The organism is Burkholderia sp. MSMB1072 (genome assembly GCF_001524725.1).
Taxonomy (GTDB): Bacteria; Pseudomonadota; Gammaproteobacteria; order Burkholderiales; family Burkholderiaceae; genus Burkholderia.
Window position 1 is genome coordinate 452,320 of the sequence record NZ_LOYC01000030.1, and the last position, 113,221, is coordinate 565,540.

Annotated in this window: 99 protein-coding genes and 1 other RNA gene (2 of these 100 running past the window's edge); 53 read left to right on the forward strand and 47 right to left on the reverse strand. The window is 68.0% G+C overall.

Annotation, left to right across the window (positions count from 1 at the left end):
* The 4 genes in view from pcnB to panB are tightly spaced (at most 43 nt apart) and all read left to right on the forward strand, a layout consistent with a single transcriptional unit that may run on beyond the window.
* A protein-coding gene (gene pcnB, locus WS89_RS15400; RefSeq protein WP_059791783.1) for a polynucleotide adenylyltransferase PcnB crosses the window boundary here: on the forward strand, positions 1-259 show its end. It extends 1,277 nt beyond the left edge of the window; the window shows 259 of its 1,536 coding nt (coding positions 1,278-1,536); its start codon lies off the left edge, out of view; the stop codon is at positions 257-259.
* A gap of 35 nt (positions 260-294) precedes the next feature.
* Positions 295-837, forward strand: coding sequence for a 2-amino-4-hydroxy-6-hydroxymethyldihydropteridine diphosphokinase (gene folK, locus WS89_RS15405; protein WP_006476832.1), 543 nt, complete (start codon positions 295-297; stop codon positions 835-837).
* Positions 834-1,520, forward strand: coding sequence for a deoxynucleoside kinase (locus tag WS89_RS15410; protein ID WP_059791785.1), 687 nt, complete (start codon positions 834-836; stop codon positions 1,518-1,520). Before folK ends, WS89_RS15410 begins: the two co-directional genes overlap by 4 nt.
* 43 nt (positions 1,521-1,563) lie before the next feature.
* Positions 1,564-2,379 (forward strand): 3-methyl-2-oxobutanoate hydroxymethyltransferase, encoded by an 816-nt coding sequence (gene panB, locus WS89_RS15415; protein ID WP_059501042.1) that lies wholly within the window; start codon positions 1,564-1,566, stop codon positions 2,377-2,379.
* A 150-nt stretch (positions 2,380-2,529) separates the two neighbouring features.
* Here the strand turns inward: panB and WS89_RS15420 are convergent, their stop codons facing one another.
* The 5 genes from WS89_RS15420 to grpE form a co-directional block, all read right to left on the reverse strand.
* Positions 2,530-4,437: a chorismate-binding protein gene (locus tag WS89_RS15420; protein WP_059791787.1), complete on the reverse strand. Its 1,908-nt coding sequence runs from the start codon at positions 4,435-4,437 to the stop codon at positions 2,530-2,532.
* 4 nt (positions 4,438-4,441) lie between these two features.
* On the reverse strand, positions 4,442-5,578 hold the full coding sequence (gene dnaJ / locus WS89_RS15425) for a molecular chaperone DnaJ (RefSeq protein WP_034206478.1): 1,137 nt from the start codon (positions 5,576-5,578) through the stop codon (positions 4,442-4,444).
* A gap of 253 nt (positions 5,579-5,831) precedes the next feature.
* Complete coding sequence (gene dnaK, locus WS89_RS15430; protein ID WP_059501040.1) at positions 5,832-7,784, reverse strand: molecular chaperone DnaK; 1,953 nt, start codon at positions 7,782-7,784, stop codon at positions 5,832-5,834.
* Between the two features lie 148 nt (positions 7,785-7,932).
* Positions 7,933-8,373 carry a thioredoxin family protein gene (locus tag WS89_RS15435; RefSeq protein ID WP_059791788.1) on the reverse strand — a complete coding sequence of 147 codons (441 nt, stop codon included), beginning with the start codon at positions 8,371-8,373 and terminating at the stop codon, positions 7,933-7,935.
* 10 nt (positions 8,374-8,383) lie between these two features.
* Positions 8,384-8,929, reverse strand: coding sequence for a nucleotide exchange factor GrpE (gene grpE / locus WS89_RS15440; protein ID WP_034206475.1), 546 nt, complete (start codon positions 8,927-8,929; stop codon positions 8,384-8,386).
* A gap of 352 nt (positions 8,930-9,281) precedes the next feature.
* On the opposite strand from grpE, the gene WS89_RS34215 reads away from it, so the two are divergent.
* Positions 9,282-9,443, forward strand: a complete 162-nt coding sequence (locus WS89_RS34215; RefSeq protein WP_006476841.1) for a hypothetical protein — start codon at positions 9,282-9,284, stop codon at positions 9,441-9,443.
* Here WS89_RS34215 and WS89_RS15445 read toward each other — a convergent pair.
* The 3 genes from WS89_RS15445 to hrcA form a co-directional block, all read right to left on the reverse strand.
* Positions 9,415-9,822 (reverse strand): RNA-binding S4 domain-containing protein, encoded by a 408-nt coding sequence (locus tag WS89_RS15445; RefSeq protein WP_034206474.1) that lies wholly within the window; start codon positions 9,820-9,822, stop codon positions 9,415-9,417. The two genes, WS89_RS34215 and WS89_RS15445, sit on opposite strands and share 29 nt — an antisense overlap.
* Positions 9,823-9,913: 91 nt before the next feature.
* Positions 9,914-10,978, reverse strand: a complete 1,065-nt coding sequence (gene hemH / locus WS89_RS15450) for a ferrochelatase (protein ID WP_059791790.1) — start codon at positions 10,976-10,978, stop codon at positions 9,914-9,916.
* Positions 10,979-11,110: 132 nt separating this feature from the next.
* Positions 11,111-12,133: a heat-inducible transcriptional repressor HrcA gene (gene hrcA / locus WS89_RS15455; RefSeq protein ID WP_011544637.1), complete on the reverse strand. Its 1,023-nt coding sequence runs from the start codon at positions 12,131-12,133 to the stop codon at positions 11,111-11,113.
* Positions 12,134-12,264: 131 nt separating this feature from the next.
* Between hrcA and WS89_RS15460 the strand changes: the two genes are divergently transcribed.
* On the forward strand, positions 12,265-13,167 hold the full coding sequence (locus tag WS89_RS15460) for an NAD kinase (RefSeq protein ID WP_034206472.1): 903 nt from the start codon (positions 12,265-12,267) through the stop codon (positions 13,165-13,167).
* Positions 13,168-13,186: 19 nt separating this feature from the next.
* Positions 13,187-14,836 (forward strand): DNA repair protein RecN, encoded by a 1,650-nt coding sequence (gene recN / locus WS89_RS15465; protein WP_059501037.1) that lies wholly within the window; start codon positions 13,187-13,189, stop codon positions 14,834-14,836.
* A 92-nt stretch (positions 14,837-14,928) separates the two neighbouring features.
* Here the strand turns inward: recN and glnE are convergent, their stop codons facing one another.
* Positions 14,929-17,730, reverse strand: coding sequence for a bifunctional [glutamate--ammonia ligase]-adenylyl-L-tyrosine phosphorylase/[glutamate--ammonia-ligase] adenylyltransferase (gene glnE, locus WS89_RS15470; RefSeq protein WP_059791792.1), 2,802 nt, complete (start codon positions 17,728-17,730; stop codon positions 14,929-14,931).
* A gap of 229 nt (positions 17,731-17,959) precedes the next feature.
* Here glnE and WS89_RS15475 point away from each other — a divergent pair, with 229 nt between their 5' ends.
* The 4 genes from WS89_RS15475 (at position 17,960) to aroG (ending at position 26,074) form a co-directional block, all read left to right on the forward strand.
* Entirely contained in the window at positions 17,960-22,159 is a 4,200-nt protein-coding gene (locus WS89_RS15475) for a YhdP family protein (protein WP_059791794.1), read from the forward strand.
* A 62-nt stretch (positions 22,160-22,221) separates the two neighbouring features.
* A complete protein-coding gene (locus tag WS89_RS15480) occupies positions 22,222-23,049 on the forward strand; it encodes a carbon-nitrogen hydrolase family protein (protein WP_059501034.1) in 828 nt (275 codons plus the stop codon).
* 85 nt (positions 23,050-23,134) lie between these two features.
* Entirely contained in the window at positions 23,135-24,601 is a 1,467-nt protein-coding gene (gene tldD, locus WS89_RS15485; RefSeq protein WP_059791796.1) for a metalloprotease TldD, read from the forward strand.
* A gap of 399 nt (positions 24,602-25,000) precedes the next feature.
* A complete protein-coding gene (gene aroG / locus WS89_RS15490; RefSeq protein WP_034206466.1) occupies positions 25,001-26,074 on the forward strand; it encodes a 3-deoxy-7-phosphoheptulonate synthase AroG in 1,074 nt (357 codons plus the stop codon).
* Positions 26,075-26,200: 126 nt separating this feature from the next.
* Here the strand turns inward: aroG and hmpA are convergent, their stop codons facing one another.
* Together hmpA and WS89_RS15500 are read right to left on the reverse strand one after the other, a co-directional pair.
* Positions 26,201-27,409: an NO-inducible flavohemoprotein gene (gene hmpA, locus WS89_RS15495; protein ID WP_059791798.1), complete on the reverse strand. Its 1,209-nt coding sequence runs from the start codon at positions 27,407-27,409 to the stop codon at positions 26,201-26,203.
* A gap of 94 nt (positions 27,410-27,503) precedes the next feature.
* Positions 27,504-28,055: a cob(I)yrinic acid a,c-diamide adenosyltransferase gene (locus WS89_RS15500; RefSeq protein WP_059501031.1), complete on the reverse strand. Its 552-nt coding sequence runs from the start codon at positions 28,053-28,055 to the stop codon at positions 27,504-27,506.
* Positions 28,056-28,191: 136 nt separating this feature from the next.
* Between WS89_RS15500 and WS89_RS15505 the strand changes: the two genes are divergently transcribed.
* The 6 genes from WS89_RS15505 (at position 28,192) to proC (ending at position 35,334) form a co-directional block, all read left to right on the forward strand.
* Positions 28,192-29,601 (forward strand): FAD-binding oxidoreductase, encoded by a 1,410-nt coding sequence (locus WS89_RS15505; protein WP_059791800.1) that lies wholly within the window; start codon positions 28,192-28,194, stop codon positions 29,599-29,601.
* Positions 29,602-29,639: 38 nt separating this feature from the next.
* Positions 29,640-31,133 (forward strand): FAD-linked oxidase C-terminal domain-containing protein, encoded by a 1,494-nt coding sequence (locus WS89_RS15510; protein ID WP_034206461.1) that lies wholly within the window; start codon positions 29,640-29,642, stop codon positions 31,131-31,133.
* 185 nt (positions 31,134-31,318) lie between these two features.
* On the forward strand, positions 31,319-32,407 hold the full coding sequence (gene glcE, locus WS89_RS15515) for a glycolate oxidase subunit GlcE (RefSeq protein ID WP_059501028.1): 1,089 nt from the start codon (positions 31,319-31,321) through the stop codon (positions 32,405-32,407).
* A gap of 7 nt (positions 32,408-32,414) precedes the next feature.
* Positions 32,415-33,641, forward strand: a complete 1,227-nt coding sequence (gene glcF, locus WS89_RS15520; RefSeq protein WP_034206459.1) for a glycolate oxidase subunit GlcF — start codon at positions 32,415-32,417, stop codon at positions 33,639-33,641.
* A 128-nt stretch (positions 33,642-33,769) separates the two neighbouring features.
* Positions 33,770-34,468, forward strand: a complete 699-nt coding sequence (locus WS89_RS15525) for a YggS family pyridoxal phosphate-dependent enzyme (protein WP_059501027.1) — start codon at positions 33,770-33,772, stop codon at positions 34,466-34,468.
* Between the two features lie 53 nt (positions 34,469-34,521).
* A complete protein-coding gene (proC, locus tag WS89_RS15530) occupies positions 34,522-35,334 on the forward strand; it encodes a pyrroline-5-carboxylate reductase (RefSeq protein WP_059791802.1) in 813 nt (270 codons plus the stop codon).
* Positions 35,335-35,443: 109 nt separating this feature from the next.
* On the opposite strand, the gene ubiA is transcribed toward proC, so the two are convergent.
* The 6 genes from ubiA to recG all read right to left on the reverse strand — a co-directional run bounded on the left by ubiA (position 35,444) and on the right by recG (position 43,615).
* The gene (ubiA, locus tag WS89_RS15535) at positions 35,444-36,307 is read right to left on the reverse strand and encodes a 4-hydroxybenzoate octaprenyltransferase (RefSeq protein ID WP_059791804.1); all 864 of its coding nucleotides are present in this window, start codon (positions 36,305-36,307) and stop codon (positions 35,444-35,446) included.
* Between the two features lie 206 nt (positions 36,308-36,513).
* Entirely contained in the window at positions 36,514-37,002 is a 489-nt protein-coding gene (gene dpsA, locus WS89_RS15540) for a non-specific DNA-binding protein DpsA (protein ID WP_034206455.1), read from the reverse strand.
* Positions 37,003-37,122: 120 nt separating this feature from the next.
* Positions 37,123-37,293 carry a hypothetical protein gene (locus WS89_RS34220; protein WP_179949373.1) on the reverse strand — a complete coding sequence of 57 codons (171 nt, stop codon included), beginning with the start codon at positions 37,291-37,293 and terminating at the stop codon, positions 37,123-37,125.
* Between the two features lie 115 nt (positions 37,294-37,408).
* On the reverse strand, positions 37,409-39,595 hold the full coding sequence (katG, locus tag WS89_RS15550) for a catalase/peroxidase HPI (protein WP_059791805.1): 2,187 nt from the start codon (positions 39,593-39,595) through the stop codon (positions 37,409-37,411).
* Positions 39,596-40,219: 624 nt separating this feature from the next.
* The gene (locus WS89_RS15555; RefSeq protein WP_006754461.1) at positions 40,220-41,179 is read right to left on the reverse strand and encodes a LysR substrate-binding domain-containing protein; all 960 of its coding nucleotides are present in this window, start codon (positions 41,177-41,179) and stop codon (positions 40,220-40,222) included.
* Positions 41,180-41,305: 126 nt separating this feature from the next.
* Positions 41,306-43,615 carry an ATP-dependent DNA helicase RecG gene (gene recG, locus WS89_RS15560; protein ID WP_059791808.1) on the reverse strand — a complete coding sequence of 770 codons (2,310 nt, stop codon included), beginning with the start codon at positions 43,613-43,615 and terminating at the stop codon, positions 41,306-41,308.
* 167 nt (positions 43,616-43,782) lie between these two features.
* On the opposite strand from recG, the gene queA reads away from it, so the two are divergent.
* From queA to WS89_RS15590, 6 genes are all read left to right on the forward strand, one after another.
* On the forward strand, positions 43,783-44,850 hold the full coding sequence (gene queA / locus WS89_RS15565; protein WP_059791810.1) for a tRNA preQ1(34) S-adenosylmethionine ribosyltransferase-isomerase QueA: 1,068 nt from the start codon (positions 43,783-43,785) through the stop codon (positions 44,848-44,850).
* A gap of 188 nt (positions 44,851-45,038) precedes the next feature.
* Positions 45,039-46,244, forward strand: a complete 1,206-nt coding sequence (tgt, locus tag WS89_RS15570; RefSeq protein ID WP_059791811.1) for a tRNA guanosine(34) transglycosylase Tgt — start codon at positions 45,039-45,041, stop codon at positions 46,242-46,244.
* A gap of 257 nt (positions 46,245-46,501) precedes the next feature.
* Positions 46,502-46,825 carry a preprotein translocase subunit YajC gene (gene yajC, locus WS89_RS15575; RefSeq protein ID WP_006476868.1) on the forward strand — a complete coding sequence of 108 codons (324 nt, stop codon included), beginning with the start codon at positions 46,502-46,504 and terminating at the stop codon, positions 46,823-46,825.
* A gap of 106 nt (positions 46,826-46,931) precedes the next feature.
* Positions 46,932-48,953 (forward strand): protein translocase subunit SecD, encoded by a 2,022-nt coding sequence (secD, locus tag WS89_RS15580; protein ID WP_059501019.1) that lies wholly within the window; start codon positions 46,932-46,934, stop codon positions 48,951-48,953.
* Positions 48,954-48,971: 18 nt separating this feature from the next.
* On the forward strand, positions 48,972-49,922 hold the full coding sequence (gene secF / locus WS89_RS15585) for a protein translocase subunit SecF (RefSeq protein ID WP_059501018.1): 951 nt from the start codon (positions 48,972-48,974) through the stop codon (positions 49,920-49,922).
* Positions 49,923-50,138: 216 nt separating this feature from the next.
* Complete coding sequence (locus WS89_RS15590) at positions 50,139-51,698, forward strand: S41 family peptidase (protein WP_179949865.1); 1,560 nt, start codon at positions 50,139-50,141, stop codon at positions 51,696-51,698.
* Between the two features lie 18 nt (positions 51,699-51,716).
* Here the strand turns inward: WS89_RS15590 and WS89_RS15595 are convergent, their stop codons facing one another.
* The 4 genes from WS89_RS15595 to WS89_RS15610 form a co-directional block, all read right to left on the reverse strand.
* Entirely contained in the window at positions 51,717-52,994 is a 1,278-nt protein-coding gene (locus WS89_RS15595; RefSeq protein ID WP_059501017.1) for an MFS transporter, read from the reverse strand.
* 192 nt (positions 52,995-53,186) lie between these two features.
* A complete protein-coding gene (locus WS89_RS15600) occupies positions 53,187-53,768 on the reverse strand; it encodes a YceI family protein (RefSeq protein WP_006476873.1) in 582 nt (193 codons plus the stop codon).
* A 65-nt stretch (positions 53,769-53,833) separates the two neighbouring features.
* On the reverse strand, positions 53,834-54,394 hold the full coding sequence (locus tag WS89_RS15605; protein WP_059501115.1) for a YceI family protein: 561 nt from the start codon (positions 54,392-54,394) through the stop codon (positions 53,834-53,836).
* An 8-nt stretch (positions 54,395-54,402) separates the two neighbouring features.
* Positions 54,403-54,963, reverse strand: coding sequence for a cytochrome b (locus tag WS89_RS15610; protein ID WP_034206446.1), 561 nt, complete (start codon positions 54,961-54,963; stop codon positions 54,403-54,405).
* A 258-nt stretch (positions 54,964-55,221) separates the two neighbouring features.
* Between WS89_RS15610 and WS89_RS15615 the strand changes: the two genes are divergently transcribed.
* The 6 genes from WS89_RS15615 (at position 55,222) to WS89_RS15640 (ending at position 62,899) form a co-directional block, all read left to right on the forward strand.
* Complete coding sequence (locus tag WS89_RS15615; protein ID WP_059501016.1) at positions 55,222-55,887, forward strand: paraquat-inducible protein A; 666 nt, start codon at positions 55,222-55,224, stop codon at positions 55,885-55,887.
* Complete coding sequence (locus tag WS89_RS15620) at positions 55,884-56,519, forward strand: paraquat-inducible protein A (protein WP_059501015.1); 636 nt, start codon at positions 55,884-55,886, stop codon at positions 56,517-56,519. The genes WS89_RS15615 and WS89_RS15620 overlap by 4 nt, the downstream gene beginning before the upstream one ends.
* Entirely contained in the window at positions 56,512-58,131 is a 1,620-nt protein-coding gene (locus WS89_RS15625; RefSeq protein ID WP_059501014.1) for a PqiB family protein, read from the forward strand. The genes WS89_RS15620 and WS89_RS15625 overlap by 8 nt, the downstream gene beginning before the upstream one ends.
* Positions 58,128-58,847 (forward strand): PqiC family protein, encoded by a 720-nt coding sequence (locus WS89_RS15630; protein WP_059501013.1) that lies wholly within the window; start codon positions 58,128-58,130, stop codon positions 58,845-58,847. Before WS89_RS15625 ends, WS89_RS15630 begins: the two co-directional genes overlap by 4 nt.
* Positions 58,848-59,330: 483 nt before the next feature.
* On the forward strand, positions 59,331-61,445 hold the full coding sequence (locus tag WS89_RS15635) for a site-specific recombinase (RefSeq protein WP_059791813.1): 2,115 nt from the start codon (positions 59,331-59,333) through the stop codon (positions 61,443-61,445).
* Between the two features lie 152 nt (positions 61,446-61,597).
* The gene (locus WS89_RS15640) at positions 61,598-62,899 is read left to right on the forward strand and encodes a THUMP domain-containing class I SAM-dependent RNA methyltransferase (RefSeq protein WP_059791817.1); all 1,302 of its coding nucleotides are present in this window, start codon (positions 61,598-61,600) and stop codon (positions 62,897-62,899) included.
* Between the two features lie 73 nt (positions 62,900-62,972).
* Here WS89_RS15640 and WS89_RS15645 read toward each other — a convergent pair whose 3' ends face one another.
* Positions 62,973-63,437 carry an SRPBCC family protein gene (locus tag WS89_RS15645; RefSeq protein ID WP_059791818.1) on the reverse strand — a complete coding sequence of 155 codons (465 nt, stop codon included), beginning with the start codon at positions 63,435-63,437 and terminating at the stop codon, positions 62,973-62,975.
* Positions 63,430-63,762, reverse strand: coding sequence for an ArsR/SmtB family transcription factor (locus WS89_RS15650; protein ID WP_034206438.1), 333 nt, complete (start codon positions 63,760-63,762; stop codon positions 63,430-63,432). The genes WS89_RS15645 and WS89_RS15650 overlap by 8 nt, the downstream gene beginning before the upstream one ends.
* A 170-nt stretch (positions 63,763-63,932) precedes the next feature.
* On the opposite strand from WS89_RS15650, the gene WS89_RS15655 reads away from it, so the two are divergent.
* Both WS89_RS15655 and WS89_RS15660 read left to right on the forward strand, forming a co-directional pair.
* Complete coding sequence (locus WS89_RS15655) at positions 63,933-64,337, forward strand: VOC family protein (RefSeq protein WP_034206437.1); 405 nt, start codon at positions 63,933-63,935, stop codon at positions 64,335-64,337.
* A gap of 73 nt (positions 64,338-64,410) precedes the next feature.
* A complete protein-coding gene (locus WS89_RS15660; protein WP_059501008.1) occupies positions 64,411-65,097 on the forward strand; it encodes a helix-turn-helix transcriptional regulator in 687 nt (228 codons plus the stop codon).
* A gap of 67 nt (positions 65,098-65,164) precedes the next feature.
* On the opposite strand, the gene WS89_RS15665 is transcribed toward WS89_RS15660, so the two are convergent.
* The gene (locus WS89_RS15665) at positions 65,165-66,088 is read right to left on the reverse strand and encodes a carbon-nitrogen hydrolase family protein (RefSeq protein ID WP_059791820.1); all 924 of its coding nucleotides are present in this window, start codon (positions 66,086-66,088) and stop codon (positions 65,165-65,167) included.
* Positions 66,089-66,168: 80 nt separating this feature from the next.
* Here WS89_RS15665 and WS89_RS15670 point away from each other — a divergent pair, with 80 nt between their 5' ends.
* A complete protein-coding gene (locus tag WS89_RS15670) occupies positions 66,169-67,089 on the forward strand; it encodes a LysR family transcriptional regulator (protein WP_059791822.1) in 921 nt (306 codons plus the stop codon).
* Between the two features lie 87 nt (positions 67,090-67,176).
* On the opposite strand, the gene WS89_RS15675 is transcribed toward WS89_RS15670, so the two are convergent.
* From WS89_RS15675 to WS89_RS15685, 3 genes are read right to left on the reverse strand one after another with little or no spacing between them, the layout of a single operon-like run.
* On the reverse strand, positions 67,177-68,631 hold the full coding sequence (locus WS89_RS15675) for an NAD(P)(+) transhydrogenase (Re/Si-specific) subunit beta (RefSeq protein WP_006483443.1): 1,455 nt from the start codon (positions 68,629-68,631) through the stop codon (positions 67,177-67,179).
* Entirely contained in the window at positions 68,628-68,954 is a 327-nt protein-coding gene (locus tag WS89_RS15680; RefSeq protein ID WP_012327914.1) for an NAD(P) transhydrogenase subunit alpha, read from the reverse strand. Before WS89_RS15680 ends, WS89_RS15675 begins: the two co-directional genes overlap by 4 nt.
* An 11-nt stretch (positions 68,955-68,965) precedes the next feature.
* A complete protein-coding gene (locus tag WS89_RS15685; protein ID WP_059501005.1) occupies positions 68,966-70,105 on the reverse strand; it encodes a Re/Si-specific NAD(P)(+) transhydrogenase subunit alpha in 1,140 nt (379 codons plus the stop codon).
* Positions 70,106-70,394: 289 nt separating this feature from the next.
* On the opposite strand from WS89_RS15685, the gene WS89_RS15690 reads away from it, so the two are divergent.
* The 3 genes from WS89_RS15690 (at position 70,395) to WS89_RS15700 (ending at position 73,819) form a co-directional block, all read left to right on the forward strand.
* Positions 70,395-70,904 (forward strand): NUDIX hydrolase, encoded by a 510-nt coding sequence (locus WS89_RS15690; protein WP_059779224.1) that lies wholly within the window; start codon positions 70,395-70,397, stop codon positions 70,902-70,904.
* Entirely contained in the window at positions 70,901-72,079 is a 1,179-nt protein-coding gene (gene mnmA / locus WS89_RS15695; RefSeq protein ID WP_059791824.1) for a tRNA 2-thiouridine(34) synthase MnmA, read from the forward strand. The genes WS89_RS15690 and mnmA overlap by 4 nt, the downstream gene beginning before the upstream one ends.
* 120 nt (positions 72,080-72,199) lie before the next feature.
* Positions 72,200-73,819: an FMN-binding glutamate synthase family protein gene (locus WS89_RS15700; RefSeq protein ID WP_059501002.1), complete on the forward strand. Its 1,620-nt coding sequence runs from the start codon at positions 72,200-72,202 to the stop codon at positions 73,817-73,819.
* A 107-nt stretch (positions 73,820-73,926) separates the two neighbouring features.
* Here the strand turns inward: WS89_RS15700 and WS89_RS15705 are convergent, their stop codons facing one another.
* Positions 73,927-74,541 (reverse strand): glutathione S-transferase family protein, encoded by a 615-nt coding sequence (locus tag WS89_RS15705; RefSeq protein ID WP_027783574.1) that lies wholly within the window; start codon positions 74,539-74,541, stop codon positions 73,927-73,929.
* A 184-nt stretch (positions 74,542-74,725) separates the two neighbouring features.
* On the opposite strand from WS89_RS15705, the gene WS89_RS15710 reads away from it, so the two are divergent.
* The 10 genes from WS89_RS15710 (at position 74,726) to WS89_RS15755 (ending at position 85,311) form a co-directional block, all read left to right on the forward strand.
* Entirely contained in the window at positions 74,726-76,123 is a 1,398-nt protein-coding gene (locus WS89_RS15710) for an aminopeptidase P N-terminal domain-containing protein (protein ID WP_059791826.1), read from the forward strand.
* A 74-nt stretch (positions 76,124-76,197) separates the two neighbouring features.
* Positions 76,198-77,385 (forward strand): UbiH/UbiF/VisC/COQ6 family ubiquinone biosynthesis hydroxylase, encoded by a 1,188-nt coding sequence (locus WS89_RS15715; RefSeq protein ID WP_059791828.1) that lies wholly within the window; start codon positions 76,198-76,200, stop codon positions 77,383-77,385.
* Between the two features lie 128 nt (positions 77,386-77,513).
* A complete protein-coding gene (dusB, locus tag WS89_RS15720; RefSeq protein ID WP_034206429.1) occupies positions 77,514-78,581 on the forward strand; it encodes a tRNA dihydrouridine synthase DusB in 1,068 nt (355 codons plus the stop codon).
* The gene (locus WS89_RS15725) at positions 78,578-78,811 is read left to right on the forward strand and encodes a Fis family transcriptional regulator (RefSeq protein WP_006476892.1); all 234 of its coding nucleotides are present in this window, start codon (positions 78,578-78,580) and stop codon (positions 78,809-78,811) included. The genes dusB and WS89_RS15725 overlap by 4 nt, the downstream gene beginning before the upstream one ends.
* Before the next feature lie 44 nt (positions 78,812-78,855).
* Complete coding sequence (purH, locus tag WS89_RS15730) at positions 78,856-80,421, forward strand: bifunctional phosphoribosylaminoimidazolecarboxamide formyltransferase/IMP cyclohydrolase (protein ID WP_059500999.1); 1,566 nt, start codon at positions 78,856-78,858, stop codon at positions 80,419-80,421.
* A 154-nt stretch (positions 80,422-80,575) separates the two neighbouring features.
* Positions 80,576-81,118, forward strand: a complete 543-nt coding sequence (gene ruvC / locus WS89_RS15735; protein ID WP_006476894.1) for a crossover junction endodeoxyribonuclease RuvC — start codon at positions 80,576-80,578, stop codon at positions 81,116-81,118.
* A gap of 175 nt (positions 81,119-81,293) precedes the next feature.
* Complete coding sequence (ruvA, locus tag WS89_RS15740) at positions 81,294-81,875, forward strand: Holliday junction branch migration protein RuvA (protein WP_021162490.1); 582 nt, start codon at positions 81,294-81,296, stop codon at positions 81,873-81,875.
* Positions 81,876-81,983: 108 nt separating this feature from the next.
* Entirely contained in the window at positions 81,984-83,057 is a 1,074-nt protein-coding gene (gene ruvB, locus WS89_RS15745; protein ID WP_059500998.1) for a Holliday junction branch migration DNA helicase RuvB, read from the forward strand.
* A 23-nt stretch (positions 83,058-83,080) separates the two neighbouring features.
* Entirely contained in the window at positions 83,081-84,034 is a 954-nt protein-coding gene (locus WS89_RS15750) for an oxygenase MpaB family protein (protein ID WP_059791830.1), read from the forward strand.
* A 152-nt stretch (positions 84,035-84,186) separates the two neighbouring features.
* Positions 84,187-85,311: a ParB/Srx family N-terminal domain-containing protein gene (locus WS89_RS15755; RefSeq protein WP_059791974.1), complete on the forward strand. Its 1,125-nt coding sequence runs from the start codon at positions 84,187-84,189 to the stop codon at positions 85,309-85,311.
* A gap of 62 nt (positions 85,312-85,373) precedes the next feature.
* Here WS89_RS15755 and WS89_RS15760 read toward each other — a convergent pair whose 3' ends face one another.
* Genes WS89_RS15760 through tyrS form a run of 3 tightly spaced genes read right to left on the reverse strand, consistent with a single transcriptional unit; the run spans position 85,374 to position 87,756 of the window.
* Positions 85,374-86,036 (reverse strand): histidine phosphatase family protein, encoded by a 663-nt coding sequence (locus tag WS89_RS15760; protein ID WP_059500996.1) that lies wholly within the window; start codon positions 86,034-86,036, stop codon positions 85,374-85,376.
* Between the two features lie 23 nt (positions 86,037-86,059).
* Positions 86,060-86,518, reverse strand: a complete 459-nt coding sequence (gene dtd / locus WS89_RS15765) for a D-aminoacyl-tRNA deacylase (RefSeq protein WP_059791832.1) — start codon at positions 86,516-86,518, stop codon at positions 86,060-86,062.
* A complete protein-coding gene (gene tyrS / locus WS89_RS15770) occupies positions 86,515-87,756 on the reverse strand; it encodes a tyrosine--tRNA ligase (RefSeq protein WP_059500994.1) in 1,242 nt (413 codons plus the stop codon). Before tyrS ends, dtd begins: the two co-directional genes overlap by 4 nt.
* Positions 87,757-87,898: 142 nt before the next feature.
* Between tyrS and WS89_RS15775 the strand changes: the two genes are divergently transcribed.
* The gene (locus WS89_RS15775) at positions 87,899-89,047 is read left to right on the forward strand and encodes an anhydro-N-acetylmuramic acid kinase (RefSeq protein ID WP_059791834.1); all 1,149 of its coding nucleotides are present in this window, start codon (positions 87,899-87,901) and stop codon (positions 89,045-89,047) included.
* 106 nt (positions 89,048-89,153) lie between these two features.
* On the opposite strand, the gene erpA is transcribed toward WS89_RS15775, so the two are convergent.
* Genes erpA through rplM form a run of 4 tightly spaced genes read right to left on the reverse strand, consistent with a single transcriptional unit; the run spans position 89,154 to position 90,575 of the window.
* Positions 89,154-89,525, reverse strand: a complete 372-nt coding sequence (erpA, locus tag WS89_RS15780) for an iron-sulfur cluster insertion protein ErpA (protein WP_006759918.1) — start codon at positions 89,523-89,525, stop codon at positions 89,154-89,156.
* A 19-nt stretch (positions 89,526-89,544) separates the two neighbouring features.
* Positions 89,545-89,733: a hypothetical protein gene (locus WS89_RS34225; RefSeq protein WP_179949372.1), complete on the reverse strand. Its 189-nt coding sequence runs from the start codon at positions 89,731-89,733 to the stop codon at positions 89,545-89,547.
* Positions 89,734-89,742: 9 nt separating this feature from the next.
* Positions 89,743-90,135 (reverse strand): 30S ribosomal protein S9, encoded by a 393-nt coding sequence (rpsI, locus tag WS89_RS15785; protein WP_006476904.1) that lies wholly within the window; start codon positions 90,133-90,135, stop codon positions 89,743-89,745.
* Between the two features lie 11 nt (positions 90,136-90,146).
* Entirely contained in the window at positions 90,147-90,575 is a 429-nt protein-coding gene (rplM, locus tag WS89_RS15790; RefSeq protein ID WP_009687896.1) for a 50S ribosomal protein L13, read from the reverse strand.
* Between the two features lie 311 nt (positions 90,576-90,886).
* Between rplM and WS89_RS15795 the strand changes: the two genes are divergently transcribed.
* On the forward strand, positions 90,887-91,192 hold the full coding sequence (locus WS89_RS15795; protein WP_059791837.1) for a DUF1090 family protein: 306 nt from the start codon (positions 90,887-90,889) through the stop codon (positions 91,190-91,192).
* A gap of 409 nt (positions 91,193-91,601) precedes the next feature.
* The gene (locus WS89_RS15800; RefSeq protein WP_074801272.1) at positions 91,602-92,066 is read left to right on the forward strand and encodes an OsmC family protein; all 465 of its coding nucleotides are present in this window, start codon (positions 91,602-91,604) and stop codon (positions 92,064-92,066) included.
* A gap of 68 nt (positions 92,067-92,134) precedes the next feature.
* Here WS89_RS15800 and rnpB read toward each other — a convergent pair.
* The 3 genes from rnpB to pyrC form a co-directional block, all read right to left on the reverse strand.
* Positions 92,135-92,546: RNase P RNA component class A (gene rnpB, locus WS89_RS15805), an RNA gene on the reverse strand.
* A 12-nt stretch (positions 92,547-92,558) separates the two neighbouring features.
* Positions 92,559-93,437 carry a DUF3025 domain-containing protein gene (locus WS89_RS15810; protein ID WP_059791838.1) on the reverse strand — a complete coding sequence of 293 codons (879 nt, stop codon included), beginning with the start codon at positions 93,435-93,437 and terminating at the stop codon, positions 92,559-92,561.
* The gene (gene pyrC, locus WS89_RS15815; RefSeq protein ID WP_059500990.1) at positions 93,434-94,498 is read right to left on the reverse strand and encodes a dihydroorotase; all 1,065 of its coding nucleotides are present in this window, start codon (positions 94,496-94,498) and stop codon (positions 93,434-93,436) included. Before pyrC ends, WS89_RS15810 begins: the two co-directional genes overlap by 4 nt.
* Before the next feature lie 203 nt (positions 94,499-94,701).
* On the opposite strand from pyrC, the gene WS89_RS15820 reads away from it, so the two are divergent.
* Positions 94,702-95,616 carry a class II glutamine amidotransferase gene (locus WS89_RS15820; RefSeq protein WP_059791840.1) on the forward strand — a complete coding sequence of 305 codons (915 nt, stop codon included), beginning with the start codon at positions 94,702-94,704 and terminating at the stop codon, positions 95,614-95,616.
* Positions 95,617-96,216: 600 nt separating this feature from the next.
* Positions 96,217-101,490, forward strand: a complete 5,274-nt coding sequence (locus WS89_RS15825) for an autotransporter outer membrane beta-barrel domain-containing protein (protein ID WP_059791844.1) — start codon at positions 96,217-96,219, stop codon at positions 101,488-101,490.
* A gap of 78 nt (positions 101,491-101,568) precedes the next feature.
* Here the strand turns inward: WS89_RS15825 and WS89_RS15830 are convergent, their stop codons facing one another.
* From WS89_RS15830 to WS89_RS15850, 5 genes are all read right to left on the reverse strand, one after another.
* A complete protein-coding gene (locus tag WS89_RS15830) occupies positions 101,569-102,294 on the reverse strand; it encodes an amino acid ABC transporter ATP-binding protein (protein ID WP_034206415.1) in 726 nt (241 codons plus the stop codon).
* Positions 102,291-102,968: a glutamate/aspartate ABC transporter permease GltK gene (gene gltK / locus WS89_RS15835; protein ID WP_059500987.1), complete on the reverse strand. Its 678-nt coding sequence runs from the start codon at positions 102,966-102,968 to the stop codon at positions 102,291-102,293. Before gltK ends, WS89_RS15830 begins: the two co-directional genes overlap by 4 nt.
* Positions 102,968-103,708 (reverse strand): amino acid ABC transporter permease, encoded by a 741-nt coding sequence (locus WS89_RS15840; RefSeq protein ID WP_059500986.1) that lies wholly within the window; start codon positions 103,706-103,708, stop codon positions 102,968-102,970. The genes gltK and WS89_RS15840 overlap by 1 nt, the downstream gene beginning before the upstream one ends.
* Positions 103,709-103,792: 84 nt before the next feature.
* On the reverse strand, positions 103,793-104,686 hold the full coding sequence (locus WS89_RS15845) for a glutamate/aspartate ABC transporter substrate-binding protein (protein WP_059791846.1): 894 nt from the start codon (positions 104,684-104,686) through the stop codon (positions 103,793-103,795).
* A 220-nt stretch (positions 104,687-104,906) separates the two neighbouring features.
* Positions 104,907-106,193, reverse strand: a complete 1,287-nt coding sequence (locus WS89_RS15850; RefSeq protein ID WP_059500985.1) for a Glu/Leu/Phe/Val family dehydrogenase — start codon at positions 106,191-106,193, stop codon at positions 104,907-104,909.
* Positions 106,194-106,286: 93 nt separating this feature from the next.
* On the opposite strand from WS89_RS15850, the gene WS89_RS33790 reads away from it, so the two are divergent.
* Positions 106,287-106,460, forward strand: coding sequence for a hypothetical protein (locus tag WS89_RS33790; RefSeq protein WP_156440341.1), 174 nt, complete (start codon positions 106,287-106,289; stop codon positions 106,458-106,460).
* Here the strand turns inward: WS89_RS33790 and WS89_RS15855 are convergent.
* Positions 106,457-107,425: a LysR substrate-binding domain-containing protein gene (locus WS89_RS15855; protein WP_059500984.1), complete on the reverse strand. Its 969-nt coding sequence runs from the start codon at positions 107,423-107,425 to the stop codon at positions 106,457-106,459. The two genes, WS89_RS33790 and WS89_RS15855, sit on opposite strands and share 4 nt — an antisense overlap.
* 252 nt (positions 107,426-107,677) lie before the next feature.
* Here WS89_RS15855 and purB point away from each other — a divergent pair, with 252 nt between their 5' ends.
* Positions 107,678-109,066, forward strand: a complete 1,389-nt coding sequence (purB, locus tag WS89_RS15860) for an adenylosuccinate lyase (protein ID WP_059791848.1) — start codon at positions 107,678-107,680, stop codon at positions 109,064-109,066.
* Between the two features lie 76 nt (positions 109,067-109,142).
* On the opposite strand, the gene WS89_RS15865 is transcribed toward purB, so the two are convergent.
* Complete coding sequence (locus tag WS89_RS15865) at positions 109,143-110,564, reverse strand: NAD(P)/FAD-dependent oxidoreductase (protein ID WP_059791851.1); 1,422 nt, start codon at positions 110,562-110,564, stop codon at positions 109,143-109,145.
* Between the two features lie 276 nt (positions 110,565-110,840).
* On the opposite strand from WS89_RS15865, the gene WS89_RS15870 reads away from it, so the two are divergent.
* Positions 110,841-111,488 carry a TetR/AcrR family transcriptional regulator gene (locus WS89_RS15870; RefSeq protein WP_059791976.1) on the forward strand — a complete coding sequence of 216 codons (648 nt, stop codon included), beginning with the start codon at positions 110,841-110,843 and terminating at the stop codon, positions 111,486-111,488.
* Between the two features lie 71 nt (positions 111,489-111,559).
* On the opposite strand, the gene WS89_RS15875 is transcribed toward WS89_RS15870, so the two are convergent.
* Both WS89_RS15875 and WS89_RS15880 read right to left on the reverse strand, forming a co-directional pair.
* The gene (locus tag WS89_RS15875; protein ID WP_059791853.1) at positions 111,560-112,063 is read right to left on the reverse strand and encodes a gluconokinase; all 504 of its coding nucleotides are present in this window, start codon (positions 112,061-112,063) and stop codon (positions 111,560-111,562) included.
* A 13-nt stretch (positions 112,064-112,076) separates the two neighbouring features.
* Positions 112,077-113,221, reverse strand: the 3' portion of a protein-coding gene (locus WS89_RS15880) for a GntP family permease (protein WP_059500979.1). The gene runs 217 nt beyond the window's last position; 1,145 of the gene's 1,362 nt are visible here — the last part of the coding sequence; the start codon falls outside the window, past its right edge — the gene reads right to left on this strand; it ends in the stop codon at positions 112,077-112,079.

The window sequence follows — 113,221 nt, forward strand, 5'->3', positions numbered from 1 at the left end:
GGAACACCAAAGGTTTAGAGCGGGGTATGATTTCCTCCTGTTACGCTGCGAATCCGGCGAGCTCGATGCGGAAGTCGGACAGTGGTGGACGGATTTCATCGAAGGCGACGCGGCCGCTCGCGAGGCATTGCTCACGCAGGGCGGCTCGAAGGAAAAATCGCCCCGCAAGCGGCGCCGCCGCGGCGGTGCGCGAAACCGCAATCCGGGTGAAGGCGCCGCCGCGCAGGCGCCGGATACCGCGAGCGGTTCCGACGACTGACGCATGCGCCGGCGAACGACGTAGGAAGTGATGCCATGACGGTTGCATATATCGGATTGGGGGCGAATCTCGGCGATGCACGCCAGACCCTGAAGGACGCGGTGGTGTGCCTCGCGCAGCAGCGCACCATCTCGATCCTCGGCAAGTCGAGCCTGTATCGCACGGCGCCGTTCGAAGCCGGCGGCGACGACTACTACAACTGCGTCGTCAAGCTCGACACGACGCTGTCGGCCCGCGAGCTGCTCGCGCTTTGCCAGAAGATCGAACATCACTTCGGCCGCGAGCGCCCGTATCGCAATGCGCCGCGCACGCTCGACCTCGACATCCTGCTGTTCGGCGCCGATTCGATCGACGAACCCGACCTGATCGTCCCGCACCCGCGCCTCACCGACCGCGCATTCGCGCTCGTGCCGCTCGTCGAAATCGAGCCGGCGCTCGACATCCCCGCGCGCGGCCGTGCCGACGCCTTTCTCGCCGCGGTCGCGGATCAGCGCGTCGAAAAGGTGCAAACCTGCCAGTGCCTGATGCAGAAGGCGCTCGCTGCCGGCGAAGACGCCGACAAGACCCGCTGCCGATGAACTCGACTCCGCTGACCGTCACCGCGCCCGACCTGCGCGCCCCGCACCGCTATCTCGTGATCGAAGGCCCGATCGGCGTCGGCAAGACGACGCTCGCGCGCCTGCTCGCCGAGCGCTGGTCGATGCAGACGCTGCTCGAACGCCCGCAGGACAACCCGTTCCTCGAACGCTTCTATCGCGACACCGCACGCTACGCGCTGCCCGTCCAGCTGTCGTTCGCGCTGCAGCGCGCGCAGCAGGCGCGCGAGCTGATCGGCGCGCTCGACACGGGCCGGCCCGTGATCGCCGATTTCATGCCGCAGAAGAACGACATCTTCGCGCGGCTGAACCTGCCGGAAGACGAGTGGCAGCTGTATCGCTCGGTCGCCACGCACGTCGACGTGCCGCAGGCGCCGTCGCCCGATCTCGTCGTCTATCTGCAGGCCAGCCCCGAAGTGCTGTTCTCGCGCATCCAGAAGCGCGGGACGCCGATGGAGCTGCAGATCAGCGACGCGTACCTGCGCTCGCTCGTCGATGCGTACAACGAATTCTTCTACCACTACGACCGCACGCCGGTGCTGACGGTCGCAGCCGAACACCTGAACCCGCTGGATTCCCCCGAGGATCTCGCCCTGCTGGTCGAGCGCATCGAGACGATGCGCGGCCGCAAGGAATTCTTCGTCAAGGGCGAGACGGCGCGTTGACGCGTCCCGCCCGTCGTTCCTCCCCCATCGACCCGGATTTCCCATGACCTATCTCCAGGAATCGAGCCGGCCTGCCGTGACGGTACCCAAGCTGCAGGCAATGCGCGACGCCGGCGAGAAGATCGCGATGCTCACGTGCTACGACGCGAGCTTTTCGGCGCTGCTCGATCGCGCCGGCACCGACGTGCTGCTGATCGGCGATTCGCTCGGCAACGTACTGCAGGGCCATACGACCACGCTGCCCGTGTCGCTCGACGACATCGCTTATCACACTGCCTGTGTCGCACGTGCGCAGCCGCGTGCGCTCGTCGTCGCCGATCTGCCGTTCGGCACGTACGGGACGCCGGCCGACGCGTTCGCGAATTCCGTCAAGCTGATGCGCGCGGGCGCGCAGATGGTCAAGCTCGAAGGCGGCGAATGGCTCGCCGATACGATCCGCTTCCTCGTCGAACGGTCGGTACCCGTGTGCGCGCACCTCGGCCTCACGCCGCAGTCGGTGCATGCGTTCGGCGGCTTCAAGGTCCAGGGCAAGACCGAAGCGGGCGCCGCGCAACTGCTGCGCGATGCGCGCGCGGTCGAGGAAGCCGGTGCGCAACTCGTCGTGCTCGAAGCCGTGCCGACGCTCGTCGCATCCGAAGTCACGCACATGCTGAAGATTCCGACGATCGGCATCGGCGCGGGCGTCGACTGCTCGGGGCAGGTACTCGTGCTGCACGACATGCTCGGCGTGTTCCCCGGCAAGCGGCCGCGTTTCGTGAAGGACTTCATGCAGGGACAGCCGAGCATTCAGGCGGCCGTCGAAGCCTACGTGAGCGCGGTGAAGGACCAGTCGTTCCCGGGCCCGGAACACTCGTTCTGACGCGTACCCGGCGGCTCGTTCGCCGGTGCCCTGCCGATAAAAAAGCGCGGCGCCCGTAAAGGGCGCCGCGCTTTTTTTCCGGAAGCCGCGTGGCCGATGCTCGGCGGCCGCAGCCCGGGCAGGCTCCCGAGCCGTCACCCCGTCACCCCGTCACTTCAGCACCGCGTCGAGCGCCCCGCGCAGTGCGTTGGTCAACAGCAACGCCTGCGCGCGCGCCAGATCGTCGCGCATGACGACCCGCTCCACGGCGCCGAACGCGCGATCGTCGAGCAGCACGCCGCGCATCACGCCCGGCAGCACGCCGCTCGTCAACGGCGGCGTCACCCACTGGCCGTCGAGCTTCACGAACAGGTTCGAGCGCCCGCCTTCCGTCACCTCGCCGCGCTCGTTGACGAACAGCATGTCGAACCCGCCGAGCGCCTCCGCCGCCTGCCACGCGCGGTCGTATTCGGCACGGCGCGTGGTCTTGTGCAGCAGCAGCGCATCGCTCGCGAGGGTCGGCGCGAAGCCGTGCGCGCAGGCCAGCAGCACGCCGACCGGCCCCGCCGGCAGCGGCTTGAGCGGCGCCGCGACGATCTCGATCGTGCCGTCCTTCGCCAGCGCGAGCTTCATCCGGTACGCGCCGTCGCCGTCGAGCGCCGCGCAGCGCGCATCGATCTCGCGACGCAACGCGTCGGCATCGAAGCGGAAGCCGAACGCATCCGCGCTGCGTTGCAGCCGCGCGAGATGGCGATCGAGATGGCGGATTCCGTCCGCCCGCGTCGCGGCCGTCGTTTCGAACAGCTGGAAGCCGGGGTCGGCGTCCGTCAGGAATCGCGCTTTCAATTCGCACTCCGCGTATTCATCGGCCGCGACGCTGTCGAGCACGATGCCCGCGCCGACGCCCATCGTGCCGCGCCGCCGGCCGGCGGCGGCCGTTGCCGCGTTGCGCGTGGCGCTCGTCACGGCGGGATCGGCTGCGACCGCATCGAGCGTCAGCGTCCGGATCGCGACCGATAGGCAGAAATCGCCGCACCCGGCCGCAGCGCCTGCCGACGCGGCCTCGTCCTTCGGCGCGTCGAGCCAGCCGATCGCACCGGTATACAGCCCGCGCGGCGTCGACTCGATCGCATCGATCAATTGCATCGTCTTGTACTTCGGCGCGCCCGTGATCGACCCGCAAGGAAACAGCGCGCGCAGCATCTGCGCGAACGTCGTGCCGTCGCGCCAGCCGGCCTCGACCGTCGACGTCATCTGCCACACCGATGCATACGGCTCGACGGAGAACAACGCCGGCACCTTGACGCTGCCCGTGCGCGCAATCCGCGACACGTCGTTGCGCAGCAGGTCGACGATCATCACGTTTTCCGCGCGGTTCTTCGGGTCACTCGCGAGGAACGCGGCCGCCGCCGCGTCTTCACGTGGGTCGGCCGAGCGCGGCGCGGTGCCCTTCATCGGCCGCGCGCGCAGCACGTCGCCATGCTTCTCGACGAACAGCTCCGGCGAGCACGACACGACCCACGCACCGTCGGGCAGCGCGATCAGCGCGCCGTAACGCACCGGCTGCCGCGCGCGCAGCCGCCGGTACAGCGCGAGCGGCGTGCCGAACACGTCGAAATTCAGCCGGTACGTGTAGTTGACCTGATACGAATCGCCCGCGCGCAGTGCGTCGTGCACCGTGGCGATCGCCGCGTCGAACGCATCGCGCGACACGCTCTTCGCGACATGCGCGACGCCCGCGATCGACGGCGCGGCGCCGCCGTCCTGCTGCGCGAGCCACGCGTCGACGTCGTCGCGCGACAGCCGCTCGCAGCGCGCATACAGCAAAAAGCGCAGCGGGGCATGGCCCGGCTGCGCCCGTTGCAGGTTGCGTCCGAATTCGTAATCGCCGACGACGACCGCATGCAGCCCGTCGCGCAGATCCTGCGCGAGCGCCGCGTCGATGGCGTCGAGCTGCGCCGGGTCCGTGCACACGCGTTCGCGCACGAAGCCCGAATACAAACGACTCGACCGCGCGGACGCGGTCGAGTCGCAATCGTCCAAGAGCGCGAACGACGCGCTCTCGTTGCCTTCAGTCATGCCGTTACTCGAAGAAGCTCTTCACCCGGTCGAACCAGCTCTTGCTCTGCGGGCTGTGACGCGCGCCGCCCTCGGCCAGCGATTTCTCGAACTGCTTGAGCAGGTCGCGCTGGTGATCGGTCAGCTTCACCGGTGTCTCGACCTGCACGTGCACGTACAGATCGCCCGCAATGCTCGAACGCAGCCCCTTGATGCCCTTGCCGCGCAGGCGGAACGTCTTGCCCGACTGCGTGCCTTCCGGCACCGGGAACGACGCGCGGCCGGCCAGCGTCGGCACCTCGATCTCGCCGCCGAGTGCGGCGGTCGTGAACGGAATCGGCATCTGGCAGTGGAGATCGTCGCCGTCGCGCTCGAACACCGCGTGCGGCTTGATGTGGATCTCGACGTACAGGTCGCCCGGCGGCCCGCCGTTGATGCCCGGCTCGCCGTTGCCGGCCGAGCGAATCCGCATCCCGTCGTCGATCCCGGCCGGGATCTTCACTTCGAGCGTCTTGGTTTCCTTCACCTTGCCCGACCCGTGGCAATGCGCGCACGGTTCCGGGATATAGGTGCCCGTGCCATGGCACTTCGGGCAGGTCTGCTGGATGCTGAAGAAGCCCTGCGACATGCGCACCGTGCCCTGGCCGTGACAGGTCGGGCAGGTTTCCGGCTTCGTGCCGGGCTTCGCACCCGACCCGTGGCAGACTTCGCACGACACCCAGCTCGGCACGCGGATCTGCGTGTCGTAGCCGTGCGCGGCCTGCTCGAGCGTGATTTCCATGCTGTAGCGCAGGTCGGCGCCGCGATACACCTGCGGGCCGCCGCGGCCGCCCCGCGCGGCGCCGCCCGCGGCCTGGCCGAAGATGTCGCCGAAGATGTCGCCGAATGCATCGGCGAAGCCGCCGAAGCCCTGCGCGCCCGCACCGCCCATGTTCGGATCGACGCCCGCGTGGCCGTACTGGTCGTACGCGGCCCGCTTCTGGCCATCCGACAGCATTTCATAGGCTTCCTTCGCCTCCTTGAAATGCTCTTCCGCATCCTTGCTGTCCGGATTGCGGTCAGGGTGATACTTCATCGCAAGCTTGCGATATGCCTTCTTGATTTCGTCGTCGCTCGCGTTCTTCGCGACGCCCAGAACCTCGTAGTAATCCCGTTTCGCCATATCGATTCACTGTGCCGCCACGCTTCGCGCACGCGGCGGCTCCTTTCGCCCGCAGTAAAGTCTCTCGACTCGTCTGGCGCTGCACCGTCCGCGGACGGCTCACGCAGCACCCGCCAAAAAACAAATGTGCCCGGAGGGCCGCAAGGCCCGCCAGGCGTGGAGTCGATCCGGCCATCCGGAAGGAAAGACAGACCGCTTGTCAGCCGCGCCGCGCGCGTTTCGCGCGCGGCGTACGGTGCCATGGCAACCCGGCTCAGTCCTTCTTCACTTCCTTGAACTCGGCGTCGACGACGTCGTCGGCAGCCTGTTGCGCACCACCCGCATGGGCCGCGCCTTCCGCCGCACCGGCCGCGCCGGCCGCACCCGCCTGCTGGGCCTGCATGTCGGCGTACATCTTCTCGCCGAGCTTCTGCGACACCTTGCCGAGCTCCTCGACCTTCGCGTCGATCGCAGCCTTGTCGGCCGACGTGTCCTTCAGCACGTCCTCGAGCGACTTCAGCGCCGCTTCGATCGCTTCCTTCTCGCCCGCGTCCAGCTTGTCGCCGTACTCGGTCAGCGCCTTCTTCGTGCTGTGGACCAGCGCGTCGCCCTGGTTGCGCGAATCGGCCAGCTCGCGCAGCTTGTGGTCTTCCGCTGCGTTCGCTTCCGCGTCCTTGATCATCTGGTCGATTTCAGCCTCGGACAGACCCGAGTTCGCCTTGATCGTGATCTTGTTTTCCTTGCCGGTCGCCTTGTCCTTCGCGCCGACGTGCAGGATGCCGTTCGCGTCGATGTCGAAGGTCACTTCGATCTGCGGCACGCCGCGCGGTGCCGGCGGGATGCCTTCGAGGTTGAACTCGCCGAGCAGCTTGTTGCCCGCCGCCATTTCGCGTTCGCCCTGGAACACCTTGATCGTCACGGCGCTCTGGTTGTCGTCGGCCGTCGAGTACACCTGGGCGTGCTTCGTCGGGATCGTCGTGTTCTTGCTGATCATCTTCGTCATCACGCCGCCGAGCGTCTCGATACCGAGCGACAGCGGGGTCACGTCGAGCAGCAGCACGTCCTTGCGGTCGCCCGACAGGACCTGGCCCTGGATCGCCGCGCCAACCGCGACGGCTTCGTCCGGGTTCACGTCGCGGCGCGGATCCTTGCCGAAGAACTCCTTCACCTTCTCCATGACCTTCGGCATGCGCGTCTGCCCGCCGACCAGGATCACGTCGTCGATGTCCGACACCTTGACGCCTGCGTCCTTGATCGCGATGCGGCACGGTTCGATCGTGCGCTCGACGAGGTCTTCCACCAGCGCTTCCAGCTTCGCGCGGGTGATCTTCAGGTTCAAGTGCTTCGGGCCCGACGCGTCCGCCGTGATGTACGGCAGGTTGATTTCGGTCTGCTGGCTCGACGACAGCTCGATCTTCGCCTTTTCGGCGGCTTCCTTCAGGCGCTGCAGCGCGAGCACGTCCTTCGACAGGTCGACGCCCTGCTCCTTCTTGAACTCGCCGATGATGTAATCGATGATGCGCTGGTCGAAGTCTTCGCCGCCGAGGAACGTGTCGCCGTTGGTCGACAGCACTTCGAACTGCATTTCACCGTCCACGTCCGCGATCTCGATGATCGACACGTCGAACGTGCCGCCGCCGAGGTCGTACACGGCGATCTTGCGGTCGCCCTTCTCGGCCTTGTCGAGGCCGAACGCGAGCGCGGCTGCCGTCGGCTCGTTGATGATCCGCTTGACTTCGAGGCCCGCGATGCGGCCGGCGTCCTTGGTCGCCTGGCGCTGGCTGTCGTTGAAGTACGCCGGCACCGTGATCACGGCTTCCGTGACCGGCTCGCCGAGGTAGTCTTCCGCCGTCTTCTTCATCTTGCGCAGCACTTCGGCCGACACCTGCGGCGGCGCGAGCTTTTCGCCGTGCGCTTCGACCCATGCATCGCCGTTGTCGGCCTTGATGATCGAGTACGGCATCAGGCCGATGTCCTTCTGGACTTCCTTCTCTTCGAAGCGGCGGCCGATCAGGCGCTTCACGGCGAACAGCGTGTTCTTCGGGTTGGTCACCGACTGGCGCTTGGCCGGCGCGCCGACGAGGACTTCGTTGTCGTCCATGTAGGCGATGATCGACGGCGTGGTGCGCGCGCCTTCCGAGTTCTCGATGACCTTGACCTGGTTGCCTTCCATGATGGCGACGCACGAGTTCGTGGTGCCGAGGTCAATACCGATGATCTTTCCCATTTTTTCCTAATCTCCAGAAATGCTTGTTTGCTGCACGAAACACCGCGTTTTTGGGCGGTTTCGCACGCCAGAATTCAACTCTGTTCCCGAAATGCGTCCGTCCGATCCGTTTTCAAGACCCGACGAGCGATGCGGATATTAAATTTTTTCAATCGCCGCCGGCTAGCGGATCGTGCCGGCCACCGGTGCTTTCGCCGGACGGCGCACCCGCCGCGGCCATCTTCGCGCGTGCCGCCGCGACGGCTGCCTGGAACTGCGCGAGGCCATGCCAGCCGGTCGCGCGGCCCAGCCGCTTGCCGCGGTGGAAGAAGAACCACGTCGGCACGCCGTGCAGCCCGAAGCGGCGCCCCAGCTGATGGTGCTCGTACACGTTGCAATGGAACCACTTCAGGTCCAGCGCGCGGATGGCGCCGGGCTGCGCGAGCATCGCCTTCTTCGCGATCTCGCAGTTGAAGCAGTCGACGCCCCAGAAGAACACCACGGCCAGCGCATCGCCCGCGCCGTCGATGGCCGCGTCGAACGTGCCGGCGTCGAGCGCCTGCATGTCGAACGCGTCGAACGCGGCCGGATCGACGCCGGCGGGCACCATGTCGGCCGCCTTACTTGGGCTGGGCGACGGTGACGAGCGCCGGACGCAGCACGCGATCGGCGATCATGTAGCCCTTTTGCAGCACCGTGACGACGGTGTTCGGCTCCTGCTCGGCCGGCACCATCGAAATGGCCTGGTGCTGGTGCGGATCGAACTTCTCGCCGACCGGGTTGATCGCGACGACACGGCCCTTCTCGAGTGCGCTCGTCAACTGGCGCAGCGTCAGCTCGACGCCTTCGCGCACCTTCGCGATGTCGCCGGAGGTATCGCTGACGGCCGCTTCCAGGCTGTCCAGCACGGGCAGCAGGTGTTCCGCGAAGCTCTCGATCGCGAACTTGTGCGCCTTCGACACGTCGTCCTGCGCGCGGCGGCGCACGTTCTCGGTCTCGGCCTTCGCCCGCAGGAAGCTTTCCTGGAGCTCGGCGACCTTGGCTTGAGCCTCCGCGAGCGCCGCGTCGGCGGCTTCGGCGGCGGGCGCGGCGCCTTGCGCCGCCTGCTTTTCGCTACCGATGTCTTCGGCCGATTGGGTAGCCGGGTTCTCTTGCGTGTTTTCCATGTCGCTGAAAGTCGATTAGAGGTTGAAGCCAAATCGGCAACCGTCGGACGTATACCCGGCGGCACCGCACATTGATGGTGCAAATAAGGGCGAAAACTGCGATTTCAAGAGGGTCATTCGCCGGCATTCGCCAATGCCGTGAAACAACCGCGCGTTTCCTGGTGCAGGCGTCGCATAGTTCGCCGGATCGGGCGAAACGGCCTGTAACAACGCTTACCCGGCAAGTACTAGCTCCGCACAGGCCCGCTGCACTACACTCCACTCAAGCGTCGGAAAAGCGTGTTTACCCTAGCTGACCGCCGCCCGACATCCACCTGGCGCCGTTTTCACCCTTGTTCTCGAGGGGAGTACCGTGAAACTGACCTTTGCGATATCGGTGGTCGCGCTGGTACTCATTGCCGGCACCACCACCATCTGTCTGTCGGGAGCCGTCACCGACCGCACGACCGAATACGGAAGCGCGCGGGCGACGTTCGACCAGATGTTCAGCTCCCACCAGAAAATCTGTCGATGATGCGCCGGTCGCGCTTCGTCGGCCGGCCGTGCAGCCCGGCCGCCGGCTCGCGATACGTGCGGCGCCGCTCCAGTTCGGCGAGCCGCGCGGCCCGCCCCGCTTCCGTTTCCTCATAGAGCGTCTGCGCGACGCTCGCGGGGCCGCGCACGTCGCACACGCCCAGCACGGCAATGTGCCAGACGATGCCGTCGATCGCAATCTCGACCTCGTCGCCCACCCGCACGTCCTTCGCCGGCTTGACCGCTGCACCGCCGATCTTCACGTGTCCCTTGTCGACCGCATCGGTCGCGAGCGAGCGCGTCTTGAAGAACCGGGCCGCCCACAGCCATTTGTCGATGCGCAGCTTCGCGCCCGGTTCCGTGGAAATCTTGTAGTTCATGTCAGCCTCCGCCGGGCAGTCCCAAGGAGGCTGACCGCCCCTCGGACAACAACGGCGAACGAAAAGCGTGTGGAAATCGTTTCATCTCGTCTCAACCGACCGTTTCGGGCTGCGCGGCCTTGACGGGCCAGCCCTGCAGATTCTCCGCGACGATCTCGCCGAGCGCGCCGATCCACGCGGACGCGCCGTTCAGACACGGAATGCGGTGGAAGGTCTTGCCGCCGCCGGCGAGGAACTCGTCGCGCACTTCCATGCCGATTTCCTCGATCGTCTCCAGGCAATCGGCCGTGAAGCCGGGACAGAACACGTCCGCCCGCCGCACGCCGGCCTCGCCGAATTCGCGCAGCGTCGGCGCGGTGTACGGCTGCAGCCATTCGGCCTTGCCGAAGCGCGACTGGAACGTGACGCGGCATTCGGTACCCGACAGCCCGAGCGCGGCCATCAGCAATGCGCCGGTCTGCTGACACTGGTCGTGATACGGGTCGCCGAGGTCGAGCGTGCGCTTCGGCACGCCGTGGAAACTCAGCACCAGCTTGTCGCCGGCCGCGAAATCGGGCCGGCCGTGCTGCGCCCAGTACTGGCGCACCTGTTCGGCCAGCGCATGGATATAGGCCGGATGGTCGGCGTAGTGCCGCACCGTGCGCACTTCCGGCTGATTGCGCATGCGCGCGAGTGCGTCGAACGCGGCATCGAACGCGGTGGCCGTGGTCGACGCCGAGTATTGCGGATACATCGGCATCAACAGCACGCGCTCGACGCCCGCGCGCTTGAACTGCGCGAGCGCGTGCGCAATGTTCGGGCTGCCGTAGCGCATCGCGTAGTCGACCGTCACGTGATAGCCGTTCGACACGAGCAGGTGCCGCACGCTGTCGGTCTGACGCTCGGTGTACACGCGCAGCGGCGAGCCCTCGGGCATCCAGACGGCCGCGTATTTCTTCGCGGATGCACGGCCGCGCAGCGGCAGGATCAGCGTGCGCAGCAGCACCTGCCAGACGGCCTGCGGGATTTCGACGACCCGTGGATCCGACAGGAATTCGGCCAGGTAGCGCCGCACTGCGCGCGGCGTGGGCGCGTCGGGCGTGCCGAGATTGATCAGCAGCACACCGATGCGATGGGCGGCCGCGATATTCGAAGGCGGCTCAAGATCGAAACGCATGGGCAAGGACGTGCTCGAGGCACGGGACCGGATGGCCTTCAATTATAACGGGCCGCCCCGTGCCGTTCGGCCGACTGTCGCCGCAAGCGGCGCCGCGGCACGATAGCGGGGCAGGATCGGGCTGGTCGCCGGTTATTGCTGGCTCAGCGTGAGAGACAGCAGGCGCGCGGTGATGTCGACGATCGGTATCACGCGGTTGTACGCCATCCGGGTCGGGCCGATCACGCCGAGCGTGCCGACGATCTGCCCGTTCACCTCGTACGGCGCGGTGACGACGCTCATTTCCTCGATCGGCACGAGCGTCGATTCGCCGCCGATGAAGATCTGCACGCCCTGGGCGTGGCTCGACACGTCGAGCAGTTGCAGGAGGCCCGTTTTTTGGTCGAATACGTCGAACAGCTTGCGCAGCCGCGCCATGTCGGACGACAGGTCCGCCACTTCGAGCAGGTTGCGCTCGCCGGAAATCAGCACGGTGTCCTCGGTGTCGGGCACCTCGGTGCTGGCCGTCACGGCCGCGTGCATCAGCGTCGTCATGTCGCCGCGCAACTGGTCGATCTCGTCGCGCAGGCGGCGGCGCACCTCGTCGAACGACAGGCCGGCGAAATGCGCATTGATGTAGTTGGACGCCTCGGTCAGCTGCGACGGCGAATAGTCGCGCGGCGTCGCGAGCATGCGGTTCTGCACGTCGCCCTCGGGCGTGACGATGATCAGCAGGATGCGCTTGTCGGACAGGCGCATGAACTCGATCTGCTTGAACACGTGGCTGCGGCGCGGCGTCAGCACGACGCCCGCGAACTGCGACAGGTTCGACAGCACGCTCGCGGCGGCGGCGACCACCCGCTGCTGCGGCTCGCCGGCCTGCAGCGTGTTCTGCACCTGGCGCGCGACGGCCTCGGCGTCGATCGGCGCCTCGACCGTCAGCATCGTATCGACGAACAGCCGGTAGCCGCGCGGCGTCGGCACCCGGCCGGCCGACGTGTGCGGGCTCGACACGAGGCCGAGCTCCTCCAGGTCGGACATCACGTTGCGGATCGTCGCCGGGCTCAGTTCGAGCCCGGAGTAACGGGACAACGTGCGCGATCCGACTGGCTGACCGTCGGCGATATACCGTTCGATCAGGGTTTTCAGGAGGGTTCGTGCGCGAGGATCTAGCATGGTGGAAAATTTTAGCGCAACCGCGCGAGCGCGGCGAGTGGCGTCGTCCACCGTTGCGCGGGCCGGCCCGATCCGGCCCCGTCGGCGCACAGCCGGTTCTTTTCGTCAACGAGCTATGGTGTAATGCCGGCATGAAAACCGGTAATCAGTTCAATACTGTCGCGCTCGTCGGCCGGAGCAACACGCCCGGCATCGCCGAGCCGCTCGCCACGCTGGCCGACAGCATCGCCACGCTCGGCTTCGAGGTCGTGTTCGAAGGCGAGACCGCGCGCGAAATCGGCATCGCCGGCTACCCGGCGCTCACCCCGGCCGAAATCGGGGCGCGAGCGGACGTGGCGATCGTGCTCGGCGGCGACGGCACGATGCTCGGCATCGGCCGCCAGCTTGCGCCCTACCGGACACCGCTGATCGGGATCAACCACGGGCGGCTCGGCTTCATCACCGACATCGCGGCATCCGACATGCAGGCACTCGTGCCCGTGATGCTGGCCGGCAAGTTCGAGCGCGAGGAGCGCTCGCTGCTCGAGGCGCGGATCGTGCGCGACGGCGAACCGATCTACCACGCGCTCGCGTTCAACGACGTCGTCGTGAACCGCAGCGGCTTCTCCGGGATGGTCGAGCTGCGCGCGTCGGTCGACGGCCGCTACATGTACAACCAGCGCTCGGACGGCCTGATCGTCGCGACGCCCACCGGCTCGACCGCTTATGCGCTGTCGTCGGCCGGCCCGATCCTCCATCCGCAGCTGGCGGGCATCGTGCTCGTGCCGATCGCGCCGCACGCGCTGTCGAACCGGCCGATCGTGCTGCCCGACGATTCGAAGATCGCGATCCAGATCGTCGGCGGCCGCGACGTCAACGTGAACTTCGACATGCAGTCGTTCACGTCGCTCGAACTGAACGATACGATCGAGGTGCGCCGCTCGAAGCACACGGTGCCGTTCCTGCACCCGATCGGCTACAGCTACTACACGACGCTGCGCAAGAAGCTGCACTGGAACGAACACGCATCGAACGAAGACGACAAGGCGTCCTGACGCCGCTCCGCCCGACACCATGCTCCGCCACCTCTCGATCCGCGACTTCGTCATCGTCGCCGCGCTCGATCTCGAATTCGACAGCGGCTTTTCCGTCTTTTCCGGCGAAACCGGCGCCGGCAAATCGATCCTGATCGACGCCCTCGCCCTCGCGCTCGGCGAACGCGCCGACGCGAGCGTCGTGCGCACCGGCTGCGGCCGCGCCGACATCACCGCCGAATTCACGCCGCACGACCGCGTCGCGCGCTGGCTCGACGAGCACGCGTTCGACGCCGAGGACACCGTGATGCTGCGCCGCGTGATCGACGCGAACGGCCGCTCGCGCGCATTCATCAACGGCACCAGCGCGACGCTCGCGCAACTGCGCGAACTCGGCGAGATGCTCGTCGACATCCACGGCCAGCACGCGCACCAGCTGCTGATGCGGCCCGACGCGCAGCGCGAGCTGTTCGACACGCACGCAGGGCTCGTCGCCGATGCCGCGAACGTCGCGCGCGCGTGGCGCGTGTGGCGCGACGCAACGCAGGCGATCGATGCCGCGAAGGCGCACGAGCGCGAATTGCAGCTCGAACGCGAAAAGCTCGCATGGCAGCTCGCCGAACTCGACAAGCTCGCGCCGCAAGCCGGCGAGTGGGACGAAGTCAGCAACGAACACAAGCGCCTGTCGCATTCGGCGAACCTGATCGAAGGCGTACGCGGCGCGCTCAACGCGCTGTCCGAGTCCGACGACGCGATGCTCGCGCAGCTCGGCGCGATCGTGTCGAAGCTGCGCGGCCTGGCCGACTACGACACCGCGCTCGGCGATGCGCTCGCGTCGCTGGAGCCGGCCGAGATCCAGTTGCAGGAAGCCGTCTATTCGCTGTCGCACTATGCACAGCGCGTCGATCTCGACCCCGAGCGGCTCGCGCAGGTCGAAACGCGTCTCGACGCGCTGCACTCGACCGCCCGCAAGTTCCGGCTGCCGCCCGACACGCTGCACGAAGAGCATGCGGCGCGCCGCGCGCAACTCGCCGCGCTCGACGCGGCCGCCGATCTCGGCGCGCTCGAGGCGGCGCAGGCCAAGGCGCGGGAAGCCTATCTCGCCGACGCCAAACGCCTGTCGAAGGCGCGCGCGCAGGCTGCCAAGGCGCTCGGCACGGCCGTCACGGCCGGCATGCAGGAATTGTCGATGGCGGGCGGAAGCTTCGAAGTCGCGCTCGTGCCGCTCGCGGACGGCGGCCCGCACGGGCTCGAGCAGGTCGAATTCCGCGTGGCCGGTCACCCGGGCGTGCCGCTGCGGCCGCTCGCGAAGGTCGCGTCGGGCGGCGAACTCGCGCGGATCAGCCTCGCGCTCGCGGTGATCGCCAGCGCGGCGAGCCCGACGCCGACGCTGATCTTCGACGAAGTCGATACGGGAATCGGCGGTGGCGTCGCCGAAGTGGTCGGCCGCCTGCTGCACCAGCTCGGGCGCGACCGCCAGGTGTTGTGCGTGACGCACCTGCCGCAGGTCGCCGCGCGCGGCGACCATCATTTCCAGGTGGCGAAGGGCGCCGACGAACGCGGCGGCACGGTATCGACCGTGGTTGCGCTCGACCGCGCGAGCCGGATCGAGGAAGTCGCGCGGATGCTCGGCGGGCTCGAAATCACGGCCACCACGCGCAAGCACGCGAAGGAAATGCTGGCGGCCTGACGCCGCGGCCGCCTGTCCCGCTCGAGTCGAACGGGCTCGCTCATCCGATTCAGGGCGGTATGCGGATCGATGCCGCGCCCGCCTGCCTTCGTTCAAACGCCCGTTTCAACCGCGCCGAACACACGCGTCCACAGCGCCGTCACGGCCGCGCGCTCGTCCGCCACCACCGCCGGATCGACGCGCGCCTTCTCCATCCCGTCGAGCCGCAGCTTGTGCTGCAGCTTCCGGTATTTGCGGTACGCCGCGCCGACGCGCTCGGCCTCGTCCTCGCTCATCAACCCGAAGCGCGCGACTTCGCGCAGCAGCGCGATGTTGCCGGTATTGCGGATCAGCTCGGCGTCGCTCGACGCATGCAGCAGCACCCAGTACTGGACGATGAATTCGATGTCGACCATCCCGCCGCGATCGTGCTTCAGGTCGAACAGCTCGGTCTGGTTCGGGTGGCCGGCGAACACCTTGCCGCGCATGTCGACGATCTCCTTCGCGAGCACGCCGCCGTCGCGCGGCGTCGTCAGCACCTGCCGGCGGATCGCCTCGAAATCCGCGCCGATTTGCGCGTCGCCCGCGCTGTAGCGGGCACGCGTCAGCGCCTGGTGCTCCCACACCCACGCGGTGTTCGCCGCATCGCCCTCGCGCAACTGATAGCGGCGGAACGCATCGAGATCGGTGACGAGCAGGCCTGCCTCGCCGTTCGGCCGCAGCCGCAGGTCGATGTCGAACAGCGCGCCCGCGCCGGTCGCGGTCGTGAGCCACGTGATCAGGCGCCGCGTGAAGGTCGTGTAGACGTCCGCCGAGCGCTCGTCCGGATCGTCGTACAGGAAGATCAGGTCGAGATCCGACGCATAGCCGAGCTCCTTGCCGCCCAGCTTGCCGTACGCGATCACCGCGAACTTCGGCACGTCGCGGTGGCGCTTCGCGAGCTGCGACCAGACGACTTCGATCGTCACGTCGAGCACCGCGTCGGCCAGCTCGGACAGCCGGTCGCTCACGTGCTCGACCGACAGTTGCCCGGCCAGATCGATCAGCAGGATCCGGAACACTTCCGCGTGCTGCGCGTGGCGCAGCAGGTCCATCTGCTGCTCGGGGCCGTCGGCCGCCGCGAGCCGCGCACGCAGCGCATCCTTGAACGCGGGCCAGTCGAACGGGCTCGCGATCGCCTCGTCGTCGAGCAGCTCGTCGAGCAGCTGCGGGTGGCGGATCAGGTAGCCGCCGCCCCAGCGCGTCGCGCCGAGCACCGACAGCACGCGATCGAGCGCGGCCGGATATTCGGTCAGCAGCGCGAGATAGACGCCGCGCCGGCTGACCGTCTCCAGCAGGTCGAACAGGCGCACGATCGTGTCGTCGCGGCGCGCGGCGTCGATCTTCGGCGCGGCGTCGAGCGCGCGCTGCGCGACGCTGTCGAAGCGCTGCCGGCTCTTTTCCGGCAGCCCGGTGTAGCGCGACGATTGCCAGATCGCGCGCAGCCGCGCGAGCACGGCGGCCGGATCGGCGAAGCCCAGGCCGTCGAGGCGCGCGACCAGCGCGTCGTCCTCGCCGTCGTCGGCCAGCGCGCCGCTCCAAATCCACGCGGCGGCCGTGTCGTCGCCGGCCGCGCACGGCGCGCCGCTCGCCTTGTCGGCGAAGATCTGGTCGAACTGCGCTTCGACGAACGTGCGGTGGCCGTCCAGCACCGTCATCAGCGCCGCGTAGTCGGCAAAACCGAGCGACGCGGCCAGCGCCGCGCGCTCGTCGGGCTCGACCGGCATCGCGTGCGTCTGCGCGTCGTTGCGGTACTGCAGCCGGTGCTCGAGCGTGCGCAGGAAGTTGTAGGCGTCGGTCAGGCGGGCACACACGTCGTCGCCGATCAGCCCGCGCGCCTGCGCATGCCGCAGCACCGCGAGCGTCGGCCGCACGCGGAATCCCGCATCCTGGCCGCCGCGGATCAACTGGAACACCTGCGCGCTGAACTCGATCTCGCGGATCCCGCCGCGCCCGAGCTTGATGTCGTCGGCCTTGTCGGGCCGCATCGACGCGCGCCGCGCGGCTTCGTGCCTGATCTGCTGATGCAGCGAACGGATCGCGCCGATCACACCGAAATCGAGATAGCGGCGGTAGACGAACGGCTTGACGATCGACTCGAGTTGCGACGCCAGCCGCCGCGCCGCATCGCTGTCGCCCTCCGACACGAGCCGTCCCTTGATCCACGCATAGCGCTCCCACTCGCGCCCCTGCACGTAGAAATATTCCTCGAGCATGCCGAGGCTGCACACGAGCGGCCCCGAATCGCCGTTCGGGCGCAGCCGCATGTCGACGCGAAACACGTAGCCGTCGGCCGTGACCTCGGACAGCACACCGATCAGGCGCCGGCCGAGGCGCGTGAAGTATTCCTGCGTGGACAGCGGCGAACGTGCGCCGCCGGTGGTCTCGCCGTCGTCCTCGTAGACGAAGATCAGGTCGATGTCCGACGACACGTTCAGTTCGCGGCCGCCGAGCTTGCCCATCCCGACCACGCCGAGCACGACGCGCTGGCCGTCGGCGCCGCGCGGCTCGCCGTACAGCGCCTCGAGTTCGGCCGACAGCAACGCCAGGGAGCGCTGCACGGCCACTTCGGCAAGATCGGTCATCGCGCCCGTCACCTCGGCGACGTCCGCCAGCCCGCGCAGGTCGCGCTCCGCGACCGCACCGAACGCCTCGGCGCGCAGTTGCCGCAGCGCGCGCTTCAGTTGCTCGTCGCCCGGCGCGGCCGCGCCGGCCGGCGTCGCGAGCAGCTCGGTCAAGCGCGCGTCGAGCTGCGCGCGGCCGAGCGGCGCGGCCGCCCACGCGGCGACCTGCTCGGCCAGCGCGGGTCGAGCGGCAGCCGCGCGGGCCAGGTATCGGGAGTAGGACGTGCTGATCAGGGCGGAAGCGTCGGTCATCGAGAAGCGGGCCTGGCGGAAAGGCCGGGGGCAGCGGGCCGGCGCGTGCGCGCCCCGCTGCCCCCGGCCTCATGGACTCGGCGCGGCCTCGCCGGACGCTCGTGCGCCCGTCGCGACACCGCGCGCCGGAAAGCCCGTGCCGCGCTGCCCCAACGGCCGCCGGCACGAACCCGTGTGATACATTTCAACGTCAGTCTGCAAAACTACCATATCGCCGCCCGTCCGCCGCATGTCCGACCGTCAGGAATCCGCCGTAGCTGCGCCCGAAGCGGGACCTCCGAAGCACGATCATCCGGTCCTGCGTCGCGTGTTCAGGGTGACGCTGGCAGTCGGGATCGGCACCTACTTCGTCGCGTCCGGCGCCCTCCTCGGGCTGCGCTACGTGCTGCTGCCGCGCATCGACGAATTCCGCCCGCGCATCGAGCGCGCCGTGTCCGACAAGCTCCACGCGCAGCTTTCGATCGGCAAGCTTTCCCCGAACTGGTCCGGCATGCAGCCGGGCGTCGAACTTACGAACCTGACGATTCGCGGCCGTGACGGCCAGATCGCGCTGTCGGTGCCGCACGCGACGGCCGCGCTGTCGTGGATGTCGCTGCTGCGGCTGTCGCCCGCGCTGTCGAGCCTGATCGTCGATCAGCCCGACCTCGTCGTCGCGCGCGCGGCCGACGGCTCGCTGAGCGTCGCGGGCGTCGGCGTGGCCACCACCCACGGCGGCAACGACACGTTCGGCACCTGGTTGCTGAAGCAGGAGGCGATCGTGCTGCGCGGCGGCACGCTGCGCTGGCGCGACGCGCTGCACGACGCACCGGAGCTCGTGCTGTCGGGCATCCGGCTCGCGGTGCTCAACGACGGCCGCGTGCACAAGGCCGCGCTGCAGGCGCCCGCGAACGGCACGCTGCTGCTCGGCCCGCTCGATTTCCGCGCGCGCTTCAGGCACAAGCCGCTCGCGCCGATCGGCAAGCCGGCGAACTGGACCGGCGACGCCTACCTGTCGACCGGCCCCGTCGACCTGCAGACGCTCACGCGCTATCTCGACGTGCCGCTCACGATCCACGCGGGCCGGATCGACAATGCGATCTGGGCGACCTTCGGCGACGGCCACCTGCGCTCGGCGGGCGGCGACCTGCAAGGCGCCGACGTCGCGCTGCGCGTGCGCCCGACGCAGCCGCGGCTCGACGTGCCGACGGTCGGCTTCGGCTGGGACATGGTGCTCGACGCGGGCCACGACTACACGCTGCACCTGACGCGCTTCAATGCGGAGCTCGGCCAGCCACCGCTGCCGGACGGCACGCCGCTCGCCCGCTCGCTCGCGCTGTCGACGCTGACCGCGCGCTACCGCGTGCCGACCGCGAACCAGGGGCAACTGCTCAGCGTGGTCGGCGACCGCGTCGATCTCGGCATCCTCAGCGAATTCATCCGCGGGCTGCCGCTGCCGGCGCGCCTGCGCAACGAGCTGATCAAGATCGACCCGCGCGGGATGGTGTCGAACTATCACATCGAAGTCGAGCGCGCGAAACCCGCGCACGCCGATCTCGCCGACGAGGAGCGGCGCATGGGTGCCGCGCCGATCGTCCGCTACCGCTTCCTCGGCGATCTGCAGGGCATCAGCTTCGCCGCGCAGGAGCCGCCGCCCGGGCTTTCGCCGCGCGGCCACCCGCGCGCCGGCTGGCCGGGCGTCGAGAACCTGTGGGGCCGCGTCGACGCGAACGAGACGGGCGGCGCCGCGCATATCGACACGGTCAACGCGGCCGTCACCGTGCCCGGCGAATTCGACGAGCCGCGCCTGACGTTCGACCGGCTGCGCGGCAACGCCAAATGGACGATCACGCCCGCGCCCGGCGACAAGCACGCGCGCGTCGACGTGTCGCTGCCCGACCTGCTCGTGTCGAACCCCGATGCCGAAATCGCGGTGTCGGGCTCGTACACGAACCCCGGCCACGGCCGCGGCTCGCTCGACCTGCGCGCCGATTTCGCGCGCGCGTCGGTCGCGCGCATTCCGCGCTACCTGCCGACCGGGATGTCCGAACACCTGCGCGACTATCTCGGCCACGCGCTGCAGGACGGCAAGGTGACCAAGGGCGCATCGATCGTCGCACGCGGCCCGCTCGAGAAATTCCCGTTCGAACACGAGCCGGACGCCGGCGTGTTCCACATCGTCGCGCCGTTCACCGGCGGCCGCTTCGAGCCCACGCCGTACCCGCCGCGCAAGCTCGCGAACGGCACGCCGAGCGTCTGGCCCGCGCTCGACGGCATCGACGGCGTGTTCGAACTCGCGCAGAACAAGCTGCGCTTCGACATCGCGCGCGCGCACTACAAGCGCGTCGCGCTGACGAAGGTCGCCGGCCGCATCGACGATCTCGGCAATCCGTCGCACTCGCCGCTGATCATCGACGGCCATGCCCAGGGCCCGCTCGCCGACCTGATCGACTACGCGGACAACAGCTCGCTCGGCACGATGAGCGACCACATCGGCCAGCGGATCGATGCGCAGGGCCCCGCGTCGCTCGCGCTCAAGATCACGATTCCGCAGCACGTCCCCCATCCGCACACGCACGTCGAAGGCGCGCTCGCGTTCGGCGGCAACACGCTGTCGACGAGCGGCGTGCCGCCGCTGTCGGCCCTGCGCGGCACCGTCGGCTTCACCGAGGCCGGCGCGTCGCTGCACGCGCTGTCGGGGCGCTTCCTCGGCGGCCCGGTGCGCGCGAACGGCAACTTCCAGTCGCACGGCCCGTACGCGGTGAACGTCGACGGCCGGCTCGCGCTCGACGCCGCGCGCGGCCTGAACCTGCACGGCGCGGCCGCCGCGCTGCTCGAGCACGTGGTCGGCGACGCGCCGTACAAGGTCGCCGTGCGCGGCGCGCCGGGCCGCCTGCCCGACGTCAGCGCGCAATCCGACCTGACCGGCGTGGCGCTGAACTTCCCGGCGCCGTTCGCGAAGCCGGCCGGCACGCCGATGCCGTTCCGCTTCACGCTGCAGCCGGCGCCGCAGGCGGACGGCAAACGCCTCGAACACGCCGACCTGACGCTCGGGCCGGTGAGCGCGACCTACCTGCTCGACGCGACGCGCGGCCAGCCGCTGCGCGCGGTGCGCGGCGCGATGGGCATCCACCGGATGCCCGACATGCCGCAGGACGGCGTGAGCGCGGCCGTCGACGTCGGCGAACTGGACGCCGACGCGTGGCTCGCCCTCGCCCACACGCTGCAGCCCGACACGCCGCGCGCGCCGGCGCCACAGGCCGCGCCGCGCGTCGATTTCGCGAGCTTCGCGCCGAAGCGCTTCGCGTTCCATTTCGGCACGCTGAAACTGCTCAAGCGCAACTGGGAGAACGTGATCGTCGGCGCGTCGCACGTCGACGACCTCTGGCAGGCGAACATCGCGTCGAACCAGGTCTCGGGCTACCTGTCGTGGGCGCCGGGCGGCGGTCACAACGGCGCGGGCGTGCTCAACGCGCGGCTCGCGAAGCTCGTCGTGCCGCAGAGTTCGCAGCACGACCTCGTCGGCCGCGCGATGAACCTGCCGACGCCGGCCGACCGCCCGATGCCGTCGATCGACCTGATCGTCGACCAGGTCGTCGCGCGCGATCACGACATCGGCCGGCTCGTCGTCAACGCGCGCAACATCGACGAAGACGGCACACCCGTGTGGCAGCTCGACAAGCTGGAACTGTCGAACCCGGCCGCGAAGCTCACGGCGACCGGCAACTGGCGCACGTCGCGCCGCGCGCTCGCCCGCGGCGCCGACGAACACGACGCGCCGCGCCGCACCGTGTTCGACTTCAAGCTCGACATCGACAATGCGGGTGCACTGCTCGACCGCGTCGGCCTGCCGCGCACGCTCGCGGACGGTCACGGCTCGGTCACGGGCAAGGTCGGCTGGCGCGGCGGCCCGACCGCGCTCGACTTCCCGTCGCTCGGCGGCCAGGTCGCGGTCGACCTCGAACACGGACAGATCCTGAAGGTCGATCCGGGCGCGGCGAAACTGCTCGGCGTGCTGAGTCTGCAAAGCCTCGCGCGCTTCCTGACGCTGAACTTCCGCGACGTGGTCGGCAAGGGGCTGCCGTTCGACAAGATCACCGGTACCGGCCGGATTTCGAACGGGATCGCGCGCACCGACGACTTCTCGATGATGACGGGCCCCGCGAACGTCACCGTGCGCGGCGCGGTCGATCTCGGCGCCGAGACGCAGGATCTGCATGCGCACGTCGCGCCGAAAATCAGCGCGGGCGCAGCCGCGATCGGCGCTGCCATCATCAACCCGCTGCTTGGCGTCGGCGTGCTGGCCGCGAACTATGCGCTGTCCGAGACGCTGTCGCGCGCGTTCGCGCTCGACTACGCGATCACCGGCTCGTGGGCGCACCCGCACATCGAGCGGGTGCGCAGCGATCAGGGTAAGATGAATCACGGTCCGGCCGATGCAGCGAGCCATTGAGCGCGCATCGAACCGCGCAGGGCGCCGGGCCGCACCCCATTTATGACGCAACCGATTCCGCGATGACCGACCACGCCCGTTCCGCCACACCCTTCCGGGTCGCCGCGCTGCAGATGGTGAGCACGCCGGACGTCACACGCAATCTGGCCGAAGCGCGCCGCCTGATCGCGGAAGCCGCCGGCGAAGGCGCGCAGCTCGTGCTGCTGCCCGAGTATTTCTGCTTCATGGGCCACCGCGACACCGACAAGCTCGCGCTCGCCGAACCGTACCGGGACGGCCCGATCCAGCAGTTCCTCGCCGACGCCGCGCGCCGCCACGGCATCTGGGTGATCGGCGGCACGCTGCCGCTGAAGGCGCCGGAGCCCGATCGCGTGCTGAACACGACGCTCGTGTTCGATCCGTCCGGCAACGAAGCCGCGCGCTACGACAAGATCCACCTGTTCAACTTCGAGAAAGGCGACGAATCGTTCGACGAGGCACGCACGATCCGCGCGGGCGACACGGTCGTCGCGTTCGACGCGCCGTTCGGGCAGGTCGGCCTGTCGGTCTGTTACGATCTCCGCTTTCCGGAGCTGTACCGCCGCATGGGCGACTGCGCGCTGATGGTCGTGCCGTCGGCGTTTACGTATACGACGGGCCGCGCGCACTGGGAAACGCTGCTGCGCGCGCGGGCCGTCGAGAACCAGTGCTACGTGCTCGCGGCCGCGCAGGGCGGCAAGCACGAGAACGGCCGGCGCACGTGGGGCCACAGCATGCTGATCGACCCGTGGGGCGAGATCGTCGCGGTACGCGACGAGGGCGCCAGCGTCGTGCTCGGCGCGATCGATCCGCAGCGCATCGCCGACGTACGCCAGAGCCTGCCCGCATGGCGACACCGCGTGCTGACCTGAATCCGCCGCACCGCTTGACACGCCGTGCGGCCCACCCGTCTGCCCGGCAGCACCCGACAACTTTTTGAGAACTCCCGATATCCGCATGAACATCATCGAACCCGGCATCCGCAACCTCGCGCTGGCGAAGGACATCCTGCTCACGCCGTACGGCCTCGACGAAAGCCTGCTCACGCGCACGATCGCCGACATCTTCACGCATCGCGTCGACTACGCGGACCTGTACTTCCAGGCGACCCGCAGCGAAGCGTGGAGCCTCGAGGAAGGCATCGTCAAGTCGGGCAGCTTCAGCATCGACCAGGGCGTCGGCGTGCGCGCGGTCGCGGGCGACCGCACCGCGTTCGCGTATTCGGACGATCTGTCGCCCGAAGCAATCGCGCAAGCCGCCGCCGCGACCAAGGCGATCGCGGCGGCCGGCGGCGGCCGCCAGAAGATCAAGGCCGCCACGTCGCTGACGGGCATCTCGGGCCGCGACCTGTACCTGCCGTCCGACCCGCTCGCGTCGCTCGACGCGACGGCCAAGGTCAAGCTGCTCGAACGCATCGAGCAGATGGCGCGCGGGCGCGACCCGCGCATCACGCAGGTGATGGCCGGCCTCGCCGGCGAATACGACGTCGTGCTGGTCGCGCGCAGCGACGGCGCGCTCGCGGCCGACATCCGGCCGCTCGTGCGCGTGTCGGTCACCGTGATCGCCGAACAGAACGGCCGCCGCGAGATCGGCTCGGGCGGCGGCGGCGGCCGCTTCGACTACGGCTACTTCACCGACGAGGTCCTGTCGCGCTATGTCGACGACGCCGTGCACGCGGCGCTCGTCAACCTCGATGCGCGCCCTGCGCCGGCCGGCGCGATGACGGTCGTGCTCGGGCCGGGCTGGCCGGGCGTGCTGCTGCACGAGGCGATCGGCCACGGTCTCGAAGGCGACTTCAACCGCAAGGGCTCGTCCGCATTCGCGGGCCGGATCGGCGAGCAGGTCGCCGCGAAGGGCGTGACCGTCGTCGACGACGGCACGCTGCCGAACCGCCGCGGCTCGCTGAACATCGACGACGAAGGCAACCCGACGCAGTGCACGACGCTGATCGAGGATGGCATCCTGAAGGGCTACATCCAGGACACGCTGAACGCGCGGCTGATGAAAATGCCGGTCACGGGCAACGCACGGCGCGAGTCGTACGCGGCGCTGCCGATGCCGCGCATGACGAACACCTACATGCTGAACGGCGACAAGGATCCGCAGGAAATCATCGCGTCGGTGAAGAACGGCCTGTACGCGGTGAATTTCGGCGGCGGCCAGGTCGACATCACGAACGGCAAGTTCGTGTTCTCGGCGTCCGAGGCGTACATGATCGAGAACGGCAAGATCACCTACCCGGTGAAGGGCGCGACGCTGATCGGCAGCGGCCCGGAATCGCTGAAGTACGTGAGCATGATCGGCAACGACATGTCGCTCGACACGGGCGTCGGCGTATGCGGCAAGGAAGGCCAGAGCGTGCCGGTCGGCGTTGGCCAGCCGACCCTGCGGATCGACAAGATGACGGTCGGCGGTACGGCATAACGGCATCGCGGCGCACATGATCCGCGTATTTTGACGAAAACGCGCGGATTATCCGCATTTTCGACGGTCCCCGGTTGCCAGCCGCTCGGGGACGGGGTATAAATTCCGAATCAACTTTTTTGACGAGCCGAATTTCCGTCATGTCCGCCAAGTTTTACTTTTACTTTTTTTGGTATCTCAGACCGCTGGCGGATCGAGAGGGTTGATGGCGCGTAAAGCGCAACCGAAATTCCCGAAAAAACCGCCGGCGAACCCGGCGGTTTTTTTTTCGCCCTTCGCCAGCCGGTCGCCGCCGCAGCGGTCCCGCGGCCCCGACCGGCAGCACCGAATTGCCCGCATCGATGAATCCGCCGCACGCGCACTGACCGAACGGCGCCCCGGAAAACCAGGAGAAACAGCATGCCCCCGCACAACACCGACGACGTCCGCATTCGCGAACTCAAGGAACTGACGCCGCCCGCCCACCTGATCCGCGAATTCGCGTGCTCCGAAGCCGCGTCCGAGCTGATCTACCACTCGCGCCAGTCGATGCACCGCATCCTGCACGGGATGGACGACCGGCTGATCGTCGTGATCGGGCCGTGCTCGATCCACGACACGAAGGCGGCGATCGAATACGCGGGCCGGCTCGTGAAGGAGCGCGAGCGCTTCAAGGGCGAACTGGAAATCGTGATGCGCGTGTACTTCGAGAAACCGCGCACGACGGTCGGCTGGAAGGGGCTCATCAACGATCCGCACCTCGACAACAGCTTCAAGATCAACGAAGGGCTGCGCACCGCGCGCGAGCTGCTGCTGCAGATCAACGAAATGGGGCTGCCGGCCGCGACCGAATACCTCGACATGATCAGCCCGCAGTACATCGCCGACCTGATCTCGTGGGGCGCGATCGGCGCGCGCACGACCGAGTCGCAGGTGCACCGCGAGCTCGCATCGGGGCTGTCGTGCCCGGTCGGCTTCAAGAACGGCACCGACGGCAACGTGAAGATCGCGGTCGACGCGATCAAGGCCGCGTCGCAGCCGCACCATTTCCTGTCGGTGACGAAGGGCGGCCATTCGGCGATCGTGTCGACGGCCGGCAACGAGGATTGCCACGTGATCCTGCGCGGCGGCAAGACGCCGAACTACGATGCGGACAGCGTGAACGCCGCCTGCGCGGACATCGGCAAGGCCGGCCTCGCCGCGCGCCTGATGATCGACGCGAGCCACGCGAACAGCTCGAAGAAGCACGAGAACCAGATCCCCGTGTGTGCCGACATCGGCCGCCAGATCGCGGCCGGCGACGAGCGGATCGTCGGCGTGATGATCGAGTCGCACCTCGTCGAGGGTCGCCAGGACCTGAAGGAAGGCTGCGCGCTGACCTACGGCCAGAGCATCACCGACGCGTGCATCGCGTGGGACGACAGCGTGAAGGTGCTCGAAGGCCTGGCGGAAGCCGTGAAAGCGCGCCGGGTCGCGCGCGGCAGCGGCAACTGATAGCCGGCGGATCTCCGGCCGGCGCTTGACGCACGCGGCCCCGGTCTAGCGCCAAAAAGAAAAGCCCGGCTCGCGCCGGGCTTTGTCATTGCGTCGTTGCGTTGGCCGAAACCGGCCGTCGAACCTTCACTCGAGCGCACCCGACCCGAAGATCTCGGTGTTCACGCGTTCCGGCGCGACGCCGAGCGCGACGAGCGCATCGCGCTGCGCCTTCATGAACGCGACCGGGCCGCAGATGTAATAGTCGGCGTCCGGCACCAGCGCGTACTGCTGCACGCGTTCCGGCGTGAGGCGCCCTTCGAGGTCGTGGTCGATGCCGACGCGATCGTTCGGGCCGACCAGCTCGTACAGCACGGTGCGCTCGACGTTCGCGTGCTCGCCGACGGTATCGTTCAGCCAGTCGCGGAACGCGTGCACCGCGCCCGAACGGCATGCGTGAATGAACCGCACGTCGCGCTTGCTGCCTTCGGCGACCAGCGTCGACGCCATCGACATCATCGGCGTGATGCCGACCCCGCCCGAAATCAGCACGACCGGCGTATCCGCGTCGCGCTTCAGCGAGAAGTCGCCCATCGGTGCGGTCACTTCGACGATCGCACCCTCTTCCACGCCGTCGTGCATCAGCGTCGACACCTTGCCGGCCGGGATCGCTTCGGCCTTGCCGGCCTCGCGCTTCACCGAGATGCGCAGCCACTTGCCGTGCGGCGCATCGGACAGGCTGTACTGGCGCGGCTGGTCGACGCCGAGATCGCCGACGAAGCGCTTCACGGTGACGTACTGGCCCGGCTCGAACGTCGGCGCCGCGCCGCCGTCGGCGGGCGTCAGGTAGAACGACGCGATCTCGTCGCTTTCACGCACCTTGCGCACGACCTTGAACGGGCGGAAGCCGCTCCACGCGGCGTTCGCGTACAGATCGGCCTCGGCGCCGATCATGATCTGCGCGAGCTGGCCGTACGCGACCCGCCACGCTTCGAGCGTGTCGGCATCGACCGCGTCGCCGAGCACTTCGACGATCGACGCGAGCAGGTTCTCGCCGACGATCGGGTAGTGCTCGGGGCGGATGTTCAGGCTCGCGTGCTTGTGCGAGATGCGCGACACCGCGCCGCCGAGCGCGCCGAGGTTGTCGATGTTGGCCGCGTACGCGTAGACGGCCTTCGCGAGCGTTTCGGGCTGGCTGCCGGTCTTCTGGTGCGTCTGGTTGAACAGGTTCTTCAGTTCCGGATGACGCGCGAACATGCGCTGATAGAAATGCTTCGTGATCGTCGCGCCGTGCTCGGCGAGGACGGGGGCGGTGGCCTTCACACGGGCCATCTGGTCAGCGGTGATGTGGGTCATGTTCGTTCTCCGTTAAACATGCTCATACAATACATGTTTAAAAACGGACGCCTGCCGGACAAATTGTCGCAGTGCGCAAAAACGTGGCGGCGTGCTAGCGGACGCGTCCGCGCTCCCACAGCACGTCGGCGCCGCCGCCGGCGCGGTTCAGCACGCGCGCCAGCACGAACAGCAGGTCGGACAGCCGGTTCACGTACCGCCGCGGGGCATCGTTGAGCGTATCGCAGCGCCCGAGCGCGACGATCGAGCGCTCCGCGCGGCGGCACACGGTTCGGCAGACGTGCGCGAGCGATGCGGCGCGCGAGCCGGCCGGCAGAATGAATTCCTTCAGCGGCGGCAGCGTCGCGTTGTAGTCGGCGAGCCACTGGTCGAGGCGCGCGAGATGCGTATCGTCGAGCACCGTGTGGCCGGGAATGCACAGCTCGCCGCCGAGATCGAACAGGTCGTGCTGGATCGTGACGAGCGCCGTGCGCACGTCGTCCGGCAATGCCTCGGCCAGCAGCACGCCGAGATTCGAGTTCAATTCGTCGACGTCGCCGATCGCGGCGATCCGCGCGTCGTCCTTGCCGATGCGCCGCCCGTCGCCCAGCCCGGTGGTGCCGTCGTCGCCCGTGCGCGTCGCGATCTTGCTCAAGCGGTTGCCCATGCGAATGTCCTCTCGTGCGCGGCCGCCACGCGGCCCGGTTGGCTGGAACGCGATTATCGCAGCCCGCGGCGGGAGGCGCAGCGGACGTTACAGCGTAGAATGAGGCGACAGTATGACAAGCAGTCAGGAGACATTCGTGAATCACCCTGCCCCGCCGGCCGCCACGCGCCGCCCGCTGCCCCCCGCCATGCTCGATGCGCTGCGCTCCGCTTTCGGCGAGCGCGTGTCGACCGCCGACGCGGTTCGCGCCCATCACGGCCGCGACGAATCTCCGTTCGATCCGCAACTGCCCGACGCCGTCGTGTTCGCGCGCAGCACCGACGACGTGCGCGAAGTCGTGTCGCTGTGCTCGCTGTACGGCGTGCCGCTGATCCCGTACGGCGCCGGCTCGTCGCTCGAAGGCCACCTGCTCGCGGTGCGCGGCGGCGTGTCGCTCGACCTGTCGGAAATGAACCGCGTGCTGTCGATCAACGCCGAAGACCTGACCGTGACGGTCGAGCCGGGCATCACGCGCAAGGCGCTCAACGAAGCGCTGCGCGACACCGGCCTGTTCTTCCCGATCGATCCGGGCGCCGACGCCAGCATCGGCGGGATGACCGCGACCCGCGCGTCGGGCACCAACGCCGTGCGCTACGGCACGATGCGCGAGAACGTGCTCGGCCTGAGCGCGGTGCTCGCGGACGGCCGCGTGGTCAAGACCGGCTCGCGCGCGCGCAAGTCGTCGGCCGGCTACGACCTCACGCGGCTGTTCGTCGGGTCCGAAGGCACGCTCGGCGTGATCACCGAAATCACGCTGCGCCTGCATCCGCTGCCCGAGGCCGTGTCGGCCGCGATCTGCACGTTCCCGACGATGGGCGACGCGGTCCGCACGGTGATCGAGACGATCCAGATCGGCGTGCCGATCGCGCGCGTCGAATTCGTCGACGCGCTCGCGGTGCGCTCGATCAACCGTCACTCGAACCTGACGCTGACCGAGGCGCCGACGCTGTTCTTCGAATTCCACGGCACCGACGCCGGCGTGAAGGAACAGGCCGAACTCGTGCAGGCGCTCGCCGGCCAGAACGCCGGCCAGGGCTTCGAATGGGCGACGCGCCCCGAGGATCGCACGCGGCTCTGGTCCGCGCGCCACAACGCATACTTCGCGATGCTGCAGTTGAAGCCCGGTTGCCGCGCGGTGACGACCGACGTGTGCGTGCCGATCTCGCAGCTCGCCGCGTGCGTCGAGGAAACCGAGGTCGACCTGCGCGCGTCGTCGCTGCCCTGCCCGATCGTCGGCCACGTCGGCGACGGCAATTTCCACGTCGCGATCCTGATCGATCCCGACAAGCCCGAGGAACTCGCCGAAGCCGAACGCATCAACGACCGGATCGTCGAGCGCGCGCTGCGCCTGGGCGGCACCTGCACGGGCGAGCACGGCGTCGGGCTGCACAAGATGCGCTTCCTGCCGAAGGAGCACGGCGACAACGCAATCGACACGATGCGCGCGATCAAGCTCGCGCTCGATCCGCGCAACCTGATGAATCCGGGCAAGATTTTCACGTGCTGACACGGCGGCGCGGCACCGCGCCCCACGCAGGAGACCTCATGAACGCTCCCGTCGAACTGTCGAGCGCCGCGCGCGCGCAGCGCCAGCGCGAAGTCGTGCAGGCGCTGATGGCCGTGCTGCCGACGCACTGCCTGCTGTACCGCGACGAGGACACGGCGCCGTACGAATGCGACGGCCTGTCCGCGTACCGCCGGCTGCCGCTCGCGGTCGCGTTGCCCGAGACGGAGTCGCAGGTGCAGCGGATCGTGCAGATCTGCCGCCGCATGGAAGTGCCGATCGTGCCGCGCGGCGCCGGCACCAGCCTGTCGGGCGGCGCGCTGCCGATCGCGCTCGGCGTCGTGCTGTCGCTCGCGCGCTTCACGCGCATCGTCGAAGTCGACCCGTACGCGCGCACGGCGACCGTGCAGCCCGGCGTGCGCAACCTCGCGATCTCGGAAGCGGCCGCGCCGTACGGCCTGTATTACGCGCCCGATCCGTCGTCGCAGATCGCCTGCACGATCGGCGGCAACGTCGCGGAAAATTCCGGCGGCGTCCACTGCCTGAAATACGGGCTGACCGTGCACAACGTGATGCGCGTGCGCGCGGTGACGATCGACGGCGAGATCGTCGAATTCGGCTCGCTCGCGCTCGACATGCCGGGCCTCGACCTGCTCGCCGTGATGATCGGCAGCGAAGGGATGTTCGCGATCGTCACCGAGGTCACGGTGCGACTGATCCCGAAGCCGCAGACCGCGCAGCTCGTGATGGCGAGTTTCGACGACGTCGTCAAGGGCGGCGAGGCCGTCGCGGCGATCATCGCGTCGGGCATCATCCCGGCCGGGCTCGAGATGATGGACAAGCCGGCGACGCAAGCCGTCGAGGCGTTCACGCACGCGGGCTACGACCTCGACGCGAAGGCGATCCTCTTGTGCGAATCGGACGGCACGCCCGAAGAAGTCGCCGAGGAGATCGTGCGGATGACGGCCGTGCTGCGCGAACACGGCGCGACGCGCATCCAGGTGTCGCGCAACGAAAGCGAGCGGCTGCGCTTCTGGTCCGGCCGCAAGAACGCGTTCCCGGCCGCCGGCCGCATTTCCGCCGATTACTACTGCATGGACGGCACCGTGCCGCGCCGCGCGATCGGCCCGCTGCTCGCGCGCATCGAGCAGCTCGAAACGCGCTACGGGCTGCGCTGCATCAACGTGTTCCATGCGGGCGACGGCAACATGCATCCGTTGATCCTGTACAACGCGAACGATCCGGACGAGCTGCACCGCGCCGAGCAGTTCGGCGCGGAGATCCTCGAATGTTGCGTGGAATTCGGCGGCAGCGTGACGGGCGAGCACGGCGTCGGTATCGAAAAGCTCAATTCGATGTGCGTGCAGTTCTCGCCGCAGGAGCGCGACGCGTTCTTCGCGGTCAAGCGCGCATTCGACCCGGCCGGGCTGCTGAACCCGGACAAGGGCATCCCGACCCGCGCGCGCTGCGCCGAATACGGGCGCCAGCACGTGCGCGGCGGGCTGCTGCCGCACCCCGACCTGCCGCGCTTCTGAGCGGCGCGCGCGGGTCGCGGCTTGCACCGGCGGCCGCGCCGCGCGGGTCTGCCGTGCCCGCGCGGCGCGTTCGCGTGCCGGCCCCCGCATGCCGGAAGCGGGACGGGGCTTAGGGATAGTCGCGATGTGGAATCGCGCCACCCCGGTACAATCGACCGGACAACGAGACGAGAAAGCAACGGAACATGGAAGAGGACGACATCGTCGCCGGATGGGCCGAGCGCATCCGCGCCGCCAGTGCCGACGGCCGGCCGCTGCGGATTCGCGGCGGCGGCACCAAGGACTGGTACGGCCAGGCGCTCGAGGGCGAAATACTCGACACGCGCGCGTTTCAGGGCGTCGTGTCGTACGACCCGGCCGAACTCGTCGTCACGGTCCGCGCGGGCACGCCGCTCGCGCAACTTGAAACCGTCCTCGCCGAGCGCGGCCAGATGCTGCCGTTCGAGCCGCCGCACTTCGGCCGTTCGGCCACCGTCGGCGGCTGCGTCGCCGCCGGCCTCGCGGGCCCGCGCCGCGCCACCTGCGGCGCACCGCGCGATTTCGTGCTAGGCACCACGCTGATGAACGGTCGCGGCGAAAGGCTGCGCTTCGGCGGCCAGGTCGTGAAGAACGTCGCCGGCTACGACGTGTCGCGGCTGATGGCCGGCGCGCTCGGCACGCTCGGGCTGATGCTCGACCTGTCGATCAAGGTGCTGCCGATACCTGTCGCCGAAGTCACGCTCAAATTCGAGATGACCGCGACCGACGCGGTGCGCAAGCTCAACGAATGGGGCGGCCATCCGCTGCCGGTCAGCGCGAGCGCGTGGCGCAACGGCACGCTCGTGCTGCGCCTGTCGGGCGCGGAAGCTGCCGTGAAATCCGCGAAAACGCTGCTCGGCGGCGAAGTCGTCGACGCGGTCGAGGCCGAGCGCTTCTGGTCCGGCCTGCGCGAGCATACCGATCCGTTCTTCAACGGCATCCCGCCCGGCTACGCGCTGTGGCGCCTGTCGCTGCCGTCGATCACCGAACCGATGCACCTGCCCGGCACCCAGTTGATGGAATGGGGCGGCGCGCAGCGCTGGTGGATCACCGACGCCGACGCGCAAACCGTGCGCATGAGCGCGAAGCAGGCCGGCGGCCATGCGACGCTGTTCCGCGCGGGCGACACCTACGACCGCAGCGCGGGCGTGTTCACGCCGCTGCCCGCGCCGATGATGAAGATCCACCGCGGGCTGAAGAGCGCGTTCGATCCCGCGCGCATCTTCAATCGCGGCCGGCTCTACCCAGACCTCTGAGGGATCGATGCAAACGAACCTCGCCGATTTCATCCGTAATACGCCCGACGGCGACGAGGCCGACGCGATCCTGCGCAAGTGCGTGCACTGCGGGTTCTGCACCGCGACCTGCCCGACCTATCAACTGCTCGGCGACGAACTCGACGGCCCGCGCGGACGCATCTACCTGATCAAGCAGATGGTCGAAGGCGCGCCCGTCACGCGCAGCACGCAACAGCATCTCGACCGCTGCCTCACCTGCCGCAGCTGCGAGACGACCTGCCCGTCCGGCGTGCAGTACGGCCGGCTCGTCGAGATCGGGCGCAAGCACGTGGAGGCGCAGGTGGAACGCCCCGCGCAGCAGCGGCTCATGCGCCGCGTGCTCGCGAGCGTCGTGCCGAACGCCGCGCTGTTCTCGCCGGCGATGCGGCTCGGCCAGCACGTGCGGCCGCTGCTGCCGAAGCGGCTGCGCGACAAGGTGCCGCCGCGCACGCGGCTGCTCGAATGGCCGCATCGCACGCATACGCGCAAGATGCTGATGCTCGGCGGCTGCGTGCAGCCGTCGATGCTGCCGAACATCAACATCGCGACCGCGCGCGTGCTCGACGCGCTCGGCATCGAGACGGTCGTCTCGCCCGACGCGGGCTGCTGCGGCGCGATCCGCCTGCACCTGAACTATCACGACGAAGCGCTCGACGACGCGCGCCGCAACATCGACGCGTGGTGGCCCCACGTCGAACAGGGCGCCGAGGCGATCGTGATGAATGCGTCGGGCTGCGGCGCGACGGTGCTCGAATACGCGCACCTGCTGCGCGACGATCCGGCCTACGCGGAGAAAGCGCAGCGCATCGTGTCGCTGACGCGCGACATCTCCGACGTGCTGCTCGCGTTCGAGGCCGAACTCGCGACGATCGCCCGGCGCCGTGCGATCCATACGGTCGCATACCACCCGCCGTGCACGCTGCAGCACGGGCAGCAGTCGCGCGGCAAGGTCGAGCGCCTGCTCGAGACGCTCGGCATCGACGTGCGGCTGCCGGCCGACAGCCATCTGTGCTGCGGCTCGGCCGGTACCTACTCGCTGACGCAGCCGTCGCTGTCGTACCGGTTGCGCAAGCAGAAGCTGCTGAAGCTGCAGGCGCTCGAACCGCAGATGATCGTATCCGGCAACATCGGCTGCATCGCACACCTGCAAAGCGGCACGCAGGTGCCGGTCGCCCACTGGATCCAGCTCGTCGAGCATTTGCTGTACGGCTAGTGCCCGTTCACGCGTAACGGGCGGGCGCGCGGCGTCCGTATAATGAGCGGATCGATGCGCCGCGGATCGCGGCGCATCGGCTTCATGCCCGTTTCCGCGCTACCTGCGTGCCTGCTTCCGTGCCCGTCATGTCCGATCTCGCCGCCCGTCTCGACTCCGTTCACCGCCGCATCGCCGACGCCGCCCGCGCGGCCGGCCGCGATCCCGCCACCGTATCGCTGCTCGCCGTGTCGAAGACGTTTCCGGCCGACGACGTGCGCGCCGCGCATGCGGCCGGGCAGCACGCCTTCGGCGAGAACTACGTGCAGGAGTCGCTCGACAAGATCGACGCGCTCGCCGACTTGCGCGCGAGCCTCGAATGGCATTTCATCGGGCCGCTGCAATCGAACAAGACGCGCCCCGTCGCCGAGCGCTTCGACTGGGTCCATTCGGTCGACCGGCTGAAGATCGCGCAGCGCCTGTCGGAACAGCGCCCCGCGCACCTGCCGCCGCTCAACGTGTGCGTGCAGGTGAACATCAGCGGCGAGGCGTCGAAGAGCGGCGTCGCGCCGGCCGACGTGGCCGAGGTCGCGCGTGCGGTCGCCGCGCTGCCGTCGCTGCGGCTGCGCGGCCTGATGGCGATTCCCGAACCGGCCGGCGACACCGACGCGCAGCGCGCGCCGCATCGCGCGCTGCGCGCGTTGTTCGACGCATTGCGCGCCGACGGCCTGCCGCTCGACACGCTGTCGATGGGCATGTCCGCCGATCTCGACGCGGCCGTGCTCGAAGGCGCGACGATCGTGCGCGTCGGCACCGCGATCTTCGGCGCGCGCGATTACGCGCGCTGAACGCCGCGCTCTTTTCCGCCTTTCCGTTCACTCACTCGCTCATTCCCGACATCATGAAAATCGCATTCATCGGCGGCGGCAACATGGCCGCGGCCCTGATCGGCGGCCTGGCCAAGCGCGGCGTCGCCGCGGACGGCCTGTATGCCGTCGACATCAACGAAGACGTCCGCGCGCGCACCGCGCAGCAATTCGGCGTGCGCACCGGCGCGGCCGTCGACGCAACGCTCGCCGATTACGACGCGATCGTGCTCGCGGTGAAGCCGCAGGTGCTGAAGGACGTCGCGCAGGCGCTCGCGCCGCACCTGAAGTCGCAGCTCGTGATCAGCATCGCGGCCGGCATCCGCGGCACGGATCTCGCCCGCTGGCTCGGCGGCTACGCGCGCGTCGTGCGCACGATGCCGAACACGCCGGCGCTGATCGGCATGGGCGTGACGGGCCTCGCCGCGCTGCCGGGCGTCGACGCGGCGGGCCGCGAACTCGCATCGAGCGTGCTCGGCGCGGTCGGCGAGATCGTGTGGTTCGACGACGAATCGCAGCTCGACGCGGTCACGGCGATTTCGGGCAGCGGCCCCGCGTACGTGTTCTATTTCATCGAAGCGCTGCAGGAAGCCGCGCGCCGTCTCGGCATGAACGACGAACAGGGTCGCGCGCTCGCGGTCGCGACGTTCGCGGGCGCCGCGCAACTGGCCGCGCAATCGGGCGAGCCGGCGGGCGTGCTGCGCGAACGCGTGACGTCGAAGGGCGGCACGACGGCCGCCGCGCTCGCGGCATTCGACGCACAGGGCGTGAAGGAAGCGATCGTGCGCGGCGCGCTCGCGGCCGAAGCGCGTGCGAAGGAAATGGGCGACGAGCTCGGCCGCGCGTAAGCGCGACAGCGGCGCCGGTTTGCGCCGGCGCCGGACGTAAAAAAAGCGACCGTCGGGTCGCTTTTTTCGTTGGCGCCGCCCGCAAAGGCGCGATATGTCGGGGTGTCGTTCAGCGAGCGGCCAGCAGGTAATGCGCGGCGATGCCCGCGAACAGCACGCCGCCGAGCCAGTTGTTGTGGCGGAACGCCGCGAAGCACGGCATCCGTTCGCGACCCTTGATCAGCGTGTAGTGATACAGCGCGCAGCCGACCGCCGCCGCCCAGCCGGCCCAGTATGCGAGGCCGAAGCCGAGCGTCACGCCGATCCACACGTAGATGCCGAGCGTCACCGCGTAGCACGCCATCACGGCCGCGACGTCGAAGCGGCCGAACGTCAGCGCGGACGTGCGGATGCCGATCTTGATGTCGTCGTCGCGATCGACCATCGCATATTCGGTGTCGTACGCGACCGACCAGAAGATGTTCGCGAGCAGCATCACCCACGCCAGCACCGGCACCGTGTCCTGCACGGCCGCGAACGCCATCGGGATGCCGAAGCCGAACGCGATGCCGAGATACGCCTGCGGAATCGCGAAGAAGCGCTTCATGAACGGATAGGAGCCGGCGACGAACAGCGCGACGACCGACAATTCTTTCGTCAGCGTATTGAGCGGCAGGATCAGCAGGAACGCGACGAACGACAGCCCGACCGCGATCGCGACGGCTTCCCATGCCCGGATCTTGCCCGACGTCAGCGGCCGGTCGGCCGTGCGCTTCACGTGGCGGTCGAAATCGCGGTCGGCGTAATCGTTGATCGCGCAGCCGGCCGAGCGCATCAGCAGCGTGCCGAGCGTGAAGATCACGAGCAGCGGCCAGCGCGGATGGCCGTCCGATGCGATCCACAGCGCGTTGAGCGTCGGCCACAGCAGCAGCAGGCTGCCGATCGGCTTGTCCATCCGGACGAGCCGCAGATACAGGGGAAAGCGGGCAAGCATGGCGAAGCACCAGGAAGAGAATCCCGGCATTTTAGAGCCGAGCGGCGCTGCGCGTCATGTCGGCGCGACCCGCGGCCGGCGGTCGCGGCGGGCCGGCCGGCTGCCGCGGCCCGCTGCGCACGGCCGTGCGGCGGCGGGCATCGATCCAGGGACAGATTCGGAGCCGGCCCGCCCGGGCCCGGCCCGACGCCCCGGCAGCGCTGGACTTACGCGAGCAGCGACCGCAGCATCCATGCGGTCTTTTCATGCGTCTGCAGGCGCTGCGTGAGCAAATCGGCGGTCGGCTCGTCGCTCGCCGCGTCGGCGATCGGGAAGATTTCGCGCGCGGTGCGCACGACCGTCTCGTGCCCTTCGACGAGCTGGCGGATCATCTCCTCGGCGGCCGGCACGCCCTTCGCTTCGGGCACCGACGACAGTTTCGCGAAATCGCCGAACGTGCCGGGCGCGACGACGCCCAGCGTGCGAATGCGCTCGGCGACGGAGTCGACCGCGAGCCATAGTTCGTTGTACTGCTCCTCGAACATCAGGTGCAGCGTGTTGAACATCGGTCCGGTCACGTTCCAGTGGAAATTGTGGGTCTTCAGGTACAGCGAAAACGTATCGGCGAGCAAGCGCGACAGGCCCTCCGCGATGTTCTTGCGGTCCTTGTCGCTGATGCCGATGTTGATCTGCGTGGCATTGCCTTTCTTGGCCATCTTCGGGACTCCTCATTCGAAATGTTGAACCGGCGAAAATGCATCGGGCAATCCGCATGCCGCCTCGCGCGGCATCCGTTCGCGACTCGCCAGTCTAGCGTCGCGAATCCGTGGCCGCCCTCAACCGCCGGCGGCCGACACGACCGGCGCGAGCGCGTGCAGCGCCTGCGAGGCCAGCTCCGCCGCTCCGCCGACGACGATCGCGAAGCCGACGACGTAGCGCGCCAGCTCCACCGGCGATCGCAGAATGGGCGCCGCGGCAGCGCGCATGTCGAGCATCATTTGCGTCATGATCGTCACTCCTTTGACAAGACAAGACATCGTTCAGGGAAGAAACGGCCGGTCGCCGGACCGGCCGTTTCACGTTACTGCATCACCGCATCACCGCGTCGGGATGCGGCCGGGTTCACGCGAGGTCGAAGCGGTCGAGGTTCATCACCTTGTTCCAGGCCGCGACGAAATCGCGCACGAACTTCTCCTTCGCGTCCGCGCTGCCGTACACCTCGGCCAGCGCACGCAGTTGCGCATGCGAACCGAAGATCAGGTCGACGCGCGTGCCCGTCCACTTGAGCGCGCCCGTCGCGCGATCGCGCCCTTCGAACACGTCGTTCGCGGCCGACACCGGCTTCCATTCCGTGCCCATGTCGAGCAGGTTCACGAAGAAGTCGTTCGTCAGCGTTTCCGGACGATCGGTGAACACGCCATGCTTCGCATCGCCGGCATTCGCACCGAGCACGCGCAGGCCGCCGACGAGCACCGTCATCTCCGGTGCGCTCAGCGTCAGCAACTGGGCCTTGTCGACCAGCAGCGCCTCGGCCGGCGTCTTGTACGCGTGCTTCAGGAAGTTGCGGAAACCGTCGGCGAGCGGCTCGAGCACGGCCATCGCGTCGACGTCGGTTTCTTCCTGCGACGCGTCCATCCGGCCCGGTGCGAACGGCACGGTGACCGCGATACCCGCATTCTTCGCGGCCTGCTCGACGCCGGCCGCACCGGCCAGCACGATCAGGTCGGCCAGCGACACCTTCTTGCCGTCCGTCTGCGCGTCGTTGAACGCCTTCTGCACGCCTTCGAGCGTTTCGAGCACCGCCGCGAGTTCGGCCGGGCGGTTCACTTCCCAGTCCTTCTGCGGCGCGAGGCGGATGCGCGCACCGTTCGCGCCGCCGCGCTTGTCCGAACCGCGGAACGTCGATGCGGACGCCCAGGCGGTCGACACGAGCTGCGACACGCTCAGCCCCGTCGCCAGCACCTTCGCCTTCAGCGCGGCGACGTCGGCGGCGTCGATCAGCGGGTGATCGACGGCCGGGATCGGATCCTGCCACAGCAGGTGTTCCGCCGGTACTTCCGGGCCGAGATAACGGGCGCGCGGGCCCATGTCGCGGTGCGTGAGCTTGAACCACGCGCGTGCGAACGCGTCGGCGAATTCGGCCGGGTTCTCGTAGAAGCGGCGCGAGATCTTTTCGTAGGCCGGGTCGAAACGCAGCGACAGGTCGGTCGTCAGCATCGTCGGACGATGCTTCTTCGACGCGTCGTACGCGTCCGGAATGATCTCGTCGGCATCCTTCGCGACCCACTGGTGTGCGCCGGCCGGGCTCTTCGTGAGCTCCCATTCGTAGCTGAACAGGTGCTTGAAGAAGTCGTTGCTCCACTTCGTCGGCGTCGACGTCCACGTGACTTCGAGACCGCTCGTGATCGTGTCCTTGCCCTTGCCCGTGCCGAACGTGCTCTTCCAGCCGAGGCCCTGCTCTTCGAGGCCCGCGGCTTCCGGTTCGGGACCGACGTTCGAGGCCGGGCCGGCGCCGTGCGTCTTGCCGAACGTGTGGCCGCCCGCGATCAGCGCGACCGTTTCCTCGTCGTTCATCGCCATCCGCGCGAACGTCTCGCGGATGTCGTGCGCGGCGGCGACCGGGTCGGGGTTGCCGTCCGGGCCTTCCGGGTTCACGTAGATCAGGCCCATCTGCACCGCGGCGAGCGGGCTTTCGAGTTCGCGCTTGCCCGTGTAGCGGCTGTTCGGGCCGCCGCTCAGTTCCAGCCAGATCTTTTCCGAGCCCCAGTAGACGTCGTCCGGCTCCCACGTATCGACGCGGCCGCCGGCATAGCCGAACGTCTTGAAGCCCATCGATTCGAGCGCGACGTTGCCGGTCAGGATCAGCAGGTCGGCCCACGAGATGTTGCGGCCGTACTTCTGCTTGATCGGCCACAGCAGGCGGCGCGCCTTGTCGAGGCTCACGTTGTCCGGCCAGCTGTTGAGCGGCGCGAAGCGCTGCTGCCCGCCGCCCGCGCCGCCGCGGCCGTCGGCCGTGCGGTACGTGCCGGCGCTATGCCATGCCATGCGCACGAACAGGCCGCCGTAGTGGCCGAAGTCGGCCGGCCACCAGTCCTGCGACGTCGTCATCAGCGCGTGCAGGTCCTGCTTCACCGCGGCGAGATCCAGCTTCTTGAACGCCTCGGCGTAGTCGAAATCGTCGTCCATCGGATCGGACAGCGCCGAATGCCGATGCAGGACGTCGAGGTTCAGCCGGTTCGGCCACCAGTCCTTGTTCGTCGTGCCGCTGCCTGCGGTGTGGTTGAACGGGCACTTCGTTTCGTTCGACATGCTTTTTTCTCCTTCACTGGCTCGTAGGCCCCCACGTGCCGGGCGCGGTTCGTGGAGCGTTGCGGGGGGTAAGAAACGGAACAGGCGGGTCCTCCTGTCGTACTACGGGATGTCGTGCGCGGCCCTGGACACGCGTTCCCGTTGCCGTGCGCCGCAGGCGGGGCACTCGGGGAAGCGGCTGCCGGCAGTCGTCGTACCGACGACGCGGGCGGCTTTTCGGATATCGGACATGCGATGCTCCCTCAAGGCTCGACGGCAGGTGATTCGGGGGAACACTGGACCGGCGTGCGGCGGCACTCATCCGCCATACACACGGTCCGCCAGGTACGCGAACGCAATCGGGCGCAGGCCGCGAACCGCCGCCCTGGCGCGATGTACGACCGTGTCGCGCGACGGGATGTTCCGCTGCGCGTGCTTCAATACCGACCGCATCATGACATCCTCCTTTGACGCTTGCATCCAACGTGCATCTCGCACGTCGGCTCGACATCGATCCATGTAGAGGATTCTATCTATATCTATCAATTATTTGAATTTGATAAATTTCATCTATGCAATAGGGAAAAATAAACGGGGTCGCACGACCCCGTTCATCACGCTGCCACACACGCCTGCATCGGCGCGTCAGTTCATCGTGGCCGGCATGTCGAGCTTCGCGACACCCGGCAGCTCGCAAGCGGCAATCGCGTCGCTGATCGCGTCGATCGCCGGCATCCGCGTGAAGCTCTTGCGCCACACGAGCACCACGCGGCGGTCGGGCACCGGTTCGTTGAACGGTACGTACGACAGCAGCTCGGCATCGGGGCCGTTCGCGCGCGGGCCGATCTCGGCGACCGACATCCGCGGCAGCACGGTGATGCCGACGCCACTCGCGACCATGTGGCGAATGGTTTCGAGCGACGAGCCCTCGAACGTCTTCTGGATGCCGTCGGCCGTCTGCGAGAAGCGCATCAGTTCCGGACACACGCCGAGCACGTGATCGCGGAAGCAGTGGCCGTTGCCGAGCAGCAGCATGGTTTCCTGCTTCAGATCCTCGGCGTCGATTTCGTCGCGCTTCTCCCACGGATGGCCGGCCGGCAGCGCGACGACGAACGGCTCGTCGTACAGCGGCCGCACCATCAGGCCGGTTTCGGGGAACGGCAGCGCCATGATCGCGGCGTCGATCTCGCCCTGCTTCAGCAGTTCGAGCAGCTTCAGCGTGTAGTTCTCCTGCAGCATCAGCGGCATCTGCGGGACACGCTGGATCATCTGCTTGACGAGCGTCGGCAGCAGGTACGGCCCGATCGTGTAGATCACGCCGAGGCGGAACGGGCCGACGAGCGGGTCCTTGCCCTGCTTCGCGATCTCCTTGATCGCGAAGGTCTGCTCGAGCACGCGCTGCGCCTGGGTGACGATCTGGTCGCCGATCGGCGTTACGCTCACTTCGCTCGCGCCGCGCTCGAAAATCTGCACGTTGAGCTCGTCTTCGAGCTTCTTGATCGCCACCGACAGGGTCGGCTGGCTCACGAAGCACGCTTCGGCCGCGCGACCGAAATGCCGCTCGCGCGCGACCGCGACGATGTACTTCAATTCAGTCAGGGTCATTGTGGGTCAATCAGAGATATACAGGCGATAGGTTTAATTTATACACCCTCTTACCCAGGTTCGCCAAGTTTCTCTGCATCGCGATGCGTCGAGTGGCGGCTTTCGATCCGGCCCCAAGCCGGTCGATCAGGCCTTCAGGTATTGCTCGCGCGCGCCGAGCCAGCGCGCGAGATGCTGCGTGACGACCTCCGGATACGCGGCAATCAGCCGCGCCGCGGCCTCGCGGGCAGGATCGATCAGCCAGCCGTCGGTCTCGAGGTTCGCAAAACGCAGCATCGCCGCACCCGACTGGCGCGCGCCGAGGAATTCGCCGGGGCCGCGGATTTCGAGGTCGCGCCGCGCGATCTCGAAACCGTCGGTCGTCTCGCGCATCGTCTTCAGCCGCTCGCGGCCGGCGATCGACAGCGGCCCGGTGTACAGCAGCACGCACACCGACGCCGCGGTGCCGCGCCCGACACGGCCGCGCAACTGGTGCAGCTGCGCCAGGCCGAACCGTTCCGCGTGCTCGATCACCATCAGCGAGGCGTTCGGCACGTCGACGCCGACTTCGATCACGGTCGTCGCGACCAGCAATTGCACTTCGTTGCGCGTGAACGCTTCCATCACGGCCGCCTTGTCGGCCGGCGACAGGCGGCCGTGCACGAGGCCGACCTTCAACTCGGGGAGCGCCGCGGCCAGCGTCTCGTAGGTTTCGACGGCCGTCTGCAGCTGCAGCGTCTCGCTCTCCTCGATCAGCGGGCACACCCAGTACACCTGGCGCCCGATCAGCGCGGCCTCGCGCACGCGGGCGATCACTTCGTCGCGCCGCGCGTCGCCGACGAGGCGCGTCAGCACGGGCGTGCGGCCGGGCGGCAACTCGTCGATCGTCGATACCTCGAGGTCCGCGTAGTACGTCATCGCGAGCGTGCGCGGAATCGGCGTGGCCGACATCATCAGTTGGTGCGGCTGAAAGTCGCGCGCGCCGTTAGCGGCATTCGCGGCCTTCGCGCGCAACGCGAGACGCTGCTCGACGCCGAAGCGGTGCTGCTCGTCGACGATCACGAGGCCGAGCCGCGCGAATTCGACCGTATCCTGGATGATCGCGTGCGTGCCGATCACGAGCTGCGCGGTGCCGAGCGCGGCGGCCTCGATCGCCGCGCGTTTCTCTTTCGCCTTCAGGCTGCCCGCGAGCCATGCGACCGTGACGCCGAGCGGCTCGAGCCATGCACGCAGCTTGCGCGCGTGCTGTTCCGCGAGGATTTCGGTCGGCGCCATCAGCGCGGCCTGGTAGCCGGCGTCGATCGCCTGCGTGGCGGCCAGCGCCGCGACGACCGTCTTGCCGCTGCCGACGTCGCCCTGCAGCAGACGCTGCATCGGATGCGCGAGCGTGAGGTCGTGCGCGATCTCGTCGACGACGCGCGCCTGCGCGCCGGTCAACGTGAACGGCAGCGCCGCGTAAAGGCGCGTGGTCAACGCATCGGCATCGGTCGCGGCGCGGCGCGGCATTGCGGGCGCGGCGCGCGTGCGGCGCTCCTCGTGCGCCCGCTTGAGCGACAGCTGCTGCGCGAGCAGCTCCTCGAACTTGATGCGCGTCCATGCCGGATGCGAGCCGTCCATCAGCGCGGCTTCGTCGGAATCGACGCCCGGGTGGTGCAGGATGCGCACGGCCTGCGCGAGCGTCGGCACGCCGAGCGGCTTCAGGTAATCGCGCTCGATCTCGGGCGGCAGCAGTTCGGGCAGCGGCGTGCGCTCGAGCGCGTTCTCGATCGCCTTGCGCAGATACGCCTGCGACACGCCGGCCGTGCTCGGGTAGACGGGCGTGAGCACCTGCGGCAGCGGCGCATCGGCTTCGACGACGCGCACGGCCGGATGCACCATCTCCATCCCGAAGAAGCCGCCGCGCACGTCGCCGCGCACGCGCAGCCGCTGGCCGACGGCCATCTGCTTGACCTGGGAGCCGTAGAAATTCAGGAACCGCAGCACGAGCTGCTCGCCGTCGTCGTCCCGGATCTTCACGACGAGCTGGCGGCGCGGCCGGTACGCGACCTCGTTGTCGAACACGACGCCTTCGGTCTGCGCGATGCCGCCCGGCAGCAGTTCGCCGATCGGCGTGAGCGTGGTTTCGTCCTCGTAGCGCATCGGCAGATGCAGCACGAGATCGATCGAGCGCGTGAGGCCGAGCTTCGCGAGCTTGTCGGCGGTTTTCACCGGCTTGTCGGCGGCCGGCTTCTTCTTGCGCTTCGCATCGGCCGCCCCTGCTTCGTCGCCGGCGGCGCCGTCGGCCTCGGGCACGGCCGCCGCGGGCTGCGCAAGCCGCCCGTCGGCGCCGCGTTTCGGGCCGGCGCGGCGCGCGCCGGAGCCCGATGCGGACGGCGCGGACGAGGCGGCATCGTCCGCGTCGAACGGATCGGCGGAATCGGCAACGGCAGCGAGGGAACGGCGTGGTGACACAGGCATCGGATCGTCTGGGTGCTTCGCAAGGCAAGTACAATAGCGGCTTTCACGTCGTCCGAACGAACGACGCCGGCCAGGCCGCGCATCCCGTCATCATAGCGGCTCGCGCGCCCCGATTACGCGTTTGCGCGCTGTCGGCCACGCCCGCCGGCCGCTTCGAACCAACCCGCATGTTCACGCTTTCCGATTTCGATTTCAATCTGCCGCCCGAGCTGATTGCACAAACCGCGCTGCCCGATCGCACCGCGAGCCGCCTGCTCGAGGTCGACCGCGGCGTCGAGCCCGCACGCCTCGTCGACCGCCATTTCGCCGAGCTGCCGTCGTGCATCGCGCCCGGCGACCTGCTCGTGTTCAACGATACCAAGGTACTGAAGGCGCGGTTCTTCGGCCAGAAGGCCAGCGGCGGCAAGATCGAGGTGCTGATCGAGCGCGTGACGGGCACGCACACCGCGCTCGCGCAGATCCGCGCGAGCAAGTCGCCGGGCGCCGGCACGACGCTGCGCCTGGCCGATGCGTTCGACGTGACGGTCGGCGAGCGCGTCGAGCCGTTCTTCACGCTGCACTTCCCCGCGCCGTGCCTCGACCTGATCGAGCAGTACGGCCGCCTGCCGCTGCCGCCGTATATCGAGCACGATCCCGACGCAACCGACGAAACGCGCTACCAGACCGTCTACGCGAGCAACCCGGGCGCGGTCGCCGCGCCGACGGCCGGGCTGCACTTCGACCAGCCGCTGCTGGAGAAGCTCGACGCGATGGGCGTCGAGCGCGCGACGCTGACGCTGCACGTCGGCGCCGGCACGTTCCAGCCGGTGCGCGTCGAGAACATCGCCGAGCACAAGATGCACAGCGAGTGGTACGACCTGCCGCAGTCGCTCGTCGAGAAGATCGCCGCGACCCGCGGGCGCGGCGGCAACGTGATCGCGGTGGGCACGACGTCGATGCGCGCGCTCGAAGCCGCCGCGCGCTCGGCCGACGAAGCGGGCCGCCCGCTCGCGGCGACGCAGGCCGAAACCGACATCTTCATCACGCCCGGCTACCGTTTCCGCGTGGTCGACCGGCTCGTCACGAACTTCCACCTGCCGAAATCGACGCTGCTGATGCTGGTGTCCGCGTTCGCGGGCGTCGAGACGATCCGCGCCGCTTACCGGCACGCGATCGCCGAACGCTATCGCTTCTTCAGCTACGGCGACGCGATGCTGCTCACGCGGCGCGACACGCCGGAGGCGCCGCGCGCGTAAAGCGCGGCGGGGCAGCGGGCGCGACGGCCCGCACGCCACGCACTGCGCGGCCGCCGTTGCATCGCAGTGCCCGTATTCCCGCTGCGCGCGTCACGCTTTTGCGCGCACCCGCTTTTCCCCGCCGCCGGTTTCCCGGCGGCGTTTCCAACATGCGCCGGACTGTTTTCCGGTAGCAAGGAGCACTCACGATGACCGAAGGTTCATCCCACGATACGCACGCGAGCCACAACACGCCCGCTCCCGTGCAGAGCCGCCCCGCGAACGGGCTCGAATTCGAACTGCTGACGACCGACGGCCACGCGCGCCGCGGCCGCGTGAAGCTCAACCACGGCACGGTCGAGACGCCGATCTTCATGCCGGTGGGCACGTACGGCACCGTGAAGGCGATCCAGCCGCGCGAACTGCACGAAATCAAGGCCCAGATCATCCTCGGCAACACGTTCCACCTGTGGCTGCGCCCGGGCCTCGACACGATCGACGCGCACGGCGGCCTGCACGGCTTCATGGGCTGGAACAAGCCGATCCTGACCGACTCGGGCGGCTTCCAGGTGTTCTCGCTCGGCGACCTGCGCAAGATCACCGAGGACGGCGTCACGTTCGCGTCGCCGATCAACGGCGACAAGCTGTTCCTGTCGCCGGAAGTGTCGATGCAGATCCAGAAGGTGCTGAACTCGGACATCGTGATGCAGTTCGACGAATGCACGCCGTACGCGACCAACGGCGTGCCGACCACGCACAAGGAAGCGGCCGACTCGATGCGCATGTCGTTGCGCTGGGCGAAGCGCTCGCTCGACGAATTCGACCGGCTCGGCAACCCGAACGCGCTGTTCGGGATCGTGCAGGGCGGGATGTTCGAGGACTTGCGCGACGAATCGCTCGCGGGCCTGTCCGAACTCGGCTTCCACGGCCTCGCGATCGGCGGGCTGTCGGTGGGCGAGCCGAAGGAAGACATGATGCGCGTGCTGCGCCACGTCGGCCCGAAGCTGCCGGCGAACAAGCCGCACTACCTGATGGGCGTCGGCACGCCGGAGGATCTCGTCGAAGGCGTCGCGAACGGCGTCGACATGTTCGATTGCGTGATGCCGACCCGCAACGCGCGCAACGGGTGGCTCTTCACGCGCTTCGGCGACGTCAAGATCCGCAATGCGACGCACAAGAACTCGCTGAAGCCGCTCGATGCGAGCTGCACGTGCTACACGTGCCAGAATTTCTCGCGCGGCTACCTGCATCACCTGCACCGGGTCGGCGAAATCCTCGGCGCGCAGCTCAACACGATCCACAACCTGCACTACTACCTGCAGCTGATGAGCGAGATCCGCGACGCGATCGAAACCCATACGTTCGACGCGTTCCGGCAGCGCTTCGCGGAGGATCGCGCGAGAGGGGTCGACTGACCGGCCGGCGGGCGGCCTGCCCCATAGGACACGACCTGAAAGAAAACCGCATCCAATGGGACACGCACTAAAAAACCCGGTCCACCCGCCGGACCGAGCCATCAAACATTACAATTGCCTTTCCAGACAAGCCGCAACGGTATCGGTTCGCGCTTTAACAGCTTGATCCGAAAGCGCATTTGCCGCGCCGTTTGCGCATGGGGCCGGTGGTAGAATAACCGGCTTATTTTTCGATCTTCCCCTACGGAGAGACCAACGTGCCGTTCATTTCCAATGCCTTCGCGCAAGGTGCCGGTGGCGCCGAATCGAGCCTGATGAGCTTCCTGCCGCTCATCCTGATGTTCGCGGTGCTGTACTTCATCATGATCCGTCCGCAGATGAAGCGCCAGAAGGAACACCGCAACATGCTCGCGGCCATGGCGAAGGGCGACGAAGTCGTCACGAGCGGCGGCCTCGTCGGCAAGGTGACGAAGGTCACCGAAGGCTACATCGGCGTCGAAATCGCCGAAGGCACCGAAATCACCGTGCAGAAGGCTGCCGTCACGACCATTCTGCCGAAGGGCACGATCAAGTCGCTGTAAGGCTTATACCGAGCGTCCGGCCCCCCGCGCCGTGCCCGCCTGAGAGAGCGGGCCGCCGCGGCGCCGGACGCGACGCTTTCACGCCAACCACCCGTTCGGCCCCCTCATGAATCGTTATCCACTCTGGAAATATGTCGTGATGGTCGTGGCGCTCGCCATCGGCCTTCTGTACACATTGCCCAACTTCTTCGGCGAAGCGCCGGCGGTGCAGGTGTCGAGCGGCAAGGCCACGGTCAAGCTCGACTCGACCACGCTGACCCAGGTCGAATCGGCGCTCGCGTCCGCGCAGATCACGCCGGACGACGTCACCTTCGAGAACACGGCGACCAACGCGAACATCCGCGTGCGCCTGAAGGACACCGATACGCAGCTGCGCGTCAAAGACCTGCTGCAGAAGTCGCTGAACGCCGACCCGAACGATCCGCAGTACGTCGTCGCACTGAACCTGCAAAGCGCGTCGCCGCGCTGGCTGACCGCGCTGCACGCGCTGCCGATGTATCTCGGCCTCGACCTGCGCGGCGGGGTGCACTTCCTGCTCCAGGTCGACATGACGGGCGCGCTCACGAAGAAGCTCGACTCCGACGCGTCCGACGCGCGCACGCTGCTGCGCGACAAGAACATCCGCGACGGCGGCGTGAGCCGCGTCGAGCAGTCCGTGGTCGTCAACTTCAGCGATGCGCAGACGGCGGAAGACGCCCGCAAGGTGCTCGCCGCGTCGATCACCGAGCTGCAATGGGCGACGCAGCCCGGCGGCGGCGGCACGCAGGTGGTCGGCACCTTCACGCCGGCCGTGCAGAAGTCCGTCGAGGACGCCGCGCTCAAGCAGAACCTGACCACCCTCCACAACCGCGTGAACGAACTCGGCGTGTCCGAGCCGATCCTGCAGCAGCAAGGCAGCGACCGCATCGTCGTCGAACTGCCGGGCGTGCAGGACACCGCGAAGGCGAAGGACATCATCGGCCGCACCGCGACGCTCGAGGCGCGCCTTGCCGACCCGATCAACACGCACCCGAACCCGAACGATCCCGTGCCGCCGGGCGAGGAACTCTTCACGCAGGGCAACCAGGCGCCCGTGCTGCTGAAGAAGGACGTGATCTTCACCGGCGACCGCATCATCGACGCGTCGGCCGGCTTCGACGAGCACCAGCGTCCGTCGGTCAACATCCGCCTCGATTCGGCGGGCGGCCGCGCGGTGCGCACGGTGTCGCGCGAGAACATCGGCAAGCCAATGGCGATGGTGCTGTTCGAGAAGGGCAAGGGCGAAGTGCTGACGGTCGCGACGATCCAGTCCGAACTCGGCGACCGCTTCCAGATCACGGGCCAGCCGACGCCGCAGGCCGCGGCCGATCTCGCGCTGCTGCTGCGCGCCGGTTCGCTTGCCGCGCCGATGGACATCATCGAGGAACGCACCATCGGCCCGAGCCTCGGCGCCGACAACATCAAGATGGGCATCCACTCGGTGATCTGGGGCTTCTGCGCGATCGCCGTGTTCATGGTCGCGTACTACATGCTGTTCGGCGTGGTGTCGGTGATCGGCCTGTCGGTGAACCTGTTGCTGCTCGTCGCCGTGCTGTCGCTGATGCAGGCGACGCTGACGCTGCCGGGCATCGCGGCCATCGCGCTCGCGCTCGGCATGGCGATCGACTCGAACGTGCTGATCAACGAGCGCGTGCGCGAGGAACTGCGCGCCGGCCAGCCGCCGCAGCTCGCGATCCAGGCCGGCTACGCCCATGCGTGGGCGACGATTCTCGACTCGAACGTCACGACGCTGATCGCCGGCCTCGCGCTGCTCGCGTTCGGCTCGGGCCCGGTTCGCGCGTTCGCGATCGTGCACTGCCTCGGCATCCTGACGTCGATGTTCTCCGCGGTGTTCTTCTCGCGCGGGATCGTCAACCTCTGGTACGGCGGCCGCAAGAAGCTGAAGTCGCTCGCGATCGGCCAGGTGTGGAAGCCGGAAGGCGCCGCTGCCGCCGCGTCGTTCGCCGATGCGGACGAATCGACCGACACTGCCCGCGCCGCGAAGCTCGCCGCCCCGGCGAAGGGCAACGCGCCGCGCGCCGGCAAGCCGCAGTTGCGCAACCGCGCGCAGCAAGGCGTGTCGCCGAAGAAACCGGGCTCGACCCAATAAGGCCCCGGAGACGAAGCCATGGAATTTTTCCGCATCCGTAAAGACATTCCGTTCATGCGGCACGCGCTGGTGTTCAACGTGATCTCGCTGGTCACGTTCCTCGCCGCCGTGTTCTTCCTGTTCCACCGCGGGCTGCACCTGTCCGTCGAATTCACCGGCGGCACGGTGATCGAGGTTCAGTACCAGCAGGCCGCGCAGCTCGAACCCGTGCGCGCGACGCTCGGCAAGCTCGGCTATGCCGATGCGCAAGTGCAGAACTTCGGCACGTCGCGCAACGTGCTGATCCGCCTGCAACTGAAGGAAGGCCTCACGTCCGCGCAGCAGAGCGACCAGGTGATGAGCGCGCTGAAGGCGCAGAGCCCGGACGTGACGCTGCAGCGCGTCGAGTTCGTCGGCCCGCAGGTCGGCCGCGAGCTCGCGACCGACGGTCTGCTCGCGCTCGCGTGCGTCGTGATCGGCATCGTGATCTACCTGTCGTTCCGCTTCGAATGGAAGTACGCGGTGGCCGGCATCATCGCCAACCTGCACGACGTCGTGATCATTCTCGGCTTCTTCGCGTTCTTCCAGTGGGAGTTCTCGCTGGCGGTGCTCGCGGCGATCCTCGCGGTGCTCGGCTACTCGGTCAACGAGTCGGTCGTCATCTTCGACCGGATCCGCGAAACGTTCCGCCGCGAACGCAAGATGAGCGTGCAGGAAGTGATCAACCACGCGATCACGACCACGATGTCGCGTACGATCATCACGCATACGTCGACGGAAATGATGGTGCTGTCGATGTTCTTCTTCGGCGGCCCGACGCTGCACTACTTCGCGCTCGCGCTGACGGTCGGCATCATGTTCGGCATCTACTCGTCGGTGTTCGTCGCGGGCTCGCTCGCGATGTGGCTCGGCATCAAGCGCGAAGACCTGATCAAGGAAAAGAAGGCCGCGCACGATCCGGACGATCCGAACGCCGGCGCGCAGGTTTGAGCGCCACGCCGTTTCGGCTTCGAAAAAACCGGCCCGTTTGGGCCGGTTTTTTTATGTGCGGGCCACCGCAGCCCGACACGCGGCCGGCTCGACCGGCGCGGTCGCAGGGGTCGGCTACAATCGTCACCGCGCCCTGCCCCGTCGCTTGCCGGTTGCCCCCGGCACCGGCCCCCCCCTCGCCACCCGTCCGAACGTGCGGTCCCGATGATGCCTCCCATGCGTGTCGTTCGTCGCCTCGCCGTCTGCGCAGCCGTCGCTGCCGCGTTCCCGTATGCGCCGCTCGCCGATGCGCAACCGGCATCCGCATCCCCCGCCGCTTCGCTGCCTGCCGCTTCACCGGCCGCCGCTTCGGCGCCCGCCATCCGACCGCCGTCGCCCTGCCCGCCCGACTGGGAGCCGCAGCTCTGCGAACTGAAAGCGGCCGTCGAAGTGCTGAAGAAACAGCATCTGACCGACGTCGACATCGGCGCACTGCTCGACGCCGCGACCCACGAAGGCATCAAGACGCTGCCGTACGCACGCTTCTTCAACGCGAAGGAAGAGCAGGAGCGGCGCGACGACGAGCGGCGCGCACGCGACGGCACGCCGGGCATCGGGATCGTGTTCGAAACACGGCCCGACGGGCTGCACATCATCGACGTGATTCCCGACGCGCCGGCGGAACGGGCCGGCGTGCGGCCCGACGATCTCGTCGTCGCGATGAACGACAGGAGCGTCGTCGGCATCGACGGCAGCGCGCTGATGCAACTCGCGAAGGGCGACGCGGGCGTGCCGCTGAAGCTCACGGTGCAGCGCGGCCCGAAGCATGCGGTGCTGAGCTTCGCGCCCGTGCGCACGATCGTCAAACCGCATCCGGCGACCGCGAAGCGGCTCGACGGCGACATCCTGTACACGCGGCTGTCGAGCTTTCCGGAGCCGGCGGTCGGCGACTATATCGACGCGGTGCAGGCCGCGCGCCGCGCGGGGCCGCCGGTGAAGCAGATGATTCTCGACCTGCGCATCAACGGCGGCGGCGCGCTCAATGCGGCGATCGGCATCACCGCGCTGTTCGCGGGACGCGACCGCACCGCGATGGTGACGGTCGAGCGCGGCGACACGCACCGCCGCCGCTACACGACCAACTGGCCCGACTATGAATTGCCCGTCATGCACGGGCAGGATCCGCTCGCGCCGCTGCAGGCCGACGACTGGTGGCGCACCGTGCCGCTCGTCGTGCTCGTCGACGGACAGAGCGCGTCGGCCGCCGAAGCGACCGCGGCGGCGCTGAAGGATCTCGGCCGCGCGAAACTGCTCGGCATGCCGACCTACGGGAAAGGGCTCGCACAGACGGGCGTCGACCTGATCGACGGCACGCGTCTCAATTTCACGTTCGCGCGCAACCTGCGGCCGAACGGCTGCCCGATGGACGGCTACGGCGTCATGCCGGACTGGCTCGTGCCGCCGCGCGTCGATTCGGACGTCGACGGCGTGCTGCTGTGGTACCGGGAAGCCGATCTGGCCCGCGCACCGTATGCGGACCGGCAGGCGCCCGACCCGTTCGCGCAGGTGCGCAACGCACGACAGAAGCTGCGCGAGCAGCGCGTGCGCGCGAAGATCGATACGGCGAGGAGCGCGGCGCTGCCGCAGCGCGCATTCGGCACGGCCGCCGACTGGCAGCTCCGGCAGGCGCTCGCCGCGCTCGCGGGGCGCCCGGTCCGGACCGTCGACGCGCCGCCGCAACTGATGCCGCCGCAACTGATGCCGGCGCAACCGGTGTGCGAGCGCGGCGGCAATTGACGCGCCGCCCCGCCCCTTTCAGCGAAACCCGAACCGCCGCCGCAGCACGACCAGCGCCGCGAGGCTCAGCACGGCCGCGAACATCAGGTAGAAGCTCGGCGCAGTCTTCATCCCGGTCTCGCGGATCAGCCACGCGATGATGAACGGCCCGAAGCCGCCGAAGATCGTCACCGCGACGTTATACGCGAGCGACATCCCGGTCGTGCGCGTCTGCACCGGAAACACCTCGGACAACAGCCCCGGCAGCGCCGCGAAGTAGCCGGTCATCAGGAACGCGAGCAGCACCTGCAGCGCGATCAGCGTGCCGAAGCCCGGATGCGCGACGAGATACGCGAACGCCGGATAGATCAGCACGAGGATGCCGACGGCCGGCGCGATCATCACGCGCACGCGGCCGTAGCGATCCGACCAGTGGCCGACGAGCGGTGCGAACGCCATCTGGATCACACCGACGACGAGAATCGCCGCGAACGCGGCGGACGGCGCGAGGCCGAGCTGCTTCACGCCGTAGGTCGGCATGAACAGCACGAGATAGGTCGCGACGGTGCCGAGCACGACCACGCCCATCGCCGCGACGAGGCGCGCCTTGTGCGACGCGAACGTATCGCGCAGCGGGTTCGCGGTGCCTTCGGCCGCGAGGAATTCGGGCGTCTCGTCGACCTTGGTACGGATGTAGTACGCGACCGGCCCGAGCAGCAGCCCGAAGAAGAACGGCACGCGCCAGCCCCACGACGCCATCTGCGCGGCCGACAGTTGCGCGTTCAGCACGGTGCCGAAGCCCGCGGCGAGCAGCGTCGTGAGCCCCTGGCTCGCGACCTGCCAGCTCGCGAAGAACCCGCGCCGGCCCGGCACGTGCTCGGCGAGGAACGCGGTTGCGCTGCCGAACTCGCCGCCTGCCGAAAAGCCCTGCATCAGCCGCGCGGCGACGAGGATCACCGGCGCGGCGACGCCGATCGTCTCGTAGGTCGGCAGCACCGCGATGATCAGCGTGCCGGCCATCATCAGCAGGATCGACAGCGTGAGCGCGGCCTTGCGGCCCGCGCGGTCGGCATACGCGCCGAGCACGATCGCGCCGAGCGGCCGCATGAAGAACGACACGCCGAACGTGCCGAGCGTGAGCAGCAGCGACACGGTGTCGTTGCCGGCGGGGAAGAACAGCTTCGAGATCGTCACCGCGAAAAAACCGTAGACGACGAGATCGAACCACTCGAGCGCGTTGCCGATCGACGCGGCGACCACCGCGCGCCAGACGCGCGGCGACGAGGCAATGGAACGGGACTGCGTGACGGCATGCATCGGCGATCTCCTTGTCGTTGTACGTTCTGTTCGAGGCGGCCGCCGTCGCGGCGTCGGCCTGCCCGGCGCCGCATGGCCGCATGCTGCGCTCGGGCGATTATAGGCGCGCAAAAAAACCGCCGCGCCCCGATAACGGGAGCGCGGCGGTTTGCCCGCAGGGGCCGGCACGATGGCCGGCCCGGCAGGAGAGCCTTACTGCTGCTTGACCGCTTCGGCCGTGATCAGCAGCTTCGTCTTCATCTTGAAACCGTACTGCTTGCCGTAGTCGAGACCGAAATCGTCGCGGCTGAATTCGCCGACCGCGTCGACGCCGCACACTTCGCGCTTGAGCATCGGGTGCGGCATGCACTTGAACGAATCGATCTTCAGCGTGAGCGGCTTCGTGACGCCATGCAGCGTCAGGTTGCCGACCACCGACACCGGCTTGTCGCCGTCGAACTTGATCGTGCCCTTGTAGTTCGCCTGCGGGAACTTCGCCGCATCGAAGAATTCGGCCGTCTGCAGGTGCTCGTCGAGCTTTGCGCTGCCGGTGTGGATCGACGCGATGTCGGTCGTCACGTCGACCGTGCCGGTCTTCGCCGCGCGATCGAGCGTCACGGTGCCGCTCGACTTGTCGAACTTGCCGCGCCAGACCGACAGGCCGCCGAAGTGGTCGGCCTCGAAGCTCGGGTACGTGTGGCTCGGGTCGAACTGGTAGGTCGCGCTTTCGGCGAAGGCCGAGAACGACAGCGAAGCGGCCAGCGCGCCGGCGGCGATGATCAGATGCTTTTTCAAACCTTTTCTCCTGGGAACGGCGCCGCGCCCTCGCGCGGCATTCAGTGGACGCGGCAACCTGCCGCTTACTTCGTGGCGACGAGATGGAACTTGATCTGCACTTCGTCCGCGACGACCGACGTGTCCTTCCACTCGCCGGTACCGACGTTGAAGGTCGAACGCTTGATCGGCAGCACGCCGTCGAACGTCTGCGTCGCGCCGTTCTGCGCGACCGTGACGGGCACCGTGACGGTCTCGGTCTTGCCCTTGATCGTCAGCTTGCCGGTCACGTTGTACTTGTTGCCGCCGGCCGGCGCGATCGCCGACGACACGAAGCTCGCCTGCGGATAGGTCTTCGCGTCGAACCAGTCCTTGCCGGCGACCTGGTCGTTGTACATCTTGTCGCCGAGGTCGAAGCTCGCGACGTCGATCGTCATTTGCGCGCTGCCCTGCGCGGCCTTCGCCGGGTCGAACTTCACCTGCGCGGAAAACTTCTTGAACGCGCCTTCGGTCGGCACGTTCATCTGCTTCGACACGGCGGACACCTTGCTCTTCGCGAGATCGACGTCGGCATGCGCCGCGCCCGACGCGACAAACGCCGCCGCGGCGAACGCGGTCAGCATGGAGCGGGAGAAAGACACTTTCATGGGATCCTTCATTTGGCAAAGGGAAGCATGCGCGACAGCAGGCCGTCGCGGTCCAACAACTGATGCTTGAGCGCCGCGAGCACGTGCATCGCGACGAGCGCAAGCAGAATGTAATTCAAAGACACGTGCAGCGTCTTGAAGGTTTCCTTGAGCGCCGGATCGGGGTCGATCAGGCGCGGCAGCGGCACGATGCCGAGATAGACGACCGGGATGTTCGACGCCGAGCTGTACAGGTAGCCCGTCGCCGGAATCACGATCATCAGCACGTACAGCAGCATGTGCACGCCGTGCGACGCCGCGCGCTGCCACGCCGGCGTGTCGCCCGGCAGCGGCGGCGGCACGTGGGTCGCCCGCCACAGCACGCGCACGACGGCGAGTGCGAACACCGTCACGCCGATCCACTTGTGCCACGAGAAGTACTTCAGCTTGGTCGGCGTGAAGCCGGGGATGTCCGTCATCACCCAGCCGAGCGCGAAGCCGCAGACGATCAGCAGCGCGATCAGCCAGTGCAGGGCGATCGCGGTAGGCGCGTAGCGTGCCGGCGCGGCCGGCGGCGATTTCGATGCCATCTTGGGTTCCTCAGTTCAGCGAACGGCTGCGCCGGTAAATTCGGCCGACGCATGTCGAGGGCGCCATGCTACCGCAACCTTTTGACGCGCGCGGACTCTGAGGACAGGCGCGCCAGCCGGCTGACGGCTTCCCGTCATGTTACCGACCGGTCACGCAACGCACGATCCTTGACCCATCGAAAAAGCCCTTTTGGTAAGATTGGCGCGGGTTCCGGCCCCGTCGACGCGTTCCCCGGCCGTCGCAGCACCGCCTTTTCCATGCAACGATACGACCTGATTGCCTGCCACGAATGCGACGCACTGTTGCATAAACCGCGCCTGAGCGGCCGCGAAATCGCACGCTGCCCGCGCTGCGACGCGCTGCTCTATCGCAACAGCACCACGCAGATCGAGCGCATCAGCGCGCTCGCGGTCGCGGCGCTCGTCACGTTCGTCATCGCGCAGGCGTTCCCGATCCTCGAAATGGACCTGAACGGCACGCGCGTGCAGACGACGCTGATCGGCGCGATCGATGCGCTGTGGCATCAGGACATGGAGATCGTCGGCGTGATGGTGTTCTGCTCGACCGTGCTGTTCCCGCTCGTCGAGATGGCCGCGCTCCTTTACGTCCTGCTGCCGATCCGGCGCGGCATCGTGCCGCCCGGCCTCAACGTCGTGCTGCGCACGATCCAGCTCGTGCGGCCGTGGGGGATGATCGAGGTGTTCATGCTCGGCATCGTGGTCACGATCGTGAAGATGGTGAGCCTCGCGCGCGTCGTGCCCGACGCGGCGCTGTTCGCGTTCGGCGCGCTCACGCTGATGACCGCCGTCGTGCTGATGTTCGACCCGCGCACGGTGTGGGACATCGCCGACGACCTGCGCGCCGGCCGCGCGCCGGCGCGGCCCGACCCCGCCGCGCCGCTGCAGGACACGCCCCGCCGATGACGAGGCCCACGCCGACCGCCGCCCGCGAGGGCTACGCCAGCTGCCACGCGTGCGGGCTCGTGCAGACGATCGACCGGCCGCACGCGCATTGCGCGCGCTGCGGCAGCGCGCTTCACGTGCGCACGCCGAACAGCATCATGCGCACGTGGGCGCTGCTGCTCGCGGCCGCGATCCTCTACATTCCGGCGAACCTGCTGCCGATCATGCGTACGTCGTCGATCGTCGGGTCGCAGCAGGACACGATCATGAGCGGCGTCATCTATTTCTGGACGTCCGGCGACTGGCCGCTCGCCGTGGTCGTGTTCGTCGCCAGCATTCTCGTGCCGATGCTCAAGCTCGCCGTCCTGACGATCCTCGTCATCAGCGCACAGCGCCGCACCGCCTGGCGGCCGCTGCAGCGCACGCGCCTCTATCGGATCGTCGAGCGCATCGGCCGCTGGTCGATGCTCGACATCTTCGTCGTGACGCTGACCGTCGCGCTCGTCCATTTCCGTTCGCTCGCCGTCATCACGGCCGGCCCCGGCGCGCTCGCGTTCGGCTCGGTCGTGATCCTGACGATGCTGGCGTCGATGCAGTTCGATCCCCGCCTGATCTGGGATCCAGTCGAAACCTCAGGGAATCACCATGAATAGTCCACAAGGCCCGCAGCACGATGCGCCCCGGCCGCCCGATCCGGCGATCTCGACGAAAAGCGGCTGGCTGCCGTCGCTCGTCTGGCTCGTGCCGCTGATCGCCGCGCTGATCGGCATCGGCCTCGTGATCAAGTCCGTGCGCGAGCGCGGCCCGGAAATCACGATCAGCTTCCACAGCGCCGAAGGGCTCGAGCCGGGCAAGACCCAGGTCAAGTACAAGGACGTCGAGATCGGCACGGTCAAGACGATCAAGCTGTCGAAGGACCTGTCGCGCGTGCTGGTCCAGGTGCAGCTCAAGAAGGAAGCGGAGGACTTCGCGGTCCAGGGTTCGCGCTTCTGGATCGTGCGCCCGCGCGTGGGCGCGACCGGCGTGTCGGGGCTCGGCACGCTGCTGTCCGGCGCGTACATCGGCGTCGACGCCGGTCACGGGCAGGACACGCTGACCGACTTCACCGGCCTCGAGACGCCGCCCGCCGTCACGGGCGACCAGAAAGGCACGCAGTACGTGCTGCGCGGCGATTCGCTCGGCTCGGTCGACATCGGCTCGCCGGTCTACTACCGTCGCGTCCAGGTCGGCCAGGTGGTCGGCTTCTCGCTCGACAAGGACGGCACGGGCGTCACGTTCAATGTGTTCGTCAATGCACCGTACGACCAGTACGTCGGCATGAACACGCGCTGGTGGCAGGCGAGCGGCGTCGATCTGCGGCTCGATTCGAGCGGCCTGAAGCTGAACACGCAGTCGCTCGCGACGGTGATCCTCGGCGGCATCGCGTTCCAGACGCCGCCGAACCAGGGCAGCGGCACGACCGCGCCGAACAACACGACGTTCCGTCTCGGCTCCGACGAGGGCGACGCGATGCGCGACCCGGACGGCCAGCCGCTGCAGGTCGTGATGAACTTCAACCAGTCGCTGCGCGGGCTCGCCGTCGGCGCGCCGGTCGACTTCCGCGGCATCGTGCTCGGCGAAGTGACGAACATCGGCATCGACTTCGATCCGAAGACGAAGAACTTCCTGATGCCGGTGACGATGAACGTGTATCCGGAGCGCCTCGGCCGCCGCTTCCGCGAGACGATCGAGAGCAAGGGCGAACCGGCGCGCCGCGAAATCGTGGAGCGGCTCGTCCAGCACGGGCTGCGCGGCCAGCTGCGCACCGGCAACCTGCTGACGAGCCAGTTGTACGTCGCGCTCGACTTCTTCCCGAAGGCGCCGGCCGTGAAGATCGACACGGCCCGCCAGCCGCTCGAGCTGCCGACCGTGCCGAATACGCTCGACGAGCTGCAGTTGCAGGTCGCCGACATCGCGAAGAAGCTCGACAAGGTGCCGTTCGACCAGATCGGCGCGAACCTGAACAGCGCGCTCGCGAACGCCGACAAGCTGTTCAAGCAGCTCGACACGCAGGTCGCGCCGCAAGCGCGCGACACGCTGTCGGCCGCGAAGCAGACCTTCTCGACCGCCGAGGCGACGCTGCAGCAGGATTCGCCGCTGCAGTCCGACGTGCGCGGCGCGCTGAAGGAACTCACGCGCACGCTGCAATCGCTGAACGCGCTCGCCGACTATCTGGAGCGCCACCCCGAATCGCTGCTCAAGGGCAAGCCAGGAGATAAACCATGACGACACGCGTGAACGGTTTCGCGAGCGGCGCGGCGGCCGTCTTCGCCGCACTCGCGCTCGCCGCGTGCAGCTCGCCGCCCGCGCGGTTCTACACGCTCAGCCCGGCCGACGCCGCGGCGCCGCTGCGCACCGCGCCGGCCAATCCGGCGTTCCTGATCGAGGTGCCGTCGGTCGGCGTGCCCGAGCAGGTCGCGAAGAACCAGTTGGTCGTGCAGAAGAACGCCGCGCAGGTCGACGTGCTCGAGCAGGAACGCTGGGCGTCGCCGCCCGCCGACGAGATCCGCCGCGCGCTGTCGGACGATCTCGCCGCTCGGCTCGGCACGATCGACGTCGCGAATTCCGCCTATCCGGCCGGCGTGCCCGTGTACCGCATCAGCGTGAACGTGCAGCGCTTCGAGTCGTGGCCCGGCAAGCGGGCCGCGGTCGACGCCGTGTGGAGCGTGCGCTCGCTCGCCACGCAGGCCGTGATGACCTGCCGCACGAGCGTCGCCGAACCGGTCGGCGACGGCTACGACGCACTCGTCGCCGGCCACCGGCGCGCGCTCGACGCGATTGCCGCGCAGGCCGCGGACGGCGTGCGCGCGATGGCCGCGCGCCGCGGCGCGCCAGCCACGCCCGCGGCCGGCAGCAAGACGGCGGCCGCGCCGGTCGTGCCGTGCCCGGCCAACCCGACGTCCGGCGGCGACGCCGGCGCGACGGGCAAGTCCGGCGCATAAGCGAACGCGGACGGCGCGCAGGCGAACGTTCGACACGGCGTTCGCCCGCGCGGTGTCGAATGGCGCGTCGGGCCGCGCGCCGCCCGTCGCGGGCTGCACGCCGCCGCAGCCGGCCTCGCGCACCGCCTTCATCGGCCCGACGGCCATTTAGAACGGCCATTTACATTCTTTGTCAAAGCCGCCGGAACCCGCGCCATGCAACGCGGTCGGCTTGCGTTTTCCGGCCCGATTGACGATCCTACGCACTTTCAGGCTCGCGCCGTTCGTCGTGCGCACCGGCCAGTGGCGCCGGGCCGCGTTCGGCCCGACCGCCGTGCCCCCGGCGCCTGCACGCGGTCGGCGTGCACCGCAGCGGGGCAATCGCATCGCGGGTCGCCGCGCCCCGTCCGGCACCGGCCCCGTCTCATCCGTTCTCCCGGCGCCGCACCGTTTCCCCGGCCGGCATCCCGAACCCGCCCGTCACGGGCTTTCGCTATTCCGTTTATGTTTCGTTCCCTGACGACCCTGATCAAGAAGTGGCGCGCGTCGCGCAATGCCGGTCACCAGCTCGATGCGCTGCTCGCGCATGCCGACGCCGACGCGTCGTACGCCGAGCGCAGCGAATGGCTGATCGAGCTCGCGCACTGGCTGCGCCGCAACGGCACGGTGCAGGACGCGCCGGCCGAGCGCGACGCCGACACGCGGGCCTATCCCGCCCATGCGCGGCTGCGCTACCTGTTCCACGTGCTCGATCGCAACCCCGCATGGAAAGCGCACGCCGCGCGCATCCTGCGCGGCATCCTGCGCGAGTGCGACGGCATCTCGCTGCTGTGCGACGCCGGCATGCCCGTGCATTCGGGCTTCTTCGGCGCGCTGTTCGAGCGGATCGATTCGTCGCTGATCCCGCCCGCGCCGAACCGCCGCGAACTGTCGGCGCTGTTCACGCTGATGTTCCCGACGCCCGAGGACGCGAAATGGATCGACGCGCTGCCCGACGACCTGCTCGCGCGTCTCGCCGAGCTGCTCTCGTTCGACGTCACCGACGAGGAGCGCCACGAGCCCGGCTCGTTCTCGCGCGACCTGCTGGCCGCGCTGCACAACCTGACCTGCCAGATCAGCTCGACCGGCCTGTCGCAGACGGTGCGCAGCCGGCTGTCCGACGACGATGCGCGCAAGCCGCTCGAATCGCAGCCGTTCTACCGCCTCACGCGCGCGATGCTCGCGGTCGAGACCGCGCACGCGGCCGTCGAGGACGGCGGCGATCCGAGCAAGCTGCTGCACGAGGTGAACTACCTGCGCGTGCTGCTCGACGAATGCCGGATCGCCGTCGACAACGTGTTCGCGCACCTGTACCGCAACGGCGTGTCGGTCGACATCGTGTTCCAGGTCGAGCGGATGCGCATGCGCATCCTGCGCGCGGAAATGCTGCTCAACGCGTGGATGGCGCGCGACGACCTGCACGGCATGGCGCACCTGACCGCCGAGCTCGTCGACGCGAACCAGAGCAGCCAGAGCGTCGCGCACCTCGTGCGCAGCAACTTCTCGCTGTTCGCACGCAAGCTCGTCGAGACCAACGCGGACACCGGCGAGCACTACATCTCGCGCGGCCGGGCCGAGTACCTGAAGATGCTGCGGATGGCCGCGGGCGGCGGCCTCGTCACGGTCGCGACCGTGTGCGTGAAGTTCGCGATCACGGGTGCGCACCTGCAGTCGATGCTCGAAGGGCTGCTGGCGGGCATCAACTACGCGGCCAGCTTCATGCTGATGCACTTCCTGCATTTCACGCTCGCGACCAAGCAGCCCGCGATGACCGCGCCGACGCTCGCGCGCGAGCTCGACGACACCGGTCACGAGGAAGGCGTGAAGGCGTTCGTCGCGTCGGTGATCGCACTGATCCGCACGCAGGCGGCCGCGATTTCCGGGAACGTGGTCGTCGTGCTGCCCGTGTGCCTGCTCGTGCAGCTGTTCGCGGCCAACGTCGCGCATACGAACCTGATCTCGCCGGAGAAGGCGCACGCGACGCTGCATTCGTTCTCGCTGCTCGGCCCGACGCCGTTCTATGCGGCGCTCACGGGCGTGCTGCTGTGGGCGTCGAGTCTGCTCGCGGGCTGGGCCGACAACTGGTTCGTGCTGCACCGCGTCGGCGATGCGCTCGCGTACAACCGCCGGCTGCGCCTGACGCTCGGCGCGGCCGGCGCCGCGAAGCTCGCGCATTTCTGCCGATCGAACGTCGCCGGCGTGGTCGCGAACGTCGGCCTCGGCCTGATGCTCGGCCTCGTCCCGGCGATCGTCACCGTGTTCATGTTCCCGTTCGAGGTGCGGCACGTGACGCTGTCGGCCGGCTCGATCGGGATCGCGCTCGGCGTACTGGGCAAGGATGCGCTCGGCACGCCCGAACTGTGGTGGGCCGGCGCCGGCGTGCTCAGCATGGCCTTCCTCAACGTGCTCGTGAGCTTCGCACTCGCGTTCACGATGGCCGTGCGCTCGCGCAGCCTGCGCCCGACCAAGGTGCGCGCGCTCGTCGCCGCGATCGTCCGCACGGTGCTGTCGAATCCGCTCGCGCTGTTCTGGCCGGCGGGCACCCCGGCCGCGCGCGCCGGCCAGCCGGGCGCGCACTGAGCTGCGGCGGGCAGCGGCGCCCCGCCGGTGCCCGTCGCCGTCCTCCCGGCACGCGCGAGCGGCCGTCGCGCCGGCGCCGCCGCGCCGAAACGCCGGCCCCGGTCGGCCGCGCCGCGTACAATAGTGGACTTTTGCACGTCCTCACCCGCCTTATGTCCTCGCCCACCCTGTTCGAATTCTTCGCCCCCTGCCCGCGCGGCCTCGAAGCGGCGCTTGCCGCCGAGCTGGCCGAAATCGCCGGCCGCCACCTGAACGGCGCGCCGTTCACCGCGGGCGCGCAGGTGCCGGGCGGCGTCCATTTCAGCGGCGGCTGGGCCGCCGGCATGGCCGCGAACCTCCATTCGCGGATCGCGAGCCGGATCCTGCTGAAGATCGCGCACCGCGCGTACCGCAACGAGCAGGACGTCTATGCGCTCGCGCTCGAGCAACCGTGGGAGCGCTGGTTCGCGGCCACGCAGACGCTGCGCGTCGACATCACCGCGATCAAGTCGCCGCTGAAAAGCCTCGAATTCGCGACGTTGCGCGTGAAGGACGCGATCTGCGACCGGATGCGCGACAAGACCGGCGCGCGCCCGAGCATCGACACCGGTGCGCCGGACGTGCGCGTGTTCGCGTTCCTGACGGCGGGCGAATGCACGCTGTACCTCGATACGTCGGGCGAGCCGCTGTTCAAGCGCGGCTGGCGTCTCGACAAGGGCGCGGCGCCGCTGCGCGAGAACCTCGCGGCCGGCATCCTGCGCCTGACCGGCTGGACGCCCGGCACCGCGCTGTACGACCCGATGTGCGGCAGCGGCACGTTCCTCGCGGAAGCCGCGCAGATCGCGCTCGGCGTGGCGCCCGGCGTCGAGCGCCGGTTCGGCTTCGAAAAGCTCAAGCAGTACGACATCACCGCGTGGCAGGGGCTGAAGGTCCCGGCGCTCGACGCGAAGCGCGCGGCGCGGGCCAGGCGCGGCGACGCGCTCGGCGTGTACGGCAGCGACATCTCCGGCGACATGCTCGAGAAGGCGCGCGCGAACCTCGAGCGCTCGGGCGTGCCGTCGGTGTGGCTCAAGCAGGTCGATGCGCGCGGGATGACGCCGCCGTGCGACGGGCCAGGCATCCTCCTCGCGAACCCGCCGTACGGCGAGCGGATCGAAGTGCGCGGCCGCAGCGCGCGCGGCGAGGTGCGCGAAACCGGCCGCAACCGCGGCAACGACGACGCATTCCGTCGCACGCACACCGACGCGCCGGACAGCGAGTTCTTCAACGCGCTCGGCGATGCGCTGAAGCAGCGCTTCACGGGCTGGCAGGCGTTCCTGCTGACGTCCGACCGTTCGCTGCCGGGCCAGTTGCGCCTGCGCGAATCGGCCAAGACGCCGCTGTTCAACGGCGCGCTCGAATGCCGGCTGTTCCGCTTCGATCTGATCGCCGGCAGCGTGAAGGCACGCCCGGCCGCGCCGGAGGGCGACGCGTAAGCCATCCGTGCGCTTGTGCAAGCCACGACGTGCAGGGGCCGCCATCGCGGCCCCTGTGCTTTTCCGCAGCCGGTCAATGCTTCGACTGCGACCAGCGCGCCATCGTGAACGGCAGGGCATGCCCCGTCTCGAGCAGCGTCTTCAGGCTCGACAGCACGACCGGCCAGCCGCCGCGAATCCCGCGGTCCATCTCCGAACCGGGCACCAGCCCGTCGTGCGTGACGGTCAGCTTCACGACGCCCTCGTGCGGCTCGACCAGATAGGTCACGCGAGATTCCCCGCCCTCCCCCGACGGCGTGCGCCATGTGACGACCAGCCGGCGCGGTGGATCGTTCTCGACCACTTCGCCGACGATGTCGACCCGCGACGGATCGTCGTAGTCCTGATGTTCCCACCGCGAACCCGGCCGCCAGTCGGGCGACGCGTTGCGATGCCGTACCCAGTAGTCCTTCGTCAGCTCGGCGTTGGTCAGCGCGTCGAACACGCGCTCGGGCGTGGCCGCAATGAAGGTCACGTACACGAAGTCGGGATTACCCATCGTCGTCTCCCGTGTCGCGGGGCGCTTCCAGCCCCCGCTTGAGGTCCGCCAGCGCCTGCAGGCGCTGACGCTCGAACTTGCCGATCCAGCGTTGTGCGATGTCATGGATCGGCACCGGATTCAGGTAATGCAGCTTCTCCCGGCCGCGCCACGTCGTCGCGACGAGATTCGCGGCCTCGAGCAGCGCGAGATGCTTGCTCACGGCCTGCCGGCTCATCGCGAGCCCGTCGCACAGCTCGGACACGGTCTGGCCGTTTTTTGCGTACAGCAGATCGAGCAACCGACGGCGCGTGGCATCGGCCAGCGCCTTGAAAACGAGGTCCATGCCGCTCCCGGGTCAACGGCCTTATTATGCAACCAAATGGTTGCATGTCAAGGGTGACAACTCTACTGACAATACGGTGTCAGCAGCCCGCGATCACACTGCAATCCCGGCGCAATGCAGGCTGGTTTCCCCACCGAATCCGAATAACAACGCAACACAAGGAGCTCGTCATGACGTCAGCAACCGCCACTGCAACCGTGGAACGCGCGATCGCCTGGTTCGACATTCCGTCCCTCGATTTCGACCGCGCGATCCGCTTCTACGAAACCGTGCTGCAAACCACGTTGCAGCGCGAGGTCATCGGCGGCGTGCCGATGGCGACGTTCGATCGCGACGCATCGAGCACGGGTGGCAGCATCGTGTTCGATCCGCAGCAGATGAAGCCGAGCGCGAACGGCGTGCTCGTCTACCTGAACGCCGGCGAGTCGGTCGTCGCGGCGCTCGAACGCGCGAAGCGCGCGGGCGGCGTCGTGCAGGGCTCCGTCGTCGAGCTGCCGAACAACTACGGCTACGTCGGCTACCTGATCGACACGGAAGGCAACCGCGTCGGCCTGCACGCGCCGAAATGCCACTGAGCGCAGCGGTCAGCGGGCCGGCGCGGCGCTATCATCGCGAAGTCCCCGTAGCCAGAGGAATCGAGGTGCTGTCATGACCCGCCGTGCCGACCGCCTGTTCCAGATCGCCGAGCTGTTGCGCGGGCGTCGTCTCACGACCGCGCAGCAGCTGGCCGACTGGCTGTCGGTGTCGCCGCGCACGGTCTACCGCGACGTACGCGACCTGCAACTGTCAGGCGTGCCGATCGAAGGCGAGGCCGGCATCGGCTACCGGCTGAACCGCAACGCGAGCCTGCCGCCGCTCACGTTCACGGCCGAGGAGCTGGCGGCGCTCGCCACCGGCGCGCGCATGCTCGAGACCTGGGGCGGTGCGCGCTTCGCGAGCGGCGCGCGCTCGGCGCTCGCGAAGATCGCGTCGGCGATGCCGGCCGACAAGCGTACGGCGCTCGACCGGCTGCCCGTGTTCGCGCCGTCGTTCCACATCGACGCGACGTTTTGCGCGAAGGTCGACGCGATCCACCAGGCGATCGACACGCGCCACATCGTCAGCTTCGACTATCGCGACCGGCTCGGCGCGCATTCGCAGCGCCGCGTCTGGCCGCTCGGGCTCGTCTACTGGGGCGGGCGCTGGACGATCGGCGCGTGGTGCGAGCTGCGCGACGATTTTCGCACCTTCGACATCGCGCGGATGGGCGACATCACCGTACACGAGCAGTTTCCGGACATGGAGGGCCGGCGGATCGCCGACTACATGCGGATCGCGGAAGCGCCGATGCGCTGACGCGGCGCGGCGGGCGGCCGCCGCCCTTCGTTTTCCGGGCGCCATGCGGCGCCCGCCTCCACTTTCGTTACCCGCCGAACACCACCGGCCGCTTCGGCCGCTCGTCGACGTGCAGCGAAAACACGTCCGCACGTGCGTAGTGGCCCACGACGTCGAAGTCGTAGCGCGCCCGCACGAGCTCGTCGGTGTCGATACGGGCGGTCACGAGCCCGGCCTCGCCGATCAGCGGCTCCGTCAGCAGGTCGCCGAGCGGCCCGACGATCACGCTGCCGCCGCGAATCAGCGGCCGCTCGGGGTCCCAACCCGGCACGTCGATGCCGAGCGCGCGCGGCGACGGCTGCACTTGGCACGCGCTCACGACGAAGCAGCGCCCTTCGTGCGCGATGTGCCGCATCGAGCTCTGCCACACGTCGCGCTCGTCGACGGTCGGCGCACACCAGATCTGCACGCCTTTCGCGTACATCGCGCAGCGCAGCAGCGGCATGTGGTTCTCCCAGCAGATCGCGGCGCCCGCGCGGCCCGCGGCCGTCTCGACGACGGACAGCGTCGAGCCGTCGCCCTGCCCCCAGATCAGCCGTTCGGTGCCGGTCGGCATCAGCTTGCGGTGCTTCGCGACGAGCCCGTCGCGCGGATCGAAGAACAGCGCCGTGCAGTACAGCGTGCTGCCGCCGCGCTCGATCACGCCGACCACGAGGCTCGCGCCGGTGCGCTGCGACAGCGCGGCCAGCTCGTCGGTTTCCGGCCCCGGCACGTCGATCGCCTGCGCGGCGTAGCGCGCATATGCGTCGCGTCCTTCGGGCAGCCGGTAGCCGAGCCGCGTGCCGAAGATTTCGCCTTTCGGATAGCCGCCGAGCACGGCCTCGGGCAGCACGACCAGCGACGCGCCGCTGTCGCGGATCGCGGTTTCGTAGCCGAGGATCGTGTCGAGCGTGGCGCGCGTGCCGGCGGGCGATGCGCCGATCTGCAGCGCGGCGATGACTGACGTGGACATGAAGGCGTCTCCGGTGAATGGGATGTCGCCATCTTTATCGATAAGATGCCATCGATCAAATCGATGGAACGATATGTGTCATGAATATGGATGATATCGCCGCGCTCGACCTGAACCTGCTGAAGGTGTTCGAGGCGCTGTACGAGGAAGGCGGCGCGAGCCGCGCGGCGCTGCGGCTCGACCTCACGCAGTCGGCGGTCAGCGCGGCGCTCGGGCGGCTGCGCGTGATCTATGCCGATCCGCTGTTCGTGCGCACCGGCCGCGGGCTCGCGCCGACGCCGCGCGCGGACGAGTTGAAGCCGATCCTGTCGGACGCGCTCGACCGTTGCCGCGAAAGCCTCGCGATCGCGGCCGACGGCGGCGACCGCGTCGGCCGCACGATCTCGATCGGGCTGTCCGACGACTTCGAGATCGCGCTCGGCCGCGCGTTGATCGATGCGCTCGCGCAAGAAGCCGCCGGCATCCGGCTGATCTTCCGGCAGACCCACAGCGGCATCGCCGGCGACGCGCTGCTGCGGCACGGCGTCGATCTCGCGATCGCATCGGGCGGCTTCTCGGCGAACGGGCTCAGCCGGCGCGCGGTCGCGACGGGCGGATATGCGTGCCTGATCGATCCGGCCGGCCGCGCGCGGACGCCGCGCACGCTGACGCTCGCCGAGTTCCTGCGGCGCGACCACCTGCTCGTATCGTCGGGCGGCGTGATCGGGATCGTCGACGAGGCGCTGGCCGCGCTCGGCCACCAGCGGCGCGTCGCGGCGTCGACCACGCATTTCGCCGCGCTGCCGTACCTGCTCGCCGGCTCCGACGCAGTCGCGACGATTCCCGCGCATGCGGCCCGCGCGATCGCGCAATCGACCGCGCTGCGCGCACTCGCGTGCCCGATCGACCTGCCGCGCTATCCGGTCGAAATCGGCTGGCGCACGAGCACGCAGCGCGACCCGGCGATCGTGCGCGTACGCGACGCGATCGCCGCCTGCATCGCGCAACGCGTCGCACCATGAAAAAAACCCGGCCGGCTTGCGCCGGTCGGGCCTGTGCCGGCGCGGCGCCCGCGCATCGAAGCGGGCGCCGCATAGTCTCGGCGTGCGCTACTCGACCGCCTTCACCATGTCCTCGATGACCTTCTTCGCATCGCCGAACACCATCATCGTCTTGTCCATGTAGAACAGATCGTTGTCGAGGCCCGCGTAGCCGGCCGCCATCGAACGCTTGTTGACGATCACCGTGCGCGCCTTGTACGCCTCGATGATCGGCATCCCCGCGATCGGCGATTTCGGATCGTTCTTCGCGGCCGGGTTCACGACGTCGTTCGCGCCGAGTACGAGCACCACGTCCACCTGGCCGAATTCGCCGTTGATGTCCTCCATCTCGTGCACGATCTCGTACGGCACTTCCGCTTCCGCGAGCAACACGTTCATGTGGCCCGGCATCCGGCCGGCGACCGGGTGGATCGCGTACTTCACGTCGATGCCCTTCTCGACCAGCTTGTCGGTCAGCTCCTTCAGCGCGTGCTGCGCACGGGCGACGGCGAGCCCGTAACCCGGCACGATCACGACCGATTCCGCGTTGCCGAGCATGAACGCCGCGTCGTCGGCCGAACCCGACTTCACCGGCCGCTGCTCCTGCGCGCCCGCCGCGCCGCCGGCCGCCGCTTCCCCGCCGAAGCCGCCGAGGATCACGTTGAAGAACGAGCGGTTCATCGCGTGGCACATGATGTACGACAGGATCGCGCCCGACGAGCCGACCAGCGAACCGGCGATGATCAGCATCGCGTTGTTCAGCGAGAAGCCGATGCCGGCCGCCGCCCAGCCCGAGTACGAGTTCAGCATCGACACGACCACCGGCATGTCCGCGCCGCCGATCGGGATGATGATCAGCACGCCGAGCACGAACGCGATCGCCGTCATGATGATGAACGGCAGCCACGCCTGCGTGATGAAGAACAGGATGCCGAAGCCGAGCATCGCGATCGCGAGCATCAGGTTGATCAGGTGCTGGCCCGCGTACACGACCGGCGCGCCCTGGAACAGCCGGAACTTGTACTTGCCCGACAGCTTGCCGAACGCGATCACCGAACCGGAGAACGTGATCGCGCCGACGAACGTGCCGATGAACAGCTCGACGCGGTTGCCGTACGGGATGAAGCTCGACGACACCGCGTCCTGCGGCACGAGGCCGAACGCTTCGGGCTCCGACACCACCGCATATGCGATGCACACGGCCGCGAGACCGATCAGCGAGTGCATGGCCGCGACGAGCTCGGGCATCTTCGTCATCTCGACGCGCGCGGCGACGAACGCCCCGACGCCGCCGCCGACGATCAGCGCGCCGAGCACGAGCGCGAGGCCGAGCGGCAGGTTCGCGCCGAGCCACGCGGCCTGCTTGACGATCAGCGCGATCGTCGTGAGGATCGCGATGGCCATCCCGACCATCCCGAACAGGTTGCCGCGCCGCGCGCTCTTCGGATTCGACAGGCCCTTCAGCGCCTGGATGAAGCACACCGAGGCGACGAGGTACAGCAGCGTAACGACGTTCATGCTCATCGCGCGCCCTCCTTGCCGCCCTCGATGCGCTTGGGCTCCTTCTTGCGGAACATCTCGAGCATTCGCCTCGTCACGAGAAAGCCGCCGAACACGTTGACGGCCGCGAGCGCGACCGCGAGCGTGCCGAAGAACTTGCCGGTCGCGCCGACGGTGAGCGCCGCCGCGAGCATCGCGCCGACGATCACGATCGCCGAGATCGCGTTGGTCACGGCCATCAGCGGCGTATGCAGCGCCGGCGTGACGTTCCAGACGACGTGGTAGCCGACGTACACCGCCAGCACGAAGATGATCACGTTGATCACCGTGTGATTGATGACTTCCATGGTCTCCTCCGTTATTTGCGCGTGACTTCACCGTCGCGGCACAGCAGCGTCGCGGCGACGATGTCGTCGGTCAGGTCGACGTTCAGCGTGCCTTCCTTCGTGACGATCAGCTTCGTGAAGTCGAGCAGGTTGCGCGCGTACAGCGCCGACGCGTCCGACGCGACCATCGACGCGAGATTCGTGTAGCCGGCGATCGTCACGCCGTTGTGCACGATCACCTGGTCGGCGACGGTCAGCGGGCAGTTGCCGCCCCTGCGGCCGTCGATTTCCGGGCCGCGGCCGGCCGCGAGATCGACGAGCACCGAGCCGGGCTTCATCGCCTGCGCGGTGTCGACCGAGATCAGCGTCGGCGCCGGGCGCCCGGGAATCAGCGCGGTGGTGATCACGATGTCGGCCTGCCTCGCACGCTCGTGCACGAGCGCGGCCTGGCGGCCGAGCCACGATGCCGGCATCGGGCGCGCATAGCCGCCCACACCCTGCGCGGCTTCGCGCTCTTCGTCGGTTTCGAACGGGACGTCGAGGAATTTCGCGCCGAGCGACTCGATCTGCTCCTTCACGGCCGGCCGCACGTCGGACGCCTCGATCACCGCGCCCAGCCGCTTTGCGGTCGCGATCGCCTGCAGGCCCGCGACGCCCGCGCCGAGAATCAGCACGCGCGCCGCCTTCACGGTGCCCGCGGCCGTCATCAGCATCGGCATGAAGCGCGGATACAGCGACGCGGCCACCAGCACGGCCTTGTAGCCGGCGATGTTCGCCTGCGACGACAGTACGTCGAGACTCTGCGCACGCGTCGTGCGCGGCGCGGCCTCGAGCGCGAAACCGGTCACGCCGGCCGCGGCGAGTTTCGCCGCCTGCTCGCCGTTGAACGGCTCGAGCATGCCGATCAGCACGGTGCCGCGCTTGAGCAACGGCAGTTCGGCGTCGGTGGGCGCCTGGACCTTCAGGACGAGATCGGCGTCAAACGCGGCCGACTGGTCGGTCAATTCGGCGCCGACGGCCGCATAGGCTTCGTCGGGATAGCTGGCTGCGCTGCCGGCCCCTTTCGCGATACTGACGCGATGGCCGGCCGCCGCGTATTTCTTCACGGTTTCCGGCGTCGCAGCCACACGCGCCTCGTTGGCCCGCGTTTCAGCAGGCACTCCAATATGCATCGTCAGTCCCTCCAGTCATTGTCAGTATTTCTTTTCTTGCGATCTTTACTGCACAACGAGCCGGACAGGCTGACATACCGGCTCACGAGCAACGGCTTTCACGCTGCACTTTAACCGAAAGCGATGGTCGCGCCAGCACTTTCCGCACGATCGTGCTCGAATGCGACAGGCGCTTGACCCGCGCCGCCACGCAGCGTCGTCACGCAGCGCCGGGACGGACGATCCGAGAGGGTCGGATCGTCTGACGAAGACCGGCAACGTTCGGGCGCAACCGGTAAAATGCCGAACCATGAAACCCGAAATCTGGACCCCGCATGTGACGGTCGCCGCGCTCGTCGAGCGCGCCGGCCGCTTTCTCGTGATCGAGGAAGAAACCTCGACGGGCCTGCGCATCAACCAGCCGGCCGGTCATCTCGAAGCCGGCGAAACGCTGGCCGACGCCGTGATCCGCGAAACGCTCGAGGAAACCGCGCGCCCGTTCACGCCCGACGCGCTCGTCGGCGTCTATCTCGCGCACTACGATCGCCCCGGCAGCGCCGGCGCGACCTACCTGCGCTTCACGTTCTGCGGCACCGCCGGCGAACCGGTCGCGGGCCATGTGCTCGACGACGGCATCGTCCGCACGCTGTGGATGACGGCCGACGAACTGCGCGCCTGCAGCGAGCGCCATCGTTCGCCCGCGGTGATGCGCTGCGTCGACGACTATCTCGCCGGGCGGCGCATTCCGCTCGATTTCGTGCACACGCATTCGGTCGCCCCGCGCCCCGAGGCATTCGAACGTCAGGCGGTCGGCAAATGAGCAAGCGCCGTGTAGTGGTGGGCATGTCGGGCGGCGTCGATTCGTCGGTGACCGCGTGGCTGCTGAAGGAACAAGGCTACGACGTGGTCGGCCTGTTCATGAAGAACTGGGAAGACGACGACGACGGCGAGTACTGCTCGACGCGCCAGGACTGGATCGACGTCGTGTCCGTGGCCGACCTGATCGGCATCGACGTGGAAGCCGTCAACTTCGCCGCCGAATACAAGGACCGCGTGTTCGCCGAGTTCCTGCGCGAATACTCGGCCGGCCGCACGCCGAACCCCGACGTGCTGTGCAACGCCGAGATCAAGTTCAAGGCGTTCCTCGACCACGCGATGTCGCTCGACGCGGAAATGATCGCGACCGGCCACTATGCGCGCGTGCGCGAGCGCGACGGGCGTTTCGAACTGCTGAAGGCCTTCGATCATACGAAAGACCAGTCGTACTTCCTGCACCGGCTGAACCAGGCGCAACTGTCGAAGACGATGTTCCCGCTCGGCGAGATCCCGAAGACGAAGGTGCGCGAGATCGCCGCGCAGATCGGGCTGCCGAATGCGAAGAAGAAGGATTCGACCGGCATCTGCTTCATCGGCGAACGGCCGTTCCGCGATTTCCTGAACCGCTATCTTCCGACGAAACCCGGCCCGATGAAGACGCCCGACGGCAAGGTCGTCGGCGAGCACATCGGCCTCGCGTTCTATACGTTCGGCCAGCGCAAGGGCATCGGCCTCGGCGGCAGCAAGAGCGGCAGCGGCGAGCCGTGGTTCGTCGCCGCGAAGGACATCGCGACGAACACGCTGTACGTCGTGCAGGGTCACGATCATCCGTGGCTGCTGTCGCGCGAGCTCGTCGCCGGCAACGTGAGCTGGGTCGCCGGCGAGCCCCCGGCGGACGGCTTCGCGTGCGGCGCGAAGACGCGCTACCGGCAGGCCGACGCGGCGTGCACGTTCGGCCGGGCCGCGGATGGCCGGGCCGCGGCAGCCGGCCCGGCAGGCGAAGCGCGCTTCTCGCTCGCGTTCGACGACGCGCAGTGGGCCGTCACGCCCGGCCAGTCGGCCGTGCTGTACGACGGCGAGATCTGCCTCGGCGGCGGCATCATCGAGTTCGCGGCCACCGGCCAACCCGGCCAGGCTGCACCGGCGGGCCACGCGCCGGCGCTCGCCGAAGCACGCTGACATCCATTCGGTTTAGACTTGCGGCACGCCGCGTCCGGCGGAACACGATTCCGCCGCGGCCGGCGCGCCGCCTTCGCAGCGTACGCATGGCGGTATTTCAAGATTCTTATGGAGTCCCCCATGCTTTCACGCCGCTACCTCGCGATGTGGTGTGCCGTGCTGCTGCTCGTCGCAGCGGCCGCGCTCGCGTCGGCCCACGTTCTTTCCTGGCTGTGGATCGTCGTCCCCATCGCCCTCGTCGCGCTCGGCCTGTACGACCTGAAGCAGGACCGCCACGCGATCCTCCGGAATTACCCGCTCTGGGGCCACTTCCGCTTCCTGTTCGAATTCATCCGACCTGAAATCCGCCAGTACTTCGTCGAGGACGACACCGACGAAAAGCCGTTCTCGCGCGCGCAGCGCAGCCTCGTCTACCAGCGCGCGAAGAACGTCGCGGACAATCGTCCGTACGGCACCGAGCTGAACGTGAAGGCCGTCGCGCACGAATGGATCAGCCATTCGCTCGCGCCGACGAAGCTGCCGAGCCACGACTTCCGCATCCGCGTCGGCGCGAATCGCGCGCAACCGTACGACATTTCGATCTTCAACATCTCGGCGATGAGCTTCGGCTCGCTGTCCGCGAACGCGATCCGCTCGCTGAACCTCGGCGCGAAGAAAGGCGGCTTCGCGCACGATACCGGCGAAGGCTCGCTGTCGAAGTACCACCGCGAGCACGGCGGCGACATCATCTGGGAAATCGCGTCCGGCTACTTCGGCTGCCGCAACGAAGACGGCACGTTCAACCCCGACAAGTTCGCGAAGCAGGCCGCCGATCCGCAGGTCAAGATGATCGAGGTGAAGCTGTCGCAGGGCGCGAAGCCCGGTCACGGCGGCGTGCTGCCGGCCGCGAAGATCACGCCGGAAATCGCCGAAACGCGCGGCGTGCCGATGGGCAAGGACTGCATCTCGCCCGCGACGCACTCGGAATTCTCGACGCCGCGCGGGCTGCTCGAATTCGTCGAGCGGCTGCGCACGCTGTCCGGCGGCAAGCCGACGGGCTTCAAGCTGTGCATCGGTCACCCGTGGGAATTCTTCGGGATCGCGAAGGCGATGATCGAGACGGGCATCGTGCCCGACTTCATCGTCGTCGACGGCGCGGAAGGCGGCACGGGCGCGGCGCCGCTCGAATTCACCGACCACGTCGGCGTGCCGCTGCAGGAAGGGCTGCTGCTCGTGCACAACACGCTCGTCGGGATCGGCGTGCGCGACCGCGTGAAGCTCGGCGCGAGCGGCAAGATCATCACCGCGTTCGACATCGCACGCACGCTCGCGATCGGCGCGGACTGGGTGAACTCGGCGCGCGGCTTCATGTTCGCGGTCGGCTGCATCCAGGCGCAGCACTGCCACACCGACCGCTGCCCGACCGGCGTCGCGACGCAGGACCCGGTGCGCCAGCGCGCGCTCGTCGTGCCCGACAAGGCCGAGCGCGTGTACAACTTCCACCGCAATACGCTGCATGCGCTGCAGGAACTCGTGCAGGCGGCCGGCCTCGCGCATCCGTCCGAGCTGCGCGCGCATCACATCGTGCAGCGGGTCGCGCCGCACGAGGTGCGACTGATGTCGCAACTGCTGAAATACCTGAAACCCGGTGCGCTGCTCGACGGCCAGACCTGCGGCTTGTCCCTGTACGACAAGTGGTGGCCGATCGCGCGCAGCGATTCGTTCTCGCTCGGCGAAGCCGTGTACGCGTCGATCGAGTGACGCGCGCGGCCGGCGCCGCGCTAGCGGCGGCCGGCGCGGCAAAAAGAAAAGCGCCCCGCGGGGCGCTTTTCTTTCGTCTGCCGAATGCGTGAAGGCCGGGCCGCGGCTCAGTTCTGCGGCAGCGTATCGGCGAACGACTGCCGCTGCTGCAGCTTCACGAAATGCTTGTCGAGGTTCGGGTGGCGATCGCGCCAGTCGAGCTCGGGCATCCGGAAATCGAGATAGCCGAGCGCGCAGCCGAGTGCGATGTCGGCGAGCGTGTAATGATTGCCGACGCACCACGTCTTGCCGCCGAGACCCTGCGACATCGCGACGAGCGCGTCGTCGATCTTGCGTTGCTGGCGCGCGATCCAGCTCGCGCTGCGCTGCCCTTCTTCCCGCAGCGTGTGTTCGAGACGGATCGCGACCGCCGCGTCGAGCACGCCGTCGCCCAGTGCTTCCCAGCAGCGCACTTCGACGCGCTCGCGGCCCGACGGCGGAATCAGCTTGCCGACCGGCGACAGCGTATCGACGTATTCGCAGATCACGCGGGAATCGAACACCGCGGCGCCGTCTTCCATCACGAGGCACGGGACCTTGCCGAGCGGATTCGATGCATGAATATCCGTCTCCGGCGCCCACACGTTCTCGAGCTCCAGCTTGTAGTCGATCTTCTTTTCAGCAAGCACGATCCGCGCCTTTCGGACGTACGGGCTGCTGAGCGAACCGATTAATTTCATCATCTGCCTTTTCAAGGGAACCGCCGAGAGTATACGTTGTCGCCGATCATAACCGGCACGCGCGGCCGGGTAGAAAATCGCCCGTCCGGCCTGTGGATGGTTTGCAACAGCCGCCGCGCGGGCCTTGGCCGGAGCGGCTTGCGGCCCCACTCTCACGCACCGCGTCGCGCGGCGCTACAATCGCACGATGAATGCGCCCCTCGATACCGCCATCGCCGTCGACGTCTACCGCCAGCGCCGCGAACGCGTGCTTGCCGCACTGCGTGCCGCGGGCGGCGGCGTCGCCATCGTCCCCACCGCGCCGGAAATGCTGCGCAACCGCGATACGGCCTACCCGTATCGGTTCGACAGCTATTTCCATTACCTGACGGGCTTCACCGAGCCGGATGCCGTGCTCGTGCTGAACGCGGCCGCGCCGCACGGGGCGCCGGAATCGATCCTGTTCTGCCGCGGCAAGAACGTCGACCGCGAGATCTGGGAAGGCTTTCACTACGGTCCCGACGCCGCACGCGACGCGTTCGGCTTCGATGCGGCATTCGCGGTTGACGTGATCGACACCGAAATGCCGCGCCTGCTCGCCGATGCGGGCACCGTGCACTACCGGTTCGGCGCATCGGCCGACTTCGAGCGCCAGCTCGCAGGCTGGATCGACGCGGTGCGCGCGCAGGCACGCACGGGCGTCGCCGCGCCGGACGCGCTGCTCGACCTCACGCCGCTGCTCGACGACATGCGGCTCGTGAAGGACGAACACGAACTCGCGATCATGATGCGCGCCGCGCACATCTCCGCGCTCGCGCACCGCCGGGCGATGCAGGTGTGCCGCCCCGGCATCCGCGAATACGAGCTCGAGGCCGAGCTGCTGTACCTGTTCCGCAAGCACGGCGCGCAGGCGCCCGCGTACGGTTCGATCGTCGCGGCCGGCGCGAATGCGTGCGTGCTGCACTATCCGGCCGGCAACGCGGCCGCGCGAGACGGCGACCTGATCCTGATCGACGCCGCCTGCGAACTCGACGGCTATGCGTCGGACATCACCCGCACGTTCCCGGCCAACGGCCGCTTCTCGCCCGCGCAGCGCACGCTGTACGACATCGTGCTCGCCGCGCAGCAGGCCGCGATCGACGCGACGCGCGCGGGCGTGCCGTTCGAGGCGCCGCACGACGCGGCCGTGCGCGTGCTCGCGCAGGGGCTGCTCGACACCGGGATCATCCCGAAAACGCGCTTCTCGAACGTCGACGATGTGATCGCCGAGCGCGCGTACACGCGCTTCTACATGCATCGCACCGGCCACTGGCTCGGGATGGACGTGCACGACTGCGGCGACTATCGCGAGCGGCTCGCCGCGCGCGACGCCAACGGCGCGCTGCCGTGGCGCACGCTGAAAGCCGGCATGACGCTCACCGTCGAGCCCGGCCTGTACGTGCGCGCGGCCGACGACGTGCCGCCCGAGTACTGGAACATCGGCATCCGCATCGAGGACGACGCGATCGTGCGCGAGCACGGCTGCGAACTGATCACGCGCGACGTGCCGGTCGCGGCCGACGAGATCGAGGCGCTGATGCGCGAGGGCGCCGCGCACGGCGCGTGAGCGGCCGCGTGCCGCCTGCGACTGCCTGGACCGCTTGAACCGCTTCGACCGCCAACACCGTTTCACGAACCCTGATGACGACCGCTTCCCCCTCCGCCACGCCGGATTACGACCTCGCCATCGTCGGCGCGGGCCCCGTCGGGCTCGCGCTCGCCGGCTGGCTCGCGCGCCGCAGCGCGACGCAGCATGCATCGATCGCGCTGATCGACGCGCGCGACCCGGCCGCGAGCGCGAACGATCCGCGCGCGATCGCCGTGTCGCACGGCAGCCGCGTGCTGCTCGACACGCTCGCGTGGCCCGCCGACGCCACGTCGATCGAACATATCCACGTGTCGCAGCGCGGCCATTTCGGCCGCACGCTGATCGATCGCGACGAGCACGCCCTCGCCGCGCTCGGCTACGTGGTGCGCTACGGCTCGATCGTGCAGGCGCTCGCGAATGCGGTGCGCGGCACGCGCGTCGACTGGCTCACGTCGACCACCGCGCGCGCGCCGCAGCAGGACGCCGACGGCGTCGCGCTGACGCTCGACGGCCCGCAAGGCGAGCGCACGCTGCGCGCGCGTATCGTCGTCAATGCCGAAGGCGGGCTGTTCCACGAACAGCAGGCCGATACGGCCAAGCATCGCCGCGACTACGGACAGACCGCGCTCGTCGGCACGGTCACGGTATCGGCGCCGCGCCCGAACGTCGCGTGGGAACGCTTCACGCACGAGGGCCCGCTCGCGCTGCTGCCGCTCGGCGGGCCGCGTCAGGCCGATTACTCGCTCGTCTGGTGCTGTACGCCCGACGAAGCGGCGCGACGTGCCGCACTGCCCGACGATGCGTTCCTGCGCGAGCTCGGCAGCGTGTTCGGCGAACGCATGGGCGAATTCGTCGCGATCGCCGGGCGCGCGTCCTTCCCGCTCGGCCTGAACGCCGCGCAGACGCTCGTCAGCGGTCGCGTCGCGATCGTCGGCAATGCCGCGCAAACGCTGCACCCGGTTGCAGGCCAGGGGCTCAACCTCGGGCTGCGCGATGCGCACACGCTCGTCGACACGCTGTCCGCACAAGGCTTCGAAGCGACCGCGCTCGCGACCTTCAACGCGCGCCGCGCGCTCGACCGGCGCTTCACGATCGGCGCGACCGACACGCTGGCGCGCCTGTTTACGGTCGACTCGGGCCCGCTTCCGTTGCTGCGCGGCGCCGCGCTCACCGCGCTCGAGTTCGTGCCGCCGCTCAAGAAGGCGATCGCGCGCCAGATGATGTTCGGCCAGCGTAGCTGACGCGCGGCACACCGCACAGCGCCTCCAGCAAACCGGGTCAAATCGGCGGGGCATGGGAATACGGTAAAATGCCCGCTTTCCGTCTTCCCTTCCCCCTGCCCGCGCTTGCCGCGGGCGGCGCCATTGCGATGCCCGTTATCGGCTCTCACGTATTGCGTAACAACCTGTTCGTCGCCCCGATGGCCGGGGTGACGGATCGTCCGTTCCGCCAGCTGTGCAAACGGCTGGGGGCCGGTTATGCCGTGTCCGAGATGGTCGCGTCCAACGCGCAGCTGTGGAAAAGCGCGAAGACGATGCGGCGCGCGAACCACGAAGGCGAAGTCGAACCGATCGCGGTGCAGATCGCCGGCGCCGATCCGGCGATGATGGCCGAAGCGGCCCGCTACAACGTCGACAACGGCGCGCAGATCATCGACATCAACATGGGCTGCCCGGCGAAGAAGGTCTGCAACGTCGCGGCCGGCTCCGCGCTGCTGCAGAACGAGCCGCTCGTGCAGCGGATCGTCGAGGCCGTCGTCGCGGCGGTCGGCACGGGGCCCGATGCGGTGCCCGTCACGCTGAAGATCCGCACCGGCTGGGACCGCGAGCACAAGAACGCGATCACGGTCGCGCGCCTGGCCGAAGCGGCCGGCATCTCGATGCTCACCGTGCATGGCCGCACGCGCGCCGATCTGTATCGCGGCGACGCCGAGTACGACACCATCGCGGCCGTGAAGGCGGCCGTGCGGATTCCGGTCGTCGCGAACGGCGACATCACGTCGCCGGCGAAAGCGAAGGCCGTGCTCGACGCAACCGGCGCCGACGCGCTGATGATCGGTCGCGCCGCGCAAGGCCGGCCGTGGCTGTTCCGCGAAATCGATCATTTCCTGCAAACCGGCGAGCTGCTGCCCCCGCCGCGGATCGACGAGATCCAGCATGTGATGAACGAACACCTGGAAGACCACTACGCTTTCTATGGCGAATTCACCGGCGTCCGTACTGCGCGCAAGCACATCGGCTGGTACACTCGCGGCCTTTCCGGTGCCAACGGGTTCCGGCACCGAATGAACACGCTCGATTCCACCCGCGAGCAGCTCGCCGCCGTCAATGCATTCTTCGAGGCGCAAAAGGCGCTGTCGGACCACCTCGTCTACGTCGACGACGAAGCGGAAAACAGCCAGGGCGAGTCGGACGACCATAACCAGTTAGCAGCATGAGCAAGCACAACATCGAACAATGTGTCCGCGAGAGCCTGGACGTGTATTTCCGGGATCTAGACGGCTCCAATCCGCACGACGTCTATGAAATGGTGATGTCCTGCGTCGAAAAGCCGATGCTCGAGGTCGTGCTCGTACAGGCCGGCGGCAACCAGTCGCTCGCCGCGGAGTACCTCGGCATCAATCGCAATACGCTGCGCAAGAAGCTGCAGCAGCACGGCCTGCTGTAGGCGGCCGTCCCGTCCCCGTTTCCCTGGCTATTGGTGGTTCCATCATGATCAAGCAAGCGCTCATTTCCGTTTCCGACAAGACCGGCATCGTCGACTTCGCGAAGTCGCTGTCCGACCTCGGCGTCAAGCTGCTGTCGACGGGCGGCACCGCGAAACTCCTCGCCGACGCCGGCCTGCCCGTGACCGAAGTGGCCGATTACACGGGCTTCCCGGAAATGCTCGATGGGCGCGTGAAGACGCTGCACCCGAAGGTGCACGGCGGCATCCTCGCCCGCCGCGACCTGCCCGAGCACATGCAGGCGCTCGAACAGCACGGCATCCCGACGATCGACCTGCTCGTCGTGAACCTGTATCCGTTCGTCGCGACGATCGCGAAGGACGACTGCACGCTCGCCGACGCGATCGAGAACATCGACATCGGCGGCCCGACGATGCTGCGCTCGGCCGCGAAGAACCACCGCGACGTGACGGTCGTCGTCGACCCGGCCGACTACGCGGTCGTCCTCGACGAAATGAAGGCGAACGGCAACACGATCGGCTACCCGACCAACTTCCGTCTCGCGACGAAGGTGTTCGCGCACACCGCGCAATACGACGGCGCGATCACGAACTACCTGACGAGCCTGACCGACGAGCTGCAGCACGCCTCGCGCAGCGCATACCCGGCCACGCTGAACATGGCGTTCGACAAGGTGCAGGACCTGCGCTACGGCGAGAACCCGCACCAGAGCGCGGCGTTCTACCGCGACCTCGCGGCGCCGGCCGGCGCGCTGGCGAACTACCGCCAGCTGCAGGGCAAGGAACTGTCGTACAACAACATCGCGGATTCGGACGCGGCGTGGGAATGCGTGAAGACGTTCGACGCGCCGGCCTGCGTGATCATCAAGCATGCGAACCCGTGCGGCGTCGCGGTCGGCAACGATTCGGCCGACGCGTACGCGAAGGCATTCCAGACCGACCCGACGTCGGCATTCGGCGGCATCATCGCGTTCAACCGCGAAGTCGACGAGGCGGCCGCGCAGGCGGTGGCCAAGCAGTTCGTCGAAGTGCTGATCGCGCCGTCGTTCAGCGACGCCGCGAAGCAGGTGTTCGCCGCGAAGCAGAACGTGCGCCTGCTGGAGATCGCGCTTGGCGACGGCCACAACGCATTCGACCTGAAGCGCGTGGGCGGCGGCCTGCTCGTGCAGTCGCTCGACGCGAAGAACGTGCAGCCGAGCGAGCTGCGCGTCGTCACGAAGCGCCAGCCGAGCGCGAAGGAAATGGACGACCTGCTGTTCGCATGGCGCGTCGCGAAGTACGTGAAATCGAACGCGATCGTGTTCTGCGGCAACGGCATGACGCTCGGCGTCGGCGCCGGCCAGATGAGCCGCGTCGATTCCGCGCGCATCGCGAGCATCAAGGCGCAGAACGCGGGCCTGACGCTCGCCGGCTCGGCCGTCGCGTCGGATGCGTTCTTCCCGTTCCGCGACGGCCTCGACGTCGTCGTGGCGGCCGGCGCAACTTGCGTGATCCAGCCGGGCGGCTCGATGCGCGACGACGAAGTGATCGCGGCAGCCGACGAGCACGGCATCGCGATGATCCTGACGGGCGTGCGCCACTTCCGTCACTGATCGCAGCATGCGGCCCGCGCGGCCGCTGCACGAGAACCCGGCGGCATCCCCTCCGCCGGGTTTTTTATTGCGCGGCGCCTTCGCGCCCGCCCGGGCGGCCGGCTTGCCGCACCGTTCGTTGTAGTATCGCTGCATCACGCCATTCTCCTCACTCATGCGAATTCTCGGCATCGACCCCGGCCTGCGCGTCACCGGCTTCGGCGTCATCGACGTCAGCGGCCACCGGCTCGCCTATGTCACGAGCGGCGTGATCCGCACGCCGACGGCCGACCTGGCCACCCGCCTCGGCACGATCTTCCAGGGTGTCTCGACGATCGTGCGCGAACACGCGCCCGACCAGGCCGCGATCGAAAAGGTGTTCGTCAACGTGAACCCGCAGTCGACGCTGCTGCTCGGCCAGGCGCGTGGCGCCGCGATCTGCGGCCTCGTCGCGGGGGGGCTGCCGGTCGCCGAATACACCGCGCTGCAGCTCAAGCAGGCCGTGGTCGGCTACGGCCGCGCGACCAAGACGCAGATGCAGGAAATGGTCACGCGGCTGCTCAACCTGTCCGGCCAGCCGGGCTCCGACGCAGCCGACGCGCTCGGCATGGCGATCTGCCACGCACACGGCGGCAATACGCTCAGCACGCTGGGCGGCCTCGCGCCGGCGCTCGCGCAGAAAGGGCTGCGCGTGCGGCGCGGCAGGCTGGTCGGCTGACGCCGCCGCGCCCCGCGGCCCGGCCACACCGGCTCGACCGCGTTGGCGGCTTGACCGTCCTACCCGCGCCCGACATGCCCGCGACGCGCGCCGCTTCGGGCTGACGGACGCGCCCCATCGGCATTGCGCCGCGCGTGCGCTACACTCGCGCTTTCTTCCTCGCATCCCGTCCTCCATGATCGGTCGCATCGCCGGCATCCTGCTCGAAAAGAACCCGCCTCATCTGCTCGTCGACTGCAACGGTGTCGGCTACGAAATCGACGTGCCGATGAGCACCTTCTACAACCTGCCGCAAACGGGCGAGCGCGTCGTGCTGCTCACGCAGCAGATCGTCCGCGAGGACGCCCACCTGCTGTACGGTTTCCTGACGCCGCAGGAGCGCACGACCTTCCGCGAGCTGCTGAAGATCACCGGCATCGGCGCGCGCATGGCGCTCGCCGTGCTGTCCGGCATGAGCGTGCAGGAACTCGCGCAAGCGGTGACGATGCAGGACGCCGCCCGCCTCACGCGCCTGCCCGGCATCGGCAAGAAGACCGCCGAGCGCCTGCTGCTCGAACTGAAGGGCAAGCTCGGCGCCGACCTCGGCGCGCTCGCCGGGGCCGCGTCGCCGTCCGACCACGCGACCGATATCCTCAACGCGCTGCTGGCGCTCGGCTACTCCGAGAAGGAAGGCCTTGCCGCGATCAAGAACGTGCCGGCCGGCACCGGCGTGTCCGAAGGCATCAAGCTCGCGCTGAAGGCGCTGTCGAAGGCGTAACGCGCGGCCGCTCCGGCCGTCGAAGCCAGTGTCGCGCCGCCGCGCGGCGCTCGCCAGTCGGCCGTTCGGCCAGGTGGTCCGCGCGTCGTCGCGCGGTACAATGGCCGCATGATTGAAACCGACAAACTCGCCACCGAGCAGCGGATCATCGCCGCCACGCCTGCCTCGTCGCACGAGGAGGTGTTCGAACGTGCATTGCGGCCGCGCCAGCTCGACGACTACGTCGGCCAGGAAAAGGTGCGCGGCCAGCTCGAGATCTTCATCGAAGCCGCGAAGCGCCGCTCCGAGCCGCTCGATCACGTGCTGCTGTTCGGGCCGCCGGGGCTCGGCAAGACGACGCTCGCGCACATCATTGCGCGCGAGATGGGCGTGAACCTGCGCCAGACGTCGGGCCCCGTGCTCGAGCGCGCGGGCGATCTCGCCGCGCTGCTGACGAACCTCGAGGCGAACGACGTGCTGTTCATCGACGAGATCCACCGGCTGTCGCCGGTCGTCGAGGAAATCCTGTATCCGGCGCTCGAGGATTACCAGATCGACATCATGATCGGCGAAGGGCCGGCGGCGCGCAGCGTGAAGCTCGACCTGCAGCCGTTCACGCTGGTCGGCGCGACCACCCGCGCGGGGATGCTGACCAACCCGCTGCGCGATCGTTTCGGGATCGTCGCGCGCCTCGAGTTCTACGACGCCGATCAACTGTCGCGCATCGTGCGGCGCTCGGCGTCGCTGCTGAATGCGCAGATCGACCCGAACGGCGCGCTGGAAATCGCGAAGCGCGCGCGCGGCACGCCCCGGATCGCGAACCGTCTGCTGCGCCGCGTGCGCGACTTCGCGGAAGTGAAGGCCGACGGCCAGATCACCGCGGCCGTTGCCGATGCCGCGCTCGCGATGCTCGACGTCGATCCGGTCGGCTTCGACCTGATGGACCGCAAGCTGCTCGAAGCGATCCTGTACAAGTTCGACGGCGGCCCGGTGGGGATCGACAATCTCGCGGCCGCGATCGGCGAGGAGCGCGACACGATCGAGGACGTGCTCGAACCGTACCTGATCCAGCAGGGCTTCCTGCAGCGCACGCCGCGCGGCCGCGTCGCGACGCTGCTCACGTATCGCCACTTCGGGCTGTCGGTACCCGATGCGCGCCGCATCACCGAGCACGACGCGTGGGATACCCCCGACGGGAAGTAATCCGTCGCCGCGCCGCCCCCGCCATGACGACGCCGCCCAGCCGCCACCCCACCGCACCCGTGCCGGGCCCACGCTGGGCCGAGCCGATCCGCAAGCGGCTCGTGGCCGGTATCACGCACCTGACGGCCGGCGGCGGCGGCCCGTCGATCGATCTCTCCTCACCGCCCGGAGACCCGGGGCTGTTCGGCCCCGACGCCGTCTGCTGGCGCGTGCATGCCGATTTCACGTCGATGATGACGGGCGGCATCGCCGCGCTGCTGCTGCAGGCGCTCCACCCGCTCGCGCTCGCGGGCGTCTGGGATCATTCGTCGTTCCGCACCGACATCTTCGGCCGCTTGCGGCGCACCGCCACGTTCATCACGGGTACGACGTTCGGCAGCCGCGCGGACGCGCTCACGCTGATCGAGCGCGTGAAAACGATCCACACGCGCATATCAGGTACCGCGCCCGACGGCCGGCCGTACCGCGCCGACGATCCGGCGTTGCTCACCTGGGTGCATGTCGCGGAAGTGTCGAGCTTCCTCGCCGCGCATCTGCGTTACGTGAATCCCGCGCTGCCGGGCGAACTGCAGGACCGCTATTACGCGGAGACGGCGCTGATCGCCGAGCTGCTCGGCGCCCGCGAGATTCCGCGTTCGCGCGCCGAGGTGGCCGCTTATCTCGCGCGCATGCTGCCCGAACTCGACGCCGGGCCGCGTACCTTCGAGGTCATGTCCATCCTGCTGAACGTGCCGGTTGCGAAGCCCACGCTGCGACCTGCCGCGTCGCTGGTGATGCATGCCGGGATCGACCTGTTGCCGCCGTGGGCGCAGCGCATGCTCGGCGTGTCGACGTTCGCGCCGTTACGGCGTGCGGTGGTTCGACCCGGCATACGCGCCATCGCGCCCGTGCTGCGCTGGGCGCTCGTGAACGGCGCGTCGAAGCGTGCGCGCCACCGCGCGACGGCTGCTCCGTCCGACGGCACTCCGCCTGCCTGACGATCCGCTTCTTCAGATTATTTCAATTTACTGTCAAATAGCTGTGACAAGCTGACGGGCTTGCACCCACGCATGGTCGCACCTCGTGCTCGTCACGCGTGTCCGTGACCCGTGCGGTGTCCCGCCCACCCGACCGACGCCCGATGCCCGCGATGCCACGCCTGCCGATCCGTTTCGCCCTTGCCGCCAGCCTGTCCACCGTCTTCGCCCTCGCCGCGTGCGGAGGCGACGATGTCGCCGCCGTCGCGCGCACGAACGCGCAGCCGCCGTCCGGCGGCACGACGACGCCGGCTCCCACGCCGCCCGCCGCCACCACGCCGCAGCCGGGCAAATGGAAGGCTGCCCGCGTCGGCGACCTGATCGACGTCACGCTCGGCGACCTCCATCCGACGCAGGGTGCGATCGGCTACGACCAGATCTACTACAAGCTCGGCCGCTACGAACTGCAGCCCGACAAGAAATTCGACGACTTCTGCGCGGACGAAGGCCTCGGCGGCGTCGCATCGAGCGGCTACACGGCCAAATCGTCGCTGCGCGAGCCGGCGAGCTACACGTGCGCGACGACCGACGCGAACGCCCGCGACCGCTCGGTGCTGAACCCCGTCGTGATCGGCCCCAACGGCGACACGCTGTACCTGACCGACGGCCATCATGGGCTGTCGACCTATTACGAAACGCCCGACGGCGGCCCGGCGCTGCACGTGCACGTCGTCGTCAAGGACAACCTCGCCGATTATTCGGGCGACGCGTTCTGGCAGCAGATGCAGAGCCGCGGCTATCTGCGCCTGAAGAACGGCGAAGGCCAGCCGATCACGACCGCGCAGTTGCCGACCGGCCTCGGCCTGACGCTCGGCATGACGAACGACCGCTACCGCTCGCTCGTCTATTTCACGCGCGATATCGGCTACAGCAAACCCGCACAAGCGACCGACTACCTCGAGTTCTACTGGGCCGACTGGTTGCGCGCGCAGCCGGGCACGTTCGCGCTGGCCGGCTACGACCTGACGCGGCCCGGCACGACCGATCCCGATCCGGCGAAGGCCGACACGGGCTACCTGAATGCGGTCTGGAATGCGTCGACGCGAATGGTCGCGGCCACGGACCCCGTGATCGACGGCAAGACGGGCGCCGACCTCGGGCGCGCCGATGCGATCAACGGCGGGAAGAAATACAGCAAGGGGGAATTCGACAAGCTGCGCCAACCGATCACGGCCGACAAACCCGGCAAGATCGCGTACGCACTCGACTACAAGACGCGCCACGGGCTGCCGCAGTAAGCGTCACGCGCGAAGCAAGGCAACGGAACCCCGGGCCGGCCATGCCGGACGGGGGGGCATGCTCAGAGCACCTTGCGGTATCCGTCGTCGTCGCTCGCGGCTTCGAGATGCGACACGTCGGCCCACCGCACGACCTGCGCGCGGCCATCCACGTAATCGACGACGTTGATGCTGGTGTTGAGCAACTGATAGGTACGCGGCGCCGACAACTCGATCCCGTTCGCGAAGCGATACACGCAATCGAGCACGCCACCGTGCGCGACGCACGCGATCCGGCCGCCCGGATGCGCAGCGACGATCGGTTCGAGCGCATGCAGCACGCGGTGATAGAACTCGCGCTGCGACTCGCCGCCTTCCGGCGCGAAGCCCGGATCGCGTGTCTGCCAGGCCGCATACGCGTCCGGAAACAACGCTTCGATTTCGGTGCTGTCGTGCCCCTGGAATGCGCCGTACGAACGTTCGCGCAACCCTTCGCGCAGCAGCAGCGGCAGCCCGAGCGCATCGGCGAACGGCTGTGCGGTCTGTTGCGCGCGCATCAGGTCGCTCGAATACACCGCGTCGATCCGCGCGCCGTCGCGCGCCTCGCGCCCGAGCCGGGCCGCCAGCCGCTGCGCCTGCGCGAGCCCCGTGTCGGCCAGCGGGATGTCGATATGCCCCTGGATGCGCTTGATGCGGTTCCAGGCCGTCTCGCCATGGCGGATGAAAAGAATCTGCGTGGTGGCCATCGCGGCGCGCCTCCGGGGAAGAATCAGGGCCGCACTTGCAGCCAGAACGTCACGGGGCCGTCGTTGACGAGCGACACCTGCATGTCGGCGCCGAACTCGCCCGTCTCGACGACGGGATGGCGCGCCCGCGCGGCCGCGACGAAATAGTCGAACAGCCGCTCGCCTTCGTCGGGCGGCGCGGCCGGCGTGAAGCTCGGTCGCAGCCCGCTGTTGGTATCGGCCGCGAGCGTGAACTGCGACACGAGCAGCAGGCCGCCTGCACGGCCTTCGCCGTCGATGTTCGACACCGGCAGGTTCATCTTGCCCGCCGCGTCGCTGAACACGCGATAGCCGAGCAGCTTCGCGAGCAGTTTGTCGGCCGCGCCCTCGGTATCGCCGCGCTCCGCACAGACGAGCGCGAGCAGGCCCGCGCCGATCTCGCCCGTCGTGCGCTCGCCGACGCGTACGTCGGCGCGCTTCACGCGCTGGATCAGCGCGATCATGCGGTCAGCGTGACGCGCGCGAAGCGGCGCTTGCCGACCTGCACGACGAACTCGCCGGCCTCGACCTTCAGGCCCTTGTCGGACACGGTCGCGCCGTCGATCTTCACGCCGCCCTGCTCGATGTTGCGCAGCGCTTCGCTCGTCGACGGCACGAGGCCGGCCTGCTTCAGCAACTGACCGATCGCCAGCGGCGCGCCGGCCAGCGTGACCGACGGAATGTCGTCCGGCACGCCGCCCTTCGCGCGGTGGTTGAAGTCCTCGAGTGCGCGCTCGGCGTCGGCCTGCGAGTGAAAGCGCGCGACGATTTCCTGCGCGAGCAGTACCTTGAAGTCGCGCGGGTTGCGGCCGCCTTCGGCGTCGCGCTTGAAGCCGGCGATTTCTTCCATGCTGCGGAACGACAGCAGTTCGAAGTAACGCCACATCAGCGTGTCCGAGATGCTCATCAGCTTGCCGAACATGTCGGTCGGCTTCTCGCTGATGCCGACGTAGTTGCCCTTCGACTTCGACATCTTCTCGACGCCGTCGAGGCCTTCGAGCAGCGGCATCGTCAGGATGCACTGCTGTTCCTGGCCGTACTGCTTCTGCAGTTCGCGGCCGACCAGCAGGTTGAATTTCTGGTCGGTACCGCCGAGTTCGAGATCGGCGTTCAGCGCGACCGAATCGTAGCCCTGCATCAGCGGGTACAGGAATTCGTGGATCGAGATCGGCACGCCGCCCTGGAAGCGCTTCGTGAAATCCTCGCGCTCGAGGATCCGCGCGACCGTGTAGCGCGACGCGAGCTTGATCATCCCGTCCGCGCCGAGCGGCATCGACCATTCGCTGTTGTAGCGGATCTCGGTCTTGTCGCGATCGAGCACGAGTGCGGCCTGCTCGAAGTAGGTCTTCGCGTTCGATTCGATCTGCTCGCGCGTGAGCGGCGGGCGCGTCGCGTTGCGGCCCGACGGATCGCCGATCAGCGACGTGAAATCGCCGATCAGGAAGATCACCGTGTGGCCGAGGTCCTGCAGCTGGCGCATCTTGTTCAGCACGACCGTATGGCCGATGTGGATGTCCGGCGCGGTCGGGTCGAGGCCGAGCTTGATGCGCAGCGGCGTGCCCGTGGCTGCGCTGCGCGCGAGCTTCTGCGCGAACTCTTCCTCGATCAGCAGCTCGTCGACGCCGCGCTTCGTGACGGCGAGCGCATGCCGGACTTCGTCGGTGATCGGGAAAACGGGCTTGGAACTGGGTTCGGTGCTCATCGGTGCCGGGAAGAATGTCGCAAAAACAGGGATTTTCCCATAACTTGCGCGCGCATCGCTTAACGACGCGTCAGGTTGCGCGGATAATCGGGCGCAAGGCGCGCGGCACCGGCCCGCGCCGCACGATCCAGGAGAACCCAACGTGCCGCAACGACCGCCGCAGAATGCCCATCCGGCAGACGGCATCTACTTCGGGCTGATGTCGGGAACCAGCATGGACGGCGTCGACGGCGTCGCCGTGCGTTTCGAGGCCGGCCGCGCGCCGGCCGTGCTCGCGGAAGCCTTCGTCGGCTTCGCGCAATCGCTGCGCGACGCGCTGTTCGCGCTGCAGCAGCCCGGCGACAACGAGATCGACCGCGAATCGCTCGCGGCGAATGCGCTCGTCACGCGCTATGCGGTGTGCTGCCATGAATTGCAGCGTACGGCCGGGCTGTCGCGCGACGAGATCCGCGCGATCGGCGTGCACGGCCAGACGGTGCGCCATCGCCCCGAGCGCGGCTATACGCGCCAGCTCAACAATCCGGCGCTGCTCGCCGAGCTGACCCAGATCGACGTGATCGCCGATTTCCGCAGCCGCGACGTGGCCGCGGGCGGCCACGGCGCGCCGCTCGCACCCGCCTTCCATGCGACGGTGTTCGGCGCGCCGGGCGAAACGCGCGTCGTCTGCAATCTCGGCGGGATCAGCAACATCACGATCCTGCCCGACGCGGGCGGCGAAGTGCGCGGCTTCGACTGCGGCCCCGCGAATGCGCTGATCGATGCGTGGGCGACCCGCCATCTGGGCAAGCCGTACGACGACGGCGGGAGGTTCGCCGCACGCGGCAGCGTACGCGCGCCGCTGCTCGACGCGTTGCTCGACGAACCGTATTTCACCGCGCCGCCGCCGAAAAGCACCGGACGCGACCTGTTCAATCCCGCATGGCTCGATGCGAAGCTCGCCGCGTTCCCGCAGGTTGCGCCGGAGGATGTGCAGGCCACGCTCACCGCGCTCACCGCGGTGTCGGTGGCGCGCGAAATCGCGCAGCACGCGCCGGGCTGCAAGGCCGTCTTCGTATGCGGCGGCGGCGCACGCAATCCGGTGCTGCTCGACGCGCTCCGGCACGCGCTACACGAGGCCGGCGTGCCGGCCACCGTCGATACGACGGCCGCGCTCGGCGTACCGCCGCAGCAGGTCGAAGCGCTCGCGTTCGCGTGGCTCGCGTACCGCTTCACCGCGCGCCAGCCCGGCAATCTCGCGAGCGTGACGGGCGCCGCCGGCGAGCGCGTGCTCGGCGCGCTCTATCCGCGCTGAAGCGATACCGTCGCGCGGCGATCGCTGCAAGGTGAGCGCGCATGAAAAACGGGGCTTAATGCCCCGTTTTTTCATGCCGGCGAACCGGCGCGGATCCGGCGTGCGCTCAGACCGAGAACGACGAACCGCACCCGCAGGTGGTGGTTGCGTTCGGATTCTTGATCACGAACTGGGCGCCGTTGAGGTCGTCCTTGTAGTCGATCTCGGCACCGACCAGGTACTGGTAGCTCATCGAGTCGATCAGGAGCTGGACGCCGTTCTTGTTCATCACGGTGTCGTCCTCGTTGACTTCCTCGTCGAACGTGAAGCCATACTGGAAGCCGGAGCAGCCGCCACCCTGCACGAACACGCGCAGCTTCAGGTCGGGATTGCCCTCTTCGTCGATCAATTGCTTGACCTTGTCGGCCGCGGCGTCGGTGAAGACGAACGGCAGCGGCATATCGGTCGTCGTTGCTGCGGATTCGGTAACAGCGTTCATTCGAACTCTCCAAAAAGCTTTAGCCGCTATTGTAGGGCCGATCAGAAGATCGTGCTGAAGTCCATGAAATCAACAGGTTCTTGTCGATTTCATCAAGGGCGCCCGCGCAGGCGGGCGCCGCAGCGGCCCGGAAGCGGGCATAAAAAAACCGCCAGCGCGAAAGCTGGCGGTTTTTCCGGCGGACGCCGCCCGAAAGCGGCGAGGCCATGAAGCGAAATTAACGCTTCGAGAACTGCTTTGCGCGGCGAGCCTTGCGCAGACCGACCTTCTTACGCTCGACTTCACGCGCATCGCGCGTGACGAAGCCTGCGCTCGACAGCGACGGCTTCAGCGTCGCATCGTAGTCGATCAGTGCACGGGTGATGCCGTGGCGCACTGCACCTGCCTGACCCGTTTCGCCGCCGCCATTGACGTTCACCTTGATGTCGAACGTCTGGCCGTGGTTCGTGAGTTCCAGCGGCTGACGCACGATCATCAGCGACGTTTCGCGCGAGAAGTAGTCAGCGATGGGCTTGCCGTTGACGATGATGTCGCCCTTGCCAGCCTTGATGAAGACACGTGCGACAGCGCTCTTGCGGCGGCCCGTGCCGTAGTTCCAGTTACCGATCATGTGGGCTCCCCTTAGATCTCGAGCGCCTTCGGCTGTTGAGCCGAATGCGGATGCGTCGCTTCTGCGTAGACCTTCAGCTTCTTGATCATCGCGTAGCCGAGCGGGCCCTTCGGCAGCATGCCCTTGACCGCCTTCTCGAGCGCGCGGCCCGGGAAGCGTTCCTGCATCTTGCCGAACGTCGTTTCATAGATACCGCCCGGGTAGCCCGAGTGACGGTAGTACTTCTTGTCCAGCGTCTTGTTGCCCGTGACCTTCAACTTGCTCGCGTTGATGATGATGATGAAATCACCGGTGTCGACGTGCGGGGTGAACTCAGGCTTGTGCTTGCCGCGCAGACGGCGTGCCACTTCGCTGGCAACACGGCCGAGAACCTTATCCGTCGCGTCAATCACGTACCATTCGCGCGTCACCTCATGGGCTTTTGCGGAAAACGTCTTCATGATCGATCCAAAAAAAATGCTTTGCCCGATGTGTTCTTCCTGCTTGTCTGTGTGCGCTTCGAGGCGCGGTGCAGGCTCTCCCTGTTCTTTTTCCGTGGGCATGAATGCGGAAAAGCCCTGAATTATAAAGGAAATACGGCTGCGTGGTCAAAGAGAATCCACGTCCCGTGTTCGGAACGGCCGAAATGAGCCAAAATCCGATCGTGCCCCGACCAGCCAGGCGAACCGAGCGCCTGGGGAGGCACCCATCGACGCGGGGCACCTGACCTTGCCGCGCCCGACCGGCCGAACCCGAAAAACAACAAATCAGCATGATGAAACAACGACTTACGCCCTTCTTCGCCGCCGCCCTGCTGGCCGCCGCGGCGCCCGCCGTCGCCGCCCGCTCCGGCTGCGAAGCCAAGCTCGACGCACTCGACGCGCGTATCGCCGAAGCCCGGACCGCCCATGCCGAAGACCGCATCGCGCGCCTGCGTGCGGTGCGCGAACGCGTGCGCCACTTCTGCGCGCGCGGCCACGGCCACGCGTCGGCCGCCCATGCGCCGGCGCCCAATGCCGGCACGCGCGGCACGCCGCCCGACGCGACTTCGCAGCCGGCGGCGCGACAGCCCGCGTGACGGCGGCGGCGCGTGCAGCCGCGCGCCGATGTTTGCATGAGACGAAAAAAAGCCCGAACGGCTGGTTCGGGCTTAATCCACCTTAGGAGGAGGGTGGAGGAGACATTCGGAGGTTGCCGCAGCGCGACAACCAATGAGGTTCATTATACGAATGGCCTGCGGACTTCACAAGAAAATTTGCATGGCGAAATTACATCCCACGATATGGGATTTCAACCGGCAAACTTACGCACCCAGATTATCGTTTTAAATCAACCACATAATCGCATCGGACACGACCCGAAACCGTCCCCGCCTAGAGCAAAACCCCTAAATTCAGCAGGGAAATCGCCGCTCGCCACTCCACTCGCATGGCGCCGGCGTTGCACGTCGTGCAGCGCATCAGCCGACCGTTGCGCCGCGGGCTACAATGCCGGATCGAATCCGAATCAGGCAACGCTGGAGTGCAAGCATGGAATGCAAAGTAAGCTGGATGGGCCAGGACGGCATGGCGTTTTCCGCCGAGACCGGCAGCGGGCATCTCGTCACGATGGACGGCGCGCCCGAAGGCGGCGGCCACAATCTCGCGCCGCGTCCGATGGAAATGGTGCTGCTCGGCACCGGCGGCTGCACGGCCTATGACGTCGTGCTGATCCTGAAGAAGAGCCGCCAGGAAGTGAGCGGCTGCTCGGTCACGCTGAAGGCCGAGCGCGCGAGCGAAGATCCGAAGGTGTTCACGAAGGTGCACTTCCACTTCACGGTCACTGGCCGCAATCTGAATCCGGCCACGGTCGAGCGCGCGATCAACCTGTCGCACGACAAGTACTGCTCCGCGTCGATCATGATCGCGAAGACGGCCGAACTCACGCATTCGTTCGACATCGTCGCCGCCTGAGCGCACGGCGAACGCATGAAAAAAGGGCCGGCGCTCCGCTGGGAGACGCCGGCCCTTTCGCATTCGAACGGCAAAGCAGGCCGATAAGCCGGATTCTGTGCACGCCGCGCGCCGAAGCGCGCCGCGCGTGGCAGCCATTCCTCTAGGCGCGCCATTGCTGACGCGCTCAAGCTTCCTACCCGCAGACGAGACGGGGGCCCCGTCCTGCATCCGAAAATGCGCGCCTGCCTACTTGGAATTGCTCCGGGTGGAGGTTACCGTGCCGGCGAACGTCGCCGTCGCCGCGGTGCGCTCTTACCGCACCGTTTCACCCTTACCTGATCCCGGCTTGCGCCGGGCCATCGGCGGTTTGCTTTCTGTTGCCCTGTTCCGCGTGTCGCCACGGATGGCCGTTAGCCATCACCCTGCCCTGTGGAGTCCGGACTTTCCTCGCCCCCGCGCGCCCGAAGGCGGCGAGGCCGCGACTGCCTAGCCTGCTTTGCGACGCGCATTTTAGCACTGCGCGCCGCCGTCGGCAGCGCGCGAGCGGCGGCCGCTGCGAAACACGGCCGGATCGTCGTAGAACGCGGCCTCGGCGTTCGCCGCGCACCAGCCCGGCACGCCGAGCACCGGCAGCGGCGCGAAATCGCGGGTCGTCAGCGCGCGCGTCGCGAGTTCGGCGGCGATCCGCGCATCGACATGCGCGCTCCGTTGCGCGTCGGGCCATGAAAAATAGTCGGCGCTCACTTCAACGATCCACGCGTGCGCGGTGCAGGACTTGTACGGTACAACGAGTTGTTCGAGCAGCGCATGGCCGACCAGCCGCGCTTCGCAGCGCGTACCCCACGCGTCGCGAGCGGCAACCAGCAGCCGCTGCCAGTCGAAGCCGCGCAGCGCGTCGGCAAGCGCGCGGTCGGCCGTGACGAACAGCGCCGCATTCTCGTCGAACAGCGTCAGCGCATCGCGCAACGTGCCACGCACGGGGCCGACCCCGCCCGCCGCATCGATCGCGGCGGCCTGACGCGCATTCAGCACGGCCTTGGTGCGCGGGTACGCGAACCAGACGAGCGCATTGAAGAAGTCGTGGAGATTGTGGCGGGTCGGCACGCGGCCGGTGGCCGCAATATGGGTCTCGTACGCGATGCCGGACGGCAGCTCGGCCTGCGGCACGAACCGCAGCGGCCTGCCGCGACCGGTGACGCGATCGCCGCCGCGCAACGCGCCGTTCAACGCATCGAGCAGCGCGGCCTCGCCCGCACGGGCGGCCGCCTGCCACGCGCGACCCGGCTCCGCGTAAGGCGCGAGCCACGGCGCGGACCAGTCGATCCGCGCGAACTCCGCCGCCGCGAGACCGGCCGCAGGGCCGGATTCACGCGGCGGCGCGCCGGTCACGCGAGTTTCCAGCCGATCGTCTCGCCGCCGCGCAGCGGCACGACCGGCGTATCGCCCGCGAAGATCTCGCGCGGCAGTTCCCACGCCTCGCGACGCAGCGTGACCGTCTCGGCGCTGCGCGGCAGCCCATAGAAATCCGCGCCGAAGAAGCTCGCGAACCCTTCCAGCTTGTCGAGCGCGCCGGCCGTGTCGAATGCTTCCGCGTACAGTTCGAGCGCGTGCAGCGCCGTGTAGCAGCCCGCGCAGCCGCACGCGGTTTCCTTCGCGCCGCGCGCATGCGGCGCGCTGTCGGTGCCGAGGAAGAAGCGCGGGTTGCCCGACGTCGCGGCCTCGACCAGCGCCACGCGATGCGTCTCGCGCTTCAGCACCGGCAAGCAGTAGTAATGCGGGCGAATCCCGCCGACGAACAGTGCGTTGCGGTTGTACAGCAAGTGATGCGCGGTGATCGTCGCGCCGAGCAAACCGGGCGCCGCGTCGGCATCGCGCACGTAGTCGGCCGCGTCCTTCGTCGTGATGTGCTCGAACACGACCTTCAGGCCCGGGAAATCGCGGCGCAGCGGCGTCATCACGCGATCGATGAACACCTTCTCGCGATCGAACAGGTCGATCGACGCATCGGTCACCTCGCCGTGCACGAGCAGCGGCATGCCGGTTTCCTGCATCGCCTCGAGCGTCTTCGCGCATTTCGCGAGATCGGTGACGCCGTGGTCGGAGTTCGTCGTCGCGCCCGCCGGGTACAGCTTCACGCCGTGCACGAAGCCGCTCTCGCGCGCGCGGCGGATTTCGTCGGGCGGCGTGTTGTCGGTCAGGTACAGCGTCATCAGCGGTTCGAACGTCAGCCCGGCCGGCAGCGCGGCGAGGATGCGCTCGCGATAGGCCTGCGCCTGCGCGGTGGTCGTGACCGGCGGCTTCAGGTTCGGCATGACGATGGCGCGGCCGAACTGACGGGCGGTGTGCGGCAACACGGCGGCGAGCATGTCGCCGTCTCGCAGGTGCAGGTGCCAGTCGTCGGGACGGGCGAGCGAAAGCGTCGCCGGGGAAGAAGCGTTCGAGGCAGTCATAGGAGGCGTCGTGAGGAACGGGCTTGCCATCGGCGGGGCCGGAACGCGCGTGCGCGGGCCGACTGACGGCAAACCGCAACACGGGGCCTTTGGCCAGCGGAATCCGCTTTTTACCGCTCAGGGCTCGGTGATATGCTAGAAACCGCATTGTACCGGGGTTCGCCCGGTTCGTTACCCCGCTTCAGCCTGCCGCCCCACGTAAAATGTGCCAACTCCTTGGAATGAACTGCGCCGCGCCGACGGACGTCACATTCTCCTTCACAGGTTTCGCGGCCCGGGGCGGGCTCACCGATCACCATGCCGACGGCTGGGGCATCGCGTTCTTCGAAGACAAGGCCTGCCGTCTCTTCATCGATCACCAGGCATCGGCCACGTCGCCGATCGCCGAAATGGTGAAGCGCTACCCGATCAAATCCAAGAACACGATCGCGCACATCCGCAAGGCGACGCAAGGGCACATCCTGCTCGAGAACAGCCATCCGTTCATGCGCGAGCTGTGGGGCCGGCACTGGATCTTCGCGCATAACGGCGATCTGCAGGACTACGCGCCGGACATGGACGGCAGCGTCTACCATCCGGTCGGCACGACCGACAGCGAGCAGGCGTTCTGCGTGCTGATGCAGGGGCTGCGCGAGGCCTTTCCCGGCGCGCAGCCGCCGCTGCCCGAACTGTTCGAGCGGGTCGGCGAGTTGACGCGCGGCATCACCAATCACGGCGTGTTCAACTTCCTGATGTCGAACGGCCAGGCGCTCTTCGCGCACTGCTCGACGCGGCTGCACTACCTCGTGCGGCGCTGGCCGTTCTCGACCGCGCATCTCGTCGATGAAGACCTGTCGATCGACTTCGCGAAATACACGACGCCGGAGGATCGCGTCGCGGTGATCGCGACGCAGCCGCTCACCGACAACGAAGTCTGGACCGCATTCGAGCCGGGCGAGCTGATCATGTTCCAGTGCGGCGACGTCGCCGCGCGGATGCGGATTCCGGTGCCCGAGCGCGTGCTCGAGAAACTGCGCAACCCGTCGCTCGACGCGTCGGCGTCCGCGCCGCGCACGGCGGTTCGCGAAGCGCTCGCCACCGCGGCCGACGGCGATTCGGACGACGCGATCGATTTCTGAAGCGCGGCATCGGCCGCTTCCTGCGCACTGCCAGCCGCGCGAGCTTCACGCGACGCGTCCGACGACGCCCGTCATCGGCGTAAATCGCCGCGCTGCGGCCAATATGGTTTCATTTTGACGACCACCCGGCGCAACCGATCGACGTCATGCAACATTTGCTTGATTTTATTAATTTACAAGCGAAAATAAATAAAAGACGCAACAAACAAAACGACGACCGATTAAAACGAAAATCCTGGTCTCGCATTTTAGCGCGCCCCTCCCGTCGGAACCGTGCGTTACCCCACCTACTCCGGCAGCCCTTCCGGATTTTCGAAAAAATCCCCCAAACCCGCCACCACCATGGCCTTCGGTTCGATTAACCACACAAATCGAAAATACCACGCATTACGGTTCGCATCATTACAGTTTCCCGTTTCTCGATAATCGACGGCCACCCGAATCAGTAGACTCCGCCCATCCTCGGTGTAACGAAACACGATTGGCGCGACACGCAGCCATAGCCGCCGCACGCCCCTTCGGATCGTTTCCCCACCGAGGAATGCGAATTCGCCGAATGGCGGCGAATGCCACGTCAAAAAGAAGAAAGAGGGGTATGCCGTGAATCACTCATTTCGATCGATATGGAGCGAAGCCGCCGGCTGCTGGGTCGCGGTTGCGGAAACGGCCCGGGCGCGCGGCAAGCGCTCGGGCAACGCATCGGGCTCGAGTCGTCGCACCGCGCACGCAACGACGCGCCGGTCGCCGCTTCGCGTCGCGGCGCTCGGCGCCGCACTGGCGGCGCTGTCGGCCGGCGCCGCGCACGCATCGACCTGCGGCAGCGGCGCCGCAATCGCGAACGGGGGCACCTGCACGCTCGACAGCTTCAGCCCGACGGTCAACGACAACCTGGCCGGCGCCACGACCGTGTCGGGCGGCGACCGGGTCGGCCTGACGGGCGCCTGGACCGGCGCGACCGGCGACATGGGCTACACGCTGACGCCGCTCGGCAGCACGTCCGTCGTATCGGGCAACCCCGACCAGCCGCTGCTGTCGATCGGCGGCAAGACGCGCAGCGTCAGCACGCCCGACTCGATCACCGGCAGCCATACGTCGGTCGCGACCTATGACTCGGGTGCGTTCGCGGCATCGAGCGCCGGCTCGATCAACGTGCCGGTCTATCACGACGTGAACGGCAACCAGTACGTGAACACGCGGATCGGCACCGTCGAACGCTCCGGCGGCACGCTCGACGTGTCGATCGGCGATCCCGCGGGCGCGCCGACGGCGGCCGGCAACGCGATCACGATGGCGCCCAAGCAGACCGATCTGTTCGTCGCGGACGGCACCGGCACGGCGCAAAGCGTCGTCAACTGGAACTCGCGCAACCAGGTCTGGCTCGGCACCGGCGACTATCTCGCGAGCGGCGGCCCCGTCAGCCACGTGCTGCTCGACGTGCCGGCGTATGCGGGCACCTTCACGGCGTTCGACGGCAGCGCCTGGACGGTCACCGACGCCGCGTCGCTCGCCGCGTACAACACCTTTCTCGTGCGCTCGGTCCAGAGCGGCGCACTCGGCTCGCAGGCCGCGTACGATCAAGCATTCAGCCAGGCCGTCACGTTCTCCACGCAATCGTTCGAGTATGCGAACAACGTGTCGCCGGGCGACAAGAACACGCTGCGGATGGATTACCTGACGGTCATGCACGGCACCGGCGCAAACGCGACGCTGCACATCGGCAAGGACGGCCAGATCGACTTTCGCGGCACCAACACGATCGACTCGAGCTCGGCGGTCCTCGCCGAAAACGGCGCGCACTTCGTCAACGACGGACAGCTGTCGGGCGACTTCACGCTCGTGCGCCTGCTGACCGGCGCGAGCGGCGTGAACAACGGCGTGATCTCGTCCGGCTACGCCGCCGGCGACAACTTCGACACCAGCGGCGCCGCGCGGCCCTACAACTTCAGCCTCAACGCATACACCGAGGGCAGCGGCATCTACGCGAACGGCGCCGGCACGACCTTCGTCAACAACGGCGTGATGAACGTCGGCGCCTGGACCTTCAACAGCACGCGCCCCGACCTGCAGAACTACGCGGTAGCCGCCACGGACGGCGCACGCGCATCGAGCGCCGGCACGATCAACGTCGGCGTCAACGCGACGACGCTCGACAGCCAGGTGATCGGCGGCCTCGTCGCCGGCGGCAGCTTCACGAACGAAGCCGGCGGCACGATCTATCTCGGCCGCGCCGCGCAGTACGACGCCGCCTCGCCCGAAGCCGCGAACGACGTCGCGCTGTCCGCGCACGCGTACGGCATCCTGCTCGGCGCGTCGGGCACCGCGAGCAACCTCGGCACGATCGTGATCGGCACGCAAACGCAGAACGGCGCCGCGCTGGCAAGCATCGGTTCGACCTCCGGCGCGCTGACCAACGCGGGCGCGATCGTCGTCGACGGCGCCGCGCCCGGCACGCCGCTCGCCAACGTCGGCATGCTCGCCGCCAACACCGCGGCGGCCGTGACCAACACGGGCACGATCACGCTGAATGGCGTGAACGGCATCGGCATCATGGTCGTCGGCACCGGCACGAACGCGACGGCCGCGACGTCGACCGGCACGATCGACGTGGCCGGCGGCCTCGATCCCGCGTCGGGCACGCGCAACTACGGCGTCTGGGCCGAAGGGCCGCTCGCGAAGGCCACGGTCGACGGGGCGCTGAACCTGACCGGCACGGGCGCGATCGGCGTGCATGCGCGTTCGGGCGCAACGATCGACGTCGGTGCGAACGCCGTGCCGGCCTTCACGTCCGGCACCGACCAGATCGGCTTCTATGCATACGGCGCAGGCTCGAAAATCAACGTCGCCGCGCAGCACCTGAGCGTCGACACCGACGATTCGACGCTGTTCCGCGTCGCGGGCGGCGCGGCCTACACGGGCGCGTCGACGGCCGGCGCGCTGACGACCGACGTCAACGGCCAGCGGGCGCGCGGCGTGCTCGCGACCGACGCCGGCACCACGCTGTCGACCGGCAACGCGGTCTATAACGTCAACGGCGCGAACGGCATCGCGATCGCGGTCGAAGGCGGCGCGAAAGGCACGATCGACGCGGGCGCGACGATCAATCTGAACGCGGGCGGCGCGACCGCGGGCGTCGTGGACGGCCAGGCGCACGATCTCGCCGGCGCGAATGCCGGCGCACCGGTCGCGACGACGCTGATCAACGATGCCGCCGTCACGTCGTCGACCGCCGGCGTGACGGGTTTCGTCGCGCAAAACCTCGGCACGCTCGAGAACCGCAGCACGGTGTCGCTGACCGGCGCCGGCTCGACGGGCGTCGTGGCCGGCACGCTCGGCAAGGTGAACAACGCATCGACGATCCGGGTCGCCAACGGCACGGGCGCGCTCGTGCAGGGCGCGTCGGCCACGCTCGCGAATGCAGGTTCGATCGAAGCCGACGACGGTATCGCGGGCGTACGCCTGACGGGGGCCGGCGCATCGGTCGCGCTGTCGGGCGCCGGCGCCGTCATCGCGAACGGCAGCGCCGACGGCGTGCTGATCGACTCGACCGTCACGGGCGGCGGTATCGCGGCCGGTGCGACGTCGATCGCGGTCGGCGGAGCGGGCAGCGGGATCCGCAACCTCGGTGCGAATGCAACGATCGCGCTGTCCGGCACGCAGGTCGCCACGACCGGCAACGGCGCCGCCGGCCTGACGTCGGCCGGCGCGGGCGCGCGCATCGCGACCGATGCGGCCACGGTCGTCCGCACGGCGGGCGCCGATGCGCGCGGCTTGTCCGTGTCGGGGGCCGATTCCACGCTCACGGCCCATGGAACGACCGTCGCGACGACCGGCACGAACGCCCATGCGATCGTCATGGACGCCGGCGCGACGGCCCTGCTGTCGGGCGCGAAAATCTCGACATCGGGAAACGCGGCCGATGCCGTCGTCGTGCAAAACGGCGGCCGCGTCGCCGATGCGGGATCGTCGCTCGCCAGCGCGGCCGGCAACGGCGCAACCGCGAACAGCGGCGGCGTGCTCGCGTTGACCGGCACGACGCTCGCGGGCGCGACGGCCGGCGTGCTCACGTCGGACACGCTCGCGAACGGCGCGACCAGCTCGATACTCGTCGACGGCGGCAGCGTGACGGCCGCCACCGGGCCGGCCTTCGCCGCGCGCGGCGGCACGGCCGACATCGCGGTGCGCAACGGCACGGTCGTGACGGCCGGCAACGGCACGCTGCTGAACCTCGCGAACGGCAGCAACGTGACGTTCGACGCATCGGCGGTGAACCTCGCGGGCGACATCGTTTCCGACGCGTCGAGCACCGGCAATGTGTTCCTCGCGAACGGCACGACGCTGACCGGGAAGATCGACCCGGTCGCGCTGACCATCGACGGCACGAGCACGTGGCGCATGACGGGCAGCTCGGTCGTGAGCCGCCTGAGCAACGCGGGCCTCGTCGCATTCGCCGCGCCGACCGGCTCGCCGACGCTGGCCGGCAGCTACAAGACGCTGACGACCGGCGGCTACGTCGGCAACGGCGGCACGGTCGCGCTGAACACGTACCTCGGCGCCGACGCGTCGCCGACCGACAGGCTGATCGTGAACGGCGGCGCGGCGACCGGCACGACCGGCCTGAAGATCGCCAATACGGCCGGCACGGGCGCACTGACCACCGGCGACGGGATTCCGGTGGTCGTCACGACCAACGGCGGCACGACCGCCGTGTCGGCGTTCCATCTCGCGGGCCCGGTACAGGCCGGCGCATACGAGTACCGACTCTATCGCGGCGGGCAGAGCGACGCGAACGGCTGGTACCTGCGTTCGCAGCTCGACCCGACCGACCCCGGCGACCCGATCCACCCGTCCGGCGGCGGCGACGGCGGCAACGACGGCAATGGAAACGGCAACGGCGGCGCGCTCGCGTATCGCCCGGGCGTCTCCGGCTACGCGATGACGCCGCTGCTGAACGCCGACTACGGCTTCTCGACGCTCGGCCGGCTGCACGAGCGCGTCGGCGACATCTACAACGTCGAAAAGCAGCAGCCCGGCAATCGCGACGGCGTGTGGGGGCGCATCGGCGGCCAGAGTCTCGATGCGAACGCGGGCCGCTTCTCGGCCGACGAACGCACGTTCTTCGCGCAGTTCGGCAAGGACTGGACCCTCGATCAGGCGCCGAACGGCGCCGGCAGCACGCATGCGGGCGTGACGGCCAGCATCGGCGTGGCGAATGCGAGCTTCAGCGACATGGCGCGCGCCGGCTCGCCCGACCTGTCGACGTCGACGGGCTCGGTCGAGATGCACGCGCAGAGCGTGGGCGGCTACTGGACGCGCTATCTGCCTGACGGCACCTACTTCGACAGCGTCGGACAGGTCACGCACTACGGCAACCGCTATCGCGACAGCTACGGCAACGAAGCGTCGCAGAACGGCTTCGGCGTCGCGCTGTCGCAGGAAGTCGGCAAGCCGTTCGCGATCGGGACGTTGCCGATCGCGGTCGAGCCGCAGGCGCAGTTGATGTATCAGTATCTGAAGCTGAACGGGTTCAACGACAACGTGTCGGCCGTCTCGGGCACGACGACGCATGCGCTGCGCGGCCGCGTCGGCGTGCGCCTCTTCCGGCCGAACCTCCAGTCGGACGCGGGCGGCGGCGCCGCGACGCCGTACTTCACGGCCGACGTGCTGCACGACTTCCTGTCGCCGGGGCAGACCGTCGTCGGCGGCACGCCGTTCGCGACACATCTCGGGCGCACGTGGTACGAGCTCGGCGTCGGCGTGACCGCCGGCTTCGGCAAGTCGGGCGAGCTGTATGCGAACGCGAAGATCGCGCGCAACATCGGCGGCGATTACCGGCGCGGGATCGTCGGGCAGGTTGGCTACCGGTACAGCTGGTAACGCCCGGTGGACGAAAAAAAACCGCCCGGCGGCATGCCGGGCGGTTTCTGGCTGGGTGCGCGCAAGACGCGCGAACGCTCAGTGCAGGATCTTCGCGAGGAAGTCCTTCGCGCGGTCCGATTTCGGATTCGAGAAGAAATCGTCCTTGCGGTCGTCCTCGACGATCGCGCCCTTGTCCATGAAGATCACGCGATGCGCGACCTTCTTCGCGAAGCCCATCTCGTGCGTGACGACCATCATCGTCATCCCTTCCTGCGCGAGTTCGACCATCACGTCGAGCACTTCATTGATCATCTCGGGATCGAGCGCGGACGTCGGCTCGTCGAACAGCATCGCGATCGGGTCCATCGACAGCGCGCGCGCGATCGCGACACGCTGCTGCTGGCCGCCCGACAACTGGCCCGGAAACTTGTGCGCATGCGCCTTCAGGCCGACGCGATCGAGCAGCTTCATGCCCTTTTCGGTCGCCTCGTCCTTGCCGCGGCCGAGCACCTTGATCTGCGCGAGCGTCAGGTTCTCGGTGATCGACAGGTGCGGGAACAGCTCGAAATGCTGGAACACCATCCCGACCTTCGAGCGCAGCTTCGACAGGTTCGTCTTCTTGTCGCCGACCGACTGGCCGTTCACGAGGATCTCGCCCTGCTGGAACGGCTCCAGGCCGTTCACGGTCTTGATCAGCGTCGACTTGCCGGAGCCGGACGGGCCGCATACGACGACCACTTCGCCTTTCTTGACCTCGGTCGTGCATTCGGTGAGGACCTGAAACTGGCCGTACCACTTCGAAACGTTCTTGATGGAAATCATCTTGTGACCTTTTTCTGGAGACCCTTGACGAGAGCAGACGCCAACGAGCAAATCACGAAATAGCATGCGCCGGCGAACAGGACCATCTCGACGGTCGTGCCGTCGCGATCGCCGATGTTGGCGGCCGTGCGGAAGAAGTCCGCGAGACTGATCACGTACACGAGCGACGTATCCTGGAACAGGACGATCGCCTGCGTGAGCAGCAGCGGCACCATCGCGCGGAACGCCTGCGGCAGGATCACGAGGCGCATCGCCTGCGCGTAGTTCATGCCGAGCGCGAACGCGGCATTCACCTGCCCGCGCGGCACCGCCTGGATGCCGGCGCGGATGATCTCGGAATAATACGCGGCTTCGAACAACGAGAACGCGACCATGGCCGACGCGAGGCGGATGTCGATCGTCGGCGACAGCCCGAGCACGCCCTGCAGCAGCTGCGGCACGATCAGGAAGAACCACAGCAGCACCATCACGAGCGGGATCGAGCGGAACACCGTGACGTAGCCCTTCGCGAACCACGCGAGCGGTTTCACGCCGGACAGCCGCAGCAGCGCCAGCAGCGTGCCCCAGACGATCCCGACCACGATCGCGATCAGCGTGATCTTGAACGTGACGACCGCCCCCGACCACAGCGTCGGCAGCGCGCCGGGAATACTACTCCAGTCGAACTGATGCATCACTTGCCTCCGATATAGCCGGGCAGCCGCGTGCGGCCTTCGATCCAGCGCATGAACGCCATCACGACGAGGTTGATCAGCACGTACGCGAGCGTGACCGCGATGAACGACTCGTAGGTCTGCGCGGTGTAGTCGACGAGCTGGCGCGCCTGCGCGGACAGATCGAGCAGGCCGATCGTCGACGCGACGGCGGAGTTCTTGAAGATGTTCAGGAATTCCGACGTGAGCGGCGGCACGATGATCCGGTACGCGACGGGCAGCAGCACGTAGCGATACGTCTGCCATTGCGTGAAGCCCATCGCGAGGCCGGCCGCGCGCTGGCCCTTCGGCAGCGCGTTGATCCCCGAGCGCACCTGTTCGCACACGCGCGCGCCCGTGAACAGGCCGAGACAGACGATCGACGCGGTAAAGAACTGCGTGCCGGGCGGCAACTGCTTGATCCAGGTGCCGATCGACGCGGGCAGCAGCTCGGGTATCACGAGATACCAGATGAAGAACTGCACGATCAGCGGAATGTTCCGGAAGATCGACACGTACACGGTGCCGATCGCGGCGAGCCATTTGTTCGGCACGGTGCGCAGCACGCCGAACAGCGATCCGACGATCAGCGCGATGACCCAGGCGACGAGCGACACTTCGATCGTCACCCAGAAGCCGGACATCAGCCATCCGAAATAAGTCGTCGGCTCGCCGGTCGACACGGGGCTCAGGAAGATGCCCCAGTTCCAGTGGTAAGACATGGGCAAGACTCCAGCAAAAAGAAACGGAAGAAGCGTGGCCTCTTCCGTCTCATTAGCGTCATTTCTGCATCAACGGCAGTGTGATCAGTCGAGCGCCTTGTCGTTCGGGTTCGCGTACAGCTTCTTCATCGACTCGGACAGCGGGAAGTTCAGGTTCAGGTTCTTCGGCGGGATCGGGTTCTCGAACCACTTCGCGTAGATCTTCGCGGCTTCGCCCGACTTCTCGACTTGCGAGATCGCGTCGTCGACGACCTTCTTGAAGTCGGTATCGCCCTTGCGCATCATGCAGCCGTAGGCCTCTTCCGATTGCGGCGTGCCGACGATCACCCATTCACCCGGCTGCTTCGCCTTCGCGCGCTCGCCCGCGAGCAGCGCGTCATCCATCATGAACGCGACCGCGCGTCCCGATTCCAGCGTGTTGAACGAATCGCCGTGATCCTTCGCGCTGATGATGTTCATGCCGAGCTGCTTGTCGTTGTTCATCTTGCGCAGCAGGCGCTCCGACGTCGTGCCGGCAGTCGTCACGACCGTCTTGCCCTTCAGGTCGCCGAAATCCTTGACGCCCGAATCCTTCTTCGTCATCAGGCGCGTGCCGATCACGAAGATCGTGTCGGAGAACGCGGCCTGCTGCTGACGCTCGGCGTTGTTGGTCGTCGAGCCGCACTCGATGTCGACCGTGCCGTTCTGCACCAGCGGAATACGGTTCTGCGACGTGACGGGGATGTTCTTCACCTGCAGGTTCGGCAGGTTCAGCTTCTTCTTCACCGCATCCACGACCTTCATCTGGAAGTCGCGCGAATAGCCGACCACCTGCTGGTTCTGGTCATAGTAAGAGAACGGAATCGACGATTCGCGGTGGCCCAGCGCGATCACGCCCGTGTCCTTGATCTTCTTCAGCGTGCCCGTCTCCTGAGCATGCGCGCCGCTTGCGAACGCGCAAAGCGCCGCCACCATCAGGACTGCCTTGTGGTATTTCATTTTGGTCATCTCCTTGGCTAAAACCCGCGCCAGTGTATCAAAGTAATATTTTTGAAAGTACTGGTTGTTTACCGCACTACGAATCGCCCCGTGCGAAGCCGTCCTCCCGGCTTCCGGCGCCTGAATGCGCACGCGGGCGGCGCCGGATTCGGCACCGCCCGCGAGGGTTCATGCACGCAATCGCGAGGATTGCGTCATGCGTCGATCGTAGTCGAACCGATCAGGGATACAGGCCGCGCATTTCGCGCGCCATCAGGATGCGCTTGCACGCGACGATGAACGCCGCCGTACGCACCGTCACCTTGTGCTCTTCCGCGACCGCCCACACGCCGGCGAACGCTTCGCGCATCACGCGCTCGAGACGGTGGTTGATCTCGTCTTCCGTCCAGAAGAAGCTCGAGAAATCCTGCACCCACTCGAAGTACGACACGGTCACGCCGCCCGCGTTCGCGATCACGTCGGGGATCACGAGCACGCCGTTCGCGCTCAGGATGTCGTCGGCCGCCGTCGTCGTCGGGCCGTTCGCGCCTTCGACGATGATCTTCGTGCGGATCTTCGATGCGTTCTTCTCGGTGATCTGGTTTTCCAGTGCCGCCGGGATCAGGATGTCGGTCTCGACCGTCCAGAACTCGTCGTTCGGCATCGGCTCGGCGCCTTCGAAGCCCGCGACGCCGCCCGTGCGTGCGACGTGGTCGAGCAGCTTGTTCGAATCGAGGCCGGCCGGCTGGTAGATCGTGCCCGTGTGGTCCTGCACCGCGATCACCTTCGAGCCCGCTTCCTGGAACAGCTTCGCCGCGATGCCGCCGACGTTGCCGAAGCCCTGCACCGCGATGCGCGCGCCTTCGATCTCGAGGCCCTTCTTCTTCGCCGCTTCGCAGCCGACGACGAACACGCCGCGGCCCGTCGCTTCCTTGCGGCCGAGCGAACCGCCGAGCGCGATCGGCTTGCCGGTCACGACGCCGGTCGACGTCTGGCCCTGGTTCATCGAGAAGGTGTCCATCATCCACGCCATCACCTGTTCGTTGGTGTTGACGTCCGGCGCCGGAATGTCGGTGTTCGGGCCGATGATGATGCCGATTTCGCTGGTGTAGCGACGCGTCACGCGCTCGAGCTCGCCGCGCGACAGCTTGCGCGGGTCGACGCGGATGCCGCCCTTCGCGCCGCCGTACGGCACGTTCACGGCCGCGTTCTTCACCGACATCCATGCCGACAGCGCCATCACTTCCGACAGCGTCACGTCCTGGTGGTAGCGCACGCCGCCCTTGCCCGGGCCGCGCGACACGTTGTGCTGCACGCGATAGCCCTCGAAGTGCGCGACGGTACCGTTGTCGAGCTCGATGGGCACGTCGACGACCAGGATGCGCTTCGGACGCTTCAGCGTTTCGAGCCAGCGCGACAGCGAGCCGAGGTACGGCGCGACGCGATCGACCTGCTGAAGGTAGTTGCCCCACGGGCCGAGATCGTCGGCGTGCAGGTAGGACGGGATGGACTGCTGTTGCGAAGACATGGAGGCTCCAACGTTCAACGGATTGCGCACATTGTCGAAAAACCCGTTTTTTTTATCCAATGCCGTTTGTTTATTCGATTATGCGTTTCTTGCATGATCGCGATTTTTCGCAAAATCGCGGTCGATTTGCGCAAGAACGCCCGCGATCGGCCGGGCATCGCGCTCGTGAAAAACCGCTTTGCCGACGCGCGAGCCGGCCGGCGGACAGCCGTCCGACAGGCGCCGCAAGGCCGCCGTCAGCCGGCCGGATCAACCGTCGGCGGTTAGCCGGTGCCGCCGCCGGCGGTTTCGCGCAGCTCGTCGCGCACGACGTCCCACAGCGCGCGCACGAGCTTCTGCCGCGGATCGTCGCCCTGCAGCGCGAGCTTGTCGCAGTACAGCCGGATCTCCATCGTCAACGTGAACGGATGCGCGCCGCCGCCGCGCGCCGAGCGGTCGAGCCGGATCAACCGGCCACCCGCGACCGCGTCGTCGACCGCGCTGTGCGGCAGGAACGCGACGCCGTGGCCCGCGAGCGCCATCGCCTTCAGCCCTTCGGCCATGTCGGTTTCGTACACGCGATCGAGGAACAGCCGCGTCGGCGCGTTCGCGATGATGACTTCGGTCATCCGGCCGAGATACGCGTTCGGCGTATACGACAGATACGGCACGCGCGCGTCGGCCGCGCCCGGCAGCGTATGGCGCGGCCGGCCCGCGCGGCCGGGCGCGGAAAACGGGCTGATCGGCTCGCTGCCGAGAATCAGCATGTCGTAGCGAGCCGGGTCGAGCGCGACCGGATGGCTCGGGTGGTGGTAGCCCATCACGAGGTCGCAGCCGCCCTCGACGAGCGACAGCACCGCGTCGTGCACGTTCAGCGCGCGCAGCCGCGTGTGGACCTGCCCCATCTTCGCCTCGATCCGCTCGAGCCAGCGCGGGAAATACGTGAGCGACAGCGTGTGCGGCACCGCGAATTCGATCGTCGGCACCGGTGCGCCGACGTGGCCGCGCAGCAGCGTCCTTGCCTCGTGCGCCTGCGACAGCATCGTCAGCGCCTGTTCGTAGAAGATCTGCCCGGCCTGCGTGAGCCGGGTCGGATAGACCGAACGATCGATCAACTCGGTCGCGAGCCATGCCTCGAGCGCCTGGATGCGCCGCGAGAACGCCGGCTGCGACACGTGCCGCAACTCGGCGGACCGGCTAAAGCTGCGCGTTTCCGCGAGCGAGACGAAGTCTTCGAGCCATTTCAGTTCCATGCAGGCGGGCGCGGCGGGCGGCGGTCGGGAAGAAGCCTGCATTCTACCGGCGGGCAGGCCCGGCCGGCGGCTTGCCTGGCGGCCCGACGAGCCGGCGCGGGCGCCTGCCGGCAGGCCGTTCGCGCGCCGCCCGGGCATCGTTCGGCCGTGGCGCCGGCGACCGGGCCGGTTCGGCCGGGATCGTCCCGCGCCAATGGTAAAATGCCGGATTCTCTCCCCTCGCTCGACCCGGCCCCAAGGCCCCGCCCGATCATGTCCGACACTCGTCCCGATACGCTTTTCGCCCTCACCGCGCTCTCGCCCATCGACGGCCGCTACGCCAGCAAGACCGAAGCACTGCGCGACTGGCTCTCCGAAGCCGCCTTCATGCGCCACCGCGTCACCGTCGAGGTGCACTGGCTGATCGCACTGTCGCGCGCCGGCTTCGCGGAAGTCCCGCGCTTCTCGGAAGCGTCCGAACAGTTCCTGCTGCAGCTCGCCGAGCGCTTCACCGCGCACGACGCCGCGCGCATCAAGGAAATCGAGCGCGTGACGAACCACGACGTGAAGGCCGTCGAATACTGGCTGAAGGAATCGGTGAAGGGCCAGGCCGAACTCGAGAAGGCGAGCGAATTCATCCACTTCGCGTGCACGTCCGAGGACATCAACAACACGTCGCACGGGATGATGCTCGCCGGCGCGCGCGAACACGTGATCCTGCCGGCGCTGCGCACGGTCCACCAGCGCCTCGTCGCACTCGCGCACGCACACGCCGAACAGCCGATGCTGTCGCGCACGCACGGCCAGCCGGCCAGCCCGACGACGCTCGGCAAGGAACTCGCGAACGTCGCCGCGCGCCTCGCCCGCGCCATCGCGCGCATCGAGAAGGTCGAGATCCTCGGCAAGATGAACGGCGCGGTCGGCAACTTCAACGCGCACCTGTCCGCGTATCCGGAATTCGACTGGGAAGCGTTCTCGCGCGACGTGATCGAAAACCGCCTGAAGCTCACGTTCAACCCGTACACGATCCAGGTCGAGCCGCACGACTACATGGCCGAACTGTTCGACGCGGTCGCGCGCGCGAACACGATCCTGCTCGACCTCGATCGCGACGTGTGGGGCTACATCTCGGTCGGCTACTTCAAGCAGAAGACGAAGGCCGGCGAGATCGGCTCGTCGACGATGCCGCACAAGGTCAACCCGATCGACTTCGAGAACTCGGAAGGCAACCTCGGCCTCGCGAACGCGACGCTGCGCCACCTCGCCGACAAGCTGCCGGTGTCGCGCTGGCAGCGCGACCTGACCGACTCGACGGTGCTGCGCAACATGGGCGTCGCGCTCGGCTATTCGCTGCTCGCGTACGATTCGCTGATCCGTGGCCTCGACAAGCTCGAGGTGAACCCGCAGCGCCTGAACGAAGATCTCGACAACTGCTGGGAAGTGCTCGCCGAGCCGGTGCAGACGGTGATGCGCCGCTACGGCATCGAGAACCCGTACGAGCAGTTGAAGGAACTGACGCGCGGCAAGGGCATCACGCGCGAAGCGCTGCAGGAATTCGTCGGCACGCTCGCGATCCCGCAGGACGCGAAGGATCGCCTGCTCGCGATGACGCCGGCGTCGTACATCGGCAAGGCCGTCGAACTCGCGAAGCGGATTGCGTAAGCAGCGCCGTCGCCCGACAAAAAAACCGATGCGAGCGATCGCATCGGTTTTTTCATGGGCGCGCGCGGGACGAAGATCAGAATGAAATCATCCGCCCCGGGTTGAGCGCGCTCATCACGCTCATCGCGGCCTTCGCGGCGGGAATCGCGATCGGCGACAACTGCCGGCCGAGCGGAATCGCGCGGTGGTCGATGCCCGTGAGCATCGAGAAATCGTCGTTGCGGCCGACGAAATCGTCGCAGATCGCCTTGCCGATCCGCACCGTCTGCGCGACGCCGTGGCCGCTCCAGCCCTGCACCATGTACATCGGCACGCGGCCGTCGGTCTTGCGGCTGTCGGTGGCGCCGTTCAGCGTGAAGTCGCTGACGCCGCTCCAGCAGTAGTCGAGCGCGAAGCTGCCATCGGCCTGCGGAAACACCGTGTTCAGCCGCGTCAGCAGATACGCGTTGACGTCGGGCTGCGCCCAGCAACTGCCGGTGCCCTGCCCGCCGAACAGCAGGCGGTTGCCGCGCACCGGCCGGTAGTAGTCGATCTGGAACTGCGTGTCGTACACCGGCATGCCGGCGGGCATCAGCGTCGCGACGTCGACGTCGAGCGGCGCCGTCACGCTCACGTACGTGAAGAACGGCACCGTGGTCGCCGCGCCGTCGTCGAGCAGCCGGAACGTCGTGTTGTGCAGCGCGAGCACGACACCCTTGCGCGCGGTGATCGTACCGCCGGGCGTCGTCGCGACGACGCCGGCCGGCGTCTCGTCGAGCTCGAGCACCTCGGTGCCTTCGAACAGCGCGCCGCCGTTCAGCCGGAAGCCGTGCACCATGCCACGCACCAGCGCGAGCGGGTGAATCTGGCCGCCGAGCGCATCGATCGCCGCGCCGTGATACAGCCCGGAGCGCACGTATTCGTCGTGCAACTGATGGCGGCCGACGAGCGTCACGCCCGCATCGCCGAGATGGCGGCGCGCATCCGCGCCGTCGAGCAGCGCGCTCATGTGGCCGGGGTGAACCGCCGCCGTGACGTGGCCGCGCTTGCGGTCGAGATCGAGCGCGTAACGCACGCCGATCTCGTCGATCAGGTCCATCGACTCGGCGGATGCGAAGCGCCACAGCCGCTTCGCATCGTCGTGCGACAGGTGGTCGATCATGTCGGCGGCTTCCCAGCGCGCGAGGCCGGGCGTCAGTTGCCCGCCGTTGCGGCCCGACGCGGCCGAGCCGACGTGATGCTTGTCGACGAGGATCGTATCGATGCCCGCTTGCGCGAGATGCAGCGCAGCCGATGCGCCGAGCAGGCCCGCGCCGATCACGAGCACGTCGCACACGGCGTCGCGCGCGAGCGGCACGCTGTTTTCGTGGCGCGACAGCGACGCTTCGTACCAGTTCGCTGGACGCGCGCCGTCGTAGCGGGCCGGATCGCACCAGTTCCAGTTGTCTTTTTCGATGTTCAGTTGCGTTTGCTCGAAACGCGCTTCGCCCTGGATCAGGGGCTTGTTATCGGACGTCATGATTGCACTTGCATGGTCTTGGGCCGCCTGTCGAAGAGCCTTCTGGCTTCGCGGGTGGGGCAGCCGGTTCCACTTGGGTGTCAACGAGAAAGGAGGCGCGAGGGCCCGTGTTGACGGCGAGCACGCTCGTGCCGCCTGGATCCCGGACTGTGCGAAAGCACGTATCGAAAGGTGCCGGGACACCCAATTTCTACACCGCAGAAATAATTCTACAGTGTAGAATAAGCTTTCGTCAAGTTTACAGCCGGCGCCATGCCGGCCGGCCAGCCCGTCTCGATGAAAGACAAACCCGCCCAAGGCCCGCGCGGCCTCGACAAGGACGCGATCGTCGCGGCCGCGCTCGCACTGCTCGAGGACGTCGGCGAAGCCGCGTTCAGCGTGCGCAAGCTCGCGCAATCGGTCGGCTGCGATCCGATGAGCGTGCTGTATCACTTCAAGTCGAAGGAGGGCCTGAGTCGCGCGATCGCGAATGCGCTGTCGCGCTCGCTCGTGCCGGTCGATCCGTCGCAGCCGTGGCGCGAACGGCTGCGCGATCTCGCGCGCCAGTACCGAGCGCTCGCGCTGCGCTACCCGGCCGCGTTCGCGCTGCTGCAGCGGCACATGAGCACGGGGCCGGCCGATCTCGCGCACATCGAGGCCGTGCATCGCGCGCTGACCGACGCCGGCATCCCGCGCGCGGCGCTGCCGTCGGTATGCGTCGGCTGGTACGCGAGCGTGATCGGCCTCGCCGCCGCCGAAGCGGGCGGCCTCACACGGCCCGCGAACGACGTCGAGCTCGCGGAAATGCACGCGCTGTCCGACGCCGGGCATCCGCTCGTCAAATCGGCCGCCCCGCTCTATGCGCGGCTCGATCCGGCCGTCGTACACGACACGATGCTCGACGTGCTGCTCGACGGCATCGCGCAACGCGCGCGCACCGCCTGACCGGCATACGCGCCGCCAACGAAAAAGGCGCCCGAAGGCGCCTTTTTCATGACGACGGCCGCGAACCGCGCTCAGTGCGGGTGCGGCAGGCCGATCTTCAGCATGACCTGATCGACGATCTGCTCGGGCGTCAGCTCGATGCTGACCTCGATCGCTTCGTCCGGGCCCGGCTCCTCGAGCGTATCGAGCTGGCTTTTCAGCAGCGACGGATCGAAGAAATGGCCGGTGCGGCTCTTCAGGCGCTCTTGCAATACCTCGAACGAGCCCTTCAGATACACGAACCGCACGTCGGTATCGGCGCCGCGCAGCACGTCGCGGTACGAGCGCTTCAGCGACGAGCACGTGAACACGGCCGTTTCGCCGGCGCGCTGCTTTTCCTCGATGGCCGCGCGAATCGTGCGCAGCCACGGCCAGCGGTCTTCATCGGTCAGCGGAATACCGTGGTGCATCTTTTCCTTGTTCGCCGCGCTGTGAAACGCGTCGCCATCGGTATAGCTGCACGACAGGCGTTCCGCCAGCATTTCGCCGATCAGCGACTTGCCCGCGCCCGACACGCCCATTGCGATCAGAATCATTGACTACCCCTTGTTACAGAACCATGCTCAGCAGCAACGTGAAACTGAGACCGAGCACCGAGATGATGGTTTCAAGCAGCGACCAGGTCTTGAACGTCTGACCGACCGTCATCCCGAAGTATTCCTTGATCAGCCAGAAACCGCCGTCGTTCACGTGCGAGAAGATCAGCGAGCCCGAGCCGGTCGCGAGGACCAGCAGCTCCGGGCTGACCGCCGTGCCGGCCGCCGCCGCGATCGGCGCGACGATGCCGCAGGCCGTCGTCATCGCGACCGTCGCCGAACCCGTCGCGAGACGCATCAGCGCCGCGACGAACCAGCCGAGCAGCAGCGGCGACAGGTGCGCGTGCTTCGCGGTCTCGACGATCTGCTGCGAGATCCCGCTGTCGCGCAGGACGCCGCCGAAGCCGCCGCCCGCGCCGACGATCAGCGTGATGCCGGCGATCGGCGCCAGGCACTCGCCGCAGAACTTCTGGATCTGGTCGCGGTTGAAGCCCTGCAGCTTGCCGAACGTGAAGAAGCTCACGAGCACGGCGATCAGCAGCGCGACGTCCGAGTTGCCGGCAAAGCGCAGCAGGTTGTTCGGCAGCGACTTCGGCGCGAACACCAGGTCGGCCCAGCTGCCGACGAGCATCAGCACGACGGGCAGCAGGATCGTGAACAGCGTGATGCCGAAGCTCGGCAGTTCGCGCTTGCGGCCATCCGCGTTCGAATCGACGAATTGCGATGCGAGCGGGTTGTTGTCCGGCAACTTCACGAACTTCGAGATCATCAGCGCGAACAGCGGACCCGCGATGATCGCGGTCGGCACGCCGACGACCAGGCCGAATGCGATCGTCTTGCCGATATCGGCGCCGTATTGCTGGACGGCCAGCAGCGCGGCCGGGTGCGGCGGGATCAGCCCATGCACGACCGACAGGCCGGCCACCATCGGCAGGCCGACGACGAGCAGCGACTTGCCGGTGCGCTTCGCGACGTTGAACGCGATCGGGATCAGCAGCACGAAGCCGACTTCGAAGAACACCGGCAGGCCGACGATGATCGCGACGAACATCATTGCCCAGTGGATGTTCTTTTCACCGAACCAGTCGATCAGCGTGGTCGCGATCCGTTCGGCGCCGCCCGATTCGGCCATCATCTTGCCGAGCATCGTGCCGAGGC

What these genes read in the sequence shown, in the direction of transcription:
- WS89_RS15590 (WP_179949865.1), top strand. Translation starts at nt 50,139, where the DNA reads ATGCGTGTCGTTCGTCGCCTCGCCGTCTGCGCAGCCGTCGCTGCCGCG.
- WS89_RS15760 (WP_059500996.1), bottom strand. Translation starts at nt 86,036, where the DNA reads ATGGCCACCACGCAGATTCTTTTCATCCGCCATGGCGAGACGGCCTGG.
- WS89_RS15645 (WP_059791818.1), bottom strand. Translation starts at nt 63,437, where the DNA reads ATGGGTAATCCCGACTTCGTGTACGTGACCTTCATTGCGGCCACGCCC.
- WS89_RS15665 (WP_059791820.1), bottom strand. Translation starts at nt 66,088, where the DNA reads ATGTCCACGTCAGTCATCGCCGCGCTGCAGATCGGCGCATCGCCCGCC.
- panB (WP_059501042.1), top strand. Translation starts at nt 1,564, where the DNA reads ATGACCTATCTCCAGGAATCGAGCCGGCCTGCCGTGACGGTACCCAAG.
- purB (WP_059791848.1), top strand. Translation starts at nt 107,678, where the DNA reads ATGTCCGACACTCGTCCCGATACGCTTTTCGCCCTCACCGCGCTCTCG.
- gltK (WP_059500987.1), bottom strand. Translation starts at nt 102,968, where the DNA reads ATGCATCAGTTCGACTGGAGTAGTATTCCCGGCGCGCTGCCGACGCTG.
- WS89_RS15480 (WP_059501034.1), top strand. Translation starts at nt 22,222, where the DNA reads ATGACCGACCACGCCCGTTCCGCCACACCCTTCCGGGTCGCCGCGCTG.
- WS89_RS15555 (WP_006754461.1), bottom strand. Translation starts at nt 41,179, where the DNA reads ATGACCCTGACTGAATTGAAGTACATCGTCGCGGTCGCGCGCGAGCGG.
- WS89_RS15620 (WP_059501015.1), top strand. Translation starts at nt 55,884, where the DNA reads ATGACGAGGCCCACGCCGACCGCCGCCCGCGAGGGCTACGCCAGCTGC.
- WS89_RS15680 (WP_012327914.1), bottom strand. Translation starts at nt 68,954, where the DNA reads ATGGAAGTCATCAATCACACGGTGATCAACGTGATCATCTTCGTGCTG.
- proC (WP_059791802.1), top strand. Translation starts at nt 34,522, where the DNA reads ATGAAAATCGCATTCATCGGCGGCGGCAACATGGCCGCGGCCCTGATC.
- WS89_RS15870 (WP_059791976.1), top strand. Translation starts at nt 110,841, where the DNA reads ATGAAAGACAAACCCGCCCAAGGCCCGCGCGGCCTCGACAAGGACGCG.
- WS89_RS15830 (WP_034206415.1), bottom strand. Translation starts at nt 102,294, where the DNA reads ATGATTTCCATCAAGAACGTTTCGAAGTGGTACGGCCAGTTTCAGGTC.
- WS89_RS15410 (WP_059791785.1), top strand. Translation starts at nt 834, where the DNA reads ATGAACTCGACTCCGCTGACCGTCACCGCGCCCGACCTGCGCGCCCCG.
- WS89_RS15820 (WP_059791840.1), top strand. Translation starts at nt 94,702, where the DNA reads ATGTGCCAACTCCTTGGAATGAACTGCGCCGCGCCGACGGACGTCACA.
- WS89_RS15640 (WP_059791817.1), top strand. Translation starts at nt 61,598, where the DNA reads ATGTCCTCGCCCACCCTGTTCGAATTCTTCGCCCCCTGCCCGCGCGGC.
- WS89_RS34220 (WP_179949373.1), bottom strand. Translation starts at nt 37,293, where the DNA reads ATGACGCAAATGATGCTCGACATGCGCGCTGCCGCGGCGCCCATTCTG.
- WS89_RS15755 (WP_059791974.1), top strand. Translation starts at nt 84,187, where the DNA reads ATGCCACGCCTGCCGATCCGTTTCGCCCTTGCCGCCAGCCTGTCCACC.
- grpE (WP_034206475.1), bottom strand. Translation starts at nt 8,929, where the DNA reads ATGGAAAACACGCAAGAGAACCCGGCTACCCAATCGGCCGAAGACATC.
- WS89_RS15840 (WP_059500986.1), bottom strand. Translation starts at nt 103,708, where the DNA reads ATGTCTTACCACTGGAACTGGGGCATCTTCCTGAGCCCCGTGTCGACC.
- secF (WP_059501018.1), top strand. Translation starts at nt 48,972, where the DNA reads ATGGAATTTTTCCGCATCCGTAAAGACATTCCGTTCATGCGGCACGCG.
- WS89_RS15595 (WP_059501017.1), bottom strand. Translation starts at nt 52,994, where the DNA reads ATGCATGCCGTCACGCAGTCCCGTTCCATTGCCTCGTCGCCGCGCGTC.
- glcE (WP_059501028.1), top strand. Translation starts at nt 31,319, where the DNA reads ATGGAAGAGGACGACATCGTCGCCGGATGGGCCGAGCGCATCCGCGCC.
- katG (WP_059791805.1), bottom strand. Translation starts at nt 39,595, where the DNA reads ATGTCGAACGAAACGAAGTGCCCGTTCAACCACACCGCAGGCAGCGGC.
- WS89_RS15795 (WP_059791837.1), top strand. Translation starts at nt 90,887, where the DNA reads ATGATGAAACAACGACTTACGCCCTTCTTCGCCGCCGCCCTGCTGGCC.
- WS89_RS15435 (WP_059791788.1), bottom strand. Translation starts at nt 8,373, where the DNA reads ATGGTGCCCGCCGGCGTCGATCCGGCCGCGTTCGACGCGTTCGACATG.
- WS89_RS15850 (WP_059500985.1), bottom strand. Translation starts at nt 106,193, where the DNA reads ATGTCTTCGCAACAGCAGTCCATCCCGTCCTACCTGCACGCCGACGAT.
- purH (WP_059500999.1), top strand. Translation starts at nt 78,856, where the DNA reads ATGATCAAGCAAGCGCTCATTTCCGTTTCCGACAAGACCGGCATCGTC.
- WS89_RS15675 (WP_006483443.1), bottom strand. Translation starts at nt 68,631, where the DNA reads ATGAGCATGAACGTCGTTACGCTGCTGTACCTCGTCGCCTCGGTGTGC.
- WS89_RS15855 (WP_059500984.1), bottom strand. Translation starts at nt 107,425, where the DNA reads ATGGAACTGAAATGGCTCGAAGACTTCGTCTCGCTCGCGGAAACGCGC.
- dpsA (WP_034206455.1), bottom strand. Translation starts at nt 37,002, where the DNA reads ATGGCCAAGAAAGGCAATGCCACGCAGATCAACATCGGCATCAGCGAC.
- dtd (WP_059791832.1), bottom strand. Translation starts at nt 86,518, where the DNA reads ATGATCGCGCTGATCCAGCGCGTGAAGCGCGCCGACGTACGCGTCGGC.
- rplM (WP_009687896.1), bottom strand. Translation starts at nt 90,575, where the DNA reads ATGAAGACGTTTTCCGCAAAAGCCCATGAGGTGACGCGCGAATGGTAC.
- secD (WP_059501019.1), top strand. Translation starts at nt 46,932, where the DNA reads ATGAATCGTTATCCACTCTGGAAATATGTCGTGATGGTCGTGGCGCTC.
- WS89_RS15875 (WP_059791853.1), bottom strand. Translation starts at nt 112,063, where the DNA reads ATGATTCTGATCGCAATGGGCGTGTCGGGCGCGGGCAAGTCGCTGATC.
- tyrS (WP_059500994.1), bottom strand. Translation starts at nt 87,756, where the DNA reads ATGAGCACCGAACCCAGTTCCAAGCCCGTTTTCCCGATCACCGACGAA.
- ruvA (WP_021162490.1), top strand. Translation starts at nt 81,294, where the DNA reads ATGATCGGTCGCATCGCCGGCATCCTGCTCGAAAAGAACCCGCCTCAT.
- WS89_RS15525 (WP_059501027.1), top strand. Translation starts at nt 33,770, where the DNA reads ATGTCCGATCTCGCCGCCCGTCTCGACTCCGTTCACCGCCGCATCGCC.
- WS89_RS15615 (WP_059501016.1), top strand. Translation starts at nt 55,222, where the DNA reads ATGCAACGATACGACCTGATTGCCTGCCACGAATGCGACGCACTGTTG.
- WS89_RS15625 (WP_059501014.1), top strand. Translation starts at nt 56,512, where the DNA reads ATGAATAGTCCACAAGGCCCGCAGCACGATGCGCCCCGGCCGCCCGAT.
- ubiA (WP_059791804.1), bottom strand. Translation starts at nt 36,307, where the DNA reads ATGCTTGCCCGCTTTCCCCTGTATCTGCGGCTCGTCCGGATGGACAAG.
- WS89_RS15715 (WP_059791828.1), top strand. Translation starts at nt 76,198, where the DNA reads ATGACGACCGCTTCCCCCTCCGCCACGCCGGATTACGACCTCGCCATC.
- WS89_RS15475 (WP_059791794.1), top strand. Translation starts at nt 17,960, where the DNA reads ATGTCCGACCGTCAGGAATCCGCCGTAGCTGCGCCCGAAGCGGGACCT.
- hmpA (WP_059791798.1), bottom strand. Translation starts at nt 27,409, where the DNA reads ATGACCCACATCACCGCTGACCAGATGGCCCGTGTGAAGGCCACCGCC.
- WS89_RS15445 (WP_034206474.1), bottom strand. Translation starts at nt 9,822, where the DNA reads ATGAACTACAAGATTTCCACGGAACCGGGCGCGAAGCTGCGCATCGAC.
- ruvB (WP_059500998.1), top strand. Translation starts at nt 81,984, where the DNA reads ATGATTGAAACCGACAAACTCGCCACCGAGCAGCGGATCATCGCCGCC.
- WS89_RS15500 (WP_059501031.1), bottom strand. Translation starts at nt 28,055, where the DNA reads ATGGGCAACCGCTTGAGCAAGATCGCGACGCGCACGGGCGACGACGGC.
- erpA (WP_006759918.1), bottom strand. Translation starts at nt 89,525, where the DNA reads ATGAACGCTGTTACCGAATCCGCAGCAACGACGACCGATATGCCGCTG.
- WS89_RS33790 (WP_156440341.1), top strand. Translation starts at nt 106,287, where the DNA reads ATGATCGCGATTTTTCGCAAAATCGCGGTCGATTTGCGCAAGAACGCC.
- ruvC (WP_006476894.1), top strand. Translation starts at nt 80,576, where the DNA reads ATGCGAATTCTCGGCATCGACCCCGGCCTGCGCGTCACCGGCTTCGGC.
- WS89_RS15635 (WP_059791813.1), top strand. Translation starts at nt 59,331, where the DNA reads ATGTTTCGTTCCCTGACGACCCTGATCAAGAAGTGGCGCGCGTCGCGC.
- hemH (WP_059791790.1), bottom strand. Translation starts at nt 10,978, where the DNA reads ATGCGTTTCGATCTTGAGCCGCCTTCGAATATCGCGGCCGCCCATCGC.
- WS89_RS15710 (WP_059791826.1), top strand. Translation starts at nt 74,726, where the DNA reads ATGAATGCGCCCCTCGATACCGCCATCGCCGTCGACGTCTACCGCCAG.
- glcF (WP_034206459.1), top strand. Translation starts at nt 32,415, where the DNA reads ATGCAAACGAACCTCGCCGATTTCATCCGTAATACGCCCGACGGCGAC.
- pyrC (WP_059500990.1), bottom strand. Translation starts at nt 94,498, where the DNA reads ATGACTGCCTCGAACGCTTCTTCCCCGGCGACGCTTTCGCTCGCCCGT.
- WS89_RS15655 (WP_034206437.1), top strand. Translation starts at nt 63,933, where the DNA reads ATGACGTCAGCAACCGCCACTGCAACCGTGGAACGCGCGATCGCCTGG.
- rpsI (WP_006476904.1), bottom strand. Translation starts at nt 90,135, where the DNA reads ATGATCGGTAACTGGAACTACGGCACGGGCCGCCGCAAGAGCGCTGTC.
- WS89_RS15705 (WP_027783574.1), bottom strand. Translation starts at nt 74,541, where the DNA reads ATGATGAAATTAATCGGTTCGCTCAGCAGCCCGTACGTCCGAAAGGCG.
- WS89_RS15510 (WP_034206461.1), top strand. Translation starts at nt 29,640, where the DNA reads ATGAACGCTCCCGTCGAACTGTCGAGCGCCGCGCGCGCGCAGCGCCAG.
- WS89_RS15420 (WP_059791787.1), bottom strand. Translation starts at nt 4,437, where the DNA reads ATGACTGAAGGCAACGAGAGCGCGTCGTTCGCGCTCTTGGACGATTGC.
- tgt (WP_059791811.1), top strand. Translation starts at nt 45,039, where the DNA reads ATGACCGAAGGTTCATCCCACGATACGCACGCGAGCCACAACACGCCC.
- WS89_RS15660 (WP_059501008.1), top strand. Translation starts at nt 64,411, where the DNA reads ATGACCCGCCGTGCCGACCGCCTGTTCCAGATCGCCGAGCTGTTGCGC.
- WS89_RS15670 (WP_059791822.1), top strand. Translation starts at nt 66,169, where the DNA reads ATGAATATGGATGATATCGCCGCGCTCGACCTGAACCTGCTGAAGGTG.
- WS89_RS15750 (WP_059791830.1), top strand. Translation starts at nt 83,081, where the DNA reads ATGACGACGCCGCCCAGCCGCCACCCCACCGCACCCGTGCCGGGCCCA.
- tldD (WP_059791796.1), top strand. Translation starts at nt 23,135, where the DNA reads ATGAACATCATCGAACCCGGCATCCGCAACCTCGCGCTGGCGAAGGAC.
- WS89_RS15700 (WP_059501002.1), top strand. Translation starts at nt 72,200, where the DNA reads ATGCTTTCACGCCGCTACCTCGCGATGTGGTGTGCCGTGCTGCTGCTC.
- WS89_RS15610 (WP_034206446.1), bottom strand. Translation starts at nt 54,963, where the DNA reads ATGGCATCGAAATCGCCGCCGGCCGCGCCGGCACGCTACGCGCCTACC.
- dusB (WP_034206429.1), top strand. Translation starts at nt 77,514, where the DNA reads ATGCCCGTTATCGGCTCTCACGTATTGCGTAACAACCTGTTCGTCGCC.
- mnmA (WP_059791824.1), top strand. Translation starts at nt 70,901, where the DNA reads ATGAGCAAGCGCCGTGTAGTGGTGGGCATGTCGGGCGGCGTCGATTCG.
- recG (WP_059791808.1), bottom strand. Translation starts at nt 43,615, where the DNA reads ATGCCTGTGTCACCACGCCGTTCCCTCGCTGCCGTTGCCGATTCCGCC.
- WS89_RS15690 (WP_059779224.1), top strand. Translation starts at nt 70,395, where the DNA reads ATGAAACCCGAAATCTGGACCCCGCATGTGACGGTCGCCGCGCTCGTC.
- WS89_RS15630 (WP_059501013.1), top strand. Translation starts at nt 58,128, where the DNA reads ATGACGACACGCGTGAACGGTTTCGCGAGCGGCGCGGCGGCCGTCTTC.
- WS89_RS15605 (WP_059501115.1), bottom strand. Translation starts at nt 54,394, where the DNA reads ATGAAAGTGTCTTTCTCCCGCTCCATGCTGACCGCGTTCGCCGCGGCG.
- WS89_RS15685 (WP_059501005.1), bottom strand. Translation starts at nt 70,105, where the DNA reads ATGCATATTGGAGTGCCTGCTGAAACGCGGGCCAACGAGGCGCGTGTG.
- glnE (WP_059791792.1), bottom strand. Translation starts at nt 17,730, where the DNA reads ATGACCGACGCTTCCGCCCTGATCAGCACGTCCTACTCCCGATACCTG.
- WS89_RS15650 (WP_034206438.1), bottom strand. Translation starts at nt 63,762, where the DNA reads ATGGACCTCGTTTTCAAGGCGCTGGCCGATGCCACGCGCCGTCGGTTG.
- WS89_RS15845 (WP_059791846.1), bottom strand. Translation starts at nt 104,686, where the DNA reads ATGAAATACCACAAGGCAGTCCTGATGGTGGCGGCGCTTTGCGCGTTC.
- WS89_RS15865 (WP_059791851.1), bottom strand. Translation starts at nt 110,564, where the DNA reads ATGACGTCCGATAACAAGCCCCTGATCCAGGGCGAAGCGCGTTTCGAG.
- dnaJ (WP_034206478.1), bottom strand. Translation starts at nt 5,578, where the DNA reads ATGGCGAAACGGGATTACTACGAGGTTCTGGGCGTCGCGAAGAACGCG.
- folK (WP_006476832.1), top strand. Translation starts at nt 295, where the DNA reads ATGACGGTTGCATATATCGGATTGGGGGCGAATCTCGGCGATGCACGC.
- hrcA (WP_011544637.1), bottom strand. Translation starts at nt 12,133, where the DNA reads ATGCTAGATCCTCGCGCACGAACCCTCCTGAAAACCCTGATCGAACGG.
- aroG (WP_034206466.1), top strand. Translation starts at nt 25,001, where the DNA reads ATGCCCCCGCACAACACCGACGACGTCCGCATTCGCGAACTCAAGGAA.
- WS89_RS15460 (WP_034206472.1), top strand. Translation starts at nt 12,265, where the DNA reads ATGAAAACCGGTAATCAGTTCAATACTGTCGCGCTCGTCGGCCGGAGC.
- WS89_RS34225 (WP_179949372.1), bottom strand. Translation starts at nt 89,733, where the DNA reads ATGGCCTCGCCGCTTTCGGGCGGCGTCCGCCGGAAAAACCGCCAGCTT.
- dnaK (WP_059501040.1), bottom strand. Translation starts at nt 7,784, where the DNA reads ATGGGAAAGATCATCGGTATTGACCTCGGCACCACGAACTCGTGCGTC.
- WS89_RS15800 (WP_074801272.1), top strand. Translation starts at nt 91,602, where the DNA reads ATGCCGGATCGAATCCGAATCAGGCAACGCTGGAGTGCAAGCATGGAA.
- recN (WP_059501037.1), top strand. Translation starts at nt 13,187, where the DNA reads ATGCTCCGCCACCTCTCGATCCGCGACTTCGTCATCGTCGCCGCGCTC.
- WS89_RS15725 (WP_006476892.1), top strand. Translation starts at nt 78,578, where the DNA reads ATGAGCAAGCACAACATCGAACAATGTGTCCGCGAGAGCCTGGACGTG.
- queA (WP_059791810.1), top strand. Translation starts at nt 43,783, where the DNA reads ATGTTCACGCTTTCCGATTTCGATTTCAATCTGCCGCCCGAGCTGATT.